98 protein-coding genes, 1 tRNA gene and 1 pseudogene are annotated in these 95,392 nt (G+C 33.7%); 11 read left to right on the forward strand and 89 right to left on the reverse strand.

Annotated elements, in window-relative coordinates:
* Positions 1-33 precede the first annotated feature (33 nt).
* The 22 genes from rplS to F8154_RS07130 all read right to left on the reverse strand — a co-directional run bounded on the left by rplS (position 34) and on the right by F8154_RS07130 (position 20,225).
* The gene (gene rplS, locus F8154_RS07025; protein WP_151860905.1) at positions 34-390 is read right to left on the reverse strand and encodes a 50S ribosomal protein L19; all 357 of its coding nucleotides are present in this window, start codon (positions 388-390) and stop codon (positions 34-36) included.
* Between the two features lie 106 nt (positions 391-496).
* Complete coding sequence (gene trmD / locus F8154_RS07030) at positions 497-1,237, reverse strand: tRNA (guanosine(37)-N1)-methyltransferase TrmD (protein WP_151860906.1); 741 nt, start codon at positions 1,235-1,237, stop codon at positions 497-499.
* Positions 1,237-1,731, reverse strand: coding sequence for a ribosome maturation factor RimM (gene rimM, locus F8154_RS07035; RefSeq protein ID WP_151860907.1), 495 nt, complete (start codon positions 1,729-1,731; stop codon positions 1,237-1,239). Before rimM ends, trmD begins: the two co-directional genes overlap by 1 nt.
* 142 nt (positions 1,732-1,873) lie before the next feature.
* Positions 1,874-2,101 (reverse strand): KH domain-containing protein, encoded by a 228-nt coding sequence (locus F8154_RS07040; protein WP_151860908.1) that lies wholly within the window; start codon positions 2,099-2,101, stop codon positions 1,874-1,876.
* Positions 2,102-2,121: 20 nt separating this feature from the next.
* Positions 2,122-2,370 carry a 30S ribosomal protein S16 gene (rpsP, locus tag F8154_RS07045; protein WP_151860909.1) on the reverse strand — a complete coding sequence of 83 codons (249 nt, stop codon included), beginning with the start codon at positions 2,368-2,370 and terminating at the stop codon, positions 2,122-2,124.
* A gap of 24 nt (positions 2,371-2,394) precedes the next feature.
* On the reverse strand, positions 2,395-3,741 hold the full coding sequence (gene ffh, locus F8154_RS07050) for a signal recognition particle protein (protein ID WP_151860910.1): 1,347 nt from the start codon (positions 3,739-3,741) through the stop codon (positions 2,395-2,397).
* A gap of 18 nt (positions 3,742-3,759) precedes the next feature.
* Positions 3,760-4,149: a YlxM family DNA-binding protein gene (gene ylxM, locus F8154_RS07055; protein WP_243141198.1), complete on the reverse strand. Its 390-nt coding sequence runs from the start codon at positions 4,147-4,149 to the stop codon at positions 3,760-3,762.
* Positions 4,150-4,219: 70 nt separating this feature from the next.
* Positions 4,220-5,257 (reverse strand): signal recognition particle-docking protein FtsY, encoded by a 1,038-nt coding sequence (gene ftsY / locus F8154_RS07060; RefSeq protein WP_151860912.1) that lies wholly within the window; start codon positions 5,255-5,257, stop codon positions 4,220-4,222.
* A gap of 11 nt (positions 5,258-5,268) precedes the next feature.
* Positions 5,269-8,835 (reverse strand): chromosome segregation protein SMC, encoded by a 3,567-nt coding sequence (smc, locus tag F8154_RS07065; RefSeq protein WP_243141199.1) that lies wholly within the window; start codon positions 8,833-8,835, stop codon positions 5,269-5,271.
* Positions 8,836-8,923: 88 nt separating this feature from the next.
* A complete protein-coding gene (locus tag F8154_RS07070; protein WP_151860914.1) occupies positions 8,924-9,946 on the reverse strand; it encodes an elongator complex protein 3 in 1,023 nt (340 codons plus the stop codon).
* Positions 9,939-10,652, reverse strand: a complete 714-nt coding sequence (gene rnc / locus F8154_RS07075) for a ribonuclease III (protein ID WP_151860915.1) — start codon at positions 10,650-10,652, stop codon at positions 9,939-9,941. Before rnc ends, F8154_RS07070 begins: the two co-directional genes overlap by 8 nt.
* 105 nt (positions 10,653-10,757) lie before the next feature.
* Positions 10,758-11,996, reverse strand: a complete 1,239-nt coding sequence (fabF, locus tag F8154_RS07080; RefSeq protein WP_151860916.1) for a beta-ketoacyl-ACP synthase II — start codon at positions 11,994-11,996, stop codon at positions 10,758-10,760.
* 187 nt (positions 11,997-12,183) lie between these two features.
* Positions 12,184-12,414, reverse strand: a complete 231-nt coding sequence (gene acpP, locus F8154_RS07085) for an acyl carrier protein (RefSeq protein ID WP_151860917.1) — start codon at positions 12,412-12,414, stop codon at positions 12,184-12,186.
* Between the two features lie 49 nt (positions 12,415-12,463).
* Entirely contained in the window at positions 12,464-13,204 is a 741-nt protein-coding gene (gene fabG / locus F8154_RS07090) for a 3-oxoacyl-[acyl-carrier-protein] reductase (protein WP_151860918.1), read from the reverse strand.
* 15 nt (positions 13,205-13,219) lie between these two features.
* Positions 13,220-14,161, reverse strand: coding sequence for an ACP S-malonyltransferase (gene fabD / locus F8154_RS07095; RefSeq protein ID WP_151860919.1), 942 nt, complete (start codon positions 14,159-14,161; stop codon positions 13,220-13,222).
* A 2-nt stretch (positions 14,162-14,163) separates the two neighbouring features.
* Entirely contained in the window at positions 14,164-15,114 is a 951-nt protein-coding gene (gene fabK, locus F8154_RS07100) for an enoyl-[acyl-carrier-protein] reductase FabK (RefSeq protein WP_151860920.1), read from the reverse strand.
* Positions 15,115-15,133: 19 nt separating this feature from the next.
* Positions 15,134-16,129 (reverse strand): beta-ketoacyl-ACP synthase III, encoded by a 996-nt coding sequence (locus F8154_RS07105; RefSeq protein ID WP_151860921.1) that lies wholly within the window; start codon positions 16,127-16,129, stop codon positions 15,134-15,136.
* Positions 16,122-17,129, reverse strand: coding sequence for a phosphate acyltransferase PlsX (gene plsX / locus F8154_RS07110; protein WP_151860922.1), 1,008 nt, complete (start codon positions 17,127-17,129; stop codon positions 16,122-16,124). Before plsX ends, F8154_RS07105 begins: the two co-directional genes overlap by 8 nt.
* A 2-nt stretch (positions 17,130-17,131) precedes the next feature.
* Entirely contained in the window at positions 17,132-17,707 is a 576-nt protein-coding gene (fapR, locus tag F8154_RS07115) for a transcription factor FapR (protein WP_151860923.1), read from the reverse strand.
* Between the two features lie 450 nt (positions 17,708-18,157).
* Entirely contained in the window at positions 18,158-18,337 is a 180-nt protein-coding gene (gene rpmF, locus F8154_RS07120) for a 50S ribosomal protein L32 (RefSeq protein ID WP_151860924.1), read from the reverse strand.
* Between the two features lie 24 nt (positions 18,338-18,361).
* Positions 18,362-18,895: a YceD family protein gene (locus tag F8154_RS07125; RefSeq protein ID WP_151860925.1), complete on the reverse strand. Its 534-nt coding sequence runs from the start codon at positions 18,893-18,895 to the stop codon at positions 18,362-18,364.
* A 139-nt stretch (positions 18,896-19,034) separates the two neighbouring features.
* Positions 19,035-20,225 (reverse strand): acetate/propionate family kinase, encoded by a 1,191-nt coding sequence (locus tag F8154_RS07130; protein WP_151860926.1) that lies wholly within the window; start codon positions 20,223-20,225, stop codon positions 19,035-19,037.
* A gap of 218 nt (positions 20,226-20,443) precedes the next feature.
* Between F8154_RS07130 and F8154_RS07135 the strand changes: the two genes are divergently transcribed.
* Complete coding sequence (locus F8154_RS07135) at positions 20,444-21,703, forward strand: nucleotidyltransferase (RefSeq protein ID WP_151860927.1); 1,260 nt, start codon at positions 20,444-20,446, stop codon at positions 21,701-21,703.
* A 559-nt stretch (positions 21,704-22,262) separates the two neighbouring features.
* On the opposite strand, the gene F8154_RS07140 is transcribed toward F8154_RS07135, so the two are convergent.
* From F8154_RS07140 to F8154_RS07160, 5 genes are all read right to left on the reverse strand, one after another.
* Entirely contained in the window at positions 22,263-23,414 is a 1,152-nt protein-coding gene (locus F8154_RS07140; RefSeq protein WP_151860928.1) for a pyridoxal-phosphate-dependent aminotransferase family protein, read from the reverse strand.
* Between the two features lie 13 nt (positions 23,415-23,427).
* The gene (locus tag F8154_RS07145) at positions 23,428-24,474 is read right to left on the reverse strand and encodes a threonine aldolase family protein (RefSeq protein ID WP_151860929.1); all 1,047 of its coding nucleotides are present in this window, start codon (positions 24,472-24,474) and stop codon (positions 23,428-23,430) included.
* A 46-nt stretch (positions 24,475-24,520) separates the two neighbouring features.
* Positions 24,521-25,699: an aconitase family protein gene (locus F8154_RS07150; RefSeq protein ID WP_151860930.1), complete on the reverse strand. Its 1,179-nt coding sequence runs from the start codon at positions 25,697-25,699 to the stop codon at positions 24,521-24,523.
* A gap of 99 nt (positions 25,700-25,798) precedes the next feature.
* Positions 25,799-27,160 carry a GntP family permease gene (locus F8154_RS07155; protein WP_151860931.1) on the reverse strand — a complete coding sequence of 454 codons (1,362 nt, stop codon included), beginning with the start codon at positions 27,158-27,160 and terminating at the stop codon, positions 25,799-25,801.
* A gap of 300 nt (positions 27,161-27,460) precedes the next feature.
* On the reverse strand, positions 27,461-28,186 hold the full coding sequence (locus F8154_RS07160) for a FadR/GntR family transcriptional regulator (RefSeq protein WP_151860932.1): 726 nt from the start codon (positions 28,184-28,186) through the stop codon (positions 27,461-27,463).
* Positions 28,187-28,522: 336 nt separating this feature from the next.
* Between F8154_RS07160 and ylbJ the strand changes: the two genes are divergently transcribed.
* Positions 28,523-29,710, forward strand: a complete 1,188-nt coding sequence (gene ylbJ, locus F8154_RS07165; protein WP_243141200.1) for a sporulation integral membrane protein YlbJ — start codon at positions 28,523-28,525, stop codon at positions 29,708-29,710.
* A gap of 171 nt (positions 29,711-29,881) precedes the next feature.
* Here the strand turns inward: ylbJ and F8154_RS07170 are convergent, their stop codons facing one another.
* The 6 genes from F8154_RS07170 to F8154_RS07195 all read right to left on the reverse strand — a co-directional run bounded on the left by F8154_RS07170 (position 29,882) and on the right by F8154_RS07195 (position 35,730).
* Positions 29,882-30,328 carry an ATP synthase subunit B family protein gene (locus F8154_RS07170; protein ID WP_151860934.1) on the reverse strand — a complete coding sequence of 149 codons (447 nt, stop codon included), beginning with the start codon at positions 30,326-30,328 and terminating at the stop codon, positions 29,882-29,884.
* A 22-nt stretch (positions 30,329-30,350) separates the two neighbouring features.
* Positions 30,351-30,824, reverse strand: coding sequence for a pantetheine-phosphate adenylyltransferase (gene coaD / locus F8154_RS07175; protein WP_151860935.1), 474 nt, complete (start codon positions 30,822-30,824; stop codon positions 30,351-30,353).
* On the reverse strand, positions 30,825-31,385 hold the full coding sequence (gene rsmD / locus F8154_RS07180) for a 16S rRNA (guanine(966)-N(2))-methyltransferase RsmD (RefSeq protein ID WP_151860936.1): 561 nt from the start codon (positions 31,383-31,385) through the stop codon (positions 30,825-30,827). It lies immediately after the preceding gene.
* 125 nt (positions 31,386-31,510) lie between these two features.
* Positions 31,511-33,574: an ATP-dependent DNA helicase RecG gene (gene recG, locus F8154_RS07185; RefSeq protein ID WP_151860937.1), complete on the reverse strand. Its 2,064-nt coding sequence runs from the start codon at positions 33,572-33,574 to the stop codon at positions 31,511-31,513.
* A gap of 72 nt (positions 33,575-33,646) precedes the next feature.
* A complete protein-coding gene (locus F8154_RS07190; RefSeq protein WP_192930197.1) occupies positions 33,647-35,353 on the reverse strand; it encodes a DAK2 domain-containing protein in 1,707 nt (568 codons plus the stop codon).
* A 20-nt stretch (positions 35,354-35,373) separates the two neighbouring features.
* Positions 35,374-35,730, reverse strand: a complete 357-nt coding sequence (locus tag F8154_RS07195; RefSeq protein ID WP_151860939.1) for an Asp23/Gls24 family envelope stress response protein — start codon at positions 35,728-35,730, stop codon at positions 35,374-35,376.
* A 633-nt stretch (positions 35,731-36,363) separates the two neighbouring features.
* On the opposite strand from F8154_RS07195, the gene rpmB reads away from it, so the two are divergent.
* Entirely contained in the window at positions 36,364-36,555 is a 192-nt protein-coding gene (gene rpmB / locus F8154_RS07200; protein ID WP_151860940.1) for a 50S ribosomal protein L28, read from the forward strand.
* 57 nt (positions 36,556-36,612) lie between these two features.
* Here rpmB and F8154_RS15055 read toward each other — a convergent pair whose 3' ends face one another.
* The 19 genes from F8154_RS15055 to dapF all read right to left on the reverse strand — a co-directional run bounded on the left by F8154_RS15055 (position 36,613) and on the right by dapF (position 54,511).
* On the reverse strand, positions 36,613-36,774 hold the full coding sequence (locus F8154_RS15055) for a hypothetical protein (RefSeq protein ID WP_192930191.1): 162 nt from the start codon (positions 36,772-36,774) through the stop codon (positions 36,613-36,615).
* A gap of 457 nt (positions 36,775-37,231) precedes the next feature.
* Positions 37,232-37,864: a thiamine diphosphokinase gene (locus tag F8154_RS07205; RefSeq protein ID WP_192930192.1), complete on the reverse strand. Its 633-nt coding sequence runs from the start codon at positions 37,862-37,864 to the stop codon at positions 37,232-37,234.
* 1 nt (position 37,865) lies between these two features.
* Positions 37,866-38,522 carry a ribulose-phosphate 3-epimerase gene (gene rpe, locus F8154_RS07210; protein ID WP_151860942.1) on the reverse strand — a complete coding sequence of 219 codons (657 nt, stop codon included), beginning with the start codon at positions 38,520-38,522 and terminating at the stop codon, positions 37,866-37,868.
* A gap of 3 nt (positions 38,523-38,525) precedes the next feature.
* On the reverse strand, positions 38,526-39,404 hold the full coding sequence (rsgA, locus tag F8154_RS07215) for a ribosome small subunit-dependent GTPase A (RefSeq protein WP_151860943.1): 879 nt from the start codon (positions 39,402-39,404) through the stop codon (positions 38,526-38,528).
* A gap of 31 nt (positions 39,405-39,435) precedes the next feature.
* Complete coding sequence (gene pknB, locus F8154_RS07220; protein WP_151860944.1) at positions 39,436-41,433, reverse strand: Stk1 family PASTA domain-containing Ser/Thr kinase; 1,998 nt, start codon at positions 41,431-41,433, stop codon at positions 39,436-39,438.
* An 8-nt stretch (positions 41,434-41,441) separates the two neighbouring features.
* Complete coding sequence (locus tag F8154_RS07225) at positions 41,442-42,188, reverse strand: Stp1/IreP family PP2C-type Ser/Thr phosphatase (RefSeq protein WP_151860945.1); 747 nt, start codon at positions 42,186-42,188, stop codon at positions 41,442-41,444.
* A gap of 96 nt (positions 42,189-42,284) precedes the next feature.
* A complete protein-coding gene (gene rlmN / locus F8154_RS07230) occupies positions 42,285-43,325 on the reverse strand; it encodes a 23S rRNA (adenine(2503)-C(2))-methyltransferase RlmN (protein WP_151860946.1) in 1,041 nt (346 codons plus the stop codon).
* 141 nt (positions 43,326-43,466) lie between these two features.
* Positions 43,467-44,804, reverse strand: a complete 1,338-nt coding sequence (rsmB, locus tag F8154_RS07235) for a 16S rRNA (cytosine(967)-C(5))-methyltransferase RsmB (RefSeq protein WP_151860947.1) — start codon at positions 44,802-44,804, stop codon at positions 43,467-43,469.
* 58 nt (positions 44,805-44,862) lie between these two features.
* Entirely contained in the window at positions 44,863-45,561 is a 699-nt protein-coding gene (locus F8154_RS07240) for a zinc metallopeptidase (protein WP_151860948.1), read from the reverse strand.
* A 5-nt stretch (positions 45,562-45,566) separates the two neighbouring features.
* A complete protein-coding gene (locus tag F8154_RS07245) occupies positions 45,567-46,235 on the reverse strand; it encodes a DUF116 domain-containing protein (protein WP_243141201.1) in 669 nt (222 codons plus the stop codon).
* Positions 46,236-46,323: 88 nt separating this feature from the next.
* Positions 46,324-47,268, reverse strand: a complete 945-nt coding sequence (fmt, locus tag F8154_RS07250) for a methionyl-tRNA formyltransferase (RefSeq protein WP_151860949.1) — start codon at positions 47,266-47,268, stop codon at positions 46,324-46,326.
* Between the two features lie 11 nt (positions 47,269-47,279).
* Positions 47,280-47,726, reverse strand: coding sequence for a peptide deformylase (gene def / locus F8154_RS07255; protein WP_151860950.1), 447 nt, complete (start codon positions 47,724-47,726; stop codon positions 47,280-47,282).
* A gap of 16 nt (positions 47,727-47,742) precedes the next feature.
* The gene (gene priA / locus F8154_RS07260) at positions 47,743-50,226 is read right to left on the reverse strand and encodes a primosomal protein N' (RefSeq protein WP_151860951.1); all 2,484 of its coding nucleotides are present in this window, start codon (positions 50,224-50,226) and stop codon (positions 47,743-47,745) included.
* Between the two features lie 158 nt (positions 50,227-50,384).
* A complete protein-coding gene (gene coaBC / locus F8154_RS07265) occupies positions 50,385-51,572 on the reverse strand; it encodes a bifunctional phosphopantothenoylcysteine decarboxylase/phosphopantothenate--cysteine ligase CoaBC (RefSeq protein WP_151860952.1) in 1,188 nt (395 codons plus the stop codon).
* Positions 51,573-51,584: 12 nt separating this feature from the next.
* Positions 51,585-51,791 carry a DNA-directed RNA polymerase subunit omega gene (gene rpoZ, locus F8154_RS07270; protein ID WP_151860953.1) on the reverse strand — a complete coding sequence of 69 codons (207 nt, stop codon included), beginning with the start codon at positions 51,789-51,791 and terminating at the stop codon, positions 51,585-51,587.
* Between the two features lie 25 nt (positions 51,792-51,816).
* Positions 51,817-52,416, reverse strand: a complete 600-nt coding sequence (gene gmk, locus F8154_RS07275) for a guanylate kinase (RefSeq protein WP_151860954.1) — start codon at positions 52,414-52,416, stop codon at positions 51,817-51,819.
* Between the two features lie 23 nt (positions 52,417-52,439).
* Positions 52,440-52,721: an extracellular matrix/biofilm regulator RemA gene (remA, locus tag F8154_RS07280; protein WP_151860955.1), complete on the reverse strand. Its 282-nt coding sequence runs from the start codon at positions 52,719-52,721 to the stop codon at positions 52,440-52,442.
* An 11-nt stretch (positions 52,722-52,732) separates the two neighbouring features.
* Positions 52,733-53,614 carry a YicC/YloC family endoribonuclease gene (locus tag F8154_RS07285; RefSeq protein ID WP_151860956.1) on the reverse strand — a complete coding sequence of 294 codons (882 nt, stop codon included), beginning with the start codon at positions 53,612-53,614 and terminating at the stop codon, positions 52,733-52,735.
* 45 nt (positions 53,615-53,659) lie between these two features.
* Entirely contained in the window at positions 53,660-54,511 is an 852-nt protein-coding gene (gene dapF, locus F8154_RS07290) for a diaminopimelate epimerase (protein ID WP_151860957.1), read from the reverse strand.
* Positions 54,512-54,742: 231 nt separating this feature from the next.
* On the opposite strand from dapF, the gene F8154_RS07295 reads away from it, so the two are divergent.
* Entirely contained in the window at positions 54,743-56,515 is a 1,773-nt protein-coding gene (locus tag F8154_RS07295) for an Rqc2 family fibronectin-binding protein (RefSeq protein WP_151860958.1), read from the forward strand.
* Between the two features lie 62 nt (positions 56,516-56,577).
* Here the strand turns inward: F8154_RS07295 and F8154_RS07300 are convergent, their stop codons facing one another.
* The 4 genes from F8154_RS07300 to F8154_RS15505 form a co-directional block, all read right to left on the reverse strand.
* Complete coding sequence (locus tag F8154_RS07300) at positions 56,578-57,840, reverse strand: uracil-xanthine permease family protein (protein ID WP_151860959.1); 1,263 nt, start codon at positions 57,838-57,840, stop codon at positions 56,578-56,580.
* A 55-nt stretch (positions 57,841-57,895) separates the two neighbouring features.
* A complete protein-coding gene (pyrR, locus tag F8154_RS07305; RefSeq protein ID WP_151860960.1) occupies positions 57,896-58,438 on the reverse strand; it encodes a bifunctional pyr operon transcriptional regulator/uracil phosphoribosyltransferase PyrR in 543 nt (180 codons plus the stop codon).
* 228 nt (positions 58,439-58,666) lie between these two features.
* Positions 58,667-59,980, reverse strand: a complete 1,314-nt coding sequence (locus tag F8154_RS07310) for an MFS transporter (protein ID WP_151860961.1) — start codon at positions 59,978-59,980, stop codon at positions 58,667-58,669.
* A 424-nt stretch (positions 59,981-60,404) separates the two neighbouring features.
* Positions 60,405-60,533 (reverse strand): hypothetical protein, encoded by a 129-nt coding sequence (locus tag F8154_RS15505; RefSeq protein ID WP_279237169.1) that lies wholly within the window; start codon positions 60,531-60,533, stop codon positions 60,405-60,407.
* A 93-nt stretch (positions 60,534-60,626) separates the two neighbouring features.
* On the opposite strand from F8154_RS15505, the gene F8154_RS07315 reads away from it, so the two are divergent.
* Positions 60,627-61,595 (forward strand): helix-turn-helix domain-containing protein, encoded by a 969-nt coding sequence (locus tag F8154_RS07315; protein ID WP_192930193.1) that lies wholly within the window; start codon positions 60,627-60,629, stop codon positions 61,593-61,595.
* Positions 61,596-61,795: 200 nt separating this feature from the next.
* On the opposite strand, the gene F8154_RS15510 is transcribed toward F8154_RS07315, so the two are convergent.
* Entirely contained in the window at positions 61,796-61,927 is a 132-nt protein-coding gene (locus F8154_RS15510; RefSeq protein WP_279237170.1) for a hypothetical protein, read from the reverse strand.
* A 63-nt stretch (positions 61,928-61,990) separates the two neighbouring features.
* Positions 61,991-64,354 carry an NlpC/P60 family protein gene (locus tag F8154_RS07320; RefSeq protein WP_151860963.1) on the reverse strand — a complete coding sequence of 788 codons (2,364 nt, stop codon included), beginning with the start codon at positions 64,352-64,354 and terminating at the stop codon, positions 61,991-61,993.
* A 178-nt stretch (positions 64,355-64,532) separates the two neighbouring features.
* Between F8154_RS07320 and F8154_RS07325 the strand changes: the two genes are divergently transcribed.
* Positions 64,533-65,279, forward strand: coding sequence for a poly-gamma-glutamate hydrolase family protein (locus tag F8154_RS07325; RefSeq protein WP_243141202.1), 747 nt, complete (start codon positions 64,533-64,535; stop codon positions 65,277-65,279).
* 44 nt (positions 65,280-65,323) lie between these two features.
* Here F8154_RS07325 and F8154_RS07330 read toward each other — a convergent pair whose 3' ends face one another.
* From F8154_RS07330 to F8154_RS07375, 10 genes are all read right to left on the reverse strand, one after another.
* Positions 65,324-66,163, reverse strand: a complete 840-nt coding sequence (locus F8154_RS07330; protein WP_151860965.1) for a poly-gamma-glutamate hydrolase family protein — start codon at positions 66,161-66,163, stop codon at positions 65,324-65,326.
* Between the two features lie 17 nt (positions 66,164-66,180).
* Entirely contained in the window at positions 66,181-66,414 is a 234-nt protein-coding gene (locus F8154_RS07335) for a hypothetical protein (RefSeq protein ID WP_151860966.1), read from the reverse strand.
* A gap of 175 nt (positions 66,415-66,589) precedes the next feature.
* Positions 66,590-66,820 carry a hypothetical protein gene (locus tag F8154_RS07340; RefSeq protein WP_151860967.1) on the reverse strand — a complete coding sequence of 77 codons (231 nt, stop codon included), beginning with the start codon at positions 66,818-66,820 and terminating at the stop codon, positions 66,590-66,592.
* Positions 66,821-66,937: 117 nt separating this feature from the next.
* Positions 66,938-67,390: a poly-gamma-glutamate biosynthesis protein PgsC gene (gene pgsC / locus F8154_RS07345; RefSeq protein WP_151860968.1), complete on the reverse strand. Its 453-nt coding sequence runs from the start codon at positions 67,388-67,390 to the stop codon at positions 66,938-66,940.
* Positions 67,391-67,448: 58 nt separating this feature from the next.
* Positions 67,449-68,645, reverse strand: coding sequence for a poly-gamma-glutamate synthase PgsB (gene pgsB, locus F8154_RS07350; protein ID WP_151860969.1), 1,197 nt, complete (start codon positions 68,643-68,645; stop codon positions 67,449-67,451).
* 376 nt (positions 68,646-69,021) lie between these two features.
* Positions 69,022-70,590: a sensor histidine kinase gene (locus F8154_RS07355; protein WP_151860970.1), complete on the reverse strand. Its 1,569-nt coding sequence runs from the start codon at positions 70,588-70,590 to the stop codon at positions 69,022-69,024.
* Positions 70,591-70,593: 3 nt separating this feature from the next.
* The gene (locus F8154_RS07360) at positions 70,594-71,295 is read right to left on the reverse strand and encodes a response regulator transcription factor (protein ID WP_151860971.1); all 702 of its coding nucleotides are present in this window, start codon (positions 71,293-71,295) and stop codon (positions 70,594-70,596) included.
* 546 nt (positions 71,296-71,841) lie between these two features.
* Positions 71,842-72,417, reverse strand: coding sequence for a hypothetical protein (locus tag F8154_RS07365; protein WP_151860972.1), 576 nt, complete (start codon positions 72,415-72,417; stop codon positions 71,842-71,844).
* Between the two features lie 163 nt (positions 72,418-72,580).
* On the reverse strand, positions 72,581-72,955 hold the full coding sequence (locus F8154_RS07370) for a hypothetical protein (protein WP_151860973.1): 375 nt from the start codon (positions 72,953-72,955) through the stop codon (positions 72,581-72,583).
* A 194-nt stretch (positions 72,956-73,149) separates the two neighbouring features.
* A complete protein-coding gene (locus tag F8154_RS07375; RefSeq protein ID WP_151860974.1) occupies positions 73,150-73,515 on the reverse strand; it encodes a DUF3795 domain-containing protein in 366 nt (121 codons plus the stop codon).
* 363 nt (positions 73,516-73,878) lie between these two features.
* On the opposite strand from F8154_RS07375, the pseudogene F8154_RS07380 reads away from it, so the two are divergent.
* Positions 73,879-73,998, forward strand: a pseudogene (locus F8154_RS07380) (Tn3 family transposase); the annotation flags it as partial.
* A gap of 172 nt (positions 73,999-74,170) precedes the next feature.
* Here F8154_RS07380 and F8154_RS07385 read toward each other — a convergent pair.
* The 3 genes from F8154_RS07385 to F8154_RS07395 form a co-directional block, all read right to left on the reverse strand.
* On the reverse strand, positions 74,171-74,680 hold the full coding sequence (locus tag F8154_RS07385; protein WP_151860975.1) for a hypothetical protein: 510 nt from the start codon (positions 74,678-74,680) through the stop codon (positions 74,171-74,173).
* Positions 74,681-75,020: 340 nt separating this feature from the next.
* The gene (locus F8154_RS07390; protein ID WP_151860976.1) at positions 75,021-75,497 is read right to left on the reverse strand and encodes a pyridoxamine 5'-phosphate oxidase family protein; all 477 of its coding nucleotides are present in this window, start codon (positions 75,495-75,497) and stop codon (positions 75,021-75,023) included.
* Between the two features lie 68 nt (positions 75,498-75,565).
* On the reverse strand, positions 75,566-76,708 hold the full coding sequence (locus F8154_RS07395) for a hypothetical protein (protein WP_151860977.1): 1,143 nt from the start codon (positions 76,706-76,708) through the stop codon (positions 75,566-75,568).
* Positions 76,709-76,976: 268 nt separating this feature from the next.
* Between F8154_RS07395 and F8154_RS07400 the strand changes: the two genes are divergently transcribed.
* On the forward strand, positions 76,977-77,306 hold the full coding sequence (locus F8154_RS07400; protein WP_151860978.1) for a PadR family transcriptional regulator: 330 nt from the start codon (positions 76,977-76,979) through the stop codon (positions 77,304-77,306).
* Positions 77,307-77,308: 2 nt separating this feature from the next.
* Entirely contained in the window at positions 77,309-78,262 is a 954-nt protein-coding gene (locus F8154_RS07405; protein WP_151860979.1) for an HAAS signaling domain-containing protein, read from the forward strand.
* Positions 78,263-78,436: 174 nt separating this feature from the next.
* Here the strand turns inward: F8154_RS07405 and F8154_RS07410 are convergent, their stop codons facing one another.
* A complete protein-coding gene (locus F8154_RS07410) occupies positions 78,437-79,000 on the reverse strand; it encodes a TetR/AcrR family transcriptional regulator (RefSeq protein ID WP_151860980.1) in 564 nt (187 codons plus the stop codon).
* Between the two features lie 119 nt (positions 79,001-79,119).
* On the opposite strand from F8154_RS07410, the gene F8154_RS07415 reads away from it, so the two are divergent.
* Both F8154_RS07415 and F8154_RS07420 read left to right on the forward strand, forming a co-directional pair.
* Positions 79,120-80,367 (forward strand): glycosyltransferase, encoded by a 1,248-nt coding sequence (locus F8154_RS07415; RefSeq protein ID WP_151860981.1) that lies wholly within the window; start codon positions 79,120-79,122, stop codon positions 80,365-80,367.
* 3 nt (positions 80,368-80,370) lie between these two features.
* Positions 80,371-81,606, forward strand: a complete 1,236-nt coding sequence (locus F8154_RS07420) for an MFS transporter (protein WP_151860982.1) — start codon at positions 80,371-80,373, stop codon at positions 81,604-81,606.
* Between the two features lie 109 nt (positions 81,607-81,715).
* On the opposite strand, the gene F8154_RS07425 is transcribed toward F8154_RS07420, so the two are convergent.
* From F8154_RS07425 to spoIVA, 17 genes are all read right to left on the reverse strand, one after another.
* On the reverse strand, positions 81,716-83,689 hold the full coding sequence (locus F8154_RS07425) for a methyl-accepting chemotaxis protein (protein ID WP_151860983.1): 1,974 nt from the start codon (positions 83,687-83,689) through the stop codon (positions 81,716-81,718).
* Between the two features lie 326 nt (positions 83,690-84,015).
* A complete protein-coding gene (locus F8154_RS07430) occupies positions 84,016-84,924 on the reverse strand; it encodes an RluA family pseudouridine synthase (protein WP_151860984.1) in 909 nt (302 codons plus the stop codon).
* A gap of 3 nt (positions 84,925-84,927) precedes the next feature.
* On the reverse strand, positions 84,928-85,377 hold the full coding sequence (lspA, locus tag F8154_RS07435; RefSeq protein ID WP_151860985.1) for a signal peptidase II: 450 nt from the start codon (positions 85,375-85,377) through the stop codon (positions 84,928-84,930).
* Positions 85,378-85,470: 93 nt separating this feature from the next.
* On the reverse strand, positions 85,471-86,151 hold the full coding sequence (locus tag F8154_RS07440) for a TraR/DksA C4-type zinc finger protein (RefSeq protein ID WP_151860986.1): 681 nt from the start codon (positions 86,149-86,151) through the stop codon (positions 85,471-85,473).
* Between the two features lie 13 nt (positions 86,152-86,164).
* Positions 86,165-86,446: a DUF5665 domain-containing protein gene (locus F8154_RS07445; RefSeq protein ID WP_151860987.1), complete on the reverse strand. Its 282-nt coding sequence runs from the start codon at positions 86,444-86,446 to the stop codon at positions 86,165-86,167.
* Positions 86,447-86,772: 326 nt separating this feature from the next.
* The gene (aroF, locus tag F8154_RS07450) at positions 86,773-87,585 is read right to left on the reverse strand and encodes a 3-deoxy-7-phosphoheptulonate synthase (RefSeq protein WP_151860988.1); all 813 of its coding nucleotides are present in this window, start codon (positions 87,583-87,585) and stop codon (positions 86,773-86,775) included.
* Positions 87,586-87,596: 11 nt separating this feature from the next.
* Positions 87,597-88,298: a 5'-methylthioadenosine/adenosylhomocysteine nucleosidase gene (locus F8154_RS07455; protein ID WP_151860989.1), complete on the reverse strand. Its 702-nt coding sequence runs from the start codon at positions 88,296-88,298 to the stop codon at positions 87,597-87,599.
* An 80-nt stretch (positions 88,299-88,378) separates the two neighbouring features.
* Positions 88,379-88,840, reverse strand: coding sequence for a DivIVA domain-containing protein (locus F8154_RS07460; protein WP_151860990.1), 462 nt, complete (start codon positions 88,838-88,840; stop codon positions 88,379-88,381).
* A 15-nt stretch (positions 88,841-88,855) separates the two neighbouring features.
* Positions 88,856-89,656 carry a YlmH family RNA-binding protein gene (locus F8154_RS07465; RefSeq protein WP_151860991.1) on the reverse strand — a complete coding sequence of 267 codons (801 nt, stop codon included), beginning with the start codon at positions 89,654-89,656 and terminating at the stop codon, positions 88,856-88,858.
* A 13-nt stretch (positions 89,657-89,669) separates the two neighbouring features.
* The gene (locus tag F8154_RS07470; RefSeq protein WP_151860992.1) at positions 89,670-89,945 is read right to left on the reverse strand and encodes a YggT family protein; all 276 of its coding nucleotides are present in this window, start codon (positions 89,943-89,945) and stop codon (positions 89,670-89,672) included.
* An 18-nt stretch (positions 89,946-89,963) separates the two neighbouring features.
* A complete protein-coding gene (locus F8154_RS07475) occupies positions 89,964-90,404 on the reverse strand; it encodes a cell division protein SepF (RefSeq protein ID WP_151860993.1) in 441 nt (146 codons plus the stop codon).
* Between the two features lie 26 nt (positions 90,405-90,430).
* Entirely contained in the window at positions 90,431-91,102 is a 672-nt protein-coding gene (locus tag F8154_RS07480; protein ID WP_207706857.1) for a YggS family pyridoxal phosphate-dependent enzyme, read from the reverse strand.
* Between the two features lie 11 nt (positions 91,103-91,113).
* Positions 91,114-92,388, reverse strand: a complete 1,275-nt coding sequence (locus tag F8154_RS07485) for an HlyD family efflux transporter periplasmic adaptor subunit (protein ID WP_151860995.1) — start codon at positions 92,386-92,388, stop codon at positions 91,114-91,116.
* A 173-nt stretch (positions 92,389-92,561) separates the two neighbouring features.
* Positions 92,562-92,948, reverse strand: a complete 387-nt coding sequence (locus F8154_RS07490; RefSeq protein ID WP_151860996.1) for a hypothetical protein — start codon at positions 92,946-92,948, stop codon at positions 92,562-92,564.
* A gap of 93 nt (positions 92,949-93,041) precedes the next feature.
* Positions 93,042-93,197 (reverse strand): hypothetical protein, encoded by a 156-nt coding sequence (locus F8154_RS15060; protein ID WP_192930196.1) that lies wholly within the window; start codon positions 93,195-93,197, stop codon positions 93,042-93,044.
* A gap of 147 nt (positions 93,198-93,344) precedes the next feature.
* Positions 93,345-93,421: transfer RNA gene (locus tag F8154_RS07495), tRNA-Pro, on the reverse strand.
* A gap of 144 nt (positions 93,422-93,565) precedes the next feature.
* The gene (gene spoIVA, locus F8154_RS07500) at positions 93,566-95,044 is read right to left on the reverse strand and encodes a stage IV sporulation protein A (protein ID WP_151860997.1); all 1,479 of its coding nucleotides are present in this window, start codon (positions 95,042-95,044) and stop codon (positions 93,566-93,568) included.
* Positions 95,045-95,392 lie beyond the last annotated feature (348 nt).

Raw genomic sequence — 95,392 nt, forward strand, 5'->3', positions numbered from 1 at the left:
CACAAGAACCGTCCCCCTGTGTACTTTATTTTTCTATGCTTTGTACTTTTTCTTTTCCTTAATTTTAAAGGCTGCTTTACCAACTCTATCTCTTAGGTAGAATAATCTAGCTCTTCTAACTTTACCACGACTTATAACTTCAATTTTTTCTACTTTAGGAGAGTGCACTGGGAAAGTTCTTTCTACACCTACACCATAAGAAATTCTTCTTACTGTAAATGTTTCTGCAATACCTCCGCCTTGTCTTTTAATTACAATTCCTTCAAATATCTGAACTCTTTCTCTATTACCTTCTTTAATACGTACGTGAACCTTTACTGTATCACCTGTATTAAACTCTACTATATCTTTTTTAAGCTGCTTATTTACTATAGAATTAATTAAATCCATTGCTGTACCTCCTCTCTTCCTAGACGTTCATATGACTATTTCATAGAGGACCGCCCGTAATACCTTTGTAATTATATCACACCCATTTTGCAATAGCAATAGGTAGTTATAAACTATTGGTTAATTGAATAATTGCTTTCTTGTCTTCTGGCGTTAAATCTGCCTTCTTAAGTAAATCTGGTCTATTTCTTAATGTTATTTCTAAGGATTTTTTACGTCTCCACTCATCTATTTTGCTATGATTACCCGACAACAATACATCTGGAACCTCCATTCCTCTAAAGCTTTGAGGTCTAGTATAATGGGGATACTCAAGTAAGCTTGAATAAAAGGACTCTTCTTGATAGGAATCTGTGTGAGAAAGAACCCCTGGTATTAATCTAGCAACAGAATCAATAACAACCATAGCTGGAATTTCTCCACCTGTTAATACATAATCACCTATTGATATTTCATGAGTTACGAGATTATCTATAACTCTTTGGTCTATTCCTTCGTAATGACCACATATAAAAATCAGAACATCTTCTTTAGATAGACTCTCTGCCATAGATTGATTAAAGGTTTTTCCTTTAGGAGACATGTATATGGTTTTGGGCTTGCTTTTGGCATCTATAGAATCCATTAGTACCCTGTGACTATCAAAAATTGGTTGTGGTGTCATAACCATACCTGCACCACCACCATAGGGGTAATCATCCACCTTTTTATGCTTATTGTCTGAATAATCCCTTATGTTAATGCACTCTATATCTATAATACCCTTTTCCCTAGCTCTCTGAAGGATACTGGCTCCCAGAGTATGCTTAAACATTTCAGGAAAAAGAGTTAATACTCTAATTATCATTAAATCATTCCTTCAATAGGTTTCACTATGATTTTTTTTGCCTCAATATCAATAACAGGCATAAACTCCTTTACTGCTGGAATCATAACTTCCTTTCCCTCATCATTTCTTATGACATATACTTCACTTGGTCCCGTCTGTATTATGTCCTTAACTTTGCCTAAATAGACTTCATCTACTGTATAAACATCAATACCTATGAGATCTATAATATAATAGGTATCTTCTGGTAGCTCTCTACGTTGAGATTCATCAATATATAGCGCTTTGCCTTTGAAACCTTCAACTAAATTTATATCTCCATAGTCCTGAAAGGTTACAATAACCATATTCTTAACATATTGTATCTTATTAATAGTAAGCTTTGTTGTTTTGTCTAAATAAACATATTCTAGCTCTTCGAAACGTTCTGGGTAGTCGGTTGTTGGAACTACCTTTAATCCACCTTTAATTCCATGGGTATTTACTATTTTTCCAACCCGTAAAAACTTCATATTGACACCTGCTTTATGAATGATTTTTAATTAGAAGACCCCCATCTGCATTTATAACCAAGAAGCCCGTTAACTACTTACTTTGTAGTTGCAATATTTCTCAGTCTAGTTCTGGGGGTTTAGCTTAATTTAGTAATTTTGATTAGATTATTTCTACAATTACTCTTTTATTATCCTTAGTAGCTGCAGCCTTAACTACAGTTCTAATGGCTTTTGCAATTCTTCCTTGTTTACCGATTACTTTACCCATATCCTCTGGGGCTACCTTCAACTCTACAATAATGGATTGATTCCCCTCTATTTCGTTGACAACAACTTCTTCAGGACAATCTACTAAAGCTTGTGCAATTACTTTAACTAATTCGCCCATTTGTGTAAAACCCCCTAACATTATTCTCCAATAATGCCGCTTTTCCTAAGCAGATATTTAACAGTATCAGTAGGTTGTGCGCCATCCTTTAGCCATTTCTCAGCCTTTTCATCATTTATTTTAATTTCCTTTGGCTCGGAAACTGGATTATAGTAGCCTATTTCTTCAATGAATCTACCATCTCTTGGTGCACGTGAATCAGCAACCACGATTCTGTAGAAGGGTCTTTTTTTAGCACCCATCCTTTTTAATCTTATCTTAACAGCCATTTATTTCACCTCCTTAAAATACATTTAAAATCTATTTCCAAAGGGAAGCTTAAATTTACCACCCTTTTTCATACCCTTTTCCATATCTGTAAACTGTTTCATCATTTTTCTTGTTTGTTCAAATTGCTTTATTAATCTATTCACCTGTTGAACAGACGTTCCACTACCAGCAGCAATTCTTTTTCTTCTGCTGCCATTTAAAATGCTGGGATTTTGTCTTTCTTTTTTTGTCATAGATTGTATAATTGCTTGTATATATACAAGCTCCTTCTCGTCTACCTCTAATCCCTTTAACTGTTTGCCAGCACCAGGAATCATTTCTAATAGCTGACTTATTGGACCCATATTTTTCATCTGTTGTAGTTGGTCTAAAAAATCTTCAAAGGTAAATGATTGTGATTTAATTTTATTCTCTAGTTCCTTTGCCTTTTTAGCATCAAAATTTTCCTGTGCCTTTTCAATTAAGCTTAGTACATCTCCCATTCCTAATATTCTTGAAGCCATTCTATCGGGATGGAAAACCTCTATATCATCTAGCTTTTCTCCTAAAGCAGCAAATTTTATAGGCTTATTTGTTACCGCTCTAACAGATAAAGCAGCTCCACCTCTAGTATCACCATCAAGCTTAGTTAAAATAACACCATCTATTCCAAGCTTTTCGTTAAAGTGTTCTGCCACATTAACAGCATCCTGCCCAGTCATGGAGTCTACAACCAATAGAATTTCATGGGGTTTAATACTTTCTTTTACACTTTGTAGTTCTCCCATTAATTCATCATCTATATGAAGTCGCCCTGCAGTATCTATTATCACTACATCATTACCATGATTAATAGCATGCTCTAGCCCTGCTTTAGCAATATTTACAGGATTTTGCTTGTCACCCATCGTGAATACTGGAACGTCAACCTGTCCACCAACCACCTGAAGCTGCTTAATTGCAGCAGGTCGGTAAATATCAGCCGCAATAAGTAGTGGCCTTTTAGCCTGCTTTTTAATAAGCTTAGCCAACTTTCCACATGTGGTGGTTTTACCTGCTCCTTGAAGTCCAACCAGCATAATAACAGTAGGGGGTTTAGATGAAAAGGCAATTTTACTTTGGGTTGACCCCATTAGTTCTGTTAGCTCTTCATTAACGATTTTAATAATCTGCTGCCCTGGTGTAAGGCTTTCTAAGACCTCTGCACCAATAGCCCTAGCCTTAACTTTATTAACAAAGTCCTTTACTACTTTAAAGTTAACATCTGCCTCAAGAAGGGCCATTTTGACCTCTCGCATTGCATCATTTACATCTTTTTCGTTGACTTTACCTTTACCCTTTAGCTTGTGAAAGGTATTTTGTAGTTTTTCAGCCAATCCCTCAAATATCATTACGAAACCTCCTTGAGATTAGTTATGTATATCTGTTAGTAGTATTTTTATAACTCTAATTTCTTCCTCCAGTTCTTCCTTTGGAGCGTTTTTTTTAATAAGTTTGTCTAATTGCTCAACCTGTATAAATGTCTTTTTTATGGTTTCTGCTCTACTGCTGTATAATTCTATCAGCTTAAGCCTTTCTTCGTATTCATACATGATTTTTTCGGTTCTTTTGATTGTATCATAGACAGCCTGTCTTGATATGCTAAATATTTCAGCTATCTCTCCTAATGAAAAATCTTGATTATAATAATAATCTATTATATCCCTCTGTCTTTCTGTCAAAAGGGGGCTATAAAAATCATATAGCATTGAAATTTTAATGGTCTTTTCAATCATTAAAACACTTCCTATAATCTTCATGTGTAAAGGCGCTTTACTTTACAGATGTATTGTATAATAAATCTCTCTCTCTGTCAAACACTTTTTAAATTTATTCTTCACCGAACAGAGCATTAACAAAGCTATTGGAATCAAATTCCTGTAAATCTGCAACTCCTTCTCCAACTCCAATAAGCTTTACAGGTATTTTTAGCTCTTGACTTATGCCTATTATAACACCACCCTTGGCAGTTCCATCTAGCTTTGTAAGTACTAGTCCTGAAATGTTTGTTGCTTCTTTAAATATTTTTGCCTGTTGAATAGCATTTTGACCTGTTGTTGCATCTAATACTAGCAATACATCTCTTGTGGCATTAGCATATTCTCTTTCTACAATCTTAGATATTTTCCCTAACTCATTCATAAGATTCTTTTTGTTATGAAGTCTACCGGCTGTATCACAAATCAATACGTCTACTTTTCTAGCTTTAGCCGCCTGTATAGCATCAAATATTACAGCTGCAGGGTCTGCCCCCTCCTGATGGCTTATTACTTCTACCCCTACTCTATCCCCCCAAATCTTTAGCTGCTCAACGGCAGCCGCCCTAAAGGTATCTGCTGCTGCCAAAAGAACCTTTTTATTTTGTCCCTTAAGCTTATGGGCAATCTTACCAATTGAGGTGGTTTTTCCAACACCGTTGACTCCAACTACTAAAATGATTGCGGGTGAAGGCTGGATATTTAGCTGTTGATCATCTTCAAACTCGCCTAAAATCTCCTTTAGCTTATCCTTTAAAATAACCTTAATCATTTCTGGCTCTTTTATTTTTTCTGCCTTAGCCTTATCCCTTATATGGTCAATTATTTCCATAGTTGTTTGAACACCTATATCAGCCGTTATTAAAACTTCTTCTAGCTCTTCTAATAATTCTTCATCAACTTTTTGGTATGACTTAATAAGGTCTTCAATTTTTACTGTTATACCTTGTGTAGTTTTTGATAATCCCTCTTTAAGTCGCTTAAATATATTAGCCTCATTTTCTTCGGTAGAAGCACTAGCTTCAGCTTGTTTATTATTTTCAACATCCTCTATTTTTTGATCCTTTTCTTCATTTTCGTTTTTAAATTTATCAAAAAGCTTTTTTAACATTGTATTTCCTCCTAGCTGGCAATTTCTTGGTTTTTATCTGATAGCTTAACTGAAACAAGGGTTGAAACCCCTTCTTCCTCCATTGTAACCCCATAAAGTGCATCTGTTATTTCCATAGTTCCCTTTCTATGGGTTACAACAATAAACTGAGTAGTTTCTGAAAGCTCCTTTAAAAAGCTTGAAAATCTTTGAACATTAGCATCATCTAAGGCTGCTTCTATTTCATCTAAAATACAAAAGGGACTAGGCTTTACTAATAATATGGCGAATAACAATGCTATGGCTGTAAGAGCCCTTTCTCCTCCCGATAGTAATGATAGGTTTTGAAGCTTTTTCCCTGGAGGCTGTGCAATTACATCAACACCTGAATTTAAAACATTTTTTTCATCCTCCATAACTAAATCTGCCCTTCCACCTCCAAATAATCTGGTGAATACACTATTAAAGTTTTCACGTATTACTTGGAACTGCTTTGTGAACTGTAGCTCCATATTGCTTTCTAGCTCTTGTATAACCTCCTTCAATGATTCCTGGGCTTGATATAGGTCGTCCTTTTGCTTTTTTAAGAAATCAAATCTATCTTTAACTCTTTTATACTCTTCAATAGACTCTAAGTTAATGTTGCCTAAAGCTTTTATTTCATTCTTTAGTTCATTTATTTCCTTAGCGGCTTTACCAATATCCTGTAGCTCTTCTTTAAGCTGTAGTCCAGTGCTATAGGTAAGCTCGTATTCCTCCCACAATTTATCATAATATGCCTGCTGTTGCATTTCTAGCTTTGTTCTTTTTACATCTAGCCTATGACTATTCTCTTGAATATCTGCTATTACCTTTTGATTATCCTCAAGTCTTCTCCTTAAATCCTCTTCCTCCTTCAATATAATAGTTTTTTCATTCTTCATTTCATTTAGCTTAATCTCAAGGCTGTTGCCACTTTCCCTTAGTTCCTCCAGATCCTTTTTAAGGCTGTTTATTTCTTCTTCAAGCTGTGTATACCTGATATTTATCTCTACAATTTCCTTATCCTTTAACTCTCTTAACTTCTCTGCCTTTCTTATTGAAGCTTGTAGGTGATCTATATCTTGAAGTAGATTCCTTTTATTACCTTCAACCTCAGCTTCCTTAACTCTATTTTGGGTTATTTCTATGTTTAAAGCCTCTAGTATGTTCCTTTTCCCTTGAAGGCTATTTTGTGTTTCATTAACTGCCAATCTTGTATTAGAAATTTCCTCTTCAAGCTTTAATATTTCTGCATCTACAGCCTGCTGCTTCCTATATGAGTCTTTATTGGCATTATTTATCTGCTGAACTTCACCTTCTATTTGTGTAATAGAACCTATATATTGTGCTTCTTCTTTTTTTGATTGTTGAATACAGCTTAGTAATGTTGCTTCCTTTATTTTATGCTCTTGTAAAATACTATTAAGCTTTGTTAGCTCTTCTGAATATTGACTCTTTTTTTTGTTCATTTCTATAAGCAATGACTTATGCTTTTTTATGTCTATCTGTAATTTTTTTATACCAATTACCAGCTCTTCAAGTTCTCTTTTTCTACCCAGTATACCTGAAGTGCTTTTAATATTGCTACCTCCTGTTAATGAGCCACCTATATTAATAACATCACCGTCTATTGTCACAATTCGTAGCCTGTACTGAAGCTTTTTAGCAATAATAACTCCAGTATCAATATTCGGTACAATCAATACCCTTGATAGAAGATTAGAAAAAACATTTTTATGCTTTTCTTCAAAGCTAATTATATCTATTGCTAATTTGACATCCTTGTGTTCATTAATAATTTTTAATTCTTCATTACTAATACTTCTACTTTGAACAGCACTTAATGGTAATATCGTAATTCTACCCAGGTTATTTTTCTTCATGTGAGCTATTAAATCCTTTGCCTTCTCTTCCGTTTCGCAGACAATATTCTGTATAGCAACTCCAAGTGCTGTCTCAATAGCTATTTCATAGCCCTTAGGAACCTTTAATAAATCTGCAACTACTCCGTAAACTCCACTCCCTAAGCTCGGTATTTTACTACAGGCATTTAATATATTTTTTACACTTTTATTAAAGCCCTCATGTTCCTTTTCCATTTCCTCAAGAACATTTTTTCTTGATTGCCTATGGTTCAAGTTCTTTACTAAGTCTTCTATTGTATTAGTATTTAATAATATTTGCTTTTCTAATTCACTGTTTTTATTATTTAATTCTATTATTTTAGCCTTAACAGTAGAAATTTCATTTGCAATAAAGTTAACTTCTTTTTCTAAATCTAAAACCTCTTTTCTTTTTTCCTTTAGTCTAAGGTTAGTATCCTCTAGCTCATTATTTATCTGCTGAAGTCGATCCTCCATTGTTTTTATTAAGGTTTTGATACTATTTAACTCACTTTTCTTGTCACTAATTTCATTTAATGCGTCAATTATGTAGGATTTTGCCTCTTCCATTTCCTTTTCCTTAGAGGTATTTTGACTTAACTGACTTTCATACTCACTGGTTTTAGCTTCTATGGTTTTTTGAAGGCTGTCTAGCTCTTTACATATTACTTCAAGCTCAACAAGCTTAACTTCTATCTGTTGATTAGCCTCTTTTTCCTCTTCCTGTAGCTTTAGTATTTCCAACTTAATTCTCTCTAAATTTGAATCGATATGGACTGTTTTTTCTTTGCTAAGCTCAATGGCTCCTTCCTTTTTCTTAATTTCGTTTTCTGTATTAAAATACATTTTCTGCATATTTGAGTAGTTTTCATCCCATTGTACATGTAGTCTACTATTATTATCTAGCTGCTTATTTAACTCACTGTTCTCTTTCTTTTGCTCCTCCATAGAATTTTTTAGCAATTCTATTTGTCTTGTTAGCTCATTTAATCCCACTTCTGTCTTATCAATTTCTCTAATTATCAAATTAACCTCAAGCTTTAACAGCTTTTCCTTTATTTCTTTAAATTTTAAGGCCTTTTCACTTTGATTTTTTAAGGGCTCCAATTGATTTTCTAGCTCGTGTAAAATATCAGCCACCCTTAAAAGATTGTCTCTAGTAGTATTTAGCTTTTTCTCTGCTTCATCTCTTCTTGATTTATACTTTATAATCCCTGCTGCTTCTTCAAATATTAGTCTTCTTTCTTCAGGCTTACTACTAAGAATCTCGTCAATTTTCCCTTGTCCTATTATGGAATAGCCCTCTTTTCCTATTCCAGTATCCATTAGTAATTCCCTAATATCCTTTAAGCGACAGGAGGCTTTATTTAAGTAGTATTCACTCTCACCTGAGCGATAAACCCTTCTTGTTATAGTTACTTCACCATAGTCTATTGGCATTAGCATTGAGGTATTATCTAAGGTTAAGGAAACCTCAGCCATACCTAATGGTTTTCTGGAGTTTGTACCTGCAAATATAACATCCTCCATTTTACTGCCCCTTAGTGATTTGGGACTTTGCTCTCCTAGTACCCATCTTATGGAATCTGATATATTGCTTTTACCACTTCCGTTAGGTCCTACCACTCCAATAATGCCATTTTCAAATTGCATTTCTATTTTATTTGCAAAAGATTTAAATCCTTGAATTTCCAATCTCTTTAGATACAAAAAATCACCCCAAGTTAATGTCAAGTTATTACTGATTAATTTTATCATAAAGACTTAAAAAGAAAAAGACCTACTAGAATACTTCAATCTCTAGTTGGTCTGGGTCCTTTTGATAAGTGGATTTAATCTTCATGCTTTTAAGATTATATTTATTTAAAAAGTAGTTTTTGTTTGATTGACAATAGCCTGAAACCCTTGAAGCTTCCCTTGTATTACAATGAACTACAATGCTTTTATTAAAAATCACCTTCTTATCTTTTAGAAGCCCCTCAATTTTTTCTTTATATATTTCTGTTTCCACCATCTCACGGAAGGCTGGATGATATGGACCTGCCACTACACCTTTACCATAGGTTATTTCCTCTGTAGTTTGAAGTCCCACCCTAATAACACTTATTCCTTCCCTTTGAAATTGTATTAGTACTTTTTTAGCAATGGTTATTGCTTCCTCTAAGGTATAGGGTATATAATTGCCAGTATTAAATAATTCCTCCAAAAAAGTATCTTTAATTACAAGTGTGGGGTAAACTCTTACAAAGTTAGGTTTCCAGTTGATAAAGTCTTTAACTGTATTATCAATTGCTGTAACGGAATCTCCTGCTAAACCCAGCATCATTTGAAGACCTAACTTGAAGCCTTCTTTTTTGATTGTAGCTACAGCTTTGGCAACATCAGACTTTGTATGCCCTCTTTTATTATACTTAAGTACTTCATCATCTGTTGTTTGTACCCCTAGTTCAATAATTGTTACACCATAGTCCTTTAGTATTTTAAGTATATTAGTATCAATATAATCTGGTCTAGTGGATATTCTTATATCATCAATAATACCATTCACTTTAGCCTTATATGCAGGCTGTAATAGTTCTTTTTGCTTGTTTATTGGTATACCAGTAAAGCTGCCACCATAAAAGGCAATCTCCTTCTTGGTGGTCTTTGGGTATAGGTTTAAATATTCGTTAATTTGTATTTCTATATCCTTACCATTCATTTCCTTAATGTTACCTGCAATTCTTTTTTGATTGCAAAAGCTACAATCATGGGGACATCCTCTATGGGGAATAAATATTGGAATTATATATTTTTTTTTAGACATCTTTATAGCTTTCCTTTAAAATAGCTTCCTTTGCTGCATTTTGCTCAGCCTCTTTTTTGCTTTTTCCCTGCCCCGCTCCTAAAATTGTATTAGAAAAAATGATTTCAATATTAAAGGTTTTGTCATGGTCTGGTCCGCTTTCTTTAACCACTCTATAGGCTATTTTTTCTGTTGACTTGCTTTGTATTAATTCTTGTAAATGGGTTTTATAATCGATTATGAGCTTTCCTTCTACAGCCAGCTCTATTAAATCTATCATATTATTAAGGATAAATTTACTGGCTTCTTGAAAACCACCATCTAAATAGATGCCTCCAATTACAGCTTCAAAAGCATCTGCTAAAATAGAATCACGATATCTTCCCCCTGTATTGTCTTCACCCTTACCCAACAAAAGATGTTCTCCTAGCTCAATCATTTTAGCTTTGCTTGCCAAGGAGGGTTCACAAACAACATTTGCTCTAACCTTTGTCAGCTCCCCCTCTGGAAGATGCTTATACTGATGAAATATATAATCACTGACTACAAGGCTTAAAACAGAATCACCTAAAAACTCTAGTCTTTCATTATAGCTTACTATACGATGTTTAATCTCATTGGCGTAGGAGCTATGGGTTAAGGCCACATCTATTAGCTTAATATTATTGAAATTATAGTTAATTATTTTTTGAAACTGCTTTAGTTGTTTACTTCTTGTTACATTCATTGAATTCCACTCCATTCCTATCAACTTACTATAAGCTGCATATACCTTTTAAAAAAATAATTATAGAGGTTTAATTACCCTATAATTATTTGGTTAAATTAAGTTTTATCTATATTTTTTAATAATAATCGTTGCATTATGTCCACCAAATCCAAGGGAATTAGATAGAGCATAATTCACTTCTCTTTTTTTAGCTTTATTTGCTGTATAATCAAGATCGCATTCTGGATCAGGATTTTCTAGGTTTATTGTTGGTGGTATAACATCCTCTTTTATTGCTAATACACAGGCAATAGCTTCAATTCCTCCTGCTGCTCCAAGTAAATGGCCTGTCATAGATTTTGTTGAACTTATACTTATGTCTTTTGCATGTTCCTTAAAAACAGATTTAATAGCCATAGTTTCAAATTTATCATTATAGGGGGTACTGGTACCATGGGCATTAATATAATCAATAGATTGATATGGAATATCTGCATCTGATAATGCTAGCTCCATTGAACGGGCAGCCCCTTCTCCCTCTGGTGATGGAGCAGTTATATGATAAGCATCTGCACTCATTCCATAGCCCACTACTTCTGCATAGATTTTAGCTCCTCTTTTTAGAGCATGGTCTAGCTCCTCTAACATTAATATACCTGAGCCCTCCCCCATAACAAAGCCATCTCTGTTTAAGTCAAAGGGTCTACTGGCTTTTTTAGGAGCTTCATTATGGGTAGACATAGCCTTCATTGAACAGAAGCCAGCAATGGATAGCGGTGTAATTGAAGCCTCCATTCCTCCTGTTATCATAACATCTGCAGAGCCACCTTTAATAACCCTGTAGGCTTCTCCTATTGCATTAGTTGATGATGCACAGGCAGTTACTATTGTAGTATTAGGTCCCTTAGCCCCCAAGCACATCGAAACATGACCAGCACCTATATTTGAAATCATCATTGGAATGAAAAATGGACTTATACGCTTAACACCCTTCTCCATTAACCTTTGATGTTGATTTTCTAGGGTTTCTATCCCTCCTATTCCAGAGCCAAGTATAACACCAAATTTTTCTGCTACAATGTCTTCAATTTTTAAGCCAGCATCCTTCATGGCCATAAGTGATGCAGCCACAGCAAATTGAGTAAAACGATCCATCTTTCTTGCTTCCTTCTTATCAATATGTTCCTCTGGATTGAAGCCCTTTACCTCTGCAGCAATTCTTGTAGGATAATCACTGGTGTCAAACTTAGTTATATAGTCTATTCCTGATACTCCAGACAATAAGGAATTCCAATACTCTTCAACTGTATTGCCAATTGGTGTTATAGATCCAATCCCTGTAATTACAACTCTTCTATTCATATTACTGCCTCCCTTAGCTAATAAGTCCCGCTTTAACGGGACTTAACCTATTCCTAAAAGTTTTCTTTATCTCAGCGGCGTTACTAACACTCCCGCTTCTTAAGCGGCAGATAAGTGCCGCCAAGCTAGAAAGTAAGCGGAACTAGAGTTCAGGTGGAGTTAAAACTCCATCTGAACTAAGTTTTCTTTATTTTTTTGCTTCAACGTATTTCACAATATCTCCAATATTTTTAAACTTCTCTGCTTCATCATCTGGTATTTCAACCCCAAATTCATCTTCAATCGCCATAATTATTTCTACTGCATCTAAAGAGTCTGCCTCTAAGTCCTTAATTAATGAGGTATTCATAGTTACCTCGCTCATATCATCAATTCCCAACTGTTCTCCAATAATCTCAACAATTTTTTCAAATACCATTTTTATTTCCTCCTCAAATTTTGATTAATTTTTATATTTTAATTTAAAGCTACATAGCCATACCACCATCTACATGAATTATTTGACCGGTTATGTAATTGGCATTTTCACTACTTAAAAAAACAACTAAATTTGCAATATCATCAGGCTTTCCATATCTTTTTAAAGGAATATTATTTAATAGGTCTTCTTTTATGCTATCGGGTAAAACCGAAGTCATATCTGTGTCTATAAAGCCTGGTGCAATTCCATTAACATTAATATTCTTTACAGCTAATTCCCTTGCCAGGGATTTAGTTAATCCTATAACCCCTGCCTTAGATGCACAATAATTTGCTTGACCAGCATTACCCATAACTCCAACAACAGATGACATATTTATTATTTTTCCATACTTCTGCTTCATCATTCTCCTTATCACAGCTTTAGTGCAAAAGAATATTCCGTTAAGATTAACATCCATAACCTGTTGCCATTCTTCATCCTTCATCCTCATAAAAAGATTATCTCTAGTTATTCCAGCGTTATTAACTAATATATCTATGCCCTCAAAATTTTCTTCAATTTTTTTCATCATTTCCTTAACATCATTTGGATCAGCTACATTTGCCTTTACTGCTAGGGCTTTAACACCTTCTTTTTCAAGCTCTTTAACTACCTCATCAGCAGCCTCTCCATTACTGGTGTAATTAATAACTACATTTGCACCAGCCTTTGCCAAAGCTTTAGAAATTGCCTTACCAATTCCTCTTGAGCCACCAGTTACTAAAGCAGTTTTTCCCTTTAACATACTAACACCTCTCTGTTATAAGCTATTTATTAATGCTTTAAAGCTGTTTACATCTTCAATATTTTTAATACTTATTTGGGCATTTAGGCTTTTAGCTATTTTCTTGATAAAACCACTTAAGGATTTACCTGGACCTATTTCTATAAAGGTATCTATTCCTTCATTTATAATATATTCAACTGAATCCTGCCATAAAACCGATTGACTTACCTGCTTTACTAAGCTAGGGACTACAGCTTCTTTATCCTTCAGTAGTTTTGCATCTACATTAGTGACTACTCCAACTTGAGGGGTATTAAAGGAATACTTCAAAAGCTCCTTCTCAAGTCTTTCTCCTGCAGGCTTTAAAAGGCTACAGTGAAAGGGTGCACTTACAGGAAGTATTACAGCCTTTTTAGCTCCATATTCAACAGCCTTCTTTACTGCGTTTTTTACTGCCTCTACTTCGCCAGAAATCACGATTTGTCCTGGGCTATTATAATTTGCAGTTTCTACTACACCATAATGCCGACACTCTTCAATAGATTTTTGCAGTTTTTCTTTGTCTAGCCCTAATATAGCTGCCATGGTTCCAATTCCTTGAGGTACAGCTTCTTGCATATACTTACCACGTTTTTTAACTATTCTAACTGCATCCTTAAAATCAATCACCTTTGATTTAACTAAGGAAGCATATTCACCTAAGCTCAAACCAGCTGTTATATCAGATTTAATCCCTTCATTTTCTAAAACTCTTAAAAGGGCAATGGTGGTTGTTAATATGGCAGGTTGGGTATTCTCAGTTTTTACTAGCTCTTCATTAGGCCCTTCAAAGCAAAGCTTGTTCATGTTATAGCCTAGATAGTCACTTGCTTCTTGGTATACCTCTTTAGCTACAGAAAAATTTTCTGTTATTTCTTTACCCATTCCAACATATTGAGCACCTTGTCCTGGAAAAACAAAAGCAGTTTTACTCATCTTTACTCCTCCTTGCTATATTGCCTTAATAGCTTAAGCTGCTTATTGGCATCATGAATTATTCCTTCAATTATTTCTTTGCAGGGCTTTATATCATTGATCATTGCAGAAATTTGACCAGCCATAACTGACCCTTCCTCTACATCTCCTTCTACAGCCGCAACCTTAAGCTTTCCAGTGCCAAAAGCTTCCAATTCTTCAATAGAGGCACCTTCCTTTTCAAGTCTAGTGAACTCTTTGGTTAACTTATTTTTAAGTACCCTTACTGGATGTCCTGTAGCTCTTGCGGTAACCACTGCATCTCTATCCTTAGCCTTTAAAAGCATTTCTTTATACTTGTCATGGGCCCTACACTCGACAGAGCATATAAATCGTGTGCCAATTTGAACACCTTCAGCACCAAGTGATAGGGCTGCTAATAGGCCTCTACCATCGGCTATTCCTCCAGCGGCAATTACAGGAATACCCACTGCTGAAGTTATTTGTGGAACAAGTACCATAGTAGTTAATTCTCCTACATGACCTCCTGCTTCCGTACCCTCCACAATTATTGCATCTGCACCTAGTTTTTCCATACGCTTTGCCAAAGCCACCGAAGGTATTACAGGAATTACCTTTGTTCCAATTTCCTTAAATTTTTTTATATATTTACCCGGGTTTCCAGCACCTGTTGTAATTACAGATATTCTTTCTCTATATATTACTTCTATTACATCCTCAACATAGGGTGATAATAGCATTACATTTACCCCAAAGGGTTTACTTGTCATTTTCTTTGCCCTTTTTATTTCCTCCTCAACAACCTCAGCAGGTGCATTTCCTGCAGCAATTATTCCTAAGCCTCCAGCCTCTGAAACTGCTGCTGCTAGCTCCGCAGTTGCAACCCAAGCCATGCCACCTTGAATAATTGGATATTCTATATTTAATAAATCACAAAGTCTTGTGTGGAACATCTTATTCCTCCTTATAGTCCTACTGTGACCACCTAATTACATTAGAAGCCCATGTTAAGCCTCCACCAAAGGCTACTAAAACTATTACATCATCCTTTTTAATTCTTCCATCCTTAAGGGCTTCATCAAGGGCAACTGGTACAGACGCTGCTGACATATTTCCATACTTATGAAGATTTACCACCACTTGTTCCATAGGAAGCTTTAATCTTTTAGCTGCTGCTTCAATTATTCTAATATTAGCTTGGTGAGGAATCATGTAATCTATTTCATCTATTGATATATTACTCTTCTTAAGTACTTCTAATGCGGCTCTTCCCATAACCCTTACTGCAAACTTAAAAACTTCACTACCATCCATTTGAACATAATGTAATTTCTTTTGTAGGGTTTCTATGGATGCTGGAAGTCGAGAACCTCCTGCAGGCTGAGTTAAGGACATTCCTCCCGAACCATCTGCTCCAAGGTATGATGAAAGAATTCCATATCCTTCTTCTACCCTTTCAATAATTGCTGCCCCTGCACCATCTCCAAATAAAACACAGGTATTTCTATCTTCCCAATTTAATATTTTAGATAAGGTTTCTGCTCCAATAATCAATGCATTTTTATATATACCATTTTTAATAAATTGCTCTCCTATTGTTAAGCCATATAAAAACCCTGAGCATGCAGCTTCAATATCAAAGGCAGCTGCTGACATTGCCCCAATATTTTTTTGTACAATACAGGCTGTAGAGGGAAAGCTCATATCAGGTGTTACAGTAGCAACAATAATTAGGTCTAAATCTTCAGCTTTAATATTAGCATCCTTCAATGCCTTTAATGCAGCTTCAGTTGCAAGATTTGAAGTGGCAGTTTTTTCATCTGATACTCGCCTACAGGATATTCCTGTTCTTGCTCTAATCCATTCATCTGTAGTATCAACCATTTTTTCTATATCAAAATTCGTTACTACTTTTTCTGGTAAAGCACTGCCAGTTCCAGTAATTCCAACTGAGTAGGTGTTATTCAAGAATATCAGCTCCTAGTTTTTTTATTTCATATGTAATGTCTTCCACTATATTATTTTCTATTACAGTTTTTGCTTGACCTATAGCATTTTTAATTGCTTTTTCATCAGAGCTGCCATGGGCTTTAATTAAAGCTCCTTTGACCCCTAGGAAGGGTGCTCCGCCATACTCTGTATAGTCAAATCGCTTCTTAAAACCTTTTAATCCTGATTTTAAAATCAGTGCACCAATTTTTCTAACGGGGTTTTTTGTTAGCTCCTCCTTTAGAATTTTAAATATTGATGCAGCCACACCCTCTGTAAGCTTTAATATTACATTTCCAGTAAAGCCATCGCAAACAATTACGTCGGTGTATCCAGTAGGTATGTCTCTTGCTTCAACATTTCCATGAAAGTTAAATGGTGCATTTTTACAAGCCTTATATGCCTTTTGTGTAATATCATTTCCTTTACCTTCTTCTATTCCTATATTAACAAGGCACACCTTAGGCTTTTTAATCCCTAAAACCTTTTCTGCATATATACTACCCATTATTCCAAATTCAACAAAGTTTCTGGGTTTACAGTCGGAGTTAGCACCACCATCTATAAGAACAGAAATGCCTTTATGTGTTGGAAATACAGGCGCCAATGCAGGTCTATCAATGCCTTTAATTCTTCCTAATATAAGTAGTCCTCCTGCCAATAATGCTCCTGTATTACCGGCAGATATAATTGCATCAGCCTTTCCCTCTTTAACAAGATTTAAGGCAACCACCATTGATGAGTTTTTCTTTTTACGTATTGCCGCTACAGGCTTATCTTCATTCTCAATAACCTCTTCACAGTGAATTATTTCTATTTTTTCTTTTGGATATTCATATTGATTAAGTATTTCTATTATTTTGCTATGATTTCCCGTTAATATTAATTCAATGTCATATTGATTTACTGCATCAACAGCTGCTTTTACAGTCACCTTTGAACCATGATCGCCGCCCATAGCATCTAAAGCTATTTTCATAGTTATACCTCCCTACTATGTATTGCTATAAGTATGAATTTACCTCTAAAAACTTGATTTTGATTTACATGAATCTTTACATGTACAAAATGCTTGTTTCCCCTTACTCTAACTACTTCTGCCTTAGCCACCATTTTATCCCCTGCTTGAACCGGGCTTAAATACTTAATATTAGAAACTCCTGTTAAAGCTACTTCTGCATCTATTACTGACATAGCCAATGATTCTGCCTGAGAAAAAATATGATGTCCCCTTACTATGTTGGTTTTACTAAATGCCATATCTGGTGTTGTTTCAAGTATTGAAATGCCCCTTTCTCCAAGACTTAAATCAATTAGCTCACCTATGATCTCTGTACCTACAATACTTCTAACCTTTTGATAGTTTTTCTCTGCTACCTTTTTTACCCTTTCCCTTAGTTCAGGTATACCAAGTTCTAGGCGATCTAGTCGTATAGTCTGTATGCTAACGAAAAATTTATCTGCTAAATCTTCATCTGTTACAAAGGGGTCATTATCTAACAAATCTAAAAGCTTTTGCTGGCGATTAGCTTTACTAAGCCTACCTGTAGTTTTCAAAATTCTTCACCTCAATTAGTACTTGTAATTAGTACCTGATACTAATATAAAGTATATATTATAAAAAAGTAAAAATCAATAGAATTAAATTAGTTTTTTTAGCATTAACTAATATTATGTTATGAATGCAAAAACAATTAGTAATGAATAACCTTAAAAGAAATTGAAAATGGAAAATGGAAAACTACAAAAGCAAGTAATAAGGAATAGGTAATAAGGAATAAGTGATAAGGAATAAGTAATAAGGAATAGGGAAAAATTGAAAAACCATAAAAAGAAAGTTAAAAGTGAAAAATTAATAATTAAGAGTGAAGAGTTAAAGACATAAAGTATAGAAAATGAAAACTAAAAGAAATAATTAGACGCAAAAAACTCGGCCATCAAAACGTATATAATAAAGACTAAAATACGTAAGGTTACCGAGTTCTCTCATCATTGTTGTAGTATAAATTAATTAACTTCTACAACCTCTCTATTCTTATAGTAGCCACAGTCTCCACAAACTCTATGGGGTAATTTGGGCTCATGGCATTGTGGACATTTCACATATCCAACTGCTACATACTTAGAATTTGAAGCTCTTCTCATATTTCTTTTTGATTTACTAGTTTTACGCTTTGGTACTGCCATATTTAAACACCTCCCTTTAATTCTTTAAAGTAATTCCTTTAATTTAGCAAGTCGAGGATCAATAGTCATCTCTTCTTCCTTATTTGAGCTGCATCTACATTCCTCTAAATTTAAATCTTTACCACATTTTGAGCATATTCCTTTGCAGGTTTTGCTACATAAGGTTTTAATCGGTATATTGGTAAATATATTATCCTTTATTACTTCTACTAAATCAATTGTATTATTATGATAAAGTATTATGTCTCCTATGTCTATATCCTCTTCCTCATTGTATAGCTCTTCACTAATAAGCTCCCCATTAACTTTAGTGTTAAACTGATAAGTAAAGGGTTTAATACATCTGCTGCATTTAACCTCCATTACTGTATCAACATCACAGGTAAGAAAAACCTTATCATTCATAATATAAAGTTTACCTTTTACTGAAAAAGGATTAGGTAGTAGTATTTCATCACCATAATAATTAATGGTGTCAAGATTGAGCAAGAAATCTAAGTCTAGTTGACTAGTTCTCTCTCGTTTAAGAGCATCTAAATCAATGATCACAATCTTCACCTCTAAACCATCGCTAAATTTGATTATACAAACCAACCAAAGGTTTGTCAAGTATTTTGTCTTGATAGTTAAAACATTTTATTCAAATAAATGATATAGATTTATATATATTGAAAAAGGTAGGAGAACCTACCTTTATCTATATAAGAGCCTTAGTCTCTCTAGCTATCATTAATTCTTCATTTGTTGGTACTAACAATACCTTTGTAGTTGAATCATCTGTTGTAACGATAGTCTCTTTTCCACGAACATTGTTCTTGTCACTATCTATTTTTATACCTAAGAACTCAAGGCCTTCACATACTGCTTGACGTGTTTCTACAGAGTTTTCACCTAAACCAGCAGTAAATATAACAGCATCTAAGCCACCCATTTCAGCAGCATAGGCACCTATGTACTTTTTAACTCGTTTGTAATAAACCTCTAAAGCCATGTTTGCTCTTTCATTTCCTTCTGATACTGCTGCTTCAATATCTCTAAAGTCGCTGCTCACACCTGAGATTCCTAAAACACCAGACTTCTTATTCATTAGATTATTTAGATCACCTGATGTAAGATTTTCCTTCTCCATAAGGTAGGTGGTTATAGCAGGGTCAATGTCACCACATCTTGTCCCCATTGCTAATCCTTCAAGTGGAGTAAAGCCCATGCTGGTATCAACTGATTTTCCTTTATTAATGGCTGCAATACTTGCTCCGTTACCAAGGTGGCAGGTGATGAGCTTTAAGTCTTCAAGAGATTTTCCAAGCATATCAGCTGCTCTCATTGCAACATATTTATGGGATGTTCCGTGGAAACCGTATCTTCTAATTTTGTATTTTTCATATAGCTCATATGGAAGTGCATATAAAAATGATGATTTAGGCATTGTCTGATGGAATGCAGTATCAAATACACCAACCATAGGTACATTAGGAAGTATTTCTTCACAAGCATTTATACCCATTAAATTAGGCGGGTTATGTAATGGTGCTAGCTCTGAGCATTCCTCTAGTGTAGCCTTTACCTCGTCATTAATGATAACTGATTCGGCAAATTTCTCGCCCCCATGAACAACCCTATGTCCAACGGCGGATATCTCATCCATAGAGCTGATTGCTCCATGAACTTTATTGACTAAACAGTCTAATACAATTTTAATTGCAGCCTTGTGATTATCCATCGCTTCGTCAATGATAACCTTTTCTTTTCCAGTAGCTTCATGCTTTACAAAGCTACCAGCTATACCTATTCTTTCGGCAACACCTTTAGCTAATACTGCTTCTGTTTCCATATTTATAAGCTGGTACTTTAATGAAGAACTACCACAGTTTAAAACCAATACTTTCATTTCAAAGACCTCCTAAGTAAAATTGTTGTTTTGACAAAATTTTTATGTTTATATCTCTAACATATCAATCATAATAAATTTTCTTACATATTTCAACCCTTTATACCTTATTTATAAAATTTTATAAACGTGTTTATTTTATTTTCTTTTGCTATAATTATTTCTATTGTATAAAATAGTATATATAAATAATAGTTTTATTATTCAGGAGGCTTTTTATGAGGATTTTAGGCTTAATTACCGAATACAACCCTTTTCATAATGGACACCTTTATCATCTGAAGGAATCTATTAAAAAAACAAAGGCTACCCATACTATTGCTGTTATGAGTGGACACTTTCTTCAAAGGGGTGAACCTGCTTTAATTCATAAATGGGCTAGAGGACAAATGGCTGTAGAGTCAGGGGTTGATTTAGTTATAGAGCTACCTACTGTTTATGCCTGCAATACTGCAGAGCTTTTTGCCTATGGGGCAGTCAAGCTATTAAATCAGCTTCGGATAGTTGATACAATCTGTTTTGGCAGCGAAAAAGGTAATATTAAACCATTAGAAAAAATTGCAGATATATTAGTTTGTTCTCCCCCATCCTTTGAAAAAAATTTAAAGCAGCAATTGGACCTGGGGAAATCATTTCCTGCAGCCCGTGGTGAAGCTCTAGCCATATATTTAAAGGAAATTGAAGATCCTATAATAAGTGCAATAGACTACAAGGAGCTTGTTAAAACCCCTAATAATATCTTATCAATTGAATACATTAAAGCTCTAAAGGAGTTAAATAGTTCAATAGTCCCTGAAACAATTATTAGAAAAACAGCTCCCTATCATTCAAAGGATATAACTGCAAATATTGCTAGTGCAACTGCTATACGACAATATATTAATATTAACGAAAATATATCTGAAATACGCCATACATTACCACCAGCTTCATATAGAGTATTAGATGAGGGTTTTAGCCAAGAAATAGGTCCTGTTTTTAGTGATAGCTTTCAACAAAGTATTTTCACTTTAATAAGACAAAAAGGTGCAAAATCCATAAGAGAAATTTTTGATGTGTCTGAGGGATTAGAAAACAAAATATATCAGTGTGGATTAGCTACAAAATCTCTAAAGGAGTTCTATTACTGTGTGAAAAGTAAGCGCTATCCCTATACAAGACTACAGCGCATCATAATGCATTTACTACTAGATATACAAAGGAAGGATATTAATAGCTTCAACTTAGCTGGTGGTCCCCAATACATAAGGGTTTTAGCCTTTAATGATAAGGGAAGAGAATTATTGAAGCTTTGTAAGGAAAAAAGTCCTCTACCAGTTATTAATAAGTTAACACATTTTAAAGGAAGTGAAATTGCAAAAAGAATGTTAGAAATAGATATTAGAGCCACAAACATATATACACTAGGAATAAAAAACAAAGCTATGTCAACACAGCAATTAGATTTTACCTATAGTCCAATATATGTTAGTAAGTGAACAAATGTTGAATGGAAAAATCAAACCTTAAAACCTTTGAAACATAATTTAAAATTGAAAATTGAAAACTATAAAAGCAAGTAATAAGGAATAGGTAATAAGGAATAAGTAAGTAAAGAATCAAAACCATAAAACAAGATCAGAAATGAAAAGTTAAGAGTTAAGAGTTAAGAGTTAAGAGTTAAAAACATAAAAGAAATTGAAAATTGAAAATTGAAAATTGAAAATTAAATGAAAAAGGCAAATGAAAAACTAAAAGACATAATTAAAAATTAATAATTAAGAGTGAAGAGTTAAGAGTTAAGAGTTAAAAACCTTAAAATCTTTAAAGCAATATTCAAAATTGAAAATTGACAATTGAATGTTAAATGCAAAAGACTAATTTTAAAAAATTATTAATGAGAAGAAGATGAGAAAAAAATGAATAATCCTAATGTTAAGTGGAGTATATTATCACCTTACATTAGGATTATATTTATTTATAGCTTTCAATTAAAATTAATTATAAAAACAAAAAAGTCGACTATTTAACTAATATTTTTATCATCAGTTAATATTGCTACTCTGCAAAAACCTTCTGCGCAGCAGCAACTCCTGTTCCTATCTCAACTGGGAAGCCATACTCTCTTAAGGATAGCTCAATTCCTGAAAGTCCTGTAATAATGTCTTCTCTTCCTATATATCCCATGTGTCCGATTCTGAAGGTTGTGTCTATCAAATCCCCCAGACCTCCCGCAGTAGATACCCAATATTTATTTCGAAGTGCCTTTCTCCAAGCAGTGCTATCAATGGTTTCTGGAAATTTGACTGCAGTAACAGAAGGAGAAGCATAGGCTTCATCCACCAATAGCTCCAATCCGATTGCCTCTAGCCCAGCTCTTAAAGCTTTGGTTATCAATCGATGTCTTTCTAGTACATTTTCATAGCCTTCTTCCAATACCATATTCAGTGCCTCTTTCAATCCATACATAGCTGTCATTGCAGGTGTATAAGGAGTTAAACTCTTCTCTTCATTGAACTTCTTAAATCGTCTTATATCCCAATAATATTTAGGATATCGGGATTTTTCAACCGCTTCCCATGCTTTAGGGCTTATGCTTACCATAGCGATACCCGGTGCCGACATCAAGCCTTTTTGTGAAGCTGAAACCACCACATCCAGACCCCATTCATCGGTTCGGATATCCACGCAGCCCAGTGAGCTTACAGCATCCACCAAAGACAACGCACCATGCTCTCTAGTTAATTGACTTATTGCCTCTAAATCATTAACAACTCCAGTGGAGGTTTCGTTATGGGTAATTAAAACCGCTTTAATATCTTTTTCTTCATCCTTTTGAAGAATTTTTCTTACACAATCAATATCCACTGGCTTGCCTGATGGAAAACGCTCCACCACTACATTCAAGCCCATTGCTACTGCTATGTCTGCAAATCGGTCACCAAAGTTTCCGCAGCTTAAAGCTAAAACCTTATCACCTGGAGATAGAGTATTCACCAGCGCCAACTCCATTCCTCCAGTTCCTGAAGCAACAAAAAACAATACATCCCTCTCTGTTTTAAACACTTTTTTTAAGTCACGAATAAGTTCCTTAGACAGCTGTTTAATATCTTCGCCTCTCCGTTCAACCATCTGTTTGGACATAGCATTACGAATACGCTCTGGTGTATAAACAGGGCCGGGTAAAAGCATGCATCTTTTTTCTTTCATTCCTGTTCACTCCTTATTTTTTGTATCTTTGAATGATCTCCTCAGTAACATCGGCAATATAATCAATGTCTTCATCCTTTATCTGATAATGAATGATCATTCGATAGCTTTTGTCCCCGATTTTTTTCACCTTAATTCCTTGTTTAAGAAATTCTTCTTGAATGGTTTTTCCGTCTATTGATAAAAACCCTAAATTCAAGGACACGATGTTTGTCTGCACTTCAGTAATCTCTAAAATACCTTCATGAATTTTTACCAGCCTATGGGCTAAGGTCTTAGCTCTTTTGTGATCCTCATCTAATCGAGACACCATATTTTCAAGAGCCACGACTCCTGCTGCTGCCATTATTCCAGCTTGTCTCATTCCACCTCCTAGTCTTTGTTTCATTTTTCTTGCTTTACTAATGAACTCTTTATCTCCTAAGAGCAGTGATCCGAAGGGTGCAGCAAGTCCCTTAGTCAAGCATACTTGAAGAGCATCCACATGCTTTGTAAATTCTTTTACATCTTTTCCCTCAGCAACCGCTGCATTCAGAATTCTTGCTCCATCCAAATATACAGGAATTTTATGTTTTGCACCTATCATCTTAATCTCTTTCATATTTTCAGTAGTTACAATTAAGCCTCTATTAAGGTTATATGTGTTTTCCAAACAAATCAGACCAGTATCAGTGGATTGGATTCCTTTACCTAAAATGGCATTTTCAATGACTTCAGCATCATAGTGTCCATCAACAACCTCAATGCTTCTAGCTTGGACCCCACAGATGGCTGCCAATGCACCAACCTCAAGATTGAGAATATGGGATTGACTACCAACAATAACTTCATCCCCTAGCTTTGAATACACCATTACAGCAATCTGATTTGCCATTGTTCCAGAAGTGACAAAAACAGCTGCTTCTTTCCCGAAAATTTCACACGCTAGCTTTTCAAGACGTTTAACCGTCGGATCTTCACCCATAATATCGTCGCCTACAATTGCTTCTGCCATGGCTTTTCTCATTTCATCAGTGGGTTGTGTAACTGTATCACTTCGTATATCAAGTATCCTATTCATTTAAATCCCTCCTTCTACCACATTATCTATCTCTTCTATTTTATATCTATATTTTACCACGAATTGCAGCAAAAGTAGCAACTTTTGGTGATGCTAGGTATATCTTAGCCTTCTTTGATCCCATGCGTCCATAGGTGTTCCTTACGGTTGTGGATATTGCAATATCTTCATCGCCAAGTACACCCTGATGTATTCCTGAACAGGCTCCACATCCTGGACTTAAAACGACACCTCCACTATTTCTGATTATACTACTGTAGCCTAATTTATCCATTTCATTTGCAATATTCTTAGAAGCAGGACAAACAAAAAGACTTACATTTCTGTTGATAAGTTTTCCCTCAAGAATGGTGACAACTTCTTTGATGTCCTCTAAGCGTCCATTTGTACAACCACCTATGAATACCTCAGTAATCTTTTCTATACTAACATTACTGATCTTTTCCACATTATCTGGTGAGCCAGGCAGAGCAATAAGGGATTCCACCTTACTTATATCTATGACTAGATCTGGCTTTATTTGATGCTGTAAGAGTTCTGTATCATTGGAGTAATAGGTTGTTCTAACACTAGCTTCTCCAAGTATATTAGTAATTGTCATATTTTGACTGACTGAAAGTCCATCAATTCCCTCGCCTGTAATAATTACAGCTTTATCCTTAAGTCCATTCAGCTTAAATGCTCCAAGTATTTCCAGTGCAATGTCCTTGCCCTTGTTTTCCTTTGTTTTTCCTTGAAGCTCAACATAAAGAACTGACGGAGCTTTAAAGGTGAAATATCCTTTTACCAATACATCTATCATTTCTGAAGGGGATATGGAAAAAGGAATTGCTCCAAGACCTGCCGAGGTGCTTACATGACCATCAACCCCTACTATAACCTTGTCAGATAGCTGTTCACCGAATTTGTCTGCAATAACCTGATGAAGAATCCCTTCTCCATTATTATATATATTAATTTTATGGTTTGTACAAAAGCCTTCAATAGCAAAATGCATATTACGTTGTTCTTTTGTAGCTGCTGGAAAGCAGTGATCAAAAGTAACATGCATTAAGTGACCAAAGGGTAATGTTCTGTCTAGCCTTTGATCTTCATACTCTTTTATGATTTTTGGCATGGAACCGTCATGGGCCAATGCATAATCCACCTTAAGCTTAATTTCTTTGCCCTCATAAACTTCATTCTCTTTAAATAGTTTAGAAAGCAGTTTGTGATCATTAACCATCTCATCCCTACTTTCATAATAATTTGAGAGGGAGGAGCTATAAAGTCCTCCCCCTCATAAAAATAATCTTTATCAATTATTATACCTAAGTGCTGTGGCTTATATTAGACCTGCAGCCCATAGCGCCCAGGTTGTCAGGAAGGATACCAATCCTCCAAAGAAGGTAGCACCACCATAGGTAATTAAAGCATTACGTATTTCCATTTTTGATAAGGTTGTTACAACCCAGAAATAACTACTGTTTACATATTTAATGATTACAGAACCTGATGCTCCAGCCAGCATGGCAGCTTCAGGTGTAAGTCCAAGTTGACTAAGCATTGGAGCAACAATTGCACCTGCTGTAATTACTCCCACTGTAGTAGATCCAGTGATCATATTCCCGATTACCCCAATTAAAAATGGAAGGATAATTGGCGATACTCCAGTTGTTGTAATCCAATCAGCGATTGCATCAACTGTAGGTGTTCCTCTAATGATTGTACTAAGTGATCCACCTAACCCTGTTACTACAAGAATCATAGCTGAAGTTCTTAGACCATCTTCCACCCATTTGTTTTTAGCAGCTTCTTTATGGTCTTTAGACGTAATGTTTCTGTAGGATAGCCAATCACCTATTGCCAGTGCAACCACAGGCCATCCTAAAAATTCAAAGATTGATTGAATACCGTGATCTTCAGGGAAAGCAAATTTCACAACACTTGCAGTAGCAATTAAAACAATAGGAATAACAATTGGTGCATAGGAATTAATTGTATTTGGAGCCTCTCCACTTGCTTTATTTGGATCTTTGTTTAAAAGAGAACTAGTTAAAAATTCTTCAGCAGGTGGTGCCACAATTCTAGGACCAACTATATACTGACCCCATATCCATGCTGCAAGAGACCCTGTAAAACATACTACACCACCGTAAATAATAATCAGACCCACATCAGCCCCGATAAGTGCTGCAGCTGCTAATGGTCCTGGTGTTGGAGGAACAAGTGCGTGTGTTAGCTGAAGTGCTCCAACCAGTCCAGCAGACATTGTAGCCATTGAAACACCAGATGCTGCTGCTGCAGAATGGACTAACGGATTAAGTATAACATATGCAATATCTGAAAAAACAGCAATCCCTAATACAAAGCCTGAAAGTGTTAATGCCAACGGCATTCTCTTTTCCCCAACAAGCTTAATCATTGATTTGGTTATGGTTTCTATTGCACCAGTATGCTTTAATGCTTCAGCCATAATAGAACCAAGAACAACAATGACACCTATACTTCCCAATGTTTTGCCAAATCCTTTTTCAAAAGCATCAATGAAATCAGGTATACTTACACCTGGCAGTACAGAGAACAAGATTAGAGGAATAAGCATTGCGTAAAACACATGCCACTTGTACTTTGCAATCAAAAGAAGCAGTAAAATAATTATTCCTAAGAAATCCATTAACGTTACTAATACATTACTAGATACCAATTAAATAACCTCCCTGTAAATTTAATATGAAATCTTAAAGTTTTGCTACTGTTTCTACACCCCCCTGAGCCAATGTAGTGTTTACTGAAGTGTTAGGCATATGCTTTCCATCCTAATTGTAGGCTTTTAGTTAATACAAACGTTTTCCTCGTGGTTATTAAGTAATTGAATAGGATGGAATTCATTATTATTAATATATTAAGTTGTTTTCAGGAAACCTAATGTATGCTTGTCTATTTGTCAGACATGCACCTTTTAAATAAAAAGTAATTATTAATAAAATAATTACTTTATATTCTGTTAATCAATTTTACCCTTATCAATGAAATCCTGTTTTGTAACTTCTATATGATCCATCATAATCATTTCTGCAATATCCTTTTTACCATTTTTAATTGCCTCCACCAAACGTACATGGTCCTGATAGTATTTAAACTCTGTTGTTTTTGCCTCGTCACTATCTAAGGTTGTTACATCTTCTATATGCTTCCATAATACAAAATTTCTCATGGTTTCAGCAATATATCTCATGGTTTCGTATAATACAGGATTATCAGCAGCCCTTGCTATTGTTAAATGAAATTCTGTGTTTACTTTTCTCCACCATCCTGCCTCCAGTGCTTTAGGCATTTCTGATACTAGTTCTTCTAATTTTCTTATATGCTCAGGAATTCTTTTCTCTGCTGCTAAGCGGACTATGCTAGGCTCAATTGCCTTACGTGCCTCCAGTATTTCAAAGGCCCCTATCTCATTATTTAACTCCTCTAAAGCATGTGTAAATTTGGAGCTGTCTATATTGTCTTTTATATAATGACCATCACCTCTGCGGCGATCGATTACGCCGAGAATTTCAAGTGCACTAAGTGCCTCCCTTAAGGATGAACGGCTTGTGTTAAAGGTTTTCGCCAGATGCAACTCTCCAGGTAGTTTATCACCAGGCTTAAGTTCACCATTTTCAATCATCTTATTAATTTGATTAACTATTTCTATATATATTTTTTTTGTTTTTACGGGCTCAAACTTCATTTTGGCACGACCTTTCAATCTGACTACTTGTCCAACAAGTAGTCATATATTTAATTTACATTATTCCTCATATTTTGTCAAGAAATTAACGTAATTTTTTTTAAATAATCTAAGTATGTAGGTTAAAGCAAAATTATGTTAATATCACTTTCATATGAATATAAGCACTTTTCCTTAAATATATATAATAAAGGGTAGGCTAAGCCATATCTAAAAACAATGCTTTGGAGGAGTCTTATGCTTTCTTTTTTTGTATTCCTTTCTTTAATATTATGTCTTATCCTCTTTTTTTCTAATAGCCTTCGTAGGATTTTTTTTAGTTTTATATCTAATTACTTGAGTATATTTGTAGTTTTGCTATTGGTAGTATTAATAGTTATTTACCCAAAAGAGTCTGTAAATGCAGCATATGTAGGCTTAATGACTTGGTTTACAGTTGTTCTTCCTGCTCTTTTGCCCTTCTTTATTGGAGCAGAGCTACTTATTGGGCTTGGAGTAGTTAAATTTATTGGGATATTATTAGAACCACTAATGCGTCCCCTTTTTAATGTACCTGGGGAAGGCTCCTTTGCCTTTGCCATGAGTATTACCTCTGGCTATCCAGTAGGTGCCAAAATCGTCAGCAAGCTTCGAGATGACAAGATTTTAACATCTATTGAAGCCCAGAGGTTGGCTGCATTTTCTAGCACCTCTGGTCCTTTGTTTATTATGGGAGCAGTAGGTGTAGGTATGTTTAAGTCCCCTGAGATAGGCTGGTTTTTAGCTATATGTCACTATTTAGGTGCTATATCTGTAGGTGTTTTATTTAGCTTCTACAAAAGCACTAAAAGAAATATAATAAAATCTAATAAAAACTATCTTCTTTCTGCCTTTAGTGAGCTTAAAAAAGCTAGAAAAAAAAGTCCCTCCCTAGGTGTATTGCTTGGTAAAGCAGTTAAAGAATCTGTTAATACAATGCTTATGGTAGGTGGCTTTATAATTATGTTTTCTGTAATTATTAACATTTTGGAATTAATAGGGTTTATACATTTTGTCACTGAAATTCTACTTTTTTTATTTAAGCCTTTTGACTTTAATTACTCATTAATAAAAGGGTTAATAATTAGTATCTTTGAAATAACAATTGGCTGTAAAGAGGTTGCCGAGGCTGGCTCTGTATACACGGTTTCTAAAATAGCTATTGCTTCATTTGCAATTGCCTGGAGTGGTTTCTCTATACATGCTCAAGCAATTAGTATTTTAACCTCAACTGACTTTAAAACAGGTATATATATTTTTTCTAAGCTTATTCAGGGTATTTTTTCTTTAGTATTTGTGTATCTACTATTTCCTGTTTTTAATAGGCTAGTTAACCCCATTAAGCCAGTTTTTGTTTACAATGAAGATTTATTTTTACCCTACAGAATTTTTGAAAGCTTTAAAATTTCCATTGAGCTTTTCATAGGAATAGTATTGTTTTTACTAGTTATTTCATTGTTTGTATCCCTTTATCAATATATTAAAGGATGCCTACATAAAGGTTAATATAGGTTTATTTACGTTACAAAAAAGTATTATTTTTTTAACTTGATATTAATATGTTGTTAACTTATATGCATTAATATTAAGCTATAAAGTTAATAATATGATATTTGATAGAGACAACCATTAAGTTTCCTCCCCCTCTTAATGGTTGTTGTATTTTTTGAAAAAAAACTATTTCATTTCCTTAATTTCACTACGATTTTCCTTAATGGTTCCTATAACCTCTAATAGTTTTTCCTCTGTTAAGCCTAAAAGCTGGTCCACATATTCTCTTGCTCCAATTCGCATTTCCTTTGCACTACTTTGGGCTTGCTTTACTATGTCTTCCGCCTGTTTTTGAGCTTTTTTAGTTATTTCATCTTCTTCCACCATTTCCCTTATATGCTTATTGGCTTCCTCTAATATTAAATCTGCCTCCTGCTGTGCCTCTATAAGTATTTTTTGACGCTCCTCCTTAATCCATTGAGCCTGTTTAATCTCATCAGGTAAATGTATTCTAATTTCTTTTATTATTTCAAGCGCATCATTACGATCTACCATTACTTTATTGGCAAAAGGTATGGAAGAGCCATTTTCAATTATATCCTCTAATTCTTCTATAAGCTTTAATACCCTCACAATAATCCCCCTTACTATTATTCTATAGCTTTTTAAGTATTGCCTTTACTATTGGTTGAGGCACTAATCCTTCAATGCAGCCTCCAAAACGTGCCACTTCCTTAACTACACTAGAGCTAAGATATGAATTTTGACTACTGGTCATTAGGAAAATAGTTTCTAATTCAGGAGATAGCTTTCTATTCATTAGAGCCATTTGAAACTCATATTCAAAATCTGATACAGCCCTAAGTCCTTTAACAATAACGTTGGCGCTTTTTTTAGCTGCATAATCAATTAACAGCCCTGAAAAGCTATCTACTTCTACATTTTCGAAGGACTTAATTACTTCCTTAATCAATGTAACACGTTCCTCTATTATAAACATCGGATTTTTACTTGGATTTTCTAACACTGCAACAATAACCTTGTCACATATTTTTGAAGCCCTTTCTATAATATCTAAATGCCCATTTGTTATTGGATCAAAGCTTCCTGGATAAATTCCAATTTTCATTTATACTTCCTCCCTCAATTGATAAAAAGAAACACATGTATTTCCAAAGCTTTTACTACGGAACTTTACTAAATTGCTAACAGCTTCTGGAGGAGAATCGTTTTTATCATGCTCTATTATTATAATTCCTTCCTTGTTTAATACATTGTTGAATCCTATGGCTTCTAAAGTTGGGATAATTAGCCCTTTATCATATGGGGGATCCATGAAAATTAAATCTGCCATTATATTTTTTGTCTTAAAACCGTTGATGGCGGCTTTACTGTCAGACTTAATTATTTCTGCACCTTCTGATAGCTTTGTTTTTTTTAGATTTTCTTTTATTATTTCAATACTGTTAGAGTCTTGATCAACAAAATAGCACTTTTGTGCACCCCTTGATAAGGCCTCAATACCAAGATTCCCTGTTCCTGCATATAAATCTATAATGATGCTGTCATTTATATTATATTGAAGAATATTAAAAATGCTTTCCTTTACTCGGTCTGACGTTGGTCTAATATCTATACCTTTAGGGGGCTTTAATGTATGTCCCTTTGCCATTCCTGCAATAATACGCATATTATACCTCCCTATTCTTTGGTAATTAATTATTATTTTAACATAGTATTCTATTGTTAACAAAATTTTTTTATACATATAGGTTTTCTACCCATAAAATATTTATACACTCTTATTTTCAACTATTAACTGAATCCAACTTCTTCATAGAATTGCTCAAACTTTTCTTCAAGAGCCTTCTTTAAAATTGGATATTTTTCTAATGTTAGGTCTGGGTCTTCTCTAAGTAATTCTGCCACTTGTTTTTCTACAGCTTTTAAAATTTTTACGTGCTTAAAGATATCTGCAATTTTTAGCTCTGGAAGACCGTGCTGTCGAATACCAAAGAATTCCCCTGGGCCTCTAAGGGCTAAATCCTTCTCTGAAATCACAAATCCATTGTTGGTTTCAACCATTATTTTAACCCTTTCCTTTGCTATTTCACTTTTACAGTCATGTACTAATATGCAATAGGATTGGTGTGATCCTCTTCCAACTCGTCCCCTTAACTGGTGTAGCTGTGCTAACCCATATCTTTCTGAGTTTTCTATAAGCATTATAGTTGCATTTGGAACATTTACACCCACCTCTATAACTGTAGTCGAAACTAGTATATCTATTTCACCATTTTTAAAGGAAGTCATAACAGCCTCTTTTTCCCTAGCCTTCATTTTTCCATGAAGAAGTCCAACCCTATAATTTGTAAAAACAGTATTTTTCAACTCTTCAGCAGTTTCGGTTGCTGAGTGGGCCTCTATTGCTTCGGATTCTTCAACCAATGGACATACGATGTATGCTTGTCGACCTTCATCAAGCTGTTTTTTTACAAAGTCATAGGCCCTTCCCTTTTTATCTTCTTTTATTTCAACAGTTTTTATATCTTTTCTGCCGGGGGGTAATTCATCAATAATTGATATATCTAAATCTCCATATAATATTAGTGCTAGTGTACGGGGTATTGGTGTAGCTGTCATTACTAAAAGATGTGGATCAACCCCTTTATTTACTAAGGCAGTCCTTTGTCTAACTCCAAATCTATGCTGTTCGTCGGTTATAGCTAAAGCTAATTGCTTAAAATCTACAGCCTCTTGAATAATTGCATGGGTGCCTACTACTATATCAACACTCCCGTTGGCAATATCCTTTAGCAGAGTAGTTTTTTGTTGCTTTGTTAAGCTTCCAATCAGTAGACCAACCCTTATATTGAATTGACTGAGTAGCTGTGTTAATGATTGATAATGCTGTTCAGCTAATATCTCTGTGGGGGCCATCATTACACCTTGATAACCATTTAATACACAAATGTATAAAGCTAATATTGCTATAATAGTTTTTCCTGAGCCTACATCACCTTGCACAAGTCGATTCATAGGCGTAGGCCTTTGTATATCCTCTAGTATTTCATTTAAGGTTCTCATTTGTGAAGAGGTAAGCTTAAATGGTAAAGCATCCAAAAGCTGTAGGTATCCCTTCTTTTTTAAAGGTATTCCATTTTTAAATCTAGCAATGTTTTTCTTTATACCTGCTAATCCCAATTGTAATAAAAAGAACTCATCAAATACAAGCCTATATTTAGAAACCTTTAATTGCTTTTCATTTAAGGGAAAATGAATATGCTTTAAAGCGAAGTCAAGATTGCAAAGTCTATTTTTTTTTCTTAACTCCTCAGGTATATGATCTTCAATATTATTTGAAGATAATTCTAAAACATAGCTTTGCATTGCTAAAAGCTGGTTTTGCTTTAGCCCTTCTGTAGCAGGATAAATAGGCACAATTCTATTTATCTTCACATCTTCATCGGTATCAATTTGTGAATAGGTAGGATTAATCATCTCAAAACCATTTAAACCCCTTTTAGCTTCACCATTCACCATTATTTTGCTTCCTGCTTTTAATTGATTTCTTAGATATGGCATATTAAAAAAGGTTATAAATATTCTTCCAGTATCATCCTTTAATGCAAACTGTAATACCGTTAATCTTCTTCTGTTTTTTATTAAACGTCCCTGTCCAATTATTTCCCCGATTATAGTAACCTTATCTCCAGCAACAAGCTGATTAATCTTCTTGATCCTTCTACGATCATCATAATCTCTAGGAAAGTGATATAATAGATCTAAAGGAGTACTTATATTTAACTTAATTAACCGTTCTGCAGTTTTAGGTCCTACGCCCTTTAAAAACTGTATGTTTTGCTTCAGTATATCCATATGATCACCCCATGAACTTCAATGAATCTACTTTCTCTTTGTTACTTTAAAAACTCGGCACCCTAAGGTGATTTAGAGAAAGGCTGCAAGAGTCTGGCTTTTCCCTATACGCCCCGTTGCCGAGTTTAAGTACATGAAATCTATATAAAACTTTATATAATAATTTTTTTGCTCAATAGAAAATATATAATAATATAAAGGCTGACCTCCATAGTATACTTCAATATCGCAATTGGGGTAAGTAGACTCTAATTCCTCTACTAAAGAATTAGCTTCATCCTCACCTATTTCTTTACCGTAAAATACTGTTATCATTTCATGTTCATCTGTTACAAGCTTATCTAGTAGTGCAAGGGAAACTTCTCTCTTATTCTTACCTACAGATTTAATTTCACTGTTACCAATACCTAAAATATCCCCCGTAGATATTTCTACATCATTATAGTTTGTATCACGAACAGCATAGGTAATTTGACCCGTAGTAACATGCTTAATTGCTTCATTCATTTCCTCTTCATTATCTTTATCGGATAATTCCATATTAAATGATAATAATGCTGCTATACCTTGAGGTACAGTCTTGGTAGGTATTACAATAATGTTTTTTGATGAAATTGATTTTGCTTGATTGGCTGCCATTATAATATTGCTATTATTAGGCAATATAAAAATAGTTTCTGCCTCTATCTCATCTAATGCCTTAACAAAATCTTCTGTACTGGGGTTCATTGTTTGACCGCCTTCGATAACATGGTCCACTCCAAAATCTTTGAAAATTTTAGTTAAGCCATCCCCCATAGTAACTGTTACCATACCATGTTTTTTCTTTATCTTAGGTACACTCTTTAAAGCTTCTTCATTATCCTGTCTATACTGAAGCTTCATATTGTCAATTTTAATATCTGATAAATAACCTACCTTTAAGGATTTCTCCATAACCTCTCCTGGGTTATTTGTATGTATATGTACCTTTACAAGGTTTTCATTTCCAACAACAAGTAAAGAGTCACCATACGGTGTAAAGGTATCCTTTAAAGCATCTATATTAGCATTCCTAGAGTTAATAATAAACTCAGTACAGTATGAAAACTTAATATTATCTATGTCTTCAATTTCATGCTCTACAGTTGCTTTAACAACTTCATAATCATCGGTTTTAGTTATATTACCTGTTAATGCTCCTAAAGCGCCAATATATATGTATACTAGTCCTTTTCCACCAGAATCAACAACTCCTGCATCCTTTAAGACCTTTAACATTTCAGGTGTTCGACTTAATGCATCTTCTGACTGTTGTATAACCTTTTCTAAAAAAATCACTATATTCTTTTCTTCTTTTGCAATCTCTATTGCTTTTTCAGCGCTTTCTCGAGCTACAGTTAAGATTGTACCTTCAACTGGTTTCATTACTGCTTTATAGGCAGTGTCAGATCCTGATTTTAAAGCTTTTGCTAAATCTACTGTAGAAAGCCTTTTCTTACCTTTAATTCCTTTTGCAAAGCCTCTAAATAACTGAGATAAAATAACTCCTGAATTACCTCTTGCTCCCATTAAAGAGCCATTGGCTAATGCATTAGCTATGTCTTCTATTGATGTTGATGTGCATTTTTTAACCTCTTTTACAGCAGATTGAATTGTTAATGACATATTTGTACCTGTATCACCATCTGGTACAGGGAACACATTGAGGGAATTTATAATCTGCTTGTTTTTTTCTAGCGAATTGGCCCCTTCAATGATCATATCTCTTAGCCGTTGGTCATCTATATATTCTATTATCAAGCCTAGTACCTCCTTAGCTACTTTTCTATTCGAACACCTTGAACGTTTATGTTTACTTTTTTAACATTCATTCCTGTTAAGTGTTCAATATTATATTTTACTTTTTCTATAATGTTATTTGCAACAACAGAAATCCTTGTACCAAACTCTACAATTACAAATAAGTCGACAACAATTGTATCATCGTACGTATGTACCTTTACACCCTTACTAGAATGTTCCCGCATAAGTAATTCAACTAGTCCTCCAGTAGCAGATTTAGCTGCCATACCTACTAAACCATAGCATTCCATGGCAGATGCTCCTGCAATTGAGGCTAGAACTTGGTCATCAATAATGATAGTACCTAATTTATTAGTCAACTTTCCAGGCATAAGCTAATCCTCCTTAATATTGTTATAGTCATAAAGCTAAAACCCTAACTGTTTTATTGTTTTATTTAAATTTTAATTTTAAACTCTTAACTCTTAATTATGATTTGTAATTTTTAATTTTTAATTATGTCTTTTAGTTTATCATTTACCTTTTTCATTTAATTTTCAATTTTCAACTTAATCTTTTATCATTATGTTTTAACTCTTCACTCTTAATTTTTAATTTTTCACTTTTCACTTTTCACTTTTCACTTTTAACTTTCTTTTTATGGTTTTTCACTTATTCCCTATTCCTTATTACCTATTCCTTATTACTTGCTTTTGTAGTTTCCAACTTTCCAACTTTCCATTTTTTTTAAATCTTTTCATTACTCATTACTCATTACTCATTACTCATTGCTCATTACTAATTACTAATTGTTTTTGCCCATACTCATAATTTTTATATATCAATATTGTATATGAATTAATAAAAATCTTCAACTAAAAAGCGAATAACATGCGAATTAATGTAAAAAATCCTATTATTATATAATGTTTAAGAATAAAAAATATATATTTATTGCAAAAATAGTACCAATGTGATAATATAATAATGTTTTTAAGTTGCCCTTGATTGAAGGAGGTGTTATCATGGCAAAAGTATGTGATGTATGTGGTAAAGGAAAGGTTTTCGGAAACCAAGTAAGTCACTCAAACCGTCATTCAAAAAGAACCTGGTCTCCTAATTTAAGAAGAGTCAGAGCTATTATTAACGGTACTCCAAAAAGAGTTAGCGTATGTACAAGATGTTTACGTACAGGAAAAGTTGAAAGAGCTTTATAATTAAAATTTGCCACAAATGATATAAAAGCCACCTTCAGGTAGGCTTTTTATATTTTCTTAAATTTGAAATATTATTATTCCCAAAATAATTAAACCACAGCCAAGCAAGAATATCCATGCTTTAAAGGGTATTAAGTAAACAAAAATCACAACACCTATACCACAGCATACTAAACCCATAAAATTCCACAATGAAAAATGCCTTCTTTTTTTGTACATATAATCACCTTCTTAAATAGGTTCTCATATTATACTATGCACAAAAAAATAAAACTGCTACAGTTTTTTTATGCAGTTTTATTTTTTAAATTTGCTATTGGGTTTTCTTTTGTCTTTTCATTCAACATTCAACATTTCTTTTATGTTTTTAACTCTTAACTCTTAACTCTTCACTCTTAATTTTTGACTCTTAACTCTTAACTCTTCACTCTTCACTCTTAATTTTTAACTCTTAACTCTTTATCTTTAATTAGCTCCTTATTCCCTATTATTTATTCCTTATTCCCTTTTCCCTATTACTTATTACTTATTCCTTATTCCCTATTCCCTATTCCCTATTCCCTATTCCTTATTACTTGCTTTTGTAGTTTTTAATTTTTCACTTTTAACTTTTAACTATGTCTTCCTGTTTTCCATTTTTAATTTTTCACTTTTAACTTTTAATTCTACTAGCTCCCTATTCCCATGATATAATCACCAGCAAAACTCCATCCTTAACAGTTATTTTTCCTTTTTTACTTAATAGTCTATTACTAATGCCAATAGAGCTACCTCTACTAATATCATAATTATTTAGTGGATATTCCATACCCTCTAGGGTTACTCCCTTTACACAGCTGGATAATGGAATAATTGATACATTTGCATCTGTAGCTTCAACTTCAAGCTCACTGTTTGTAATTGTAGCAATATTTTTTTCATCCATTAGAGCCCCTTTTATGCCCATCTCAAGCAGCCTATTAAGTAGCATTAGGTTGCCTAAGCTGTGATCCCACCTAGAACCCATACATCCAACAATGGTTATTAATTGTGGATTCAGAGCTATAGCATAATCTAGTGCAATATCAGTATCTGTTTTATCCTTTCTTGTGGAGTATCTTTCAACCTTTACTCCTTCATTAAGCATCCAATTCATATCTTTTTTTGATATAGAATCAAAATCCCCCAATAGTAGATTAGGCCTTTTATGAAGGCTTACTAAATATTTTGCTGCTCCATCTGCACATATAATATATGAATGCTGTTTTATTTGACTCTCTAAAAAATCCATGCTGCTTATATGACCATTAGCTATTATTAAAACCTTCATTTTATACAGTTCCATTCCTTTTCATAAGCTCAACAGTATAAGGTATATTAGGGCTGTTAAAAATAGCACTTCCAGCCACTATAACATTTGCACCAGCAGAAGTAACTAGATTAATATTATCAGGGCTAATACCTCCATCTACTTGAATATCTATGTCTAACCCTTTATCCTTTATCATTGTGCTTAGTTTTTTAATTTTAGGGAGTGTAGCTTCAATAAGCTTTTGTCCTCCAAAACCAGGGTTTACAGTCATAATTAGTACCATATCAAGGTCTGCTAACACATAATCAAGCACATTTAATGGAGTGGCAGGGTTTAATGCTACACAGGCCTTTATTCCATGCTGTTTTATAAGTTGAATTGTTCTATGAAGGTGAATACAGGCTTCACTATGAACAGATATTATATCGGCACCGGCCTTTATAAAATCTGGAATATATTTATCGGGGTTTTCTATCATTAAATGGACATCAAATGGAAGCTTAGTTTTGTCCTTTAAGCTATTTACCACTAAAGGCCCTATTGTTATATTAGGTACAAAATGTCCATCCATTACATCAATATGTAGCATATGACATCCTGCTGCTTCTACAGTGTTTACATCATCTATAAGCTTTGAGAAATCTGCAGACAGAATTGAGGGTGCGATTTTTATCATAGTTTAGTACCTCCTGTTTGATCTTATTTCTTCTAATAATTGCAGATAGCTTTCATATCGTTCCTTAGCAATTAAATTATCTTCTACTGCCTTTTTTACAGAACAGCTTGGTTCGTTTTCATGTAGACAAGAAGAAAACCTACAATTACCTGCTAAGCTACGTAGCTCTGGAAAACAATATTGAAGCTCTGCTTCTTCAGTAAAATCAATCTTTAACGAGCTAAAGCCTGGGGTATCAACTACCCAGCCCCGTTGATTTAACGGAATTAACTCAACATGTCGGGTTGTATGCTTACCCCTTTCATTTTTTGTACTTAAGCCACCAGTTTGCAAATGTATATTTGATTGTACTTGATTAAGCAGAGTAGACTTTCCAACCCCTGAAGGGCCAGCAAAAACTGATACCTTTCCACATAAAGCCCTCTTTAGCTTTTCAATACCATCACTATTTTCCTTTGTGGCTAGTAAAACTTTGTAGCCAGCCTTTTCGTATATATCAACCATCCACATGTAATCCTTCTGTTGCTGAAGATCAATTTTGTTAAAGCAAATAATAATATCTAGCATTTGACCTTCAGCGAGAACTAAAAATCTATTCAGTAAAGAGAGATTGGGTTCTGGTTGGGTTATGGCAAAAACAACAACTGCTTGATCTACATTTACAACTGGAGGTCTAATTAGCTCATTTTTTCTCTGTAATATTTCTTCAACCATACCTAGTTTTTCTTCTTGATTAAGTATTGAAAAATGTACTTTATCTCCCACCATTGGAGTTTCATTGTTTTTACGCAGAATTCCCCTTGCCTTACACTCATAAATATTTATACTATCATCTACATAGTAGAAGCCACCAATACCCTTTATGATTCTTCCCTCTTTCATGAAAAACCTCCCTTAACCAGCTATTTATCATTTAAAACACCGTTTGAGTTTCAGAATGGAACTCGTTATTAACATAAATCTCAAACACGTGACTTCCAGAGCCTTCCTTTGCTTGTACTAAGGCACGAATACTTGTACCCTCTGTGTTAACATTGTGTCTTTTATTAAATACCACCTGTCTACCACTGCTGCTAATTTGATATATTACAACATCAACATTTCCTGTGTACTCATTTAGATCAATATTTATATATTTATCCACCAATGGAGCAGAAGTTTCTTCTGCGTTTTCTTCCTCTTGGTTTTCCTCTTCATTGCTTTCTATGTTTTCACCTTCTGGACCTAAGCTAACCACTAAATCTACTACTGTTCCTTCTTCAACTTCGGTTGTTTCTGGTATGCTTTGCTTAATTATCTCATCCTTAGGATATTCTTCACTGTTCTCTTCTTTAATATCACCAACAGTAAGCCCCAATTGCTCTATGGTTGCCTTACCGGTTTCAATATCTGATCCAACTAGGTTGGGCATTAATACTGTTTGAATCTTTGGTCCTAAGCTTACTACATAATCAACAGTAGACCCTTGTGGTACTTCAAGTCCAGCCCGTGGATTTTGTCTAATAATAATACCTATAGGTAAGCTCTCATGGTTTTCTTCTTTAACTTCTCCCTCCACTAAGGAAGCATCTCGAAGAATGTACTTAGCGTCCATAGAATTTTTATTTTCAAGCTCTGGGACCTTTACTAATCTACTGCCAAGACTTACTAACACCCTAATTTGTCCACCTTTTTTAATGGTTCTTCCCTCCACTGGGTTTTGATCAATTATAATATCTAAGGGAACCTCTGGATCGTTTTTTTCTTGAACAATTAATTCAACCTCATATTCTTCCATAATTCTTCTTGCTTCGTCAATATCTTCACCAATTAAATTAGGCACTGTCACATCAGGAGTACCAAACCAGTCTCCACCATAAAAAAATCCGAAGGTAAACAGGAGGGCGGCAATTAAGGCTGCTACTATTGCCCCTGCAACAACCCATTTATTTACTCTTTTGTCCTCCTTATTCTTTCTATACCTTTTATTGAATTTATCTTCTTTATTAGACATATCAATAGATGATTTTCCATATGCTTCTTCCGTAACCTTTGGTATTACTTGAGTTGGAGAGTCAACCTCGCTTGCTCTACTTGAGAAGTACCTGGATGTAGGCTCATTTTTCAGCTGCTTCAACTCATCAATTAGTTCTTGAGTATTTTGGAATCTAGCAGATTGCTCCTTTTGCATCAGTTTTTGAATTGTTTTTTCCAATCCATCATTAATATCTACATTTAGCTTTGATGGGTCTAAAGGCTGTTCTTGTATTTGCTTTAAAGCAACTGTTATTGGACTGTCACCTTCAAATGGAACCTTACCAGTGGCCATCTCATACATTACAATCCCAAGTGAGTACAAATCTGATTTTTCATCTGTGTATCCACCCCTTGCTTGCTCAGGAGAAAAGTAATGGACAGACCCAATAACACTTCCTGCGTTGGTAATTGTAGAAGATGTGGCAGCAAGAGCAATTCCAAAATCCGTTACCTTAGCTCTATTATCTGAAGTAATTAAGATATTATGGGGTTTTATATCCCTATGGACTATATGGTTATTATGGGCATGTTTAAGTGCATAGGCTATTTGCTTTCCATAGTCAATTATCTCATTAAGGGTAAGGGGGGCTCTTTCCTTTATAACCTCCTTTAAGGTTTTGCCTGCAACGTATTCCATAACAATGTAATAAATACCCTCATCTTCACCGACATCATATATATTAACTATATTGGGGTGAGATAAGCTGGCAGCAGCTTGTGATTCTCTCCTAAACTTATCTAGTATATCCTTATCACTTGCGAATTCAGAACGTAATATTTTAACAGCTACATATCTATTTAGTAAATTACATTTAGCCCTATAAACGACAGCCATTCCGCCTCCGCCTATTTTTTCTACGATCTCATATCTGTTACCTAAAATTTTACCTATCATCTTCTCACCTACCCATCTAGTTGACTTTTATTATTTTTTATAATAATTATTGTAATATTGTCATATCCCCCCCGTTGGTTAGCTAGTTCTACCAGCTGTAAACAGGATTTCTGACAATCATCATTTTCTAAAACTGTTTTTTCAATCTCGTATTTATCAACAAAATTACTTAAACCATCAGTACATAATACGAGTACATCCCCATTATTAAAGTCAAGCTTAAATATATCAGCCTTTGCTTCTTCATTAGTACCTAAAGCTTTAGTAATAATGTTTTTTTGAGGGTGCTTCATGGCTTCCCTTTCTGATATACTTCCTTTTCTTAAAAGCTCGGCTACTAGTGAATGATCCTGTGTTATTTGACCTATAGCACCACCCCTAATTAAGTAGCCTCTACTATCTCCTATATGACCTAAATACATTTTATTATTGGCATATAGGGCTAAAGTGGCAGTTGTTCCCATACCATCGCACTCAGTATCCTCCATACCTCTTTTATATATTTCTTTATTAGCACGATTAAAGGCTTCAAACATAATTCCTTTTATTGATTCATCCTCATTCTCATCCTCTAGGTATTTTAATATATGTTCCTTTATGGTATCAATGGCTATTTGACTTGCTACCTCTCCTCCATTATGTCCACCCATACCGTCAGCAACCATAAATAGTTTAATCTTTTCGTCAATAATGCAGTAATTATCTTCATTAATATCACGAACTTTACCTATGTCAGTAATAACCCCATAGTTCATAGCATAAACCCCTCCTCTTACATACTATTAAATATTCTACATAGATAAAAAAATCCCTTTTCTAATGTTTAGACCTTTTTAAGGGGTCTTGAACCTTCAGTTTTTTTGCTTATCTATGTGGCTATTTCGTAGCTGCCCACATGCAGCCATTATGTCTGAGCCCATCTCTCTTCTAACTGTTGCCTCTATACCATTATTCTTTAATATACTAGCAAATCTTTTAATAGATTCATCCTTAGATTTTTCAAATGCAGCTTTTTCCACTGGATTAACAGGTATTAGGTTAACATGACATAATAAACCTTTTAATAACATTACAAGCTGGTTTGCGTGGATTTCTAAGTCATTTACTCCTTTTATTAATGAATACTCAAATGTTATTCTTCTATTATTTTTTGATAAATAATAATGACAGCCATCAATTAATTCCTCTATAGAATATTTTCTTGCTATGGGCATAATTTTTTGTCTTAATTGGTTAGTTGGAGCATGTAGAGAAATAGCTAAATTAATAGGTATTCTAAGGTCTGCAAGCCTTTTAATTTCTGTAACAAGCCCACAGGTGGATAGTGTAATATGCCTATTGCCAATGTTTAAGCCTTTTTTGCTGTTAGCAATTCTTAAAAAGGATACAACCTCTTTAAAGTTATGGAGGGGCTCGCCGCTGCCCATTAGTACGATATTAGATACTCTTTGACCTATATCATTGTTTATAGCATGGATTTGATCAATTATTTCACCTGCTGTAAGGTTTCTAACTAATCCTCCCTCAGTTGAGGCACAAAAGCTACAGCCCATACTACAGCCCACTTGTGTTGATATACAGGCAGTTAATCCATGCTTGTACTTCATTAAAACCCCTTCAATAATATTACTATCATCCAATAGGAACAAATATTTTGTAGTTCCATCTATTTTTGAGACAAGCTTTTTTTCAATTTTTAAGGAAGTTATAAAGGCTTTACTCTTTAAGTCCTCTCTTAAGGTCTTTGATAAATTCGACATATCATCAAAGCTTTTAATTCCTTTGTGTATCCATTGGAAAATTTGCTCTCCTCTAAACTTAGGCTCTCCCAATTCCTTAGTAAAGTCTACTAACTCTTCATCTGTTAGACTTAATAAATCTGTTTTTTCCAACCTTAATCCTCCTAAGCAGTACTAGTTTTCTTTATCTCAGCGGCGTTACTAACACTCCCGCTTCTTAAGCGGGAGATAAGTGCCGCCAAGCTTCGAAATAAGGGCAACTAGAGTTCAGTTGGAGTTAAAACACCATCTGAACTAAGTTTTCTTTATAAATTTTGCTATAAAAAACCCATCAGTTTTGTGGATATTAGGATAAAGCTGTATAGTTGCTGCTAACCTATCACCTGGAATTAAGCTTTTGTAATCCTCACCTAAGTTAACCAATTGATAATCAGGTGATTCCTTTAAAAATTTTTCAGCTACTCCAATATTCTCTCTTGGGTCAATTGAACAGGTGCTATAAACTAAAGCCCCACCAGGCTTAACATATAAGGCTGCATTTTTTAATATATTAAGCTGTAGCAAAGTTATATGCTTAAAGTCATCCTGTTGCTTTCGGTATTTTATTTCAGGCTTTCTACGGATTATACCAAGCCCTGAACAGGGTGCATCAACCAATACCTTATCGGCTTTACTTAACAAGCCTTTATCTATATCCTTACCATTGAATTTTTCTGTATTTATAATCTTTACTCCTAACCTTTTAGCATTTTTATTGATTAATTCTAGCTTATGATCGTATACATCCCTAGCAATTATGGTGCCTTTATTATTCATAAGCTGTGCCATATGGGTGGTTTTGCCTCCTGGGGCACTACATATATCTATAACCAAATCATTTTCTTTTGGTTCAACGATTCTGCCTACTAGCATCGAGCCAAAATCTTGAATATAAATATCACCACTTTTTAGTGCTTCTAATTCAAATAGATTACTATCTCCTTTAATGCTTAGGGATTCTTCAATAAATTGATTTTTTTCAACTTGAAAACCACTATTTCGCAAACTTAAAACAGCATCATCAACCGATGTTTTTAAAGTATTTACCCTTACATTTAGGTCAGGCTTTTCATTGTTTGCCTTCAATAAAGCTTCTGTAAACTCAGCTGAAAAGGACTTTAGGAACTCTTCCACCATCCACTTTGGATGGGAGTAGGTTACTGATAAATATCCTATGAAATCCTTTTTCTTATTAGGTAGCTTTATTTCTTCTTTTCCCCTTAGCATGCTTCTAAGTACTCCATTTATAAAGCCTGAGGAGTCTTTGCAATATTTCTTTGAAAGATTTACCGATTCATTTACAGCTGCTGATGGTGGTATTTTATCCAGAAATAAAATTTGGTAGGTGGAAATACGTAATAAAATTAATGTATAGGTATCAATTTTTTTTATTTTGATTCTTGAAAACTGACTAATTACATAATCAAGCCTTATCAAATTTTCTAATACTCCATAGACCAGCTCTGTTAAAAAGCCTCTATCTCTGGAGTTATAATTATTTCTTTTTATTTCTTTACCTAATGCTATGTTTGAATAGCCTTTATCTACTTCTATCTCATATAGAACTCTTAATGCTCCTTCTCTTGCATTCATACAGCTTCCTCCTACTGGTGTATCAAATATTAAAAAGCAAAGGCATAATTTGCCTTTGCTACCTTCTTCTACCCCGTAGAATCAGTAATCTTAATAACTGTGCTATAGCTGTAGCCATAGCAGCCACATATGTTAGTGCTGCTGCCTTTAAAACCTTTTGAGACCCATTTATTTCATCTCTTGTTATAAATCCATTGGCATCTAATAGCTTCATTGCTCGACTGCTGGCATTAAACTCTACAGGTAGGGTAGCTACTTGAAACAGCACCGCTGCTGTATATAGTAAAATACCTACATCTAGTAAAGGTGGTGAAATAAGAAAGCCTGCAATAACAAATAGCCAAGCAGCAGATGAACCAAAGCTTGCAATTGGGTAAATTGAGTTTCTAATTGATAGTGGTACATATCCATTAGCATGCTGTAGAGCATGGCCTACCTCATGGGCCGCTACACTTACGGAGGCTATAGAGCTTCCTTGATACACTTCCCTTGACAGTCTAATAATTCTTTTTCTAGGATCATAATGATCACTTAAGTGGCCTGCTACTAGCTCCACTGGAACATCCCTCAAACCATTTGTATCTAAAATCTGTCTTGCAACATCATAGCCTGTATATCCCTTTCGGGTAGATACCCTCAAATATTTATGAAAGGTTGACTTAACTTTGCTTTGAGCGTACATTGCAAATATTATAGCAGGTATTAATACTACAAATGAACTATCAAATAATCCGTAACCAAATCCATATGGGTACATTTTAATCACTCCTTTATAAAATGTTTAATAGCCTTTTCTACTTCATCAATGCTAACATTCGTATTCATACAGGGTCCTTCAGGTCTACTATTAATTATTGCTACTACAGGAATACTCTTAACATCCTGTAAGCCACTAATTAAGTCCCTTTCACAGGCTATAGCGATAATAACCTTTGGATTAACATCCTTAATTATTTTTCTTGCCAATGTTCCCCCTGTAGCAATTCTAAAGTGAATGTTATATTTGTCCTTTAAGCTTATAAGCTTATCTACATCACATTTACCACACCTCTTACAATTATATATATTATGTGTGATTTTGTAGGGACAAAAGGATTTTTGAAGACAATGGGGTGTTATAATTAACATATCCTCACCATCCACATTATAGGCATCTACTAATATTAACCTATTATTAAGCTCAGCGTAAATTCTTCTAATATCGTCCTTTTTAACATTAATAACTTTACCTATTGCTATCATTATTGGGTAAAAAAAGTTTAAGCTTAATTTAATTATACCCTTTGAGTAAAATGGTATGTACTTATTATACCACAGTTGTTTAACAGTAATTAAGGTTAAAATTATAAGTATAGCAATTAAAGTAAAGGCTGTTATTAAAATAATAATAACATATCTCGCATAAATTATGCTTTGCTTATATGAAATCATACTAATAAGTGTAATTATTAATATAGATATAAAGAGCATGGAAAAAAGGATTTTTAATAATGGCTTAAGCCTTTTAAGTTTTTCTTTTTTAACAATCTTTGTTTTCTCCAAGTTTATTACCCTTTTCAATGTTATTTCCCACCAAGTAATCCTTAACAAGCATCCTCTTACCACCACTAAACTGAATCTCTTGAATCACAAGTAGGTTTTTAGAAGTACCAACATAAATCTCGTCCTTTGTAACCTCTACTATCTCTCCTGCTGTATAGTTTATATCTGTTTCTTCTATTCTACTACTAAATATCTTCATAACCTTATTTTCATAGGTTGTATAGGCACCTGGCCATGGAATTGTACCTCTAATAAGGTTTTTAATTTGCTTGGCATCTTGAGACCAATCTATTCTACCTAATTCCTTGCCCATTATTGGTGCATAGGTTGCTTCTTCATGATTTTGAGGCTCCCTTTCTATTCCGCCTACCTCTATTAAGTCAATTGTTTTAGTTAATAAATCTGCACCTAAGCCCGAAAGTCTATTGTGTAATTCTCCTGCTGTCTCATCTGCTCCAATTAAAGTTTCTTCCTTTAATATCATATCACCTGTATCTAAACCTACATCCATATACATAGTTGTTACTCCTGTCTTACTTTCCCCATTTATTATAACCCAATTTATTGGAGCTGCTCCACGATATTTTGGAAGCAAGGAAGCATGTACATTGATGGATCCGAAGGGTGGTACCTCCAGAATATCCTTAGTTAGTATATGCCCATAGGCCACCACTACAATTAAGTCGGGCTTTAAAGCTCTAATAGTTTCTAAGGTATCATCAGCCTTTAGATTACTGGGTTGATAAACAGTAATTCCCTCTCTAATAGCAACATCCTTCACAGGGGGAGTTACGATTTTTTTTCCTCTACCCTTTGGTTTATCTGGCTGTGTAAAAACAGCTACTATTTCATGCTTTTCATCTATTAAAGCCTCCAAGCATGGTACTGCAAAATCTGGTGTCCCCATAAAGATTATTTTCATTATATCACCCCTTACTCCTCATCAATAACTCTATCAATAAATAAAATTCCATTGAGATGATCAATCTCATGGCAAATTGCCCTAGCCAGCAACCCACTACCTTCTATTATTATCTCTTTACTATTACGATCTAATCCTTTAACCTTTACTCTATCTGGACGAATTACTTTACCAGATTTGCCTGGTAAGCTTAAGCAGCCCTCATTATCACATTGCTCCCCATCCTCTTCAATTACCTCTGGGTTTATCAGTTCAATTAATCCATCACCTATATCTATTACTATTAATGCCTTAAGGATACCAACCTGTGGAGCCGCTAATCCTACTCCGTCAGCATGGTACATAGTTTCTGCCATATCATCAAGAAGCAAATGTATTCTGTCATCTATTTTTTCAACTCTCTTAGCCTTCTTTCGTAAAACTGGGTCATCATCTTGTCTTATTATACGAATTGCCATTGCTAACCTCCTATTTTTACATTAAATTATATGGATTTATATCAATGCTTACTGTAATTGAGTTGGGAATGTATTTTTTTCTATGCTGAATAAAAATAGACTTAACAATCCCCTTAAGTAAGCTGTATTCTACACCTATATCCTTTAATATGATTTGATACCTATACTTCTCATTAATTTTGGCTATTATAGCCTCATTTGGACCTAATATAACCTCTTGTAATGCTTTAATACCCTTTGATTCTAAAATATATTTTATTATTTTGTATATTTGCTTAGAGTATTGAAATACCTCTTCTTCATTCCTTCCGCTAAAATTGATTGCTAATAGATTGTTAAAGGGGGGATAACCAAATTCCTTCCGTATTGCTATTTCTTCATTATAAAAGCTGATATAATCATGCTTTGAAGCTGTCATAATGCTGAAATGCTGCGGATCATATGTCTGTAATATGACATTACCCTCATGAAGTCCCCTGCCTGCTCTACCTGCAACTTGAGTAATAAGCTGAAAGGTTTTCTCTGATGCCCTGAAATCCGGCAGGTTTAGGGTTGAGTCTATAGATATAATACCTACTAAGGTTACATTAGGAAAATCTAAGCCTTTGGTAATCATTTGGGTTCCGATTAAAATGTCTATATTGCCCCTTTTAAAGCTATTAAGGATTTTTTCATGGGTTCCCTTTTTACTTGTAGAATCCATATCTAAACGTGCTATGCTTGCTTTTGGAAAATATGATTGTATTACCTTTTCTAGCTTTTGGGTTCCAGCACCAAAGTATTTTATTAGTCCACTATTACAATCTGGACATGCTTTAGGTGCAGGTAGCTCCTTTCCACAGTAGTGACATAGCAGTGTTTTGCTCTCCATATGGAAGGTTAATGATATATCGCAGTGGGAGCATTTTATTACATAGCCACAGCTTTTACAGGAGACAAAGGTTGAAAAGCCCCTTCTATTTAAAAACAGTATAGCTTGCTTTTTCTCTGGTAAATTACTCTTAAGTAGCTTTCTTAGTCTTCTGCTTAGTATCTTATTATTTCCTTCATCCAACTCCTTCTTCATATCCACAATTTCAATTGATGGTAGCTTGGCTGTCATTGCTCTTTTTGTAAGGGATACAAGCTTTAAATCATCTGTCTTTGCTTTATAGTAGCTTTCAACTGATGGAGTTGCAGACCCTAAAACTAATACAGCATTTTCTGTGGCACCTCGATATTTTGCAACATCTATTGTATGATATTTTGGACTTTGCTCAGACTTATATGTACCTTCATGCTCTTCATCAATAATTATTAAACCAAGGTTTTTAAAGGGTGAGAAAACAGCTGACCGGGCACCAATAACCATATTAACCTTTCCTTCTAAAATTCTTCTCCATTCATCATAGCGTTCTCCCTCCGATAAGCTGCTGTGAAAAACTGCTATTCCTTCTTTAAATCTACCTCTAAATCTTTCAACCGTTTGGGGTGTTAATGCTATTTCAGGAACTAAGACAATTCCTTGTTTTCCTAGTTTTTTAGCCTCCTCCATCAGTTGAAGGTATATTTCAGTTTTACCACTTCCTGTTATACCATGAATTAAATATGATTCTGTCTTATTATTATTTATTGAATTAGAAATTTCGTCAATAATAGTCTGTTGCTCTAATGAAGGCTTTAACTTTGGAAACTCTTCAATAGTAGCTGTAGAAAAGGGATCTCTTTTTTGCTCCCTTTCAACTGTTGTAATATAACCCTTGTTAATAAGAGCCTTAATAGGAGCATTTGATATATTTAAGTGGCTTTGTAAAGCTTTAGTCTTAGCCTCTCCACTAGTCATTAAATAATTAATAACCTCCAATTGTTTTTGAGCTTTTTTCAACTTAGGTTCTATTGCTTCTATTTGTTGCTTAGTAATATTTAATTTTAAATATATCTCCTTCTTAACCTTCACCCTTGAGGTTACATAGTGTATTATCTCAATTAGCCCTCCGTTGGCTAGGGTTTTAACTGTTTGATAGCAGTCCTTATATGGAAATTCTTTATTTAATACATCCATATCTATTGCCCCTGCATGGACTTCTAAAAATTCCAATATGCTTTTTTGTCTAGTGTTTAAATTAGCTTTTTCTTTCCAGTTTTCAGCAATAAGCTTTATTTTTTTCTTTTCTTTATTGACGATTCCAGCTGGTATTATACAATGGATAGCTTCAATGTACTTACATAGATATTTGCTTTTCATCCAAAAAATCATTTTTATTTGCTGTTGGGACAAAATGCATTTATAATCTAGGGGTGCTATTATCTCCTTCAAAGAAGTACCTGTTTCCTCTACTTCCTTAATGTTTAATATATATCCCTCTAGTCTTTTATTTCCTCTTCCAAAGGGAACCAGTACCCTCATACCGCATTGTATAGCTTTAACCATTTGGGTGGGAATTAAGTAGTCAAAGAGTTTATCTGTTTCATAGCTGCTATTATCTACAATTACCTGAGCAATAAGTCTACTGTTACTCAATTACATCCACCTCCTGAACACCACTATTATACCAAATTTTTGTTAACATTAAAAATGATTATCAACAAAAAACTATTATACACTTTTTTACAAAAATAATAAAACCCAGTGATAAGTATATGTATTAAATATAATTACTGGGTTTTAAGCCATTAACTTTACAGATCTAATATTTTATCTAATATTCTATGGGAAATATCTAACTTAGACATCTTATCAATTTTAATGATATTATAGCTGCTATCTATTAAATATACAGCATTTGTATCTGACCCAAAGCCAGATCCCTCTTCAGTTAAGTCATTGGCTACAATTAAATCAAGATTCTTTTTAGCAACTTTAGCCTTTGCATATTCAATTATATTATCTGTTTCTGCTGCAAAACCAATAATTTTTTTACTCCCCTTGTTTAAGCCTAACTCATATAATATGTCAGGGTTTCTAACAAGGTTAATTTGTAGAGGTCCTTCCTGCTTTTTAAGCTTGTTAATAGCTTTAATCTCTGGTCTATAGTCTGATACTGCTGCTGATTTTATTATAATTTCATTTTGCTTAAAGTGTTCCATAACTCTATTATACATTTCTTCAGCTGAGGTAACTGAAATAACTTCAACACCAGCTGGTGCCTTTAAGGCTGTAGGTCCAGAGATAAGAGTAACATTAGCCCCACGGGACTTCGCTGCCTCTGATAAAGCATAGCCCATTTTACCTGTGGAACGATTTGAAAGAAACCTTACAGGGTCTATTGCCTCAATTGTAGGTCCTGCTGTAATTAATACATTCTTATTTATTAAGTCCTGTTTTGGAGCCATAGCATTAATTACAAATTCAATAATTCCATCCACCTCACAAAGCTTGCCTATACCAATATCTCCACAGGCTAAGCGACCTGATGCTGGAGAAATAAAGCCATACCCTAAATCCTCTAGTCTTTGAATATTTTGTTGAACTATAGTATTTTGATACATTATTGTGTTCATTGCAGGTGCAAAAACTACTTTTGCAGTTGATGCCATTATTGTAGTCGAAAGCATATCATCTGCAATTCCATTTGCAACTTTACCAATTATGTTTGCAGTTGCTGGTGCAACTAGAATTAAATCTGCTTTTTGTGCAAGACTTATATGTTCAATTTCCCAATAACGAGGAGTTTCAAACATGTCCATCATTACAGGATTCTGACTTAGAGCTTGAAATGTATGGGGAGCTACAAACTCTGAAGCCGATTTAGTTAGAATTACATCTACTGTAGCCCCAAGTTTCTTTAACCTGCTTACAATATCACAGGCCTTATAGGCGGCAATGCCTCCTGTCACTCCAACAACTATCTTTTTTCCCTTCAGCATCCCATCACCTTCTTATTTGATTTCTTCCTCTATTCTTTTGTAGCTGATTTTCCCCTCATGTATTTCTTGTGTAGCTATAGAAACTGGTTTTTTTGAGTTTGGCTGAATTGACACTGACTCTCCATCTATAATTTGTCTTGCCCTTTTAGAAGCAGCCAATACCAAAGTATACCTACTATCTATACTTTTCATTAAATCATTTGTTGATGGATACAACATTATATACTCATCTCCTTTAATAAAGTTAAAATCTTAGTTTTATTTCTTCATGTACTCTTAAAACCTTGCAGTTTTCAGCTCTAATAATAGCCTCTATATCTGCTCTGGCTCTTTCTACATCATCATTTATAACAACATAATCATACTTAATAACCTGATTTATCTCTCCTCTTGCAGAGCCATAGCGGGTGTTTATATCCTCCTCTGTTTCTGTGCCTCTATTAATTATTCGACTTTTTAACTCCTGCAGGGAAGGGGGTAGAATAAAAACAAAAATACCCTCTGCAAATTTTTCTTTTATTTGAAGAGCTCCTTCAATATCAATTTCTAGTAATACATCATTTCCCTTTTCAAGGTTTTCTATTACATACTTTTTGGGTGTCCCATAATAATTACCGTAGACCTCTGCATATTCCAATAGCTGGTCATTATTAATCATATTTTTAAACCTATTATGATCTATAAAAAAGTAATTAACACCTTCTTCTTCTCCACTTCTTGGAGCCCTAGTTGTTGCTGAAATAGAAGCCATAATCTGTGGGTTTTTTTCAAGCAACCTTTTACATATTGTACCTTTTCCTGCCCCAGAAGGTCCAGAAATCACTATTAGTAAGCCTTTTCCCATAATATCTCCTCTTTCTAGTATTCCTACTCGCCAGCAATATTGGTCTCAGCTTCTTTGCTGTTATCCTTTGAGTTAAGTCTTTGGGCAACTGTTTCAGGTTGAACTGCTGATAAAACAACATGGTCACTATCGGTTATAATTACAGCCCGTGTTCTTCTACCATATGTTGCATCAATCAGCATTCCTCTATCCCTTGCCTCTTGAATAATTCTTTTTATTGGTGCAGATTCTGGACTTACAATTGCAACTATACGATTACCCGAAACTATATTCCCAAAACCTATGTTTATTAGCTTAATATTCATTTGTATGCCTCCTACTCAATATTTTGAACCTGTTCACGCATTTTTTCTAACTCACTTTTTATATTAACTACTATATTGGTAATAGTTAAATCATTCGCCTTAGAGCCAATAGTGTTTACCTCTCTGTTCATTTCCTGAATAAGAAAGTCCAGCTTTCTACCAATAGAATCATCTTCACCCATAGCCTTTTTAAACTGCTTAATATGACTGTAAAACCTTACTATTTCCTCTGTTATGCTGCTTTTATCAGCAAAAACTGCTACCTCCATAAGAATACGATTATCATCAAAGTCAAATCCATCATCTAGTATTTCGTTAATTCTGTCGGTTAGCTTCTGTCTATACTCGTTAACTATTAATGGACTTCTTTCTTCAATATCCTTAATCATGCTATTAATAATATCTAATCTCCTAATAATATCATTATAAAGCTGCTGTCCCTCTATATTTCTCATTTCCATAAGTCTATTAAGGGCCATTACTAAAGCCTCTTCCAAGCAGCTCCAAATCTCGTCTTCGTCGTCTTCAACCTTCTCAACTTTTAGAACATCAGGAAATTTAGATATTACAGATGTTGTTAAATCATTATCTATCCCTAAGCTTTCGCTTATTGCTTCTAAGGCAGTGTAGTATTGTTGTGCTAAGGCTATATCAGGAGTTATTTTTACATCTGATTCTCCAAGGCTTTCCGCATTAACATAAACCTCTACCCTTCCTCTTTTTACTTCCTCTTTTATTTTTTGTCTTATTTTTTCCTCTAAATATGTAAATATTTTAGGCATTTTTATAGATGTATCCATATAACGATGATTCAAAGATTTAAGTTCAACAATAAATTTTTTCTGTGGGGATTGTGCTTCTCCTCTACCAAAGCCTGTCATGCTTTTCACCATATTTATCACCCTCCATTTACTAAAAAGCAAGCCTATATATTTTGTTTAGTTCTTAAGATAATATATACCTTCACAGATGGTTTCTGCAGGTCCCTCCATCTCCATATTACCGTCATTGCTTATACTAATAAATAGTTTACCTCCATCAATAGTTACCTCAATCCAATTATCTACCATTCCTAATAAATACGCAACACCACATACACTAGTAACACCTGTTCCACAAGCAAGGGTATAGCCAGCTCCCCGTTCCCAGGTTTTTACTGAGATTGCAGCTCTATTGTGTATTTTAGCGAAATTAACATTTGTCTTTTCAGGGAATATTTCTAATCCTTCTATTATTGGCCCAAAATGCTTTACAGCTTCATCATTTAACTCCTCAGTAAATATAATGGTATGAGGTACACCCATTAACACTGAAGAAATCTGAAATTCTCTACCCTCCACCACTATTTTTTTATTGATGTAATTATCACCATTGTAGGCAACTGGTATAGCTTCTGGCTTTAGTAGCATTTTACCCATGTAAACCTTAACAAAGCTAACCTTACCATCAGCTGTCTTAGTATTTACAGTTAAAAGTCCTGCTTTAGTTTGTATCTTAAAAATCTCTTTTTTAACTATTTTTTCATCATATACGTATTTAGCAAAGCATCTAATTCCATTACCACACATACTTGCCAAAGACCCATCCCTATTAAAATATATCATTTTAACAGAAGCATTTTTATCCTCTGGAGAAGCTACTATCATCATTCCATCTCCTCCAATACCAAAGTTACGGTGGCAAGCTTCAATAGCTAATCTGCTAAAATCCTTGGGGTATGGAAAGTCATTGTAGTTTATGACAATAAAATCATTACCTGTTCCATGCATTTTCTTAAAAGGAATTTTCATTATATCACCCTCTACTCAATTTTACTTATTAAAGTAGTAATTCTCACCTTTTTCGTGTATGATTGTATTATTGTATAATAAATATATTATTATCACAATGTTTAATATATTAAAGGATAAAGTAGGATTTTTATTTTATTCAATATGAATAAATAATTTCCTTCTATTTATTACATTATATTAACAATTATCTTTTTTGCCAAACAGCTGTATTATTAGGAGGTATTTTTAATGGCATTAGATGGTCTAGTAGTTGCTTCTATTGTACATGAGTTTAATAGTGCTTTAGTTGGAGGAAAAATTGAAAAGGTGTATCAGCCTGAAATAGATGAGCTTACATTACTTGTTCGTAGCAACGGAAATAATTATCGACTTTTACTATCAGTGAATAGTAATTTCCCTAGAGCCCACATAAGTAACATAAGCAAGGTTAATCCAGATACACCCCCTAGCTTTTGTATGCTTCTTAGAAAGCATCTGCAAAACGGAAGAATAACTAAAATCTCTCAGCCCAATATGGAAAGAATAATTATTCTTCAAGTTGAAACTTTAGATGAGTTAAATCTACTAAAGGTAAAGCACCTTATTATAGAAATAATGGGAAAGCATAGTAATATTATATTGGTTGATGAAGAAACAAATAAAATTATTGATTCAATTAAAAGGATATCACTGGATATTAGTAGACATAGGCAAGTATTACCTGGTCTTACCTATAGGATGCCACCTTCTCAGGAGAAGAAGAATCCTCAGCTAATTAACTCTATTGAAGCCTTTAATGAATCCCTTCCAGAGGATGCTAAGATAAACATTCATAAGGGATTATACTATTCCTTTACTGGTTTATCTCCCTTGATAGCTGCCGAGATATGCTTCCGAAGCCAAGTAGAAAACAACACTCCTATTTTAGCCTTAACTCCAGAGGATTTAAATAGATTGTACAATAGCTTTAAGGATGTAATAGCTGTTACTACTAAAAACAGCTATAATTACAATATATATATTGACGAAGCAAATGAAAAATTCATTGATTTTAGCTGTGTAAACCTTACACACCTTTCTATTTATAGCTACCAGAAATATGACACCGCAAGTGATATGCTGGAGAACTATTATAGGGTACGAGATACCAAGGATAGAATAAAGCAAAAATCTCAGGATTTAAGAAAAAATCTACAGATTAAGCTGGATCGACTTAATCAAAAGCTTAATAACTTAAGAAAGGATTTAAGTAAAGCAGAAAAGGCTGAGGAATATAAAATTAAGGGTGATTTAATCACATCTAACCTTCACCTAATTAAGGATAGGGAAGAAAGCATTACTATTGTTAATTATTACGACCCTAACCTTAGTGAAGTAACGGTTCAATTGGATAAAAAGCTTACTGCTTCACAAAATGCACAAAAATATTATAAGCAATATAATAAATATAAGACTGCCTTAATAGAGGTTGCCCATCAAGTTGAAATTACTAAAGAGGAAATATCATATATTGAGGAAGTATTTTTAAGCATTGAAAATTCAACAAATTATACTGATCTTGAGGAAATACAAAATGAACTTATTGAAACTGGTTATGTTAAGTCACGGGGAAAAAGCCAAAACAAGAAAAAAGCTCAAAAAAAATCAGGATTTCTACGATTTTTATCCTCCGATGGCTTTGAAATACTTGTAGGAAAAAACAATCATCAAAACGATGAGATAACCTTCAAGGTATCTTCCAAAAATGATTTATGGCTTCATGTAAAGGATTTAGCTGGCTCCCATACAATTCTTAAGGTAAAGGATGGAGAATACTCAAACACTGCACTATTGGAGGCTGCAACCTTAGCGGCATATTATAGCAAGGGTAAAAATTCAACTAAGGTGGCTGTTGATTATACACAGCGAAAGAATGTTAAAAAGCCATCGGGGGCTAAGCCTGGCATGGTAATATATGATAACTATCAAACTATATATGTAGATGCTTTGACTAAGGAGCTTAAAGGAATAAAAGAAATATAGCAGCTAAAAAAGTCCCCCCTTCAATATTACTTCCATGAAGGGGGGACTTTTTTTAGTTTTCTTTATCTTTCTGGTAACAGCTTATTAGCCAGTATACCAACGATGGCAGCTAAGCTAAGACCTGCTAATTCAATATTATCTCTTATAGGTATACCACCTATGGGATTTCCAGCTCCATCGGTAGCCATTGCTGTCCCAATACCTATAACAAGTATTAATGCTGCTATTAGTAAATTTCTGCTATTTGCAAAATCTATTCTTGCTTCTACTATTGTTCTCATACCTATACTAGCTATCATTCCGAAAAGAACTATACTTATTCCTCCCATAACTGCAACTGGGATTGATTGAAGAATTACTGCAAATTTCCCTATAAAGCTTAACCCTACAGTAACAAAAGCTGCCAGTTGTATTATGGAGGGCTCATATACCTTTGTAACGGCTAATACCCCTGTGTTTTCACCGTAGGTAGTATTGGCAGGTCCTCCAACAAAGCCAGCAAGCATTGTTGCAACTCCGTCTCCCAATAAGGTTCTATGGAGTCCAGGATTTTTAAAGAAATCTTTACCTACAACAGCACCATTTGTAGTAATATCTCCGATATGCTCCATAAATACAACCAGTACAATTGGTGCTATCATTAATATAGCTGCTATATCAAACTTTGGCATGGTAAAGGCTGGTATAGCCAATAGCTTTGCATCTCCCAGGTTTTTAGCTAGCTCTACCAATTGTATCTCACCTAATAGAATTGCAGCCAAGTATCCTACAGATACACCTATTAAAATAGGAAGCAATTTAACAAAGCCCTTTGCATAAAGGGAAACCACTAAAACAGATACTAAAACTATAGAAGCCAATAGCCAGTTGCTTGAGGCCATACTAATTGCTACTGGGCTTAGATTAAGTCCAATTACTACAATCATTGGTCCAGTTACTATTGGTGGAAAGAAGGATTTCACAGTATCTATTCCAAATATTTTTACGCAGGCAGACAATAAAACATATAAAAGTCCCGCAACAATTATTCCACCTTGTGCATATTGTAGGCTGCCAAAGCTCTCTTTAACAGCTAATATTACAGGTATGAATGCAAAGCTAGAGCCAAGAAAAACTGGAACCTGTCCTTTTGTAATTAAGTGAAAAAGAAGGGTTCCAACACCTGCTGCAAACAAAGCTACAGCTGGATTTAAGCCAGTAATCATTGGTACTAAAACTGTTGCTCCAAACATTGCCAAAACATGTTGTACTGCTAAAACCAGTTTTCTTGATGGTTGTATAGCCTTTAAATCTGTTATTTCTTCCTGTAATTCCTTTTTTGTCATTTGAATTCCTCCCTTTTTCAGTCTCTCAGGACTGGTTTAAAAGCTTAATTGATAGCTAAGTAGCTTCAATAACTACTAAGTTTTCTTCATCTGTTTCTGAAAGCTTAACTCTAACTATCTCATTTTTAGATGTTGGAGTGTTTTTGCCAACATAGTCAGCTCTTATTGGCAGCTCTCTATGACCTCTATCAACTAAAACTGCCAGTTGAATTACACTGGGTCTACCTATATCCACTAGTGCATCTAGGGCTGCTCTAGCTGTTCGTCCAGTATATAGAACATCATCAACCAAAACAACAATTTTATTATTTATATCACAACTAATGCTGGAGCCATTAACAACAGGATCAATCTGTTCCTTAGTTAAATCATCTCTATAAAGGGTTATATCCAATTCTCCAACTGGTATCTCATAATTTTCAAATTCCTTTATCTTTAAAGCTATTCTTTTAGCTAAGGGTATTCCCCTGGTTTTAATACCAATAATGACTATATCCTGTGGGCCTTTGTTTTTTTCTAGTATTTCATGGGCTATTCTTGTTATTGCTCTAGTAATGCCTTTTTCATCTAAAATCTGAACAGCTTTTTCAGAATCCACTATTTCACCTCCAACATGCTTTTTTTTCAAATAAAATACCCTTACCTGTGGGTAAGGGTTATGTAGACATAGTTATTCCAAGATATGTTACATATACTTTCCTTTCAGCCTCACAGGACCTAATTAAAGGATTTCAATTGAACTAAGTATATCACACACTCTTATTTATGTCTATTATTTAATTATATTTTTTCGACAAATTTCATATTTTATTCATATTTACATTAATTATATTTCTTTAAGGTCCTTAACATTACTCATATATATTGTTATGCATATCATTATTATTCCAGAGACCATTGGTAGCAGCCATGGACTTATTGAGTCTACCAATGCACCAGCAACAATAGCACCTATTGGTGATAACGCCATACCTAATGTTCCCAGTGTGCCAGTAACTCTGCCCCTCATATCATCTGGTATTAGCCTCTGTAATGTTACATTAACAGGGACATTAATGAAGATTGCAGCTACAGCCATCATTAAATATAAAATAGTCAGTATTATTAAATACTGTGTATTATTTAATACTATAAATATCTCGGAGGTTAACAATCCAACTATAAAAATTGCTACAGAAAAGGTTGATAAACATATTAATATTCTTTTAATATTATTTTTAACTTCAGGTAAAATAGACAACACAATGGACGCCATTAGCATTCCTATAGGAAACATCATATTTAATATACCAAATTGCTGTGACGAGAAGCCCCACACTTCATTTACTATGTAAGGTACGGGAACCGAAAGCCCCATCATTATTAGCATATTAAAAAACACTACAAAGGAGCCTAATACCATAAGCCATTTTTGTGTTGCTATATATCTAAGCCCATCCATTAAATCAGTAAAAAATCTGTTATTCTTAGCTTTATCATTCTCCTTCTTATTGCTGGTTTTTGACTCTCCATTAATTCTATCCCGTACCTTAAAATCAATAAATGCTTCAGAAATACCAGATATAATAAAGGACAAGCCATTAACCAAAAGAAATAGCCTTATATCTATTAATGCATAAACCAAACCACCAATGAATGGACCTGCTATTGAGGCCAATGATGAAATTGTATGACTTAAGGAGTTAATACGAGTTAGGTTTTCATCGTCTACAAGATTGGGTATTGATGCAGCTAAAGGGGTATTGAAAAAAACATTACATGTAGATAATAAAAAGGTTGTTATGTATATATAGCTTAAACTTAATTCATCAATTAAGCTTGCAGCTAGTAGTCCAAGCACCACAACCCCACTTAAGACATCTAATAACACAACCATTTTTTTTCTGTCAAATCTATCAGCAATTACTCCAGAAATTGGCCCAAAAAGTACACCAGGCAAAGTTCCTAATGCTAAGGTCAGCGAAAAATTTAAGCCTGATCCAGTTACAGATAATATATAAAGACTTATTGCAAAGCTATAAATTCTACTGCCAAATAGAGAAACAAGCTGTCCTAGCGAAATTAAAATTATATTTTTCTTTACAATTTCCTTAACAGCTATCTTCTCCTCTATTTCATTTTTTTTTAGCGTATTCTCCAATATACATCACACCCTTCTATAAAAAAAATCATAACCCTAAATTGTTAATTAAATATACACTAAATACCAATTAATCACACATGTTTATATCAAACATAGGGTTATGAAAACTTGATTTTTATTTAATTTTGGGAGGAAAGAAATCATTCAATATAAAATTTATCTCAGCGGCGTTACTAACACTCCGCTTCTTAAGCGGGAGATAAGTGCCGCCAAGCTTCGAAATAAGGGCAACTAGAGTTCAGGTGAAGTTAAAACTCCATCTGAACTAAGTTTTCTTTATAACTCTACTTCAACAGAAAATACACGTGGAAAATCACTTTCTCTTTAAAAGGATATAATACTATGTAATTAATCTACTTGTTGAATTGTAATATACATCTTTAAGCTTACTATAAAAATAATAGAGTATTATGCACTAAAACTAAGCAAAAACCTCAATGCTATATATTCTTGGTATATCCTCACTTGCAGCATGATAAAATGCTTTATTAAAATGTGAAAATGTTAGCAAGAATATAAAAAGTATTACAAAAGTTAATTTTTTTACCATTTACGCTCCTCCTTTACATTTTATAACTATTATAGTATAATTTGATACATATGAAAACCAGAATAAATTACGTATTGTTAGGAGTTGACAAAATTGTTTGAATCTTATAAACTTAAAGAGTTAGGCAAATTTCTTAAGTCAACTAGAATCAATTTAGGCTTTACTCAAAAAGATGTGGAAAAGATAACTGGTATAACCTCAGACTCACTAAGAAGAGTTGAGCAAGGACAAGTTTTATTAAGATTTGATACATTAATACTATTATCTATGGCCTATAAAAAAGATTTAATTGAAGACCTGAAAGTGTATTGTAATTCAACTAGATTATTATCTTATTATACAAGACTTGAGGACTTAATAATTAACTATAGATTGGAAACTTTGCAAAACCTAAGACAGGATTATTATGACTATATAAAATGTTTTGAGCCAGATACTCCTATAAATTATCATGTTGAATGTCAATTTGAAAAATTGCTATCTGGTATTAGTAAATATAATTCATCTACTCCACAAGACAGTTTAGAAGATTTTATAGATGCAATGAGGATAAATAACACATTGTTTAACATATATAATTACCACCAATTTAAATATACAGTCTTTGAAATGAGAATTTTACTCTTAATAGCTTTAGCACTTTCTACTAAAAATGAGTTTGCTTCTTCCAATGATATGTTAGTGTATTGTTTAAAGAGGGTAAATTTAAACCGAAATTCTACTTATAATGAAAAGCTTTTAGCTATTAAAATTTACTTTAACTTATCATATAATTATCACCGAATAGATTGTCATGATAAAGCACATAAATACTCAGTTAAAGGTATTGACTTTTGCAACAAGCATTACATTTCTTATGGGTTAGCTACACTTCTTTATCGTAAAGGTATTGCAGAATTTTTTTTAAATAAACCAAAATATTTAATGACCCTAAATCAATCATTAACTCTTCTCTTAATTGAGGAAAAAGAAAGCCTTGCTAAAAAATATATTGATATTACTTATAAAAATTATGGTATTCCTCTATCGTTAGATACATTGTGTAATATAAGCAAAAACTAAACCATCATAAAACATAAACATCCTAGCTTTCTTTAAAAGAAGCTAGGATGAATATTTTTCTTAGAATTAGTAACGGGGGTTTGGGAACTGGGGCACGGTTCTTGAAGGGTAAAAGTGTTTTGTTGTATCCCTGTTTTCCGTAAATGAACTATATACAATGAGTGTTATATTTATTACATTCAAACCTTTGCTCTTGGCTATTAATAAAGCTTGTTCTTTATTAACTCCTTTATTTTCATATACTTCATAAATTCCATTTCTATAAACATAAAGAATGTACTTAAGCTCTCTTGTATCTTTGTCCCTTCCAACAAAGGTATAATTCTTTGCATATTTCTCTTCCTCTCATTTTCAAATATCTAAAGGTTAGCCGAACCCTTTTCCTTGGTCATTGTTTAAGGCAATTGTCTTGCTCCCAAGTATCGTTCACTCCAATACTTGTTATATCTTAAGTTTCTTTCTTTTACCCCTGTGCTTGTAAGTATGATAAATGAACCTTCCCCTGCATATATACCTGTCATCATCGGTATATCTTCGGTCAGATGGCTTTTAAAAAATATAAGATCTCCTTCTTCTAGTTCATCAGGTGAAATAGCTTGACCTAAATTCCATTGCTCATAGGCTTTAGCAGGTAACTTTAGATGAATATCCGATGCTTCATTGAATACTTTTTGAACAAATTGTGCCGTTGTATAGTCTTCAAATGAAGCATCTATATATTCTTTAGCCTTAATGACGGCAGGATGGTTATTTTCTATTTTTTTATATCGTCTTGCCCCAACATATCTTTGAGTCCAATAACTATCTGAGATATTAAGATCACGAATTGCTACACCTTCGTATTTTGTTACGACGATAAACTGCTCATTTCCAATGTATAATCCTGGTAGTAATACCTTGTCGGAGCTTTCAAAAAATAAAACATCTCCAATATTTAAATCTTGTCTTTCTACTTCATTTCCTAAAGCCCATTGTTGAAATGAATATCTTGGTAGCTCAATATCTAAGCCTGCTTTCATAACGTATTGTAAAAACCCTGAGTAATCAAAGCCCTCTATGGTATTTCCTCCTGCTACATAACCTACACCCAAGGTTTTATATGCTTCTTCAACCACTCTCGAATCCAGCCTCAAGCTAAGGGAGTCAAAGCGCTTTATTACTGCATATCGCTCCAGCAGGTACTTTCCTAAATAGCTGATTGTAGTCATACCTTCGTCGCCGGATGCATGGATTATATAATTATTTCCTAGATAAATTGCAGTATGATGTGTTTTTCCGTCCTGCTGAAATTTTCCTGTAAAGTAAATTACGTCTCCAGGGCGCTTTTTTTCATACTCTATGGTTTCCCCTACTACAGCTTGTTTATAACTTATACGAGGCAAATAAATATTTTTAGCATCTCTGAAGACTGTCTGAACTAAATAAGAACAGTCAAAACCATCAATTGTCTCGCCACCTAACAAATAAGGAGTTCCTATATATTTCATTGCTTCTCGAATAACTAAGTTCTCATGCTGCATATAATTTTCAGGCTGAGAATAATAAATATCTTTTTCTGTCAGCCGTTTTGCTCCTACATATATGTCTGACCAGTATTCACTCTCAATATCCCTTACCGCAGCTCCTTCTGCTACTGTCTGAACGATAAACATGCCATTTCCTTTATAAATACCAGGTATAAGACTGCTTCCCTGAAAAAATACTAAATCTCCTGCTTTAAGCTCTTGTTTAGAAATGAATTCTCCTATTTCATATATCCTATCGGAAAAAACTGATAGCTGTATGCCTAGGATGTCCTTAAAAACATAACGTACAAAATTAGTCGTGTTAAAGCCTTCAGCTGGTGATTTCCCTTCTGGATTATAGGGTGTCTCAAGCAAGTCCATAGCCTTTTCTACAATAGGGTTGCTTACAACAGATTCCTCAATAATATTCTTAGTAAACCGTCTTGCTCCAAGCAACCTAGATTTCCAATAATCACTTGTTTCGAGATCTACTACAGCGACCCCCTTGGTTGTAGCAATAACAAAAATACCATTATCTATGTAAATTCCTGGTAGTCGTACACCGCTACCTTGAAAGAATAACACATCACCGGATTCAAGATCAGACGTATCTACTTCCAGACCTACTCGCCATTGCTCGGTAGATGTTCTTGGAAAATCCAGTTTGTTTATTTCGCTAAAAACGTACTGTACAAAGCCTGAATAATCAAAGCCCTTTGGATTATTACCTCCAATTTCATAAGGAGATTCTACTAATTCAAGAGCTTTTACGGCTATAGGATTTAATTCATTGGCTATATTCGCATAGTGCCTTGCACCTATATAATTATCCCTCCAATATGAATCTTTTACTATATTCCGTTTTACTACACCATCATTAGTTGATACAACTATAATTATATTATCGCCTTTATATATTGCTGGTATTAGGTTGTTGTTTCCTGTAAAAAAAAGAACATCTCCAGGCTGGATTTCACTACGTTTTATAGTTTTCCCCAGCTTCCATAGCTTTGAAGGCTGTCTGGGGAGGACTATGTTTTCTGACTGTCTAAAAACATACTGAATAAGCCCAGTACTATTAAATCCTTCCTCTGGTGTGTTTCCCTCTGGCGTAAAAGGCTTGCCTATTAAACTTTCTGCAAGTAAAATCCTTTGAATTTCTGTCTCATTACTATAACCATAGGATGGAACTACAGCAGTTAACAAAATCAATAGGACTAACCATATGCCCTTCAGTTTTTTTAATTGGTTCATTTTAAAATCATCCTTTTTGTTAAATAGTTACGACAACTCTCGACATCACAAGTGCATAACATTATAATAGAGACATATACATTTATAGAAAAGCGAGTTGATAGGTATGACTCTAAAGAGAGTATGGAGTTTTTTAAGCCCTAGACGGCTTATTGTTTTTTCCTGCCTGATAATTCTTATGTTTGCTCAATCAACTGCTACAGCTTTTGGTGACGTTTATAGCAATTTTAAAGAGTTAAGCTCAAATACAGTAGATGATACTGACTATGAAATTAAAACTACTGTGACAGATTCTGATGTCATCGTTATTGCAATTCATGGAGGGAAAATTGAGAAAGGTACTACTGAATTAGCTTCTGCTCTATCCTTCCATAATAATTATAACTATTATTCATTTATAGGTAAAAAAACCAAAGATAACTCAACATTACATGTTACTTCAGTAAAGTTTGATGAACCCACTGCACTTAAAATGGTTTCAAAATCTAAAACAACCTTATCTATCCACGGTTGTTCTGGCTTGGAAGAATTCACCTACATTGGAGGCCTAGACTCTGAACTGGCAAGCAAAATAAAAGAATCTCTAATCAAATATGATTTTACTGTGTTAGATACTCCCAAGAGGCTAGCCGGCGAATCTCCCAAAAACATAGTTAATAAGAATATAAGCAGCAAAGGAGTACAGCTAGAAATATCAAGGGGCTTAAGAACACAATTTTTATCCAGTGATAGTGATAAATTGAAAAACTATGTTTTAGCAATAAGTGAAGCAGTAAATAGTACCAAAGTAGAAGTTCCCCTAAAAAGCAATACTGAATCTGGATTATTCATAGAAAATTCAAAGCTACTTGCACCATTTTTAGTTTTCACTGAGTATCTAGGCTTAAAAGATGTTATAAAAAGGCTTAAAACTACCTTTCAGTAGTCTGTCAGCCTTTTTATTTTTATAAACACTTCTTTTTCAGGTTACTAATTTGCATCTTCAATTAATTCCTGAGGAGTTTTTGCTCCCTTTGCTAGTACCTGATTCACCTTCTTATCAAAATTGCGCTTTGGAGAATTAAACATACTTAAGAACCCTTTATATTTACCATTAGATTCAGTAATTTTTCTCATCTGGCGAACTATTACCGGCCAGCTTTCACTTAGGGCTGAATTGATGGAGCTTGAATAATCATTTAATGTGCTGGAATCAGCTACAAGCTTATCTCTTAAACCTTTTGAAATAGCTATTTGAACTCCTCCAAGCTTAAAATCGTCATTAAACAATTTATTCTTATTCACTATATTGCTGTTCATAACCCCAGCAATACGATCGGGAACGCTTAAAGTTTTAACTTTATATCCTTTAGTAATAAGATGTAATCTTATCAATTCTGCCAATAATTTATTTTGACCACCAATATATGTAATTTCATCATCACCAGCAGCTCCAATAACAGAAACAGTGTAATCTGAGTTTTTAACTAGATTAGTAGCTTTGGGTTCGTCAAAATCTATAGCCTTTATAAAAAGACTTCCATTGTCAGTGGCTTTAAGTCCTTCAAATAAATAAGTGTTATATTTACCGTATCCATTCAATGCTTCAACTAATTCTGAAGTACCTCTTTCAATACCGCCTCCATGTATCGCTAAGATTGTTGTAGCTTTTCCTCTATCATTAGCTTTAATTGCATAGTCTGTAGCTTCTTCCGATGCATATAGCTGTGCAAAACTACTATAACCTGTTGTAAATGCATAAGCACTTGTACCAATACCAAATGCACACACTAGCATAAAAATTAAGATTTTAACAAATTGTTTTTTCATATTTATCTTCCCCTTTCTTAACCAATAGTAGCAAATAGATAATCTAAAGCGATAGTTATTATCGTTAATCCCATTATCCCAAGTGCCTGATAGCCAGTACTTCTTTTAGTGACCTTAACAAAATACAGGCATTTTTCTTTCAGTGTTAGTCCTTTTAAAACCGTTAGAGCTTCATTCTGATTGTTTTTTCTGATAGCCTTCGATGTGTTTTTATATTGTTTGCTTTGTATTAACCCGTATAAAGTGCCCATTTTACACCTCCTTTCTTATATTTGTGACACTTTTCAGCATTGTGGAATAATAAGCTGCTGCAATCAGTAGCCTGGTACATAAAAAAGTTATTGTTAAAACTTGATGCTGAATTGTGTTTCTAATAATCCGGGGACAACAATATAAACTGTCATCGACCCAGCCATATTAGTACAATCAAATGGTTATATTGCATTTATTATAAACTGCAATGCCATTGTTGCTGTTATCACGGCTGTAAACCTGATAGCCGGTATTTCTCTTACTGATTTTAGCAAGATTCAAGCATTTTTCTTTTAATATTAGCCAATTTAAAACCGATAGAGCTTCATTCTGATTGTTTTTCCTAATAGCCATCGATTTGTTTTTGTATTGCTTTTCATGTATTAACACGTATAAAGTACCCATTTTATCCTCTCTTTCTTATGGATATACGCTTTTATAATTTAATATTTTCAAGGAAAAAATGTAGAAGCATTCATTGTTTTCTTTGAAAAATTAATTAAGGTTTAAAAGCGTTTATCTTTATATTGTGACATTTAACAGCATTGCAGACCCATAGGTCATTGCAATCAACAGCCCTGTGCTTAAGAAAGTTACTGTTAAACCTTGACGCTGAATTGTATTTGCTAATAAGCCTGGTACGATAATACCAACTGCAGTCAGCCCAGCGATTTCAATATAATAATCTGGTAATATTGCATGTAATATAAACTGCAATACTATTGCTACTGTTATTACTGCAGTAAATTTTCTTTTACCATATAGGATTGTAACTTTACTCACTCCAAAATAAACTATTAAATATGTTAGTATACTGATAAAGAACGTTGCGAATATAGCCTGTGGCTGTCTAATGAGTAAGGTTAAATATCCAGGAACAATTAGACCAGCAGGTGATACCCCTGTAATCTCTGTAAATAGCAAACTAAAAACTAAACCCAAAATTATAACTGTGGCAATACTTGTAGATAGCAATTCTTTCCCTCCTTTCATAGCGTATTTGATAAAATTATTTTATTTTCAATGTCAATTCCTATGCTGATTGTAGTACTGCATCTATTTCTGGATTGACTTCTTCGTGAAGGATCAGCTCAAGCAATTCCTCTCCACCACCGTGAATATTTCCAAATCCAAAAATAGTCCTATCTGCAAAATACTCTTTAATCAATTTATAGACCTCATGAGGAGGCAAGCCATCAGCATTTATATATTTCTGTGGAGATATCTTTTTTGTATCAACGGCTTCAGTTATTGGCTTTACTGACTCCCCCATTGCTACGAGAACATCAATATCCATATATGGCAGGACATCTTCCGCCATCTGTAATGTTCTATCCACCCTATCAGACCTGCAATTTACAGTTATCATAGAATTTTCTATTGGATATCCCATGGTCCCTATATGCTTCCAAATCATTAATGTGGAATTTGGATCATTGGCAGCAAATGCATTTACAAAATGTGCTGACCTTTTTTCGTCTAATGGATGTATCATTAATGCTCCCGGATCAGGATGAGCGTTTAAAAGTCCCCTAAGTGCAGTATCTTTGTCAATGTTTAGAGCTTTAGCTACAGCCAAGGCAATAGCAATATTTTCTGGGAATACTATATATCTAAATTTCTCCATATAACCATCTGGAATTTCTTTTTCATTTGTAATAATTATCTCGCTATTTTTTTTCTTTGCCTCTTGCGTAAAATAATCATTATATTCACTATCAGCAACAACAAGGGTTCCGTTTTTAGGAATTGTGGACGTAAAAGACTCTGCAATAAAGTCAAGAGTCGGACCACATACATCCATATGGTCTTCACGAACATTAACAATGACTCCTATGTTTGCTTTAACAAGCTTCTCCTGAAATGTAATCTGGTAATCTGGATTTACGGCCATACACTCTGTTACAAGTGCAGATGTCCCAAGCTTGGCTACTTTTTTAATGACAGTTTTTTGTTCTATAATATTTGGACCTAGAGAACCTCGTTTGATTGGTTCTTCTTCTTTCTTATCCCAATAAATAATCCTAGCGCTGGTTCCCGTCGTTTTACCTACAACCTTAACTCCAGCTTCCTTTAACATACCGGTAATTAGTCTTGTGGCAGTTGATTTGCCTCTTGTACCGTTTACATTAATTCTCAGATTGATACGGTTTAAGTTTTTATTATGCTCTATTTGTTCATAAACACCTAAGATAAAGACAAAAATAATAAGCGCTATAATAAACTGCAAACTTATCTGCTCCTTTCTCTAAAGAAAATCGATCATCTTTGTTTCTATGATTTGTGACTTAACCTTTTTGGACAATCTGCCAAATATTAATTTAAGAAGAAAGGCTTGTCCAGTTTTGAAATAATATAATATCTCTCCCCATTACTCCCCCCTTCATAACTGATTATATAGAATAAATATGAATAAACTTTTTCTAAAAATAGAACATTCATTACATAATTATTAATAATTGTTAACAGCAATTCTAAAAGTAGCCGCTAGAAAATGTACAAACACCAACAAGCACTCATCCCTGCTTGGCATACTAAAAAAGCTAGTAAAAACCATTTGTTTTTACTAGCTCTTCTGACTCTCTATTAAACTTATAAATAATTACCTATGATTCATTTAAAGATGGAAAACACACATAGAAAGTAGTTCCTTTGCCTAACTGACTTTCTACACTTATTTTTCCTTGATGCAATTTCACTAATTGTCTCACTATGACTAAACCCAGACCACTGCCTTGATGTTTAGCATTGCTTCTCTGATTTTTACTCCGATAGAATCTATCCCAAATTCGTGGAAGCTCCTCACTAGACATACCTATGCCACTATCTTTTATGGTGAGGACCACCTCACTGCGCAGAGTTTCTACTTTAACTATAATCTCACCATTTTCTGTAGCATTGATAGCATTTTTTAATAAATTACGAATCACCTGTTCTATTCGGTCTATATCACCCATAATCATTGCTTTTTCTATATTCTTCTCAAATAGAACCGATATATTCTTAGCTTGAGCCATAGCTGTTATGGACATTATAAGTCCTTGTGTTATGGATACAAGATCTAAAGGAACTTTTTCTAGACTAATGCTGCCACTTTCTAAACGGCTTAGTTGTAATATGTCATCTACTAACCTGTTTACATGCAGGGTCTGTGTATAAATAATTTCCAAATACTTATCTCGTAAATCTTTGTCTTGAACTATGCCATCCTGAATAGCTTCTACAAAGCCTTGAATAGCTGTCAAAGGTGTGCGAAGTTCATGGGAAATTTCAGCAAAAAGCTGTGTTCGTTCATCTTCTACCTTTTGATTTTGCTCCTGTATTTTTTGCATCTTTTTTGTTAGTTTATTAAGTTGGTGTGTTAGTGTTTTGACTTCATCTAGAGGAGTATCATCTCCCCTTACAAGGTAATTTCCGCTATCTATTCCTGCTATTGAAGTTGCTAATCTAGAAATAGGTTTGGAAATATATAATGCTTGATAGACAGATATGAAAATAACTATAAGTAGTATAAACAGTCCTCCTACTATGAGAAATAACCGCATCTTGTTTATCGTAGGATCATGCTTCGATGTTTTAATTTCAAGTAAAATGCCATTTTTAATAGTGTCCTTGTTCTCTCCCATAGGGATAGAAGCGATAAACACAGGATCACCTGTTTCACTGTCATTAGTTTTTGTGGTCATAGTTTCACCACTAGAAATAATCTTAATAAATCTTTCATCAACTTTGCTACCTGCTACTACTTCTTGTTTTGCAGAAGTGGCAACAATATTACCTTCTCCATCAAAAACTGAAATTTTTGCATCAAAGACATCAGATAAAAATGTGAGTAGTCCTTGTTTCTTGTCAATAGTGCTATCATCTTCTCCAGTAGTTGGAACCAACCACTCCAAATTATCTTGTTCTAATAAAGCAAAATTTACTCTCTTTGCTTTTCGTAGTGCTTCTTGCTCTACTTTATTGTAGGTTATCTCTTCTACTGTAAAATCAAAAATTCCAATCAATGCAGTAATACAGAGAACAAAACATAATACATTAGCAAATAATATTCTTGTATAAATATTTTTATTGAACTGTTTTAATAAGAAAAATTTAAGTAAAACCCAAAACCTTACAAGTTTTGGCGTCAGCTTCTGAAACAGTACTTTTCCTTGTTGTATATATTTATTCATAATTTACTCCCTTGTTTCTCGAGGCACCATAAATTGATAGCCTACGCCCCAAACTGTCATTACATATTCATGAGATAGTGAATCAAGTTTTTTTCTTAATCTACGAATATGAACATCAACTGTTCTCTGATCACCAAAGTAATCGTATCCCCATACGGTAGATAGAAGATTTTCTCTAGAAAAAGTACGCAAGGGATTTTGAGCAAGATAGACTAATAAGTCAAACTCTTTTGGTGTGAGGGCTATTTCCTTGCCATTTGCCAATACTTTTCTAATATCAGTCATAATTTCTAGTTCTGGATATTTTAAATTACCATTGGTTAAAGCCTCAGATACTTTTGTTCTACGCAAAACAGCTTTAATTCTGGCTACCAACTCCCTAGGACTAAAAGGTTTAGAAACATAATCATCTGCACCCATTTCGAGCCCCAAGACTCGGTCTGCTTCTTCTCCTTTAGCGGTCAGCATAATAATGGGAACCATACGTATATCCCTTAAAAGTCGACATAGAGTAAGTCCATCTTTACCTGGAAGCATAATATCCATTATTATTACATCTGGATTTTCCCTGTTAAAGGCGGATAATACAAGGTCTCCATTGTTTATTCCTACAGCTTCAAACCCTTCCCTTTCACTATATAATTTAACTAGTTCCAATATGTTTGGATCATCGTCTACAACTAAAACTTTTCCTAGATACTTCAATACTATCACCTCCATTAAATCTTTATAATATTGAGTTTAGGAGTTCACTTAAGGATTTATACCATCCTTAAAATGTACCTTTTTTATTATATCATTAGCACCAATACTATACTAGTACTGGGATTTTCAAACAAACCTTCCCAATTCTAATTGATTATGTGAATTTTAATTTTCTAACATATCTTAGAAACTATTGATATAAAAGGGTTTCATCCCTATCATCAAGAAAAATTTGTTCAAAAAAAGAAGATATATATTTTATCATGCAATAAACCCTTAACAAATGTTAACAGTTTGGTAATAAATGTTAACATAATATGGAAAGTTGAGAGAGAAAAAAATGGAGAGAGGTAACAGTCATGTCTACAGTTTAAAATAACCAATTGTTAAATGTAATAGAAAAAAAGGCGGTGTATATGATAAAATGTAACAGTAAGATCTTGAGTTTGAAAGCAAAACAGGAGTAAAACAAGCCCTAAACCATTTCAATTAATGGGTTTTAGGGCTTTGATATTTTTCATTTTGATGTAGTGAATTAGAAACGCATTAGAAACGCAGGGACGGTTCTTTTGTTTCATTATCTCTGAAAACTGTCCCATGTTCGTACAAATCAAACCTCTGTTCAAGCTTTCTCTCTAAGTCCCTTTTATTAAAATGAAGATAATAGTAGGTTGCGAGGGGTACATTATGATCTACTAGAAGACTAGGCCTTAAGCTAATTTCTAAAATCACATATCTCCCATATCCTCTAGAGTTTTCTATCATCTTTTTTAGCATTTCATTAAAACTCTTCAACTTTACTAACATATCTACATCTCCATTTTTCAGTTTTTCTTTTTGATCATAATCTACAACAAGATTCCAATAAAACTCCCCAAGAAAGTCTAGATTTCTCTGAGTACTTGCATATCCACTCAAAGTACTAGCCTTTTCAATTAAAGTATTAAAATATTCTTCATCAAATAAGTCTCTTTCAAGAACTTGAATGATTTCTTGTGTATTACGTTCCATTACTTGTAAGGTATAAAAATTAATAACACCGATTTGTTGATTTTTATTGTTTATGTACAACACTACTATGAACATAAGTAAAACAATAACAAAGGTTTTTTTAATAGCCATATCAAATATCTCCTCATAATACATTATAAAAATTAACAAATGGAAAAACTGTTTCAAGTAGTTGACTAAGCTTTATGCAAAACTTTGCTATGCTTTAAGATAAACATAGCTTTTTGAAAACGGAGGCTCTATTCTTGAAGTGTATAATCGTCCCTTAGTTTCACTATTTCTTTTGAATAACTCCATCTATAAAATCAATGTATAGATATACTCCATTATCACTTTCAACTAACCAATACAAGTGTTTTGTTATATCCCTGTCTTCAGTAAATGAAGTATATACAATGAGTGTTATATTTATTACATTTACACCTTCGCTCTGGGCTATTAATAAAGCTTGTTCTTTGTTAACTCCTTTACTTTCATGTACTTCATAGATTCCATTTCTATAAACATAAAGAATGTACTTAAGCTCTCTTGTATCTTTATCCCTTCCAATAAAGGTATAATTCTTTGCATATTTTTCTTCCTCTATAACATCAACATTATAGCTTTCACTAACAAACTCTTCATTTGCCTTATTAAAATATAAAGTCATTAATATAAAACTTGATATTACTATAATATGCAAGCACCATAATTAGAATAATAAAGGTTATGATTATAAAAACTATTTTTGATTTTTTAATTATTACACTCCATTATTAATTAGATTCTTGGCAGTAATCTATCACTATTCATTATAAAGGTGTTAAACGATACGAGTTATAAGAAAAGTACCTGTGTTTCTTCCTAACATTCTTTATTACTACATTTTGTAGAAAACCATAATTTCTTTCCTCCACATTTGCATATATGCTCTGCTTCTTGTTCAGAAAGCCATTTCTCCACTCCTATTTCATTAACTTTAAGCATGTTTTTATATGCCAAATGATGGTGCTTCACACCAGAATTGTAGAAATCCTTTAATTCACTACATGGAAATTCTTCACATTCTCCACAATGAAGAAAACCTTTACTCTTACAACATTCAATAGTCGGGCAGTCACTAACAAGCACCTTTTCATTTCTACATCCTTTACAATTAAGATTTTCTTTGTAATTCCTACAGCCTCCACAATATAATCCACAATAGGATAGCTTTTCATGCTTCTCCATAATGATCCCTTCTTCCTTCTATATTATTATTCTATAGCCAGTTTAGCAAGCCCTGATCGGATCAGCGGAACGCAGGGACGGTTCTTGCGTTTCATTACGGAACACGGGGACGGTTCTTGCGTTTCATTATCTCCTGTTTTAAAACCTATCTAATAGCTTACTGTACTTTACAGGAAAAATATCAGTTTCACTATTTTCTCTTACTACTAGTGATTTAGAAAAACCTCATAGTTCTTTTGTCTATGCCTTAAAGGCAAAGTCTGCTTTATACAGACTTTGTAATTTCTAATTTATTATAAGATATTAGCAATGCGAAACAAAAGAACCGTCAGACTGCGTTTCACCTGCGTTTCTTCAAAAATTTATGTAGATTCACATGGACAAAGTGAAGTAGCATTTGCTTTTTGCCATCTATTGGGTCTAAAACTTATGCCAAAATTGAAAGCTATTTATAAGCAAAAACTTTATCGCTCTGATGCTGGCATGGGATATTTCTAACCAAATTTGAAACTAATTAGTATAGATAAATAATAATCAAGGTTTTAAAATAAGCTAAAAATGACACTTTGTATACTATGTTTACTATAGTTTTGGGTAGTATAGTTAAGTCGGAAATGTTGGCGGTGCCCCATATATATCCTAAAGATTATACTGACTATTGTATTCTTTTTATTTTATATAAGGCCATCATAAATTCTTCATTACCCTCACATACAAATAAATCATCATCCATTAAAAAAACTAGATAGCCAATCTTCAAATTGTTTTCGTCTCTTATAGTATATCTATAGCCTTCACTATACTTTGAAAAAAAAGCTTCTTTTAAAAAATTAGCATCAACATAACCTTCAATAAGTGTATCGATTACTTCCTTTTTTATATAAATAAGATTCGACCAATTCAAAGACTTGCTTCCCTTAGATGAAAAAACGCTATCTTTTGGATGTATTATTGTGAATTTGTCATCTTCTATTATATACTTTATTCCTAAATTTGATTTTTCCTCTGCTTCAAATGTATTAGATGAAATTGAACTTAAGTATATAAGTTTATCAAATTCATATTCTCCATAAATTAATTGTTCAACTGAACTGTTAGCATTATTGCATCCAACAAATAACATTGTAATTAATAAAATTAAATTAAACAGACTTAACTTTTTCATGTTTCCCTCCATACTTGATATAATTGAGGGAATGCCTTCAATTATATCAAGAAAAATATTATTACGTAACGCAGGTACGGAACGTACGGAACGCAGGGACGGTTCTTACGTTTCATTATCTCCTGTTTTAAAACCTCTCTAATAGCTTACTGTACTTTACAGGAAAAATATCAGTTTCACTATTTTCTCTTACTACTAGTGATTTAGAAAAACCTCATAGTTCTTTTGTCTATGCCTTAAAGGCAAAGTCTGCTTTATACAGACTTTGTAATTTCTAATTTATTATAAAATATTAGCAATGCGAAACAAAAGAACCGTCCCTGCGTTTCCCTGCGTTTCTTTACTCGGCTGTTTTATTTACAAAATCAACTTTATATTGCCATTCACCGTATTTTTTCTCGTTGTCAGTAATCGTTCCTTCTGTGAGGGTAATACGTAGAACGATTGAGTCTGGACTTTCCTCATTGCCGTGATCATCGAACCAAGCGAAGTATTTTTTCATCTTCCCTCTGATCTCCGCATTCTTCTCCTCCTTAACCCAGCCAAGATTCTCAGCTGTACCCTGAGCTGCAAACAAGTCTAATCCACAGATGGAAACCTCATTGTTCTTCTCAATTTCCATAGTTTTGTTTTTCCACGACGATGAAGAAACAAAAAATACGCCATCTTCATAATATCCGTTAACCATGCGTACTGCAGGGCGAGGATTGTTGTCGGCGTTGGGCGATAATGATATTGTTGCAAGGGCAATAAGATTATCTTTACCGTTCCCACAAAATTCCTCCATAAGTTTGATTGCATAATGATACTTATTCATTTTCAACTTCCTCCATTCAAATATATTCTATTATAATTCAGACACTTTTGTAAATATGAGGTAATTATTTATTTTCTTAACTTGTACAGCACTTCTTTATCAAGCCATGTTTCAATATCCTTGCTGATACTTAATATTGAATCATCCAAAGGTAGGCGTATACCCTCACAACCCTTCTGACAAGGTTCATTACTAAGCTTTCTATCACAGCCATATCCCTTTGCAATTTTTTCCTGTAAAGATAACTGAAATTTTTCAATAACATCGACATATTTATCTGTTTTTTTGGCTCTTACAACTAAACAATAACCATATCTTGTAGATAAAGCAAACCCCCATGTTCTACGCTGATACATATCTCGTGAGGATAAGTCTCGCTTGCTATTCTTTATATATGAATAAGCAAAATGAATTTCAAATGTTGATATAATAGTCGAGCAAGTCATTCCCATACCTATATGATGTCGATGTAAATCTAATGCAAGTTTTTGAACTTTTTCAGGTAGCGGATGTAAAAAATCTTTTAAGACATCAATTACGTCTGTATCTTCTACTTTCATTAACCTGTAATCGCACCGTAAAAGATTATCACGATTATTGTCATTCATATACCTTTTAACTCGCAGTTCTATATCCGCAATTGACATGGCTTTTAACCCCTTTAGTAGGAGAGGGGCATTGGGATATGATACTTCTAAAAATTTTAACTCAGAAATATTAATCCTCTTTGCTTCTAAATCAATGCCAGTAAAAACAAAGCCACAGAGAGCTAGAAAACGCAAACATTCAGTTAGCTTAGAAGCAGGATTCTTAGGCTTCTTTTTATTTCCTTTTTCATCTATTGTGGCTGTAAATGAAGGTAGTTTAGTTATTAATAACCTATCGCCGCTTTCAGACAGCTTACTATGGTAACCTATATCAGATAATAGGTCAGTAATACAATATAAAAACGGATAGTCAGTAGCACTCTTGGGATTCTTTTTTAGTTTAAAGTATAAATGTCCGTCAGAGATTAGGCGGTCGCAAAATAAATGTAAAAAATCTCTGTAGGCAATAACACCCCTTCGTACATCTTTTTGACTTGCAATGTTTTTAAACACTGGTTTCAACTCGTAAGTCTCAGGTATATTGGCTGGTATTAAGTTTTTTATGTATTTAGCGATTTCACTGATGGATTGCTGCGTTACTGGACCGTCGTGATGTGTACTCATTTTTTCACTCCTTTGGTTTTTATCATTATACTGTTTCTAATGGGACAACAGTATGTCATATTTGATAATAAAAAGCAAGTACTTTCTGTAGTGATATGTGATAAGGCAATTGCCTAATTATATATCTTTTCTTGTAAGAACGGGGGGACGGCAGACAATTTATTCACTAAAATATTTAGAAATATTTCATAATCAAATTATTTTATATTGACATTACTGTTTGTCGCACAGTATAATGTTATTAAAGGAGGTGTTTATTATATTAGAGATGAACTCAATTATTCAAAATATACAGCAAGAGATGAGGCGTGGAACCTTAGTTCTTGCAGTTCTTACTCAGATGGATGAGCCTCAGTACGGTTACTCCCTTATACAAGCCCTCAGCAGACAGGGAATTGATGTTGAGCAAAATACCCTTTACCCTCTTATGCGTAGAATAGAAAAACAAGGACTTTTGGAATCAGTTTGGCAAATTGAAGGCAATCGTCCTAGAAGATATTATAAAATAAGTGAACTAGGTATTAAGGTAAGGGCAGAACTAATAAAGGAATGGAATAATCTTAGATCAAGCATGACAAATTTAATTGGAGGTGTGTAAAAATGATTTCAAATTACCTTTACACAATTGGTAAGTACTTGGCTCCCTCTCAAAGGGATGAGGTGCAAAAAGAAATAAAAGCAAATTTATATGATTATCTTGAAGAAAACTTTGGAGAAAAGGAATATACAGAAAATGAAATTGAAGAAGCAATTAGATCATTAGGGCATCCGCAAAAGGTTGCTGAGGCTTATATGAACAATACTAGATCACTTATTGGCAACGCATATATTGATACCTACTGGCTTGTGGTAAAATTAGTAGTGATTGGTACTGCCATTGGTTTAACAGTATCAAATATTGTTTCTTTTACAGGTGGCGAAGATGCAATAGACTTTTTTATAAAGTTATTTGCTTCATTATGGCAATCTAGTTTTTCATTAATTGGAATGGTTACAGTGATTTTTGCTGCCATTAATTATTATAATCCACAAGAATCAATCATCGAGGATGAGAACTGGTCCCTTAGCCTCCTTGAAACTGCTCCAGAGCCTAATGATAAAGTAAGTATAACCGAACTTGTTGTCGAATCATTTTTTATTTGCATAGTTCTGGTTGTGTTAAATAATCTTTTTGTTAATATTGAAAACTTAGGAATTAACATCATCCCTATAGCAAACATGACATATTTTAAAGCCTACATACCTTGGATAAATTTATTGCTTGGAGGATGGCTTTTAACAAATATATATCTTTTAATAAAAAGACAATGGCAAAAGCAAATAAGAGTTCTACGTATACTCCTTGATATAACAGGAATTGTTTTGGCTTTGAGAATAGCATTTGATTCTAACGTATTTAATCTTTCATCAGTTACAGATAGATTAGGTGTAGAAGCTAGCTCAAATCAATGGCCTTTGCTTACCAGTTATATAGTACTTGCAGTCTTTATCGCCGTATCTAGCTTTGAACTATATCAGCATCTCAAAGCTCTATTTATGAAGAGAAAAGTATAATCTAAAATAATGCTACCTTTCCTACAAGGGTAGCATTATTTATTCCAAACAAAAGTATGCCTTTTAGTTTAAGTCTTAAAGGCCGAAGCTTATTTATCCTGATTTGTAATCTCTAGTATTGTTATAAGGTATTCATTAAAACGAAACAAAAGAACCGTCCCTGCGTTTCGACTGTTATTTGAGAAGTCTATTTGTAACACCATTTGTCATTATATCTTGAATTAGTCTAATCAAGTCCTCTGCTGGTAGCTTTTTATCATTTCTAAACCAATAGCTCATGATTCCAATCATTGCTGAAAGAATATATTCTAGAATGAAATCAAATTCTATAGGATCTAAATCATTATATTGAATGAGTTCTTGTTTAAGAATAGGCTTTATTGAAGTTTTAAGCTTACTTGCAAAACCAGGATCACCATTATCCCCAAGTAAAACTGAATAGTATTTACTATTCTTCTCATATAGTTTCATTAACATATCAAGGGGCATACCCATTGTTTGATTCTGTATAGTAAATTGGGGTAATTCATCCAAAGAAGGTATCAATGATGCTTCTAATTGCTCAAGAACATCATAAATATCAGTAAAATACTCGTAAAAGGTACCTCTATTATAACCTGCTTTTTGAGTGATTTCTTTTACAGTTATATTTTCAATTCTTTTCTCACAGTACAAGAGCCAAAATGAATCTATTAGGTTTTGTCTAGTCTGAGCTGTTATCTCAGGTCTTTTTTTCATTTTTTTATCTCCTTAAGTCCGACAATCATTACCATATTGTCGATTGATGATTGGTGCAAACACAAGTATACTTTCATTATACAACAAGTTGTTTGATTATAAAAGAGGAGGACAAAATTATGATTACAATTCTATGCTCAGGTTCTAGGGGAGATTATCAGCCATATATAGCCCTTGCACAACAGCTTAAAAAACTTGGAAAGGATGTACGTATAGCTGGAATGAGGGATTATGAGGGTTTTGTTCGAAACTATGAAATAGATTTTTACCCTATTCAGGCTGATTTTAAATCTCTTAATGTTGATGAGAAAATGCTTATGGAGGCTCAAACAGCAGATAATCCTTTAAAAATGCTTTTAACCTTTAATAAAATGAAAAAATACGGAGCTAGCATAGCTAATGAATTCTATGCTGCCTGTGTTGGAAGCGAATTAATTATTTATCACCCAGGTCTTACTCTGGGCTACTTTGCCGCAGAAAAATTAGGTATACCTTCTGTTTTAGCTTCCCCATTCCCTATGCATAAAACAAAGGAGCAGACCTCCATTATTCAATATGGTAGAATTAAATCTACACCTTTTAAAAATTTAATTAGCTACCATATGCTACAAGGGATGCTTTGGCTCACCTCAAAGGATTCAGTAAAGAGATTTTGGAAAAATGAATTTGGATATCTTCCAAAGAATTTTAGATGTCCCTATGAACGCCATACAGATAAAAAGCATCCAGCTGTAATTTCCTGTAGTAATTTTGTTTTTAAAAAACCAAAAGACTGGAATGATAACATTCATCAATATGGTTACTGGTTCGTAGAAGAACAAACCAATTATACCCCACCCAAAGAATTATTAGATTTTCTAAGTAATGGTGATAAGCCTATTTATATAGGGTTTGGTAGTGTTTTTCATGAAAAACAACAAAAGACTTTATACAAATTAATAATAGATGCCCTTTCTAAGAGTGGTAGACGTGGTATCATCTGTGGAATGGGAAAACTTAATAATCTACCTGATAATATATTTGCTATTGATAGAATACCTCATACATGGCTATTTGATAAAGTTGCTGCAGTTTGTCATCACGGTGGAGCGGGAACAACTGCCGCTGGGTTTAGAGCAGGTGTTCCCAGCATTATTATCCCTTTTGCCAATGACCAACATGCATGGGCTCACAGATCTTATGATTTAGGTGTGGGTGCAAGGCCTATTCCTATAAAAACACTTACCTCTGACAATCTTGCATCAGCAATAAACTTTGCTCTACAGGATAAAATTGTTAGTAATGCAAAGGCCTTAGCAAGAAATATAGCTACAGAAAATGGTGCTAGGGACTGTGCAGAAGTAATTTTAGATAGTCTTAGGAGGTAGTCTATGAAAAAGCTAGAAAACTGGCAGAAGTCTTTTTTCACTATTTATATAGGGCAGGCATTTTCACTCCTTAGTTCTAGTGCTGTTCAATTCTCAATTATCTGGTGGATTACAGTTCAAACAGGCTCTGCTCTTTTTTTGACAATGGCAAGTGTTGTTGGTTTATTACCACAGGCAGTTATAGGTCCTTTTGCTGGAATTTGGATAGACCGATATAATCGAAAAGCTATTATGATTATAGCCGATATTATAGTTGCTACTTCTAGTCTAGTACTGGGTATAGCTTTCTTTTGGGGTATACCAAGTATTACATTTGTTTATGTGGTGCTTTTTACAAGATCCTTAGGCGAAACATTTCATAGACCAGCAATGCAAGCAGCAATACCTCAGCTTGTTCCAAAAAGCGAACTTACGAAAGCAGGTGGACTAGGTCAAATGGTGCAGTCAGCCTGTTCTATGATAGGTCCAATGCTTGGTGCACTTTTAATGAGCATTACAACATTACAATATGTAATGCTAATAGATATTATCGGAGCCACTTTAGCAGTAATAACTCTATCCTTAGTAAAGATTTCAAAACACAGAGTTATTTTAGGTAGCAAGTTTAACGTTATCCATGATATGAAAGAAGGAATAAAAGCTATAAAATCAAATGAAGCATTATTGAGAATCTCTATCCCTATGCTTATTTCAACAATTATACTTGTTCCACTAGGAACACTTTTACCTTTGATGGTTAAAAATTACTTTAACGGTACCGCTTTACACAACGGAATTGTTCAAACTTTATTTGCAAGTGGAATGTTAATATCAGCAATGGTAATAGGTGTAACAGGAGGTATTAAAAAGCAATTTCTAATGATTTCTCTTGGCATATTATCTCTAGGGATGTGTTCACTGATAGGTGGATTGCTACCAGCAAGTGCATTTTGGATTTTCTGTATTGTTGTTTTCATTATGGGTACAACCGGTATGATCTCAAATATACCTTATACAGCCTACATTCAAAAAACAATACCACAGGAAAATTTGGGCAAAGTCATATCCCTAGTGACAAGTGTTATGAGTTTTGCAGCTCCTATTGGTATGTTTATTGCGGGACCTGTAATTGAAATAATTGGAATCAGTAAATGGATGATTTACGCGGGAATACTAATGCTTTTTGTTGGAGTATTATCTTATTTATTGACAAGTGAATTCGATTCAACAATACAAATAGAAGATACTATATATGAATAAAGTTAATAAATTGCTTATATTTTTTGCATAATATTTTTAAGTCCCCTTGCTAAAACACAAGGGGACAGTCCCCCCTTTGCTTCGTTCTCCTTAAATACATAAGTAACTATTAGATGTTAAACTTACTTATTTCTTCTTGCATTTCCTCTGCTAATTCAGCTAATACTTCACTAGCAGATGAAATTTCTTCCATAGACCGGGTTTGTTCTAGTACAGACGCAGATGCTTCTTCAGTACCCGCAGCATTTTCTTCTGAAATTGCTGAAAGGTTTTCAAGGATTCCTATTATTTCATTTTTCTTATTTTCCATTAAGTGACCAGATGAGTTGAGGGCTTCTAAAACATCTATAGTAGTTTTTATGGCTTTTGCAATGCCATCAAACTTTTCATTAGTGATCTTTACACCATGAGTTTGATCATTAACTACTCTAGTAACATCTTTCATTTTACTAACAGCTAACGTGGTTCTTTCCGTAAGTTCCTGTATAATTATATCGATTTCATTTGTAAAAGCGTTGGATTCTTCTGCTAGCTTTCTGATTTCTTCAGCTACATCTGCAAATCCTCTTCCTACTTCTCCAGCTCTTGCTGCTTCTATTGAAGCGTTTAATGCAAGCAGGTTAGTTTGCTCAGCGATGCTTTTAATATTCATACTCTTTGTCTCTATTGCACTAGCACTGCCGCTGGTTTTTTCAATAACATCCATAATTTCATTAATGGCAATGTTTGTAACTTGAGTCTTTTCTACTAAGTCCCCCAAAACATCAAGACCTTCTTCTTTAAGAATATCAATTTTTCTTGTTGAATCATTGAGTGCTTCACGATGAAGCTTATCGGTATTTACAAGTTCTCCCATAGCACTTGCGTTTTCTGCACCTTTTTCAGTATCCTCCGCTTGACTAATTGCACCTTTAGCAATTTGATCAATAGCTTTTGCCACCTCCTCAGCTGACTGAACTGAGGTATTTGTAGTAGCAGTAAGTTCTTCTGAACTAGATGCTAAATGTTGTGCTTTATCCAGAATACTTTGAATTAAGTCTTTAAAATTCCTTTCTAGCTTATGAATGGAGCGTGTCATAGCACCGATTTCATCTTTTCTTTTTCCATATTTCAATGCCTTATCAGTAATGTCAGTTTTTAGATTATAATCTGCAATTTTTTCTAGTGTGTTTGTCATGTAGGTAACTGGTGTTAAAATACTGTTTAAAATAATACCAATAAGAATTACGGCAAGGATTATGCCTACAACACCTATAGTAGAAAGCTTTATGAGTTCAGATGTAAAATCAAGCATTTCCTTTTTGGGTATGTTTACATAGATTTTCCAATCAGAGGGGTTTCCAATTTCATATGCTAGGTCTATACTTTCATAATCAACAAAATCATTTGATTCAAAGTTACCATCATAAACCAAGTGGAACTTACCTGAATCATAAATTGTCAAATTCCCAATATATTCATTTATATAATCAATTGTCATATCAATGGCTACTGCGCCTTCAGTTTTTCCATTGACTATAATCGGATAGGCTATGGTAATCATTTCTACATCTTCACCATCGATTTCCCAAACAATTGGTTCGTATACAAATATTTTACCACTGTTATATGCGTTATAATAGAAAGCACCATCAACCTCATTTTCCAACCAACAAGCTTCTTTTAAACCAGTATATTGAATTTGATCACCTTCTCGATAAAAATAAGGATTATAAGCACCTGAAGTAGTATATATATTTTCTGGTTCTACATACTTTGAATCTTCAAGACGCATCCAAATACCATAAATTCTTTCATGCTCTATTAAAGTCTCTTTTAAAAGGGCATTAAAGGTATCAATATCAAAGGTATCATTTATTATTGCCATTCGTGTGACTCGCTCTAAATCTTCAGTAATTTTGATACTTTCATTCAAGAAATCATTAACAGTACTGGCAGCAACTTTTAGTTCACTGTTTACATATCTCTCATTGTTTTGAATTTCATTAGACCTTGCATCGAAAATTGAAATAATGGTAATTATTCCAATAGTGATGGCAACTAGAACGCCCACTAATGTCATTGCCTTATGTTTTAACTTCATACGACACTTCCTTTCTATTGTGATAAATTAACTAAGAGGAGCATTACTTGAATTATACCTAGTTTTAAAAGCTAAATCCTACATACTGAAGTAAAGATAGTGTTAACTATATAAGCAACAAGCAGTTTTGAGGATAATCTCTATAATAAGATACTTTCAAACTATAGGTAGCTGATTATAGAGCTTCCATGTAATTTCAGTCATGTGTAAATCAATGAATATATTAAAAGAACACAAGGGTCTTTCCCCTTGTGTTCTCTATTCCAAACTTGTTAAGTTAAAAATGAATAAATGTTAAAACGAAACAAAAGAACCGTCCCTACGTTTCACTTTAGTATTGTTAATAGCTTATCAAAGTATATTGGTAGGGATGATTGAAACTCCATATATTCTCCTGATGTTGGGTGATTAAATCCAAGCACCTTTGCATGTAATACCTGTCCCTTTAAATTAAATTTTTTTGTTTTTCCTCCATAGGTGTCATCTCCTAACAGTGGATGCTTTATGAAGGAAAGATGTACTCTTATTTGGTGGGTTCTACCGGTTTGAAGCTGTGCTTCTATGTAGGTAAAATCTTTAAATCTTTCAAGTACCTTAACATGAGTTATTGCCTCTTTGCCACCATTTACAACAGCCATTTTCAACCTATCATTTGGGTTTCTTCCTATAGGTGCCTCTATTGTTGCCTTATTTTCCTTAATGTTACCTAAGGTAATAGCATGATACTTCCTTGTTATTGTATGTTCCTTTAGTTGCTGTGCTAATGAACGGTGTACAAAGTCATTTTTTGCTACCACCAGTAGCCCAGATGTATCCTTATCTATTCTGTGAACGATGCCAGGCCGTATTATACCATTAATTGATGATAATCTGCCCTTACAATGATATAATAAGGCATTTACTAAGGTGTTTTGGTAATTCCCTGGAGCAGGATGAACTACCATATCCTGTGGCTTATTAACTACTAGTAAATCTTCATCTTCAAACACGATCTCTAGGGGAATATTTTGTGGCTCAACTGATAATGTCTTAGGTTCTGGTATTTTCAACTCTATTAAATCACCAGTTTTAACTGGATATTTGCTTTTTTCTAACGAACCATTTACTGTAACCATTTGATCTTTTATTAGCCTTTGAATATAGCTTCTACTAAGGTCTGGAATCTCATCTGATAATAGAATATCTAATCTTGTTCCTTCATCTTCCTCTAATACAGAAATTCTTTCTATATCCAACTTTTACAGCTCCTTTGGTGTAATAGAATCATAGCGTAGAATTACATAAGAAACTAACATAGCTCCTACCACTACTGACATATCTGCAATGTTAAATACTGGCCAAACTCTAAAATCAAAAAAATCTATAACAAAGCCAAATCTTATTCTATCTATTAGGTTTCCAGCAGCTCCCGATATAATAAATAAAATACCTACCTTTAGTGCTTTATGTATTTTTCTGTTTTTATATAAAAATAAGCTAAAACCTATAATTGCAATGGACTTAGTTATAATAAAAAAAAGCTTTTGATTAGGAAATATCCCAAAGGCAGCACCAAAGTTTCTCACAAAGGTTAAGTGAAATATGTTCTGTATAATTGGTATTTCACCTATATATTGTAGGGTGTTTATAGCCCAATATTTTGTAGCTTGATCTACAGCTATTACTAATAGAATTAATAAATAAATCATTTAATAGTTAACCCCCTTCTTTTTTTCTTTACTGATTATATCATTATTAAAGTAAAAAAGATACTGAAAGTACCTTTTTTAATTCTTCTGCTATTAGGTATGTCTTTTCCTATGGCTTAAGCTTCTTTCTAGGTCATTATCGGGTAATTGCTCTTCATACTGTTCATTTGTAACCTTTTCAACCTCTTGAAGGGCTCCTGGCGTATCATCATCAAAAACCATATAATTATCCATAGTAGAAAAGGATGGATCATTTTTAACCTCATTGAACTTTGCCACTGCCTGATAGGTATCCTCTCCATCAAATCCAGTGTAATCCCTACCATCCATATTCCTTCTACTAAAAGAATGCTTTAGTAATTTTTCTTCTACTGGTCGTCCTCTATCCCCCTGCATTGATTCAATTGGTAGCTTATTCTTTCCACAGTCCATACATATATTTGCCTCTGGTAATATTTCCAGCCTTTCTTCTGGAATAGCTTTACCACATATATTACAATCACCATAGGTACCTTCTTCAATCTTATTTAAGGCTCTATCTATTTCTGTTAAATGATATCTCTCATGGTTTTCTAAGTTCCCTTGCATTTCTGCCATAAACATTTCTGTGCCTAAGTCAGCAGGATGATTATCATAGGCTGAAAGCTCTTCTGTATATTCCTTCATGGAAGCATTTTTCCCATTATGGTCCTCCATTTGCTGAAGTGTTTTTAATGTGTCGGCCCGTTCTTCTAGTAGTCTTTTCTTAAAATGGCTTAGTTTTTCTTTATTCAAAATTTACTCCTCCTCATCTATAATTATCTATAATATCCAATAAATCAGCTATTAGCTTTCCTATTAAGGGTAGGTTTACCCATCCTCTCATCATATAAATTAAGAGACCAACTAATATTGTAAAACCTATCCCCATACCGAAGCCTCTAATTAGTCCCAAAATGAAGTTCATAAGCAATAATCTACCTGGTTGGTTCATAAGCATTACATATTCTGCAATCCTCATATTATCCATTTTTCTTGATAGCTTTTCAATAGCAATGCTATTTTTTTTATCTTTTTTGTTTTGCTGCATAATAATCCTCCACTCTAAATCTATTTTTCCCAGTTTCTTTATTTCTAAATACATATAGACATAATCATTTTTTGGATACAAAAAAAGACTTAGCATTAGCTAAATCCCAGACTGATGAAAAAGCCCTATTTTCTTTGTTACTTCAAAATCCTAGCACTTTTACGTATTATTGTATACGCTGCAATCGCTAGGATTTTTTGCGCCTCGAAACTAAGACTTTTTGATCAGTCTACCATTTTCAAGGCTTTGCCTACAATCTCAGACCTAGCATTAGCTAAATCCTCTTATTATTTTTAATTAATTAGTTTTTAAATATTATTATATAGTTAGTTTTCGCTTAAAAAGTCATTTAGCCCAATAGCCTTCTCCATTAGGTTTTTAAATTCAGTAAAATCTAAGGATTGTTTACCATCTGATAGTGCTTCTTTTGGTCTTGGATGTATTTCCACCATCACTCCGTGGGCACCAGCAGCAATTGAAGCCAATGACATTGGTGTAACAAGCTTCCTTACACCTGTTCCATGACTTGGATCAACTATAATTGGTAGAGAAGTAAGCTCTTTTACTATTGGTACTATTGACAAATCTAAGGTATTTCTTGTGAAGGAGTCAAAGGTTCTAATGCCTCTTTCACATAAAATAATATCTTCATTACCTTCAGCAGCAACATACTCTGCTGCATTAAGCCAATCTTCAAGGGATGCAGCCATTCCCCTTTTTAGTAAAATAGGTTTTTTTACTTTACCAACTTCCCTTAATAAGCTAAAGTTTTGCATATTTCTTGAGCCTACCTGAATAATATCAACATATTTACATACCATTTCTACTTCCCTTGTATCCATAACCTCCGATACAATAGGTAAATCATAAGCTTCTCCAGCCTCCTTTAAAAGCTTAAGTCCTTCTTCACCAAGACCTTGGAAGGAATAGGGAGAAGTTCTAGGCTTAAAGGCACCACCTCTTAATATATTACCTCCATATGCTTTAACAGCCTCGGCTGATTCCATAATTTGTTTTTGGTTTTCAACAGCACATGGCCCAGCTAAAATCACTAGCTTATTTCCACCAATTACTACATTTTTTACTTTAATTTTTTTTACATCATTACTGTGTTTTTTGTTTATTATCTTTAGTTCCATTATTACTCCTCTTAACTAATCTGTTTTAGCATATTCTTAACAATTTCCTTTGAATTATTTGCAGCTTCATTAACAAATTCATTAAAGTTTTCATGGGCAGAACCATCAGCCTTATCAGACATTGCTCTAATAATTACAAAAGGTATATTATTAACGTAGGCTGTATGCCCAATAGCAGCACCCTCCATCTCTGTGCAATATCCCTTAAAACTATTCCACAGCTTATCCTTTAATTGAGGACTACTAACAAATACATCGCCAGAAACTATTCTTCCTTTAATTACCTTGCTGTTATTTAATACCTTTTCTGATGCATAATAGGCTTTGTTTAGTAGTTCTTCTGAGGCTGAGAATATTGAAGTTTCCATTCTTGGTATTACACCTAATGGGTGTCCAAAGCCAGTAACGTCAAAGTCATGCTGTAGAACATCCGTTGAGATAACCACATCTAAAATATTTAGGTCTTGATGAATTGCACCAGCTACTCCAGTATTAATAACAGCTGTAACTTTAAATTCACTAATTAGTATTTGAGTACATATTGCAGCATTAACCTTTCCTATACCACATCTTACTAATACTATAGCTTGATTTTCTAAACAGCCAATATAAAACTCCATATTAGCAATGTTTTTTATCTCATGAATTGTCATTTCTTCTTTTAGTATTTGAATTTCTTCCTCCATAGGACCAATAATACCAATTACTTTCATATTTTTCCTCCTCTACAGCACCATTTTTCAATTATTTAATGTGTGCTTAGCAGTTAAAGCTATGTGACAAGATTATTTATTTACTTGTTATTATCTAAGAACATTTCATCCTTTAGTACTGTATCTAATTGTGCTTGAAGTAGGGTTTTATACCTAGTCTTAAATATATGCATCTGCTTTTTAACCTCATTATAATGTCCTCTAATAACCTCTGTCTCCTTATTGGCATTTGCTATAATTTCTTTTGCTCTATTTTCTGCTTCTTGAATAATAAGCTCTGATTTCTTTAGGGCATTTGCCCTTACCTCTTCAGCTGTGTTTTGGGCAACTACAAGAGTGTTTTTTAAGGTTTCTTCAATATTCTTATACTGATCTATTTGCTGACTTATCTTCTCTAAATTCTCCTTTAGTTCACTATTTTCTTTATATAGCTTCTCATAGTCTATCATTAGCTGATCCAAAAACTCATCTACTTCATTTTCTTTGTAGCCTCTTATACCTTTTTTAAACTCTTTGTTTTGAATGTCTAAAGGGGTTATCATCGCTATACCTCCTTATTATAATGGTTTTTTAAATTGAAGCTTAATTCTGTTGGATCTAGTCTTGCCAAGAATTTCAGTAATGTATACTCTTCCTTTTCCTTTTATGGATAGCACAGCATTACAATTAAGTTCATAATCACACTTTTTTATGGGCTCCCAATTTACCCTTACTAGTTCTTTATTTATTAGTTCCTGAGCTACTGACCTTGTAACATTATAAGCTGCAGAAACTACTGCATCTAGCCTTAAAGATGAAACATTTGCTCCATACTCCTTATAGTCTAACTCAGGCGCTATTATTTTATTGCTGGGTATTTCATTAATTGTAACATTGCTAGTACCAACCTGACACAAGTTATACAGTAGATAATCCTTTAAATCTTCTGAAACAATAATTTGAGCCACCTGCTTTTGATTTTCGTTATGTATAAGTATATCACCTAGTTTTTCCCGTTTAATACCTAAGCCCAACAGGGCACCTAGATAGTCTCGATGGGTTAATTTATTAAATTGCACATTTGCAGTAATCTCTAAAAAAGCAATAGGTACTGTAATTGTGTCCTCCATTAAATAATCAGGAAAGATTGTAATCATCTTTCTTTCGGCACTAGCATAGCCACCGCTATGTATTATATTAATATCTTGGATGGATTTTAATATTTTTGCAATAGCTTCTCCATAATAGGGAGTCAAAAAATCCGTAGCTCTAACCTGATGTTTTCTTAGCACAATATTTGCTTGATCTAATATCTTTATTGCCAATTGCTGCAATTCTATGTCATTAATATGATTTGTATGCTTTAGCTTGTCTATCAAATATCACACAACCTTATAATAACCTTAATATTACAAAATCAAAAAGGAAATTTAATAGAAATATTGCTAGTATTGGCGAAAAATCTATCATTCCATTATAACCAAAAACATTATATATTAAATGTCTAATTGGTGATAGTATAGGTTCTGTTACACTTAAAATAAACTGTACTATAGGATTCCTAGGGCTTGGATTAATCCAAGTCATTAGAACCCTTACTAAAATCAATAGGTTTATAATTCTTATTAAGTAATATAGAGCATTAATAATATCTATCCGTGTAAACAAGCTATCACTCCTCTGTAATTATTTCTGCCACGGGAAAACACCTTTGTTTTTCAATTCATCCTTAATATTTCCAGCAATATCAACATTGTTTGGTGCAAGTATAAAAATTCCATGTGAAACCTTCTGTATATTACCATCTAAGGCATAAATAGCTCCATTTAAAAAATCAAAAAACTTTTTTGCCAGCTCTGATTCAATGTTCTCTAAGTTAATAATTACTGGCTTTCTACTTTTTAAATTATCAACTATACTTGGTGCCTCATCAAAGCTGGTGGGCTCGTAAATTACTACCTTCATTTGTGTTTTTGAATGGATATTTACCACTTTATTTTTCTTATTAGCATTTATTGCATGAAGCTCTTCCTGTTCAATTTCTACCTCTCCATTAAGCTCATCATCCTCTTCAAAAGCATCTAATCCAATAAAATACTTAACCTTATCCATTAATTTACCTGACATAACTAGAAACCTCCTCTAAATTAATATTATGAGAAAATAGCACTACCAACACGAACTATATTAGCACCTTCCTCCAACGCAACCTCATAATCATTTGACATTCCCATTGATAAATATTTCATACTTACATTATTAAAGGCTAATTGCTTTATATCCTCAGACAGCTGCCTTAAGGCCCTAAAATATTTTCTAACTTCCTCTGGATTTTCTACATAGGGTGCCATAGTCATTAGTCCTTCTACCTTAACAAAGCTAAGGGTATCTAACTTTTCCAGCAGTGGCTTAACCTCTGATGGATTAAGTCCATATTTTGATTCTTCACCTGATATATTTACTTCGACTAAACAGCTTATTTCCCTTTTTATTTTTGAAGCCCTCTTTTCAATTTCTAAAGCTAATTCATATGAATCTAAGGAGTGAATTAAATCAACCTTATCAACTATATATTTAACCTTATTTCTTTGAAGGTGACCAATTAAATGCCATTTCACCTTGTTACCTATTAATTCATATTTTTTAACTAATTCTTGTACACGATTTTCTCCAACATCAGTAACTCCTAAGTCAATAGCCTCTTTTATTTTATCAACAGAAACTGTTTTTGTAACTGCAACTAAAGTTACATTTCTAGAAAAGTTAGAGGCAGATGATTCTATAGCTTTATTGATTTTTTCAATATTTAAACCAATACTCAAGATGATAACCTCCTCTACTTTATTCTTTGCCCATTTATACCCTTACTGCCATTTAAAAGTATTTCATCATACATGTTTATGGTATTTATTCTTATAGTTTTGCTTTCTTCGTTTACTTCCTCAAAGTAACCATTATGAACAACTGTAAACTCTTGATTTTGTCCTATGGCTTTAATTGGTACAAATCTTAAAAATCCATTAACATCAATCCTATAAACACCCCTTTTACCATCATTTTCTATAATCGCTGAGTTAGGTATAATTACTCCTTCATAATACTTACTAACTAAGTCTATGTCCATAACTCTATTATTCAAGTAGCCCTCTATAGCTTCTGATAAATTAAATATTGCAATACCTGAATCATCCTCTTCAATAATCTTTCTCAAAACTGCTTTATATAATCTCTCTTCTCCAGATTTTCTTATTCTATAGGCTTGTCCTTCTTTTAAGGTTTGTAATTGCTTCTTATCTATTGGAAAAAATATGCTCCATTGATGGTTTGTAACTATTCTTATAACTGGGGTACCCATAGTTATCTCTTTAGAATTAGTATTTTCTTCAAAATCCTTAAAAATATCAAGATCTGACGTTGTAATGCTTTCTATGGAGCTAAGGGTTATAATATCCTCTAGTCCGTCACTTTCAAATGCCACTAAGCCTGCAGCACAGCTGTTGATAATCTGAAGATTAGTCTTAATTTTTTCCTCTAAAAGCCTTCTCTCTTCTAAAAGCTGATTAAGATTTTTTCCAGAAAAGCTTTCTTCTCCAGTTATAATGCTTTTCTTTTCCGCCAGCTCTGCTAAATTACTTTCATATTTAGAAACATTACTATATTCACCATCATTTATTTCTTTTTGTAGCTGTTTAACAATTTTAGAAATCTCATTATCAATATTTTCTATATCTTTATTAAAAATTGACCCTTCCCCTTGCTTATTTTTAATGTTTTCTATCCTTAAGTTAATTATATCCAATTCTTCAATAGTTTTTTCATCTAAACCCTGCAGATAAACTTCTGCCAGTTTTTGACCCATAGCAACCTTTTCACCTTCTGTAACAAAGTATCTTATTTCTCCTTCACCTAAGCTTGTATGTATTTTTTCTTCACGGGCAATATAGCCTTTAACAGATACAGCCTCTTCTATTTTACCATATTCTACTATAACTGTCTGCTGACTTGAGGAACCAATTATAGGATAAAATCTTGATAGGAAATAGAGAAAAATTACTGCTGCTATTATTAATTTTAATAAATATCTATTGGTTTTTCTCTTCTTTTTTAGCATGCTTTCACCTGCCTAGTTTGTTCATAATTATAATTCTTCATTTGTAAAAAAAATCCTTCATCAATTATTTTTTATCTTAGCTTTGTTACTAATACTCCCACTTCTTAGGGGTTGTGCACTTAAAACTACGTAAACAAAGCCCCACAAAGGGGGCATCTTCCCCAAAATGGGGCTTATAAAAATCTATTAAAAAACTTACCATACCTACTAATTATCTTTAATTTCTTTATTGAATGTACCTTTAAATTTCTAATACCTTCAGAGCTAGTAATAATAGATATGCAGTTTTCTTTTTTAATAACACCTAATACTGTTCCTTTAATTGATGCTGAATTTTCCAGCAAAACCTTAACCTCGTCTCCTGCCATAATCTCAATGGTTCCTAGCATAAAGTGTTTTACATCTATTCGTTCAAGATCTTTAGGATCTAAATTCTTATAGTCTAAATATATTATTTGATTACTCAGATAGTATTTTTCTTTTATTACGGTAAAGGTATATCCAAGGGAAAACAAAGCAAACAAGGTATAGGCTATAAATAGAAAACTATCAATTATCACAAAATCACATCCTTACTAACGATGTTTTATTTTGATTAACTGAGCACAGGCTTATTATATCATATTTTTCATTTGAAAAGTAGCTACTGTACTTTAATATAATTCTACTAAAAGAGTTACTAGACCAAACAGACATCCTGTAAACAATGAAAATACCACTACAGATTTTAAAACATCTAGTAAATAGTAAAAATCTAATGCTTGTGACAGCAAAGCCAGCTCTTTATTATGCTTTTTAAATGCTTTCATGGATATCTCCCTTTTGAGGTATTATAGATATATAGTATTATATTATAAATGTACAAGGTTTATTCTTGCCTTGTCAAAGTAGTGGACATATGCAATAAAAAAACCACCTAATGTGCAATTAGGTAGTTAATATTCTAAAATTATATTTGGTCGGAGCGACAGGACTTGAACCTGCGGCCTCATGACCCCCAGTCATGCGTTCTACCAAGCTGAACTACGCCCCGAATCAATAATACTATTAAAATCTGTTATTAATGCTACAAATAACATTGTATGAGTAAACTGCATATTTGTCAAGATTTTTTATTAAAATTGGGGTATAAAATTATACCCCAATAGCTTCTATGATATAGTATACACAAGTTTAATTATAATATGATAGCAATTAACCCACCACTACCATCATTAATAATTTTTTGTAATGTCTTCTGTAATTTTATCCTTGTGTCTTCTGGCATCATATATAATTTGTTTTGAAGCTGCTCCTTTACTAAATCGTGAAGGGTTTTGCCAAACATATTTGTGTCCCATAGTGTTTCGGGATTTTGCTCAAACTCTTCTAGAAGGAATTTAACCAGTTCTTCACTTTGCTTTTCTGTACCTACTATTGGTGAAACCTCTGTCGCAATATCTGCCCTAATAAAATGAAGAGACGGTGCATTAGCCCTAAGCTTCACTCCAAATTGATTTCCCTGTCTAAAAATTTCTGGCTCTTCAAGAGTTAGCTCATCTAATGCAGGTGGAACTAAGCCGTAGCCAATATTCATTACATCCTGTAGGGCCTTCTCAACCTTATTGTATTCCCGTTTAGCTCTAGCAAGTTCTATAACTAAGCCTATTAACTGATGATCACCTTCTATTGTATAGCCAGTTTTCTCCTCTAATACTTTATAGAAAAGATGTTCTGAGGTTGTTAAATCAATTAAAGCGTAGCCTTCACCCATTCTTATATTATCAATGGCAACCTTTTTGATATTCTCTATATCCTTAAGTCTTAAAACCATGTTGTCTACATCTCTTAATCTTTTCATTTCCTTTGCAGCCTCTTTAATCTCATTGTATATTGATGCCTTTAACCAGTGGGTAGATTCTATAGTTTCTAACCACCCTGGAAGATTAATGCTTACTTCAGTTATTGGAAACTCAAAAAGTATTTGCTCTAGTATTTGATGAATTCCATCCATATCTAGCTTAGCACAGTCCTTAATTAATACAGGAACTTGATATTTTTCCTCTAGGCTGTTTCTTAGTTCATAGGTTGCTTCAGCTGTTGGTGTTTTAGTATTAAGTATCATTACAAAGGGCTTTTTAATTTCTTTTAACTCCCTTATAACCCTCTCTTCTGCTTCAATATAGCTATCCCTGTCAATGTCAGTAATTGACCCATCAGTTGTAACTACCAATCCAATTGTTGAGTGTTCCTGTATAACCTTTCTGGTACCTATTTCAGCCGCCTCTTCAAAGGGTATTTGCTTTTCAAACCAAGGAGTATTAACCAATCTGGGCCTTCCATCCTCTTGATGTCCAATTGCCCCTTTTACTAAATATCCTACGCAATCTATCATCCTCATTCTAAAGGATGCGTTTTCCTTTAGTATTAGTTCAACAGCCTCATTAGGAACAAACTTAGGTTCAGTTGTAGTTATTGTCTTTCCTGTTCCACTTTGGGGTAATTCATCCTTAGCACGTTCTTTTTTATAATTATTTTCTATATTGGGTAGAACAAATAAATCCATCACCCGCTTAATAAGCGTTGACTTTCCAGTTCTAACAGGCCCTACTACCCCTATATAAATATCTCCCTGTGTCCTTTGGGCTATATCCCTATAAATGTCATAGTTTTCCATTTTATTTCCCTCCTTTTAGCTTTGAATATGTAATAAATAATACATGTCTAACATTATAAATATATTGATTATAGGTATACATTATGACAAATCACTCCCCCTAAAACTGCTTAATACTTTATATTTTTATTTATCAGAAATTATTCCTATAACTTTGTCTTTATCTTTTAAATGCAAAAATCTCAATCATTAGATTGAGATTTAATGTTTAAATTTTTATTTGTGTTATTGATTTATTCTTGATTCTTTAGTGGTTTTTTTCTTTTATCTTTATGGGTTTTGCTTTTTTGATTTTCCTTATTACTTATTCCATATTACTTATTACTTGCTTTTATGGTTCAACATTCA

Origin of the sequence: Alkaliphilus pronyensis (genome assembly GCF_009017275.1) — a bacterium.
Taxonomy (GTDB): domain Bacteria; phylum Bacillota; class Clostridia; order Peptostreptococcales; family Natronincolaceae; genus Alkaliphilus_C; species Alkaliphilus_C pronyensis.

Bases quoted from the DNA above. Each gene is read 5' to 3' on its own strand.
- rplS (WP_151860905.1), bottom strand. From the start codon at position 390: ATGGATTTAATTAATTCTATAGTAAATAAGCAGCTTAAAAAAGATATA.
- trmD (WP_151860906.1), bottom strand. From the start codon at position 1,237: ATGATAATTAGAGTATTAACTCTTTTTCCTGAAATGTTTAAGCATACT.
- rimM (WP_151860907.1), bottom strand. From the start codon at position 1,731: ATGAAGTTTTTACGGGTTGGAAAAATAGTAAATACCCATGGAATTAAA.
- F8154_RS07040 (WP_151860908.1), bottom strand. From the start codon at position 2,101: ATGGGCGAATTAGTTAAAGTAATTGCACAAGCTTTAGTAGATTGTCCT.
- rpsP (WP_151860909.1), bottom strand. From the start codon at position 2,370: ATGGCTGTTAAGATAAGATTAAAAAGGATGGGTGCTAAAAAAAGACCC.
- ffh (WP_151860910.1), bottom strand. From the start codon at position 3,741: ATGATATTTGAGGGATTGGCTGAAAAACTACAAAATACCTTTCACAAG.
- ylxM (WP_243141198.1), bottom strand. From the start codon at position 4,149: ATGAAGATTATAGGAAGTGTTTTAATGATTGAAAAGACCATTAAAATT.
- ftsY (WP_151860912.1), bottom strand. From the start codon at position 5,257: ATGTTAAAAAAGCTTTTTGATAAATTTAAAAACGAAAATGAAGAAAAG.
- F8154_RS07070 (WP_151860914.1), bottom strand. From the start codon at position 9,946: ATGTCTAAAAAAAAATATATAATTCCAATATTTATTCCCCATAGAGGA.
- rnc (WP_151860915.1), bottom strand. From the start codon at position 10,652: ATGAATGTAACAAGAAGTAAACAACTAAAGCAGTTTCAAAAAATAATT.
- fabF (WP_151860916.1), bottom strand. From the start codon at position 11,996: ATGAATAGAAGAGTTGTAATTACAGGGATTGGATCTATAACACCAATT.
- acpP (WP_151860917.1), bottom strand. From the start codon at position 12,414: ATGGTATTTGAAAAAATTGTTGAGATTATTGGAGAACAGTTGGGAATT.
- fabG (WP_151860918.1), bottom strand. From the start codon at position 13,204: ATGTTAAAGGGAAAAACTGCTTTAGTAACTGGTGGCTCAAGAGGAATT.
- fabD (WP_151860919.1), bottom strand. From the start codon at position 14,161: ATGAGTAAAACTGCTTTTGTTTTTCCAGGACAAGGTGCTCAATATGTT.
- fabK (WP_151860920.1), bottom strand. From the start codon at position 15,114: ATGTTCCACACAAGACTTTGTGATTTATTAAATATAGAATATCCAATT.
- plsX (WP_151860922.1), bottom strand. From the start codon at position 17,129: ATGAAAATAGCTTTAGATGCTATGGGCGGCGATCATGGTTCAAAGGTG.
- rpmF (WP_151860924.1), bottom strand. From the start codon at position 18,337: ATGGCAGTACCAAAGCGTAAAACTAGTAAATCAAAAAGAAATATGAGA.
- F8154_RS07130 (WP_151860926.1), bottom strand. From the start codon at position 20,225: ATGAAAGTATTGGTTTTAAACTGTGGTAGTTCTTCATTAAAGTACCAG.
- F8154_RS07135 (WP_151860927.1), top strand. From the start codon at position 20,444: ATGAGGATTTTAGGCTTAATTACCGAATACAACCCTTTTCATAATGGA.
- F8154_RS07140 (WP_151860928.1), bottom strand. From the start codon at position 23,414: ATGAAAGAAAAAAGATGCATGCTTTTACCCGGCCCTGTTTATACACCA.
- F8154_RS07145 (WP_151860929.1), bottom strand. From the start codon at position 24,474: ATGAATAGGATACTTGATATACGAAGTGATACAGTTACACAACCCACT.
- F8154_RS07150 (WP_151860930.1), bottom strand. From the start codon at position 25,699: ATGGTTAATGATCACAAACTGCTTTCTAAACTATTTAAAGAGAATGAA.
- F8154_RS07160 (WP_151860932.1), bottom strand. From the start codon at position 28,186: ATGAAGTTTGAGCCCGTAAAAACAAAAAAAATATATATAGAAATAGTT.
- coaD (WP_151860935.1), bottom strand. From the start codon at position 30,824: ATGAAAATTGGAATTTATCCAGGAAGCTTTGATCCAATAACAAATGGG.
- rsmD (WP_151860936.1), bottom strand. From the start codon at position 31,385: ATGCGTATTATTGCAGGAATGGCAAAGGGACATACATTAAAGCCCCCT.
- recG (WP_151860937.1), bottom strand. From the start codon at position 33,574: ATGGATATACTGAAGCAAAACATACAGTTTTTAAAGGGCGTAGGACCT.
- F8154_RS07195 (WP_151860939.1), bottom strand. From the start codon at position 35,730: ATGCCTGGAAAGTTGACTAATAAATTAGGTACTATCATTATTGATGAC.
- rpmB (WP_151860940.1), top strand. From the start codon at position 36,364: ATGGCAAAAGTATGTGATGTATGTGGTAAAGGAAAGGTTTTCGGAAAC.
- F8154_RS15055 (WP_192930191.1), bottom strand. From the start codon at position 36,774: ATGTACAAAAAAAGAAGGCATTTTTCATTGTGGAATTTTATGGGTTTA.
- F8154_RS07205 (WP_192930192.1), bottom strand. From the start codon at position 37,864: ATGAAGGTTTTAATAATAGCTAATGGTCATATAAGCAGCATGGATTTT.
- rpe (WP_151860942.1), bottom strand. From the start codon at position 38,522: ATGATAAAAATCGCACCCTCAATTCTGTCTGCAGATTTCTCAAAGCTT.
- rsgA (WP_151860943.1), bottom strand. From the start codon at position 39,404: ATGAAAGAGGGAAGAATCATAAAGGGTATTGGTGGCTTCTACTATGTA.
- pknB (WP_151860944.1), bottom strand. From the start codon at position 41,433: ATGATAGGTAAAATTTTAGGTAACAGATATGAGATCGTAGAAAAAATA.
- F8154_RS07225 (WP_151860945.1), bottom strand. From the start codon at position 42,188: ATGAACTATGGGGTTATTACTGACATAGGTAAAGTTCGTGATATTAAT.
- rsmB (WP_151860947.1), bottom strand. From the start codon at position 44,804: ATGAATGCAAGAGAAGGAGCATTAAGAGTTCTATATGAGATAGAAGTA.
- F8154_RS07240 (WP_151860948.1), bottom strand. From the start codon at position 45,561: ATGTACCCATATGGATTTGGTTACGGATTATTTGATAGTTCATTTGTA.
- F8154_RS07245 (WP_243141201.1), bottom strand. From the start codon at position 46,235: ATGATTTCATATAAGCAAAGCATAATTTATGCGAGATATGTTATTATT.
- fmt (WP_151860949.1), bottom strand. From the start codon at position 47,268: ATGAAAATAATCTTTATGGGGACACCAGATTTTGCAGTACCATGCTTG.
- def (WP_151860950.1), bottom strand. From the start codon at position 47,726: ATGGCAATTCGTATAATAAGACAAGATGATGACCCAGTTTTACGAAAG.
- coaBC (WP_151860952.1), bottom strand. From the start codon at position 51,572: ATGCTGAAGGGAAAAAAGATAGTTGTTGGAGTGACAGGAGGCATTGCC.
- rpoZ (WP_151860953.1), bottom strand. From the start codon at position 51,791: ATGTTGTATCCATCAACAAATGATTTAATGAAAAGTATAGATAGTAGG.
- gmk (WP_151860954.1), bottom strand. From the start codon at position 52,416: ATGGGAAAAGGCTTACTAATAGTGATTTCTGGACCTTCTGGGGCAGGA.
- remA (WP_151860955.1), bottom strand. From the start codon at position 52,721: ATGAATATTAAGCTAATAAACATAGGTTTTGGGAATATAGTTTCGGGT.
- F8154_RS07285 (WP_151860956.1), bottom strand. From the start codon at position 53,614: ATGGTGAAAAGCATGACAGGCTTTGGTAGAGGAGAAGCACAATCCCCA.
- dapF (WP_151860957.1), bottom strand. From the start codon at position 54,511: ATGAAAATTCCTTTTAAGAAAATGCATGGAACAGGTAATGATTTTATT.
- F8154_RS07295 (WP_151860958.1), top strand. From the start codon at position 54,743: ATGGCATTAGATGGTCTAGTAGTTGCTTCTATTGTACATGAGTTTAAT.
- F8154_RS07300 (WP_151860959.1), bottom strand. From the start codon at position 57,840: ATGACAAAAAAGGAATTACAGGAAGAAATAACAGATTTAAAGGCTATA.
- F8154_RS15505 (WP_279237169.1), bottom strand. From the start codon at position 60,533: ATGGTAAAAAAATTAACTTTTGTAATACTTTTTATATTCTTGCTAACA.
- F8154_RS15510 (WP_279237170.1), bottom strand. From the start codon at position 61,927: ATGCAAAGAATTATACCTTTGTTGGAAGGGACAAAGATACAAGAGAGC.
- F8154_RS07320 (WP_151860963.1), bottom strand. From the start codon at position 64,354: ATGAACCAATTAAAAAAACTGAAGGGCATATGGTTAGTCCTATTGATT.
- F8154_RS07325 (WP_243141202.1), top strand. From the start codon at position 64,533: ATGTTTGCTCAATCAACTGCTACAGCTTTTGGTGACGTTTATAGCAAT.
- F8154_RS07330 (WP_151860965.1), bottom strand. From the start codon at position 66,163: ATGAAAAAACAATTTGTTAAAATCTTAATTTTTATGCTAGTGTGTGCA.
- F8154_RS07335 (WP_151860966.1), bottom strand. From the start codon at position 66,414: ATGGGCACTTTATACGGGTTAATACAAAGCAAACAATATAAAAACACA.
- F8154_RS07340 (WP_151860967.1), bottom strand. From the start codon at position 66,820: ATGGGTACTTTATACGTGTTAATACATGAAAAGCAATACAAAAACAAA.
- F8154_RS07355 (WP_151860970.1), bottom strand. From the start codon at position 70,590: ATGAATAAATATATACAACAAGGAAAAGTACTGTTTCAGAAGCTGACG.
- F8154_RS07365 (WP_151860972.1), bottom strand. From the start codon at position 72,417: ATGGCTATTAAAAAAACCTTTGTTATTGTTTTACTTATGTTCATAGTA.
- F8154_RS07370 (WP_151860973.1), bottom strand. From the start codon at position 72,955: ATGACTTTATATTTTAATAAGGCAAATGAAGAGTTTGTTAGTGAAAGC.
- F8154_RS07375 (WP_151860974.1), bottom strand. From the start codon at position 73,515: ATGGAGAAGCATGAAAAGCTATCCTATTGTGGATTATATTGTGGAGGC.
- F8154_RS07385 (WP_151860975.1), bottom strand. From the start codon at position 74,680: ATGAAAAAGTTAAGTCTGTTTAATTTAATTTTATTAATTACAATGTTA.
- F8154_RS07390 (WP_151860976.1), bottom strand. From the start codon at position 75,497: ATGAATAAGTATCATTATGCAATCAAACTTATGGAGGAATTTTGTGGG.
- F8154_RS07395 (WP_151860977.1), bottom strand. From the start codon at position 76,708: ATGAGTACACATCACGACGGTCCAGTAACGCAGCAATCCATCAGTGAA.
- F8154_RS07400 (WP_151860978.1), top strand. From the start codon at position 76,977: ATGAACTCAATTATTCAAAATATACAGCAAGAGATGAGGCGTGGAACC.
- F8154_RS07405 (WP_151860979.1), top strand. From the start codon at position 77,309: ATGATTTCAAATTACCTTTACACAATTGGTAAGTACTTGGCTCCCTCT.
- F8154_RS07410 (WP_151860980.1), bottom strand. From the start codon at position 79,000: ATGAAAAAAAGACCTGAGATAACAGCTCAGACTAGACAAAACCTAATA.
- F8154_RS07415 (WP_151860981.1), top strand. From the start codon at position 79,120: ATGATTACAATTCTATGCTCAGGTTCTAGGGGAGATTATCAGCCATAT.
- F8154_RS07420 (WP_151860982.1), top strand. From the start codon at position 80,371: ATGAAAAAGCTAGAAAACTGGCAGAAGTCTTTTTTCACTATTTATATA.
- F8154_RS07425 (WP_151860983.1), bottom strand. From the start codon at position 83,689: ATGAAGTTAAAACATAAGGCAATGACATTAGTGGGCGTTCTAGTTGCC.
- lspA (WP_151860985.1), bottom strand. From the start codon at position 85,377: ATGATTTATTTATTAATTCTATTAGTAATAGCTGTAGATCAAGCTACA.
- F8154_RS07445 (WP_151860987.1), bottom strand. From the start codon at position 86,446: ATGCAGCAAAACAAAAAAGATAAAAAAAATAGCATTGCTATTGAAAAG.
- aroF (WP_151860988.1), bottom strand. From the start codon at position 87,585: ATGGAACTAAAGATAATAAACAAAAAACACAGTAATGATGTAAAAAAA.
- F8154_RS07455 (WP_151860989.1), bottom strand. From the start codon at position 88,298: ATGAAAGTAATTGGTATTATTGGTCCTATGGAGGAAGAAATTCAAATA.
- F8154_RS07460 (WP_151860990.1), bottom strand. From the start codon at position 88,840: ATGATAACCCCTTTAGACATTCAAAACAAAGAGTTTAAAAAAGGTATA.
- F8154_RS07475 (WP_151860993.1), bottom strand. From the start codon at position 90,404: ATGTCAGGTAAATTAATGGATAAGGTTAAGTATTTTATTGGATTAGAT.
- F8154_RS07485 (WP_151860995.1), bottom strand. From the start codon at position 92,388: ATGCTAAAAAAGAAGAGAAAAACCAATAGATATTTATTAAAATTAATA.
- F8154_RS15060 (WP_192930196.1), bottom strand. From the start codon at position 93,197: ATGAAAGCATTTAAAAAGCATAATAAAGAGCTGGCTTTGCTGTCACAA.
- spoIVA (WP_151860997.1), bottom strand. From the start codon at position 95,044: ATGGAAAACTATGACATTTATAGGGATATAGCCCAAAGGACACAGGGA.